Genomic DNA, 97,103 nt, shown 5'->3' with positions numbered 1-97,103 from the left:
GCCACAGCGCCCTCGGCGGGAAAGCTCCCATCACCCGAGTGTCATGAACCTGCCTGCGACCAACACCTAGTCCTGCCACCGGCTCCGGCCCACCGCAGGGTCTGGGACGGACGACGGCCGCACCCCGATGGGGTGCGGCCGTCCGATGGTCGGCAGCTGGGCTCAGGCCTCGCCGTCGCCGATCACGAAGCGCTTGACGCCCTCCCAGTTGGCGGCCTCGGTGAGGTTGCGACCGTCGACGATCACCTGCACGCCCGGGAAGTCGGAGGCCTGGAGGGCCTTGAACTCGGGGTGGTCGGCCTGCACGATCAGGGCGTCGACGTCGGTGCCCTCGGGCAGCGCCGGCAGGCGGTGGGCCTCCAGCTCCTCGGAGGAGAACATCGGGTCTACGACGTAGGCCTCGGCACCCTTGTCCTTCAGCGCGGCGACGGTCGGGTAGACGCCGGAGAAGGCGGTCTCCTTGACCTTGCCGCGGTAGGAGGCACCGAGCACCAGGACCTTCTTGCCCTGCAGGCCGCCCAGCGCACCCTCCACCAGCGTGACCGCGTGCTGCGGCATGGTCATGTTCGCCTCGCGCGCGGTGCGCACGATGGTGGCGTCGGGATCGGTGTGCAGGTACAGGCGCGGGTAGACCGGGATGCAGTGGCCGCCCACGGCGATGCCGGGCAGGTGGATGTGGCTGTACGGCTGCGAGTTGGAGGCCTTGATCACCTTGAAGACATCGATCCCGTGGCTCTCGGCGAACTTGCCGAACTGGTTGGCCAGGCCGATGTTGACGTCGCGGTAGGTGGTCTCGGCGAGCTTCGCCATCTCGGCGGCCTCGGCGGTGCCCATGTCCCAGACGCCGTTGGGGGTGTCCAGGTCGGGGCGGTCGTCGAAGTCCAGCACGGACTCGTAGAAGTCGATGGCCTTCCTGGTGCCCTCGGGGCTCAGGCCGCCCACCAGCTTGGGGTACTTGCGCAGGTCCGCGAAGACGCGGCCGGTGAGCACGCGCTCCGGGCTGAAGACCAGGTCGAAGTCCTTGCCCTCACTCAGGCCGGAGACCTGTTCGATCAGCGGCTTCCAGCGGTTGCGGGTGGTGCCGACGGGCAGGGTGGTCTCGTAGGAGACCAGGGTGCCGGGGGTGAGGTGCTCGGAGAAGGAGCGGGTGGCGTCCTCCATCCAGCCGAAGTCGGGCTCCCAGGTCTCGTCGTTGACGAAGAGCGGCACCACGATCACGATCGCGTCGATGCCGGGGATGGCGCTGGAGTAGTCGGTCGTGGCCTTCAGGTTGCCGGCCGGCACCAGCTCGTTCAGCTTCTCCTCCAGGAAGGCCTCGCCGGGGAAGGGCTCGTGACCGGAGTTGATGGTGTCGACCACCTTCTGCTGCACGTCCACGCCCACCACCTGGTGGCCCTTGGACGCGAACTGGACGGCGAGCGGGAGGCCGATCTTGCCCATCCCGATGACGGCGATCTTCATGGTGTCCTTTCTGGGGGCGCGCGAGGGCGCGCCGGGAAGTCTTCGCAAAGTCTAACGGCGTTGCCCGCCGCTGCCCGGCACGGCGCACGGGCGCGCGTCGGCTTGCTGGGCAGCAACCACGACGGGCCCTGCAGCCGGGTGGCTGCAGGGCCCGTCGGGGCAGTCGTGCCGTCAGTCGATGACGACGAACTGGTTGGTCTTGCTCGACTCGATCATCGCCTCGCAGACCTGCACCACGCGGGCGCCCTGCTCGAGGGTGACGATGTCCGCCTGCTTGCCGAGCACCGCATCGCGGAAGTTCTCGTGCTCGGTGCGCAGCGGCTCGGGCTTGGCGATCGCGAAGCGGGTGACGTCCCCTTCGCTCACGCCATGGAACTGGGCGAGCTCGCCCCAGGTGTCCACCTGCTTCCCGTTGCCGTAGAAGGTCAGGTCCGCCGTCAGGGTGTCGGCGACGAACATGCCCTTCTCACCGGTCACGATGCACAGCCGCTCCTTGGTGGGCGTCAGCCAGTTCACCAGGTGGTTGCTCATCAGGCCGCCGGAGAGCTGGCAGGTGGCCGAGACCATGTCCTCGTACTGCCGGCCCGACTTGAACATCGAGCGGGCCGCGACCAGCTCGAAGTCACGCTGGGTGACCCAGGCGGTGAGGTCGATGTCGTGGCTGCCGAGGTCCTTGATCACGCCGACGTCGGCGATCCGGTTCGGGAAGGGCCCCTGGCGGCGGGTGGCCACCTGGTAGAGGTCGCCCAGCTCGCCGGCCTCCAGGCGCTGGCGCAGGTTCTGCAGCGCGGGGTTGTAGCGCTCGATGTGGCCGACGGCGCCCACCAGGCCCTTGTCGGCGAAGAGCTTGGCCAGGCCCTTGGCGGAGCCGGTGTCCTTGGCCAGCGGCTTCTCGATCAGGGCATGCACGCCGGCCTCGGCCAGCTTGGTGCCGATCTCGTCGTGGTAGACCGTGGGGGCAGCCACGACGCAGTAGTCCAGGCCGACCTTGATCAGCGAGTCGATGTCCGGCAGGACGTCGAGGTTGCCGGCCACGCCGTGCGGGTCACCGGTGGCGTCGGCGACGCCCACCAGGTCGACGCCGTCGATGGAGCGCAGGTTGCGGGCATGGTGGCGACCCATCATGCCCAGGCCGATCAGGCCTGCACGCAGGTTCGCCATGCTCATGCACCCGCCTTCGCGAGGGCGTTGACGGCCTCGACGATGCGCTCCAGGTCACCCTGCTCCAGCGAAGGATGCACCGGCAGGGAGAGGCACTCCTGGGCCGCCTTCATGGTCTCGGGCAGGTCGGCGTCGTTGGTGGTGCCGGCGAAGGGCTTCAGCTGGTGGTTGGGCACCGGGTAGAACATGCCCGAGCCCACGTTGTACTGCTCCTTCAGCGCCTTGGCCAGGCCGTCGCGGTCCTCGGGGACGCGCACGGTGTACTGGTGGTAGACGTGCACCGCGCCCTCGGCGACCGGCGGCGGGGTGACGCCCTGCAGGTTCTCGGAGAGGAACTTGGCGTTCTCCTGGCGCTTGGCCGTCCAGGCGTCGACCTTGGTCAGCTGCACGCGGCCGATGGCGGCGTGGATGTCGGTCATGCGGTTGTTCAGGCCGACGACCTCGTTGTGGTACTGCTGCAGCATGCCCTGGTTGCGGTAGAGGCGCATGTTGCGCTCGATGGTCTCGTCCTTGACCGAGACCATGCCGCCCTCGCCGGAGGTCATGTTCTTGGTGGGGTACAGCGAGAACATGCCGAAGTCACCGAAGGCGCCCACCGGGGTGCCGTTCAGCGAGGCGCCGTGCGCCTGGGCGGCGTCCTCGAAGACCTTGAGGCCGTGCTTCTCGGCGATCTCGACGATGCGGTCCATCTTGGCCGGGTGGCCGTAGAGGTGCACCGGCATGACGCCCACGGTCTTGTCCGTGATGGCGGCCTCGAAGGCCTCCGGGGAGAGGCAGAAGTCATCGGCGTCGATGTCGGCGAAGACGGGGGTTGCGCCGGTCAGGGCCACCGAGTTGCAGGTGGCGGCAAAGGTGAAGGAGGGGACGATGACCTCGTCGCCGGCCTTCACGCCGCAGCTGAGCAGGCCGAGGTGCTGGCCCGAGGTGCCGGAGTTGACCGCGACGCAGGCGCGGCCCAGGCCGAAGTGCTCGCTGAACTCCTTCTCGAAGGCCGCGACCTCCGGGCCCTGGGCCACCATGCCGCTGCGCATGACGCGGGAGACGGCCTCGATCTCCTCCTCACCGATGATCGGCTTGGCCGGGGGGATGAACTGCTGGGTCACTTGGATTCCTCCGTGGTAGCGGTGGCGGAGCCTTCCTCCACCAGAGTCAGGGTTTCGTTGTCCTCGACGAACTTGTCGCCGGTGCGGCTGTCGATCCACCGGTTCTCGCCGTCGGCATCCAGCGGGAAGCCCGAGCGGCCCACCCACTTGATGCGACGGGCCGGGACGCCGGCCACCAGCGCGAAGTCCGGGACGTCCTTGACGACGACCGAACCGGCGGCGACGGTGGCCCAGCGGCCGATGGTGACGGGGGCGACGCAGGTGGCGCGAGCGCCCACCGAGCAGCCCTCCTTGAGGGTCACGCCCACCGGCTCCCAGTCGGAGGCGCTCTTGGCCGTGCCGTCCGGGTTCACCGCGCGCGGGAAGTGGTCATTGGTCAGCACCACCGCGGGGCCGATGAAGACCCCGTCCTCCAGGTGGGCCGGCTCGTAGACCAGCGCGTAGTTCTGGATCTTGCAGTTGTTGCCGACGTGGACGCCCTCGCCGATGTAGGCGCCGCGGCCCACGATGACGTTCTCGCCGAGCTCCGCGCCGTGGCGGACCTGGGCCAGGTGCCAGACCGACGAACCGTCGCCGATGGTGACGCCGTCGTCGAGATCGGCGGTGGGTTGGATACGTACGTTGTTCACTGGGCCTCCGCGGGGCTTGGATTTCTCCCGTCAGGCTATCGCGTCGACACTGCGCAGCACCGTGCGACTCGGCCAAAGCTCGCAGGTTGCCGCTTCCCTGATCTCACAGGGGGCGCCCAGTAGCCTGATGGGGTGGACGACACCATTGACCTCCTGGACTACCTGAAGCGCCTGGCCCGCGCCGCCCTGCCGGCGGCCGTCGTGGCCCTCCTCGCGCTCGCCGCGCTGACCTTGGCGAGCAGCCCGGCGCCCACCGAGTACCACGCCAAGGCGCACGTGCTGGTGGCTCCTTCCGCAACCAAGGATGCCGCCACCGCTGACATGCAGGCCCAGCTGCTCCCCCAGCTGATGCGCACCTATGTGGCGCTGGAGGACAGCCCGCTGATCGTCGACCAGGTGGCACGCACCGTCGGCGGGGGCGCCCGGGTCGAGGACGTGGCCGCGAGGACCGCCCTGGTCTGGGGTGGCGGCTCGATGCTGCTCGCCTGCCAGTCCACCGCGTCCAGCCAGGAGGAGGCGAACCAGCTGGCCCAGGCCACTGCCGAGGCCCTGGTGGCCAAGGGTGCCGAGCTGCTGGACCAGGATCCCGGCGACATCACCCTCAGGCTCGTCGAGGACGCCAAGCCCGACGTCGCCCTGAACACCACGCCCGAGACCACGGTGGACCGCATCAAGCAGAACCTCCCGCTGGCCCTCGGGATCGGTCTGGTGACGGCCCTGGTGATCGAGTGGCTGACCTCGCGTCGCAGTTCCCGCCGCCGCACCCCGGCGACCTCCGGCGTCACCGACTCCGGCGCCCCGCGCGACACCGGTCGGTGACGAGCCCCGTGCGGCGCACCGTACGGGCGAGCTGGCTCCTGGTCCCGTGCATCGCCATGGTGACGGCCAAGCTGCCGATGGGCTTCCTGGTGCTGCTCGCCGGACCCCTGGCGGTGCTCGCGCTGCAGGGGATCCGTCCCCACGCCCGGTGGCCGCGGGCCCTGGCCCTCACCCTGCTGTGGTCCCTGCTCGCCTCCTTCGTGGCGGTCGTGAGCTTCGCCCCACAACTGCTCGCGGGCACGAACAACACCTTCGTCGTGATGGTGGCGATCGCAGCCCTGGCCAGCTGTGTCTTCGCCTCCGGAGAGCGCCCCGACGAGGTTGCCGCCCGACTGGTGGACGGCCTGTTCGCCGGACTCCTGGTCACCTGGGCGCTGTCCATGGTCGAGGTGGCCACCGGCTTCAAGTTCATGACCGTGCTCTATCCGGGGGCCAACACCATCGCCCAGGTGGCGGGCCGCAGGCTCTTCGTCAGTGCGCTCTTCCCGAACTACAACGACTACTCGGTCGCCATGGCCATGCTGGTCGTCCTGATGGTGGCCCGCCTGCTCTTCCAGCGCCGCGGGCCCAGGACGACCCTGCTGCGATGGGTTGTCCTCATCAGCGCCACCTTCCTGGTGGCCTACATGGGATCCCGCGGTGCGCTGGCGACCCTGCTCGGTGGGATCGTCCTGGTCTGCACCCTCAACGTGCGAGCCCTGCACGGACAGGTGCTTCCGCTGCGCGCCCGGGCCGCCGCGGTACTGCTCGGTGGCGCTGCCCTGCTGGGCCTGCTGACCAGCCCCTATGTCCAGGACAACTCCACGGCCCAGCGAGGAGGGATCGCCGAGAACATCCTGACCATGCTCGGTGACCAACCGGTGCGCGCCCTGCTGGGTTACGGGGCGCTCTCGCAGTACCTGGCCGATGCCGCGGCCCGCTTCGGCGCCATCCTGATGGACCCCCACAACCTGCTGCTCGAACTGGTGATCTGGTACGGGCTCCCTGCCCTGGTGGGCTTCCTCACCTGCTGGTGGATGGTGGTCCGGAGCAGTTTCCTGGGCTCCTTCCGGCCCGGGGACTGGCGCTCCGTCGGCGCCGTCTCGGTGACCACCCTGCTGCCCCTGATCGGCATCGTCTGCTCATCGACGCTGCGCTACCACATCGTCTGGATCTGGCTGCTGGCATCTGTGGCCGCCGTCCACGCACACCGACGCGCGGCCGCTCAGGCCTCGGCGGCCCCAGAGGCCGCCATGGAGACCAGCAGGTCCATCAGCCCGGCATAGTTCTTCGCCTGGTCGAAGCCCTCCTGGACCGCCCGGTGGGCGGCCTGGCGCTCGTCGGGATCCTTGGCGCGGTCGTGCCAGCGCCACAGCGCGTCGGCGATCTCGCGCGCCTCGGGCATGGCCCCCAGCAGCTCGCCGCCGCCACCGGCGGCCGGCACCAGGTCGGAGATCCCGCCGACATCGGGGGCCAGCGTGGGCACCCCGAAGGCCATCGCCTCCATGATGGAGACCGGGACCCCCTCCGACTCCGAGCTGTTGACGAACAGGTCAACCGGCTCCTCGTCCAGGTGCTGGCGGATCCGGTCGTTGTCCACACTGCCCGCCAGCACCGCATGGAGGTTCGACAGGTCCTGGTGGGCCGCCAGGCGCTCGCGCATCTCCTCCATCAGCTCGCCGCCACCGAAATGGGTCCATCGCACCGTGAGCTCAGGATGCTCGGCGCACAGCAGCGCCAGCGCGTCGACGATGCGGTCGATGCGCTTGACCCGGGACATGAAGGCGACGCTCAGCAGGTTCAGCTCACCCTCGGGCGAGGTGCTCGAGAGGCTGTGGGGAAGCTCGACGCCCAGCGGGCTGAGCCGCACCCGTGCCGGGTCCAGCCCGTAGGTGTCCAGGCCATAGCGCTCCCCCTCGCCGGAGATCGGCAGGAAGAGGTCGAGCTGGCGTCCGAGCTGACGGTGCAGGCCGAGGTAGCCCGAGGGATGGCGGTCCTCGTAGAGGTCGTAGCGGTGGGCCCGGGTGACGACGTGACCCACCCCCTTTCCCTTGAGCAGCTGCGCCCCGAAGGTCCACACGTCCCACCAGTAGCTGTACAGGACGTCGATCGGGCCGTTCGCCTCGATCCAGGCGGCCAGGGCGTCGCGGTGCACCAGGGCTCCCGAGACCGCCCGCAGCGCCTCCTTGGCGGTGGCGCGGTTGAGCCGGCCCTGGCGGGCCAGCCAGACCAGTTCCCGCCGCAGCAGCGGGCTGCGCAGTGCGGCCAGGCGGGCGCTGCGCCGCTGGGCGCCGGTGATCCGTGCGAGGCAGTCGTCGAGGCGAACCGACTCCGGCACCGGGCGGGGCTTACCGTCCATCTTCCAGGGCATCACGACGACCTCGGCGTCGTCCCTGTCCCAGAAGGGGGCCTCCGGCTCGATGAACTGCTCACCGGGGAGCCAGGGGAAGGCTCGGGTGATGATGAGGATTCGGGTCATCCAGCAACCTCCGTGGTCTCTCGTGCGGCTCGCTCCGCCGCGCGGCGTCCCGGGTGCAGGCCCCAGGTGCAGGCGAGCACCAACCACCACCAGAAGCTGATGGCGAAGTTCTTCAACAGGTAGTGGTCGAAGGCGAAGGCGACCAGGGTGGCCACCAGTGCCAGCGGCACCACCAGCTCGGACAGAGCCGCCATGAAGTCCTGCCGGTCGGCCTTCTTCCCGAGGCCGAGCAGCCGCCGACCACCGCGGACCGCCTGCCAGACCACCGTCGCAACCACCACCAGCAGCAGCGCCAGACCCACCAGGCCCAGCTCGGCCAGGACACCCAGGTAGAGCGAGTGCGGATTGGTCAGCGAGCGCCCGAAGCCGGTCTGGATGGCGCCCCGCCAGGGGACGGGGATGGCGCCGGTCTCGAAGGGGTACCAGGGCCACATCCGCCCCGAACCCACCCCCAACCAGATGTTGTGGCCGGTGGCCGACCAGGTGCGCCAGGCGGTCTCGTAGTTCGCCATCCTGAAGGTGTCGTGCACCTGCAGCAGACGACGGGTGGCCGGCAGCGCGACCATGGCGAGCGCGGCGCAGGCCACCACTGCGGCCACCATCGCGAGCACCTGCAACCCACGGCCGCGCAGCAGCAGGAAGAGGCTCAGCAGACCACCGAAGACCAGCAGGCTGAGCAGGCCGGAGCGCGATGCGGTGAGCATGATCTCCACCAGGCACAGTGCCGCCCCGAGAGCGCTCCAGCCCCTGCGCTCACCACGCAGGGCCGAGGCGAGCAGGACGGCGCCGGCAAGCAGCAGGGCGACATGGAAGATGGCAGCCCCGCCCATGCCGGTGCCCAGGCGCACGGAGTGCGTGGACACGATGGTTCGAGCACCTGCCAGGACGCTCGAGAGCGGGATCAGCATGGCGGCCTGCCAGAGGACCAGCCGCCGTCTGGCCGGTCCGATCATGGCCGCCAGGCCCCAGGCGGCGAAGAGGGTGACGAAGGAGGTGACCACCGGTACCACCAGGTAGATGCGGGTCACCTCGGCGCGGGGCTTGAACAGTCGAGGCAGCGGCGTGTGCCAGGCCGACCACAAGGCCCAGCCGAAGAGCAGCACCGCAGCACCCAGCACGAGGTTCCCCGCCCGGGTCCGCTGCCCCCGCCGCACCAGCCAGGGCAGCGTGACCACCGACACCGCCGTGAAGCCGATCAGGAAGAGCGACCACACCGCCGGCCTGCCGTGGACACCCACGCGCAGGTTCACGAACTGCATCACGAGCAGCCCCAGAAGCAGGGCCCATCCAGCCAGACGAGCCGTCACCGGTTCCGGCGCGGGGGAGGGGAACTGCTGCACGGCTGCCACACCCACACCCTAGACGGCCGGGGCCCCACGCTCCTCGATCCACACGGCTTCCTCCCGGGCGAGGATCGTCGTGGGCTCCAGCATCCACCCCACCCGTAGGATTGCCCCATGAGCACCGCTTCGCAGAGCAGGCCCCGCATGGTCTTCCACGCCCCCTTCCCGCTCAACCGGAAGGCCACCTCGGCCAGCGGGATCCGGCCGGTGCGGATGAGGGACGCCTTCGAGGCGCTGGGCTACGAGGTCTGGGAGGTCACCGGCACGGCGCGGCAGCGGGCCGCCGCCTCCCGTCGGGTGCGCCATGCGCTCAAGGCCGGGCTGCGCTTCGACTTCTGCTATTCCGAGTCGTCCACCATGCCCACCTCGATGACCGAGGCCCACCACCTGCCCCTGCACCCCCTGCTGGACTTCCAGCTCTTCCGGGCGCTGCGGGCCCGGGGCTGCCGGGTGGGCCTGTTCTACCGCGACATCTACTGGGCCTTCGACGGTTATGGCGAGGGCCTGAACCCGGTCAAGAAGGCGGCGGCACTGGCCGCCTACCGCTACGACCTCAAGGCCTACGACCGCACCGTGGACGTGCTCTACCTGCCCTCCATGCTGATGGCGCCGCACGTGGACGTGCAGCGGGTGCGGATGGCGGCCCTGCCTCCCGGCCACGACATGCCGGAGCTGGAGCCGCAGCCGGCCGAGGGCATCCACCTGTTCTACGTCGGCGGCCTGGGCGACCACTACCGTTTCCCGGTGCTGCTGCAGGCGGTCCAGCAGGTGGCGGCCAGCGGCCGGCCGGTCAGCCTCACCCTGTGCACCCACCAGAGCCAGTGGGAGCAGAACAAGCAGGACTACCAGGCCTTCGTCGGGGGGCCGGTGCGCGTGGTGCACGCCAACGGCCCCGAGCTGGAGCCGCTGTACCGCGCCGCGAACGCCACCACGCTGTTCATCGAGCCCAATGACTACCGCGCCTTCGCCTCCCCGGTGAAGCTCTACGAGTACGTTGGCCAGGCCAAGCCGGTGCTGGCCAGCGAGGGCACGCTGAGCGGCCGGTTCGTCGACGAGAACGGCTTCGGCTGGACCGTCCCCTACACGCTGGAGGCGGTCACCGCCAAGCTCACCGAGCTGGCGGACCACCCCGAGGAGGTGCAGCGGGTGCGCGAGGTGATGGTGCAGCGCCGTGGCGAGCACTCCTGGCTGCAGCGGGCGCGCGGCGTGGCCGAGGAGCTCAGCGGCTCGGTGCCCGCCTGACCCTGCTCAGCCAGCGGGCCGCAGCCACGGCTGCAGCCGGCGGGCAGAGGCTCCCCCGTCATGCCAGGCGGCCACGAAGCCAGGCCCCTGGGCGGCCAGTTCGCGGGCCTCGTCGCGTCGCTCCAGCACATCGCGCATCACCTGCTCGAAGGTGTCCGGGTCGGCGTCCACCAAGGGCGGTCGCTGCGGCATCAGCTCCACGGTCGCCTCGCTGACGGCCGCCACGGTCACGCGTCCGGCGGCCATCGCCTCCACGGCGGTGACGCCGTAGCTGGCGGCCAGCAGCTGGTCCACGACGATGTCCACGCCGGCCAGCAGTGCGGGCACCTCGGCATGGGGCACCCGGCTCGGCGAGACGAACTCGACCAGCCCCTCCTGCTCCAGGCGCTGCAGCACCGGCTCGACGTACTGGCTGCCCTTGATGGGCGGCACCCGGCGGCTGGGCATGTGCAGCACCCGGGGCACCCGCCGACGCAACGGCTCGTCGCCCACGACCGCCGAGGCCGGGTCGATGCAGACGGGCAGCCAGGTGGCCTGCGGCAGGTCGTGCAGCAGGTCGGGGGTGGAGACGAAGCAGGGAAGGCCGGTACGCCGCACCGCCTCCTGCGCACGCCGGGCAAGCTCGGCATGGTGGGCACGGTAGGCCTCGTCGCCCTCGTTGAAGTAGGACCACCGGTTGCGTCGGATGTGCTCGGCCGGGTCTCGCAGGTCGCTGCCGTGCGCCACCAGGGCCACCTGGAAACCGTTCTCCCGCAGGAAGAGGGCGTCGGCGGCCACGTCTCGCCGGGCCGGCGTCTGGAAGAAGGTGGTGAAGCCGTCCAGGGCCACGTGGCTGTAGCGGCGCAGGAAGCCCTTCAGCCGGGCCCTGCGCAGCAGCGGGGCGAAGAAGAGCGGGGCGGGGATCTCCCGGTCGGTCTCGAAGCGGAAGTCGTGGCGCCGCAGGGGTCCACGGTTGAAGGAGTCCGCGGGCACGTCGAGGTGCCGCTCGACGGCCTTCGCCCAGGCGTGCGCCTGTCCGGCGTAGTTGGCCGGGCCGATGGCCAGGCGTGTCGGTGCGGTTGTCATCGAACCTCCTCAGCTCGCCGCCATGCTCGCACACCCTGGCCGAGGGCGTCGGGAGGCTGCGGCTGCGGGGAATACACTTCCCGGCATGGCAGAGGCTGAGACGGTTGACGGAGATCACGCCCCGCAGGCATCCCCCGGGCTGCTCGACAGGGCTCGCTCCAACGTCTTCCTGCGCCATGTGCTGACGCTGATGACCGGTACCGCCGTGGCCCAGGTGATCCCGCTGGCGGCCCGCCCCTTCCTGAGCCGGATGTACACCGATGCCGAGTTCGGCCTGTACTCGCTCTACATGTCGCTGGCGGCCGCCTTCGTCACCATTGGGGCGCTGCGCTACGACCTCGCCGTGGTGATGCCGGAGAAGGACTCCGACGGTCGCGCCCTGGTCAACCTGGCCAGCCGGATCGCGCTGGTCACGGCGCTGCTGGTCACCTTCGGCCTCACCCTGTGGGCCAAGCCGGTGGCCGGCCTGCTGGGCAACCAGGCGCTGGCGCCCTACCTGCCCGCCGTCGGCCTGCTGGTCTTCGCGATGACCCAGCTCTCCAGCCGCCAGTACTGGCTCAACCGGCGCAAGCGATACAAGGAGATGGCCCGCAACCGGATGGGACAGTCGGTCGGCACCACCGGCGTGCAGCTGGGGGTCGGGCTGACCGCGGCCCCGGGGGCCTGGGGCCTGGTGCTGGGCAGTCTGGTGGGCCAGTGGTTCAGCTGCCTCAACCTGTGGCGTCTGACCCGGCAGGAGACCAGGCCGCAGCCGGGTGACTCACCCGCCGCGATGGCGCACGAGTACCGCAAGATGCCACTGGTGAACGGCCCCAATGCCGTGGTCGACACCATTCGGCTGCAGGGCATCAACCTGATGACGGGCACCTACTTCAGCCATGCGGTGCTGGGCCAGTTCGCCCAGGCCTGGCAGCTGCTGCAGATGCCCATGGGGCTGATCAACGGCGCGCTGACCCAGGTCTTCTTCCAGAAGCTCGCCACCACCACCCGCGGCAGCATGTTCGCGGTGGTGCGCAATGCCGTGGTCCGATCCCTGCTGATCGGGGCGCTGCCCTTCGCGCTGATCTGGTGGTTGTCGCCATGGCTCTTCCCCTTCGTCCTGGGCAGCAAGGGCAACCACAACTGGACGCTGGCCGGGCAGATCGCACGGGCCCTGGTGCCCTGGCTCTACCTGAACTTCGTCACCTCGCCCATCTCGATGCTCTTCCTGACCGTGAAGCGGCAGGGCACCATGTTCGTCTTCGCGCTGTTCTACATGGCTGTTCCGCTGAGCCTGATCCACCAGTTCCACAGCTCGATCCTGCAGACCATGACCTATGTCTCGTGGTCCATGGCAGGCCTGCTGGTGGTATTCACCCTGCTGGCGCTGCTGGTCAGCTGGCAGTTCGACCACGGGATCGGCGAGAAGAGCGATGCCGGCGCGGTGGACGACGAGGAGAAGGCCGCCATCGCGGCCGAGGAGGTGCAGGACCGCACCGAGGAGCGTCCGTGAGCCAGCTCAGCTGGCCCAGGCGCCGGTGAAGTAGAGCCAGGCCCACCAGACGGCGGCCGCCAGGCTGACGACACCGAAGGCCAGCACCAGGCCGCGGGCCACCAGACTCCCCCGCCCGGGCTCCCGGCCCTGGGCTCCCGGCCAGCCGCGGCGCGCCAGCTCGGCCACCAGCAGCCACAACGGGAACCACAGCAGCACCGCGCGGTTCACGCTCATGAACCAGTAGCTGGTGGCGAAGGCGAAGACCTGCACGCCCACGTAACCGGCCTGCGCCCAGCGACGCCGGACCAGCAGCACCAGCGTCACGACGGCCCCCACCAGCATCGAGACCACCTCGGCGCGGAAGACCCAGGCCACCGACGGCCGGTCCGGCCAGCGGCTGGGAGCGCCCGCCTCCAGCGTGTGGCGCAGGCTGTCCAGCGGACTGTAGAAGCCGCGGTTCCAGCCGGCCGCCTGGGCGTCGAACCAGGCCGACCAGGAGCCGGTCAAGTGGTGCAACCAGGCGAAGTAGGCCAGCACGCCCACCACCCCCAGCGCGGCGAGGGCGGCATGGACCAACCGGCGTGACCACGGCACCCCGGAGCGGGTCAGCGCCAGCAGGCCGAGCCCACCCACCAGGAAGAGCCCGCTGATCCGGAAGCCGGAGGCGAGCGCCGCCAGCAGCGCCGCCTGTGCCCAGCGCCCCCTGGTGGCACGTTCCCAGGCCCAGAAGGCCAGCGCGCAGAAGGGCGCCTCGGTGTAGGCGACGGCGGTGAAGACCGTGGTGGGGGCGAAGAGCCACAGACCGGCCGCCACCGGGCCACCCAGGCGCAACAGGGCCAGCGCCGCCAGCAGGGAGCAGCCCAGCGCCAGCACGGCGCCGGAGAGGTACATCGGAAGCCCCATCTGGCCCGCGGCCCGCAGCAGCAGCGGCAGGGCCGGGAAGAAGGCCCGGTCGATGGTCTCGGCATAGCCGTTGCGGGCGATTGCCTCGAAGTGCGCCACGTCCCAGGCACTCAGCACCTGGCGCAGGGTGCGCCGTTGGGTGAGCATGGCCAGCACCGCCACCACCGCCAGCAGCAGCCGGCTCACCAGCCACAGCCGCACCACCAGGCGCAGCTGCTCGCGCGATCCCCCGGCGGCGAGGTCCGCCTCGGTCCGGGCACCGCCGACCCGCACGCCCACCTCAGAGCTCATCGCTGCCCACCACGTCGAGGCCCACCTCGTCGACGGCACGGGGCGCTCGCCGCTCCCGGTCCGGGGCGTGGTCCAGCACCCCGCCCACCGGGTCGTCCACCGACGGGCCGCGCACCGGGTCCAGCCAGGGACGACGCACGTCGGTGGCCACCCGCCCCACCAGCCAGAGCAGCACGGCCACCCGCAGGATGATGGCGCCCCAGTAGACGACGTCCTTGCCGCCGTCGCCGGGCTGCAGCTCGCCGCCCAGATGGCCCCAGACCGCCCACCAGTAGAGCGACTCGGCGAACGACCAGACCGCCCAGTCGCGCACCACGGGCCGGGCGAGCACCACCAGCGGTGCCAGCCACAGCACCTGCTGCGGCGCGTAGCCCTTGTTGACCAGCAGCCAGCCCGCCACCAGCAGGAAGGCCACCTGGCCCACCCGCGGACGACGCGGGGCGCGGCGCACCAGGTTGGCCACCCAGGCCAGCCAGCTGGCGAAGAGCAGCAGCACCTGCAGCCCGATGGCGGGGATGCGGACCCCCAGCTCGTCGAGCACGAACCACAGCGAGCCCAGGTCGGGGCCGCGATCCAGCCAGGCCTGGTGGAAGGCCGACCAGCCGTGCAGGTTCCAGGCCATCACCGGCAGGTTGAGCAGCAGCCAGACCAGCGTCGCGAAGCCGGCGGTGGTGGCCCAGGCCCGACCCCGGCCTGCCCGGGCGCAGAGCAGGCCGAGCGCCAGCAGCACCAGCACCGGCCAGAAGCCGGCTGCCACGGCCAGCCCCAGCAGCAGGCCGGCGGTGCGGGTGCGCCGCAGGGACCAGGCCAGCAGCCCGGCGGAGACCAGGGCCGCGGTGAACAGGTCCCAGCTCACCAGTCCGGCCGTGAAGACCGCCGGGCTCGCGGCCAGCAGCAGCGCGTCCCAGCTGCGCACCCGGCCCTGCGGGGCCGCGGCCAGCCGCCGCGCCGAACCGCGTCCGAGCAGCAGGTGACAGGCCACCAGGGCCAGGAAGCAGACGCCCAGCAGCACCGCGTTCACCGCGAAGAAGAGGTTGCCACCGTCGAGCACCTGCTGGTCCGAGGCATGGGGCACCGGGTGGGCCCCGAAGAGCCGCGAGATCGTGGTGGCCAGCAGGACGAAGGCGCCGGTCAGCGGCGGCTGCGCGAAGACCACGTCACCGTAGGGCAGGCCCCCGGTGCCGAGTGCGGAGCTCTGGTAGAGCAGTGGCACATCGGAGTAGCACAGCCGCAGGAAGGCGTCGACGGGTTCGCCCGCGACGGTCTGCTGGCACAGGCCCTGCCGGGCGGTGGTGAGCAGCCAGACCAGGGCAGCCACCCCGATCGCCCACGGCAGCGGGTCGTACCAGCGCCCGCTGCGCAGGGCATGGCGTCCGGTGGGCCCGCCGAGGCGACGGGTGGCCCACGGCGTGGTGGTGGAACCGGTCTCAGTCATGTCCTGCCCGATCATGCCAGCCGCCGTGGCCGGCCGGCTCAGCCGTTGCCGCTCGCCCCGGCCCCGGCCGGCTGGTTGCCCGCGCCCTGGTTCCCGGCGCCGTTGCCGGCACCGTTGCCCCCGCCGTTGCCGGCAGTGCCGTTGCCCTGCTGGGTGGTGCGCTGGGTGGGCTGGGTGACCGGCTGCGTGGTGCGCGGGGCGGCCTGCGTCGTGCGCGGCGCCGCGGCCTGCGTCGCGGGCTGGGTGGTGGCCGGTGCCCGCGTGGTGGCGGCCGGCTGCGTGGTGGCCGGCGCCTGGCTGGTGGCCGCCGGCTGCGAGGTGGCGGGCGCCTGCGAGGTCGCGGCCGGGGCCGAGCTGGCGGCCTCGGTGGCGCTCTGGCTGGGCTGGGACTGCTGCTGCGTGCCCCGCTCGGTGGGCTGGGCGGTGCGCGTGGCCGGCGGCACGTGGACCTGGCCCACGCGCTCCTGGCCCAGGTTCACGTTGCCGGCCTCCGGGAAGCTCTGCCAGTCGCGGCCCTCCATGGCCACGCGCATGTAGTCGCGCCACATCCGCGCCGGGTAGGTGCCGCCGAAGAAGGCGGAGTCGCCCGGGCGGCGGTAGGCGTCGAGCGAGCCGTTGCCGTCGTCGCCGGCCACGAACATCGCCGAGGTGGCGATCTGCGGGGTGAAGCCGACGAACCAGGCGGAGGTGATGACATTCTTGCCGTCACGGTCGATGCCGTTGGTGCCGGTCTTGCCGGCCACCTGGTAGTTGCGGCTGGACACCACCGAGCCGGTGCCGGACTGCACCACGGAGCGCAGGCCGGAGATCACGTCGCGGGCGACGTCCTCCTCGATGGCCTGGGTGCCCTTGGTGGGCGCGGTGTAGATGACCTTGCCCTTGGCATCCTTCACCTGGGCCACCACGTGGCGGTCCATCCGCAGGCCCGAGTTGGCGATGGTGGCGTAGCCGGCGGCATTGTCCAGCGGGCTCACCTCGGCGATGCCCAGCGCGATGCGACCGTTCAGGTCCCAGCCGGCGCCCTTGCGCACACCGGCGTCGGTGGCGGCCTTCACCACGGCGGCCGGTCCGTTCTCGAGCTTGTCGGTCATGTCGACGAAGGCGGTGTTGATGGAGTCGGCCAGCGCCTTGCGCAGCGTGACCGGGCCGTACTGCATGCTGAACTCGTTGCGGATCGGCACCGAGTCGCCGGGCGGGGTGAAGGTGTTGCCCTTGAGCTGGGTGCGCAGGCTCATGCCGCCGCGCAGGCCCGCCACCGTCGCATAGGTCTTGAAGGTGGAGGCCGCGGGACGGGCGGTGGTGGCCCAGTTGCGGGTGTTCTTGATGTAGTCGTCGCCGCCGTACATGGCCAGCACGCCGCCGGTGGCGACGTCGACGGAGGCCAGCGCCGGGTGGATCGCCTTGGCGCCACCAGGGCCGTTGCTGCCCACCTCCTCCTTGTACTTCTGGCCCACCTCGATGGCGTGGTCCTGCAGCTTCTTGTCGAAGGTGGTGGTGATGCTCAGGCCACCGCCGTCGATCTGGGCCTGGGTGAATCCCTTGGCCAGCAGCTCGTTCTGCACCGCCTTGAGCAGGTAGCCGTTGGTGCCGCCCCAGCGCTGGTTCAGCGGGATCTCGGGGAAGGCCGGCAGGGCCTTGGCCCACTGGTCGTGCTGGGCCTGGGTGATCTGGCCGGCCTCGAGCATGCCGGACAGCACGTAGCGGTAGCGCTCCAGCAGGCGCTGGCTGTTGCCCTTGGCCACCGACGGGTCGAAGGCGGAGGGGTTGTTCAGCACCGAGGCCAGCACCGCGGACTGCGGCACGGTCAGGTTCTTCGCGTCGGTGTTGAAGTAGGAGCGGCTGGCGGCCTGGATGCCGTAGGCGCCGCGTCCGAAGTAGATGGTGTTGAGGTAGCCCTCCAGGATCTGCTCCTTGGAGACCTCCTTGCCGAGCTTCACCGCCAGCGCCAGCTCACGCAGCTTGCGGGTCATGGTGCGATCGCTGGAGAGGTAGAGGATCTTGATGTACTGCTGCGTGATGGTGGAGCCGCCCTGCATCTCGCCGCCGCGGGCGATGGTCCAGGCGGAGCGCACGATGCCGGTGGGCGAGATGCCGCGGTCGGTCCAGAAGGAGCGGTTCTCGGCGGCGATCACCGCGTCCTTGATGTTCTGCGGCATCTGGGCGTACGGGATGGACTGGCGGTTCTGCACCGCGAAGCTGCCCAGCTTGGTCTTGGAGTCGTTGTAGTACAGGAAGGTGGTGTTGGTGGTGAAGTCCCGGTTGGGGTCGGGCAGCTCGGTGCGGTTGTAGAAGACCAGGCCGGCGAGCATCCCCACCAGGGCCAGCACCAGCGCACCGATGGCGAGGATGCCGGCGATCCGCGCCGCGAGGCCCTTCTTCGAGGTGGGCCTGGCGCCCTTGCCACCTGCGGGTGCCTTGCTGGCGCCCGTGGTGCTGCCGGCGGCCCTGGCCCCGGTGGCACCCTTGGCGCTGCTGGCGCCCTTGCGGGAGGGGGTCTGCTTGTCAGCCATAGATGTCCTCGACGGTCTCTTGACGGCGCGGGGGGCGGCGCTTCCTGCCGTCCCCCAGCTTGTAGGTGGTGACCAGGTGGTTCCAGAAGCAGTCCGGGCAGACCTCGACGACGCGGACGGTGAACTCGCCCACCTCGTTCTCCATCTCCTCCAGCTCCGCGGTGGACTTGATCCGCCCGCTGAACTGGCCCAGCTGGTCACCGAAGGTGTAGTTCAGGTTGGTGAGCCGGTCCCCGCCGCATACCGGGCAGTCCTGGTCGGACGGCTCCCCGTGGTGCAGGGCGGCCTTGACCAGCAGCGGGTCCGCGTCGCACGGGCCGTTCTCGCTGAGGAGTCGCTGCGGCGACTGCAGCGAGACGATGGCACGACGTCGCTGCAGCGCATGACTCATCACCTCACGCTGCGACCACATGGCCCCTAGGGTATGCCGTGCCTCTGAGAGAGCCCCAAGACGCGGGGCATAGGATCACGCCCATGCCCAACAAACAGCTGGTGGCCGTGGCCGGACGCGGAGTGCTCGGCAAGGACAAGCTGGTGGCGAGCGCCGACGACCTGGGCTTCACCCGGGGCGACGGCTGCTTCGACGCCACCCGCGTGGTCACCGGCCGTGACGGGGTCAGCACCATCGACAACCTGGATGCCCACCTGGCGCGGCTGAACCGCTCGGTGGTGGGGCTGGGCGACGAGCCCACCGACCTGGCCGTCTGGCAGGAGCTGGTGGCCGAGGCCGTCGACGCCTGGAGCCAGCCGGGCGAGGCGACCCTGAAGCTGATGTACTCGCGCGGGCCGGAGAGCAATCCGGGCCGCCCGCTGCTGGTGCTCACCATCACCGAGATGTCCGAGGCGGCCCTGGCGCAGCGCCAGGGCGTTCGGGTGGCGGGGCTGGACCTCGGCCGCGCCAGCGACGCCTTCACCGACCGGCCCTGGCTGCTGGGCGGGGTGAAGTCGCTGAGCTATGCGGTGAACATGGCCGCCAAGCGGGAGGCCGCCCGGCGCGGCGCCGACGACGTGCTCTTCCTGTCCAGCGACGGCTTCTGCCTGGAGGGTCCCACCGCCGCCCTGGTGGTGGCCTTCGGCCGGGAGCTCGTGACCACGCCCGTCGAGGGCACCGGGATCCTGGACTCCATCACCCAGAAGCAGGTCTTCGCCACGGCGGAGAAGAAGGGCTGGACGACGAGCTACCGGCTGCTGCGCCCGGCCCAGCTGGCCGACGCCGACGGGGTCTGGCTGGTGAGCTCGGTGCGCGGTGCCGCACCGGTGCTGGAACTGGACGGCGTCGCGCTGCCGCAGGACGCGAAGCTGTCCGCGAAGGTGATGACGTGGGCCGGCTTCTGAGCCGTGGCCGCTGAGGCAGGGGCTCTGCGCCGGGAATGACGAGGTCCCGGCGGCCGTGGGGCCACCGGGACCGGTGGTGGAGCGTACGGGGTTCGAACCCGTGACCTATTGCTTGCAAAGCAATCGCGCTACCAACTGCGCCAACGCCCCTCGTGCCTCCGGATGAGTCCGGTGCGATCAGCCATGCTACGCCAGCCGGGCAGGCCGCGGCAAAGCACCCCGACGCACCGACTGGACAGGCTCACGACGCTCCCCCGCGCCGACGGGGCCCGCCCGCGCGCTGCGCCGCCTAGGATCGAGGGCATGGAGACCACCACTGCCACCGTCTACTGGCGCCCCGGATGCCCCTACTGCGAGGACCTGATGGCGGGCCTCGACCCGGCCGACGAGCGCATCACCTACCGCAACATCTGGGAGGACCCCGAGGCGGCGGCCACGGTACGCGATCTGCAGGACGGCAACGAGCTGGTGCCCACCGTCACCGTCGGCGACCAGGTGCTCACCGCCCCCAGCAGCGCCGAGCTGCTGGCCGTCCTGGGCTGAAGCCCCACCGGTGGGGACGCCCGCGCACGAACGGCCCACCCCGTGCCGGGGTGGGCCGTTCGCTGTCTCCCTGGGGGTGGGAGGTTCAGGTGAAGGGCAGCGGTGCCGGCTTCGCGATCGGCTGGTCGTCGACGGTGGTCACGTCGATGCCCAGGTCCTTGGCGTAGAGGTTGCGGGTGGTGAACTCCCCCGGCCGGCCCTCGTCGAGGGTGAAGACACGGCAGCCACGCAGCTGGTGCTTGGCGGCGCCGTCCAGGCCGTAGGCGCCGTAGCCCGTTCCGGGACCGTAGCCCAGATGGACGCCGAAGTAGTTGCCCTCGTAGGTGTTGACGTGGTCGTGGCCGAAGTAGATGCCCATCACGTCGCCCCGCTCGCGCACCACGTTGTAGAGCCCGGAGTTGAACTGGCTCACGTACTCGCGCTCGTTGCGGTTCGGATCGGTGATCTGGTGCTTGGCCAGCGCCTTGCGATGGCTCTCCTCGGTCCAGTCGGTGGGCGAGCCGAACCACATGAAACGGGTCTCCCACAGCGGGATGTGCAGCCACACCAGGCCGGGGACGGGGCGGCCGGCCTGCTTCTGCAGGGCCAGGCTCTGCTCGCGGTACCAGGCCACCTGGTCGGAGTGGATGGTCTCGTAGGTGTACTCCTCCACCTTCTGCCCGTCGATGCTCTCCTGCTCGTAGCGCCCGGAGTCCAGCAGCCACATGGCGGCGGCGACCCGGCCACCGCGGGAGGCAGCCACCGGCAGCACCGCATTGGAGTGGCCACCGATGGCATCCTCGCGAGGGTTCAGGTTGTGCGGGTAGCGGCGCAGGAAGTCCATGATCCGGGTCTCGGTCATGCCGGTCTTCTTCACCGAGTCCTCGTCGTGGTTGCCGAAGGTCAGCGCCCAGGCGACACCGGCCTGCTCGACGGGGGCGATCACGTTGTTGTAGGCCTGCTTCACCTGCGTGGCAGTGGACATGTCGCCGTTGACGGTGTCGCCGTTGAAGATCACCAGGTCGGGGTCCTCCTTCGCGATGGCCCTGGTGATCAGCTCAATGGTGCGCCGGTCGGTCAGGTGGGTGTCCTGGGTGTCGTTGAACTGCAGGACGGTGAACGAGCCGTCGGGCCGGAAGCGCAGCTTCGGGTTGCGCCGCGAGGGCTTGCGTCCGGCGGGGGCGGCGAGGGCCTCGCTGCTGCCCAGCGCGGCGGCGGCGCCGACGCCGGCGCCCATGGCCAGGATGCCGCGACGAGTACTGTTCGTCATCTTCTTCTCCTTGTGGGGGTGGGATTCGCAGGCTCGACGCTAGGGGTGGCGGGGAACGCAGGGATGTCCGGCGCAGGAACTCTGGTCGAACCTGCCATGACGACGGCACGGGGCGCCCCCACGGGGGTGGGAACGCTCTTGCGGGCCCGGCAAGAGTGGAGTCATGACGAAGCGACGCATCCTCATCACCGGAGCCACCGGAAACATCGGCCAGCTGCTCAGCGAACGACTGCAGGACGACTACGAGGTGCTGATGCAGGGCCGTACGCCCCGCACCCCGCGCCAGGAGAAGGAGCTGCTCAAGGTCGACCTCAACGACTTCGAGGCGGTGCGTGGCCTGATGGACGGGGTGGACACCGTGGTCCACCTGGCCGGCGCCGCCTCCCCGGAGTCCACCTGGGAGGAGGTGCTGGAGGCCAACATCATCGGCCTGCGCAATGTCCTCGAGGCGGCCCAGCAGGGCAAGGTGCGCCGCGTGGTCTTCGCCTCCAGCAACCACGCCATGGGCGGCTACGACCGCGACGGTGAGTGGCCCGTGTACCCGCACCAGATCCCGCGCGGCGACTCGCTCTACGGCATGAGCAAGGCGATGGGTGAGACCATGTGCCGCTTCTACCACGACGAGCACGGGCTGGAGGTGATCTGCCTGCGGATCGGCTGGATGAGCGGCGACCCCATGCTGGCCGAGGCGGACATCCTGCACGCGATGTGGCTCAGCGAGGACGACTGCGAGCAGGTGGTGCGGCGCTCCATCGAGGCGGCCACCACCTGGGGGCTGTTCTATGCGATCAGCGACAACCCGAACCGACGCTGGGACCTGACGAACACGATGCTGGAGCTGGGCTACCGGCCCCAGGACACCTGGACCGACGAGGCACCGGAGCCCGAAGAGGTGGTCGAGGGCGGCGAGGCGGCGCCGACCAACTGGCCCGAGGACTCCTGAGCACGGCCTCGGCGCCGAACCCCACCGGTCGGGTTCGGCGCGCAGCGGGAGTCAGCGTGCGAGAGGGACGCAGCGTGCGACGGGAACTCAGCGTGCGACGGGGACTCAGCGCGCGTCGGGGATGCGGCTGCCGGGGCTGACCCGGGCGCCGCGCCCCACCAGCGCGGCCTCGCCGACGCGGGAGTGCATCCCCACCAGGGTGATCTCCTCGCTGACCAGCCGCTGATCGGGATCGCGGCGCGGCTCGCCGACCGTGGCCTGCTGGCCCACCTCGACGTCCACGTCCAGCACGGACCACTGCACCGTGGCGCCGGCGCGGATCCGGCACCGGCCCATCACGATGCTGTCCACCACCGTGGCACCGGCCTCCACCACCACGTCGGGGCCCAGCACGCTGCGCTCCACGCGGCCGTGCACCTCGACGCCGCCGGCCAGCATCGAGTCGTCGACCCGGCCGCTGTCGTGCACCCGCGCGGCGGGGCGCTGGCTGCTGGCAGAGCGGATCGGCCAGTCGCGGCGGTGCAGCAGGTCCACCTCCCCTTCCAGCAGGTCCTGGTGGGCACGGAAGTAGGCCGACGGGCGGCCCAGGTCGCGCCAGTAGCCCGGCAGGGCATGGGCCACCACCCGGCCACGCTCCACCAGGGCCGGCAGCAGGTGCTCGCTGAAGTCGCCCAGACCGGTGTCCCCCTCGTCGGCGGACTCCGAGAGCTCGGCGTGCAGCCGCTCCAGGGTCTCCACCAGCACGTCGGCCGAGTAGAGGAAGACCTCGCTGGCGATGGTCTCGTGGGCGGGCTCGTCGGGCTTGGCGTGCACCCCGGTGACACGGCCGTCGGTGACGTCCACCAGGGTGTGGTTGCCGGCCTCGGCCAGACCGATCGTGGTGGTGACCACGGTGCACTCGGCAGCGGCCTCGAGGTGGGTGCGCAGCACCTCGCGGTGGTCCAGCGCGTAGACGTGGTCGGCGCTCAGCACCAGCACCTGGTCCGCCCCGGAGGCGGCGACCAGTTCGCGGATCCGGAACAGGGCGTCGGCATTGCCGGTGGCCATCCCCTCCTCGGCGGACCCGATCCCCTCCTGGGGTGGCAGGACGCGCAGGCCCCCGGAGAAACGGTCCAGGTCCCAGGGGCGGCCGTGGGCCAGCACCTGGTCGAAGCTGGAGGCGTGGTACTGCACCACCACCCAGACGTCCTCGATGCCGCTGTTGACCAGGTTGGACAGGCAGATGTCCAGCAGTGAGTAGACCCCGCCGAAGGGGAGCGTCGGCTTGGCCCGCCGCTCGGTGAGGACATCCATCCGGCTTCCCTTGCCGCCGGCCAGCACGATCGCAAGCACCTTGTCAGCCACGCAGAGACCCTATGCGAACGTGACAAGCAGGGTCATCACCCCTACGGGCAGGAAGGCTGCCACCAGATCGCCAGGCGCCAGGGCCGAATCAACCCGAATTCGCCACAATTCGGCCTGCGGGACGGATCCGGACGTGCCATACGGCAGATCGTGGCGGATTGGTTGATGTCTCCGCCGCACCGTCCTCTGGGCTGTTTCCGCACCGTCACCTCGCCCCTCCAGGTACTCGAGCGAGGCGCCGCCACCGGTGGAGATGTGGCGCCGCCCACGATCACGGTGTCGGCCTTCCGCGAGTCGGGCAGCCGTCTGGCGCGCTGGGCACTGCAGGCCTTGGCGCGGGTGCACAGCCACGACGCGTCCCGCGATCGAGTGAGCGGATCACGGCGCGCAGCGCACGATCACCCCTGTTGCAACAGGGGCGATGGGCTGCCACCGGCCCGCGATGTGCACCTGACGGCCGCGATGACGCCCGACGGTCATGCATCCAGACGAGATGCCTGCCAGCCGCAACAATCTGAGAGATTTCAGGATTTTCTCATCTTGTGGTTAGGTTCGAAGGGTACGACCCACCCCACCCAGGCAGGCAGACATGACTTCTCGACGTTGGGCCGCTTCGGCCCTGGCCACCGGCGCCGTTCTCGGCCTCACCCTCAGCACCGCGCCCGCCGGCGCACAGCAGGCGGCCCCCGCGGCCCCCTCGCTCGCGACCAGCCCGATGGCTGCTCCGGCCACCGGCACCCCCACCATCGACGAGCAGTTCAGCTCCTGGCCCGCCGGCAGCAACACCAGTGCCGCGGGAACCCTGCGCATCAACGGCGACTGGACCGGCACCGGCGGCAACCAGATGCTGCGCTCCAATGTGCGCGTCGCCGACGGCGTGGCCACCATGACCAGCCGCGCGAACCAGAAGTCCGGCGCCGAGCTGCAGACCGCCCCCGACAAGCTGGTCGGCAAGGGCTACTACGAGACCAGCATGCAGATGAGCAGCACGCCCGGCATCCTGTCCGGCATGTTCTTCATGGGCAAGGACTACACCTTCCCCGAGGTGGACATGGAGATCCGCAGCCGCGACAACGGCCCGGGCAAGAGCCACTACATCTTCTACACGGTGCACTACGCCGGTGGCGGCCACCAGTACAAGCAGGTGGAGCTGCCCTTCGACCCGGCCGCCGGCCAGCACACCTACGGCTTCCTGCTGGGCACCACCAGCATCAGCTTCTACGTCGACGGCCAGCAGACCCACACCTGGCAGAACCTGCCGGCCAACCTCGGCCTGGGCAGCACCGAGCCGCAGGGCTACCTGATGACCAATTCCTGGGCCCAGGACTCCGAGTGGGTGGGCGCGCTGCCGGCGCAGGACACCGCCACCCGGATCGACTGGATCCGTCACTGGGGCGGCGCCACCTCGCCGCAGTTCACGCCCGCGGGCTGAACCATGGACCCCCTCGCCCTCGGGCGGGGACACGGGAGGACGCGCGGCGACCAATTCGGGGGATCGTCGCGCGTCTTCCCTGTCCGGGCGCGTCCGCCCGACGAAGGCGGCCGGCTCTGGAGCGTGGGCCGGCTACTCGGCGCGGACCAGTCCGGCGCGCACCACCTGGCGCAGGGTCACCCCGCTGACCAGCAGGCCGGCGTGCACCACGGCCACACCAGCCGCCAGGACGCCTGCCACCACGGCCACGGCGGTCAGGTCGATGTGACCGGCCACCCCCATCGGCAGTGTCATCACCAGGGCCGCCGCCACGGAGACCCCCACCACCAGCAGCAGCGGGCGCATCACCGCCCGGCGACGGGCACGATCGGCCAGGGCGGTGGGCATGCCGATCATGTCCAGCCCGACGAACAGGCTGCGTCGATCCAGCACGGCCGCGGTCTGGGTGACGCCCACTGAACAGGCCACGGTCACGAAGCTGAAGGCCATCGTGAGCAGCACACCGGTGCGCACGTCCTGCATGGCGATCGCCTCGGCCGGGTTGCTGGCGGCGCCGGAACTCATCGCCATGCCGATGCCCATGAAGACACCGACGAAGCTGGTCAGGGCCAGCGCCCCGACCTGGCGCCAGACCTGCTTGGGGTCCTCCAGCAGGGTGCGGGCCGCGAGCAGACTGACCGCGCTGCGCGCCCGGCGCAGCTCGGCGCGTGCCACCAGCTGCAGCAGCCAGGGGCCCACCAGGTTCATCAGCACCAGCGGTGCGGCCAGCGCCACCATCATGGTGGCGCCGATGACCACCATGCTGCTGGCGCCGTTGCCCGCCTGCGCGGCGACGAAGGCCAGGCCGAAGCCGCCCACGGCCACCAGCGCACGCCACCGGCCCATGTGTGCGGCCCGGGCGCGGGTGCGCACACCCAGCGGGGAGACCTCGACGCGGTGCAGCCCGACGGCCGAACTCACCACGGCCAGCAGCACGATGCCCAGCACTGCGCCCACCACCGGAAGCAGCCCGAGCCACAGCCCGGCTGCACCGATCGGGCCGCCCGCGAACTCCAGTCGTCCCAGCAGCGGCATCAGCACGGCATAGCCGGCCACGCCGAGCAGGGCACCACCGGCCGCCATCGCGCCGGACTCCATCAGGGTCAGCAGCCGCAGGCTGGAGCGGGTGGCACCCAGCAGCCGCAACGAGCTGAGCCGGGTGTCGCGTCGGCTGGCCGAGAGCCGGGCCGCGGCCGCCGCCAGCGTGGCCAGCGGGAGCAGGAGCAGCACCAGGGCCACCGAGGACAGGGTGCGGTAGAGGCTGGTCAGCGGGCCGTCGATCTGCCAGAACCAGTGCACGCCTCCGGCCACCGACAGACTGAGCGCGCTGACCACGGCCATCGCGGTGACCGGGAGCGCCCAGCCGGCGCGGTCGGCCAGCGTCGGGCCGGCCAGCAGGCGCACCAGGTGACGGGTGGCGTGCAGCGAGGAGGAGTGCCGGGACAGCACCGGGTCGGCGGGGGCCGGCGTCACGGGCAGCGAACTGGACGCTGCCGGGCGGGCCATGGTGCTCATGCGGCCACCGCCATCGAGTCGTGCACGACGTGCCCGTCCTGCAGCCGCACGATGCGCGAGCAGGCGGCAGCCACCTTCTCGTCATGGGTGACCATCACCAGGGTGCGGCCCCGCCCGGCGGTGGCCTGCAGCAGGGCACCGAGCACCTCGGCGGAGGTGTGCTGGTCCAGCGCCCCGGTGGGCTCGTCGGCGAAGGTGACGCGGGCACCGGTGACCTGGCTGCGGGCGATGGCGACGCGCTGGCACTGGCCACCGGACATCTCGCCCAGCCGTCGGCCCTCCAGCCCGGCCAGACCCAGGTGGGCCAACCAGCCGGCGGCCTGGCGCTCGGCCTCGCGCCGGTCCACCCCGGCCAGCATCAGCGGCAGGGCGGCATTCTCGACGGCGGTCAGCTCGGGCAGCAGCAGCCCCTGCTGGAAGACGAAGCCGAAGGACTCACGACGCAGCCGGGCCCGTTGCTCCTCGCCGAGCTGGTCGATGCGCAGCGGGCTGCCGCCGGTGCCCAGCACCACGGAGCCGGAGTCGGCGCCCAGGATGCCGGCCAGGCAGTGCAGCAGGGTGGTCTTGCCGGAGCCGGAAGGGCCCATCACGGCCACCGACTGGCCGGCCTCGATGCACAGGTCCACCCCCGACAGGGCGATCGTGGAGCCATAGGTCTTGGTGAGTCCCTCGCAGGACAGGACGGGTTCGTTGTTCATGCTCCAACGCTCCCCCGGCAGGGCCTGCCCGCGGATCGTGCGCCGGGCCCGTCGCCGTGGCGGTCTCCTGCACCCCGCGGCGCAGACCGGTGCCATCCCGTGGGTGGAGGCCCTGCCGCGCCGCGCTCCCTAGGCTGATGACATGCGGTGGAGTGATCTGCGGGCCGGCTTCCGGGCCCATCCGATGTGGGGCGATGCCATCGTCCTGCTGCTCTGCCTGCCCAACACCCTGATGGGCACCCTGAGCATGCTCGAGGTGGAGATGCCCTATGGGGCTGCTCTGGCCCTGGGGCTGCTCTTCACCCTGCCGCTGCTCTGGCGTCGCACCGCACCGGAGAAGGCCGCCGCCGTGCTGGTGCTGCCGCACCTGGTGCAGCTGGTGGTCTACGACTCGCTGATGCCAGCCAACATCACCGTACCGCTGATGCTCTACGCCGTCTCCCGCTACGGCCGCGCCTCACGCAGCCGCCACTGGTTCGTGCTCGCGCTGCTCTCCTGCGTGGCGGCCGGCTGGGACTGGGGGATGGCTCCGAGCCTGGCGCACGACGGCCTGGCCGCGAAGCTCAGCTGGGCACTGGCCTGGTTCGTGGCCTGCCTCAGCGTCAGCCTCACGGCCTGGTTCCTGGGCCAGTGGCTGCGTCAGCGCCAGGCCACCCTGGACTCCTGGCGGGAGCGCGCCGAGGCGCTGGAACGTGAGCGGGCCCAAGGGATGCGGCTGGTGGCCGAGGAGGAGCGCAACCGGATCGCGCGCGAGATGCACGACATCGTCGCCCACTCGCTGAGCGTCATCGTGGTGCAGTCCGACGGCGCCGGCTACCTGGCCGGGCACGACGAACTGGGTGACCCTGCCGCCCGCCTGGCCCAGGTGCGCCAGGCCATCGAGACCATCAATGCCACCGCCCGCGAGGCCCTGGGCGAGACCCGGCGGCTGGTGGGCGTGCTGCGCCAGGACGGCGAGGCCCCCGAGCTGGCCCCGGCCGCCACCCTGGAGCGGATCGGGGAGCTGGTGGCCCAGCTGCAACAGGCAGGCATCCCGGCGCGCTGCACCACCGTCGGCGATCCCGCCGCGCATCCGCCGCTGAGCACCGGAGCCGAGATGGCGGCCTACCGCGTGGTGCAGGAGTCGCTCACCAATGTCATGAAGCATGCCGGCCCCGGCGCCAGCGTCGACGTCTGCCTGGCCCACTCCCCCGAGGGTCTGGACGTGGCCGTTCGCGACACCGGACGCGGCGCCACCACCAGCGACGGCCAGGGCCACGGCGTGGTGGGCATGCGGGAGCGCGTCGCCGCCTGGGGTGGCACGCTGGTGGCCCGTCCCCGCGCCGGCGGCGGCTTCGAGGTACTGGCCCACATCCCATCCACAGGAGAGAACCGATGACCGAACCCATCCGCCTGCTGCTGGCCGACGACCAGGCCATGGTGCGCACCGGCTTCCGCATGGTGCTCGACGCCCAGGCCGACATGGAGGTGGCCGGCGAGGCCGGCGACGGCAGCCAGGCCGTCGCGATGGCCGCCGAGCTGGCGCCCGACGTGGTGCTGATGGACATCCGGATGCCGGTGATGGACGGGGTGGAGGCCACCCGTCGGATCCGCGAGGCTGCCGGGGACCAGCCCGGCCGTCGGGTGCTGGTGCTGACCACCTTCGACCTCGACGAGTACGTCTACGCGGCCCTGCAGGCCGGCGCGGCGGGCTTCCTGCTCAAGGACGCCGGGCCGGCCGAACTGCTGGCCGCGATCCGCTCGGTGCACTCCGGTGAGGCAGTGGTGGCGCCGTCGGCCACCCGACGGTTGCTGGAGCGCTTCCTGCCCAGCCTGCCCCAGGGCGGCCAGGGCGGTGACCAGGAGGCCCGGCAGCGGCTGGAGGTGCTCACCGAGCGGGAGCGCGAGGTGCTCACCGAGGTGGGCCTGGGGCTGACCAATGGCGAGATCGCCGGCAAGCTCTTCCTGGCCGAGGCCACCGTGAAGACCCACATCGGCCACATCCTCGCCAAGCTGGGGCTGCGCGACCGGGTACAGATGGTGGTGCTGGCCTATGACGCCGGACTGGTGAAGCCTCAACCGTAGGCTCACGTTGAGCTGCGGGATTCCTGAGCGCTCGTCCTAGATTCCTGCCATGACCATTTCGCAGTACAGCAAGAAGTTTGCCGCCATCGTTCCCGCGATCGCCCTGGGCCTCGGCCTGGCTGCCGGCCCCGCGCAGGCTGCCAGCACCGACCAGTCCTCCAAGTTGCTGACCAGCTCGTCCTTCAAGACCGTCCAGGACGGCAAGGCCCGCATCATCTGGGTCTCCTGACCCTTCCACCCCACTCGACGACGACCCCGACCGGCCCCCCTGGCCCGCCCCCGAGACCAGAGACCACCGGTTGCACAGACCACGAGGCCCGCATCCTGTACGGATGCGGGCCTCGCCGTCGTCATGGGGCCATCGGTCCCCGGCTGCACCGGCTGCGGCAGCACCGGGCCCGGGGCCCGGCTCAGCGCTGCTGCTCGGCGGCGAACTCTCGCACCGCCTGCACCGCCACGTCGGGCTGGTCGCTGAAGACGTGGTCCATGCCCGCGGCCAGGAAGGTCTTGATCTCGCCCTTCATGTCACCGTGGGCGGCCGGGTCGGCCGAGGAGTCGAAGTTGGCGGGCAGGAAGTTGTTCTCCGCGCGGAAGGTCCAGCCGGTGACGTCCAGGCCCGCGGCATGGGCGTTGTCGATGGCGTCGGTGGGGCTGCCCAGCGAGCCGTCGGCCTTCTTGGGGATCATCACGTCCTTGCACAGGCCCACCGAGTCGGCGTACTTCGCCACCGCCTTCATACCGGCCGGGGTCACCATGTCCTTGTAGGTGGTGGTGGATCCGGCCGCCTCCAGGTCCGCGGGGGCGCCGGAGCAGTCGATCAGCTGCACCAGGTCAACCTTGGTCATCTGGTTCAGCTCCTTGAGGTTGCCCACCTCGAAGGACTGGATCACCACCGGCGACTTCTTCCTGCCGTAGCCGGCCGCCTCCAGCGTGGCGACGGTGTCCTCCTCCTGGCTCAGGCCGATGGAGTCGAAGTAGGTGCCGTGCTTGATCTCGGGGATCACGCCCACCGGCTTGCCGGAGCAGGTCTTCGAGCGACGGGCCAGGTCGACGACCTCCTCGAAGGTGGGCACCTGGTAGAGGCCGTCGTAGCGGGCCGACTCCGGACGGATCTTGGGCAGGCGCTCCTTGGCACGCAGGGTGCGCAGCTCAGCGAGGGTGAAGTCCTCGGTGAACCAGCCGGTGATCTTCGAGCCGTCGATCACCTTGGTCTTCTTGCGGCCGGCGAACTCGGCGCGGGTGGCGACGTCGGTGGTGCCGGTGATGTCGTTCTCGTGGCGGTCCACCAGCACGCCGTCGGAGGTGCTGACCAGGTCGGGCTCGATGTAGTCGGCGCACTGCTGGATGGCCAGCTCGTAGGCGGCCAGGGTGTGCTCGGGGCGGTAGCCGGAGGCGCCGCGGTGGGCGAAGACGGTGTGCTCGGCCGGGTTGGCGGCCACCTTCTTGCGCTTGAGGTCCACCACGATCATCTCGGTGTTGTCCGGGACGCCGGCACGACGGGCGTCGTTGCCGGGGTAGTTGTTGTCGTCGGCGAAGAGCAGCCGGCCGTCGGCCAGCTGGACCACGGTCTCGACGCTCTGGAAGGGGAAGCTGAAGGTCTTGCCGACGCCGTAGGCCTCGCCGTCGGTCTTCGTGCCGATGCCAGCGGGGTCGTCGATCTTCAGCAGGTCGACGACCAGCTGCTTGGCCAGGAAGCCGTCGCGCTCGGTCTTGTTCAGCTTCACCTCGTAGACGCGCTTGGTGACCGACTTCGAGCCCCAGAAGTCGTCACGCTCCAGCACCAGCAGGCTGCCCTCGCGGGTCATGAAGGCATCGCCCACCAGGTTGTCGTCGGTGTCGGTCTGGTAGTTCCAGGTGCGGCCGGTGTAGCGGTTCAGGCGGGTGTCGAACTGGCTGATCACGCGGGTGCGCTTGTCGGCGCCGTCGAGGTAGCCCTCGAGGATCGGGTACAGGTAGCGGCCGTTGCGGCTGGCGGCCATCGCCTCGAAGCCCTTCGAGCTGCGCAGGTTGGGGGTCTCGCCCGCAGCCAGGGTGGGGTTGCCGGGGCTCTTCACCTGCACGCCCTTGCGGCCCGGGTAGGGCATCGGCACGGGGTCGCGCAGCAGCACGCCGTCGCGGCTGAAGTGCAGCAGGTAGGGGCCGAACTCCTCGCCGATCCAGAAGGAGCCGTCGCGGTTGACCACCAGCGACTCGACGTCGAAGTCGGCGCCGGTGAGGTTGCGGCCCCGAGTGTTCTGGTTGGTGATCTTCCAGTCGATCAGGTGGTTCGGATCGCGCAGCTGGACGAAGGACTGCACCTGCATCTGGCCGGAACCGCCCGTGGAGGTTTCCCAGTTGGGCTTGACGCGGTAGATGCGCAGCAGGAAGTCGTCGGAATTGTTCTTGGCGCCGAAGCCGTTGTCCGGCATGCCCCAGAAGGTGCCGTCGCCGATCTCCGCCATGGCAGAGAAGCCGGGGATGACCTGGCCGGGGAAGGGGCCCTTGCGACCGTTGGCCGGGCTCATCTTGGCGCCGGAGGCGGGACCCTTGGCCAGGTGGTCGGCGGAGAGCTGGGTGCGCGCCTCGAGCGTGGGCACCGTGGTGCGCACGGTGTCGGCCGGACGGTCGGCCCGATCAGCGGGAGCGGCCCCGGCTGAGACGGTGGTCAGGGGCATCATGAGCGCGGCCGAGCCGAGTGCGGCGAGGGCCAGGCGAATACGTGGGGTGGTCATGGGGTCCATCCCAGCGCCTTCAGGTCTGCTTCAGGTGGCCTTCAGGTAAGGGTTCGGTGAATCCTCGGCCCGGATCTGGCTCCAGCGAGGCATCAGGCCTGGTGCCGGGCTGTTCGGGGGTCGTCCAGCCCCGCTTCGGGCCGTTGCCCGACGCTCTGGGAACCGAGGGATCGGGATTGTTGATGGTTGGGGTTGGTCCACCAACCCCAACCATCAACGATCAGAGCCTTCAGCGCACGAAGATGGCGTCCCCCACGGGGCGCTCACCGGTGGCGTCCGAGGGGCTGGTGACCAGGCGCCCGTCCAGCGCCATCGCGGTGGAGCCGCCGCCGTCGAGGTTGATGGCCTCGCGCAGGCCCAGGTCCTTGGCCAGCTGGGCGGTCTCCGGGATGGACAGGCCCAGGTCGGTGGTCTGGCGGCCGTCGACGGTGACCAGGACGGTGCGGCCGCGGGCGTCGACGCCGGCGAAGGTGCGCGGGTTGCGCTGCAGCACCCAGCCGTAGGCGAAGGAGGGGTTGTCGGCCTGGGCCATGCCGTCGCGACGCTGGGTGATGTGGATCCGGCCGTGACGCAGCAGCTCCGGCCCGCCGTTGACCACGGTGGTGCCGCGACGGGCCAGGGAGCGCCCGTTCTCGGTGAGCTGCTGGCCCACCTCGGCCCGCTGCCCCACCCGCACGCCTTCGGCCCGACGGGCCAGGTCGCCGGTGAGCTGGATCGAGGTCTGTCCCCGGCCCAGGACGGTGCCGCGCTGCGCGTTCACCGCCACCACCCGACCGCGGAAGAGGACCACCTCGGCGCCCGGGCCCGACGGGGTGCGGGGGCCGAAGGCCGGGGTGTAGGCGACGGCCTCGGAGGAGTCCTTGCAGGTGACATCGTGCAGCGGCAGCGAGGTGGGGCTGTCGGTGGCGTCGCCGCCGCAGTTGCGGATCAGCCCGATGACCCGGTTGATGCCGTCGAGGCGCACCTGCTGCCCGGCCAGGGTGGCGGAGCCGCGCCAGGTGGGCAGGGCCACGCGGGTGCGACGGGCGTCGCGGTCGAGCACCAGGACGGGGCGGTTGCGAATCGTCTCGGAGACCAGGCGACCGTCGTAGACGGCGGCGCCGGCGGGATCACCCTCGGCGCCGGCGGTGGGGTCCATCACGAAGAAGCCGGCATTGATGATGGCCTTGGCGCGAGTGAAGGAGGACAGCTCGGTGACCTTCTCGCGTGCCTCCAGGGTGGGGCCGTAGGTGGCACCCAGGGTGCCGCGGAAGGTGCGCGGGTCGATGGTGAGCACGTGGATCCGCCACGGCCCGCGGGCGGCTGTGCCGCCGTCCCAACCGGTGTACCAGGACCGGGAAGCGAAGCCCTTGGCCTTGAGGGCCGCCACCAGGGCATCGGCCTCGGCCTTCGTGGTGGGCTGCTCGACCAGGCGCACGCGGTAACCCAGCACTGCTGCCGGGAGGTCGGCGACGCGCGGCTGGTCCACCCGCTCCACCCGGGCCGCGAAACCGTTCTGGGCCAGGCGGGCCTGCATGGCGCGGGCGGACGGCTCGTCCTGGATGGAGCGCAGCGGGGTGTCGGGATCGTGGCCGGCCTGGACGGCAGGCATGTTCACCTCGACGACCCAGCGCAGCGAGTCGTCGTCGCTGCCGCGCGCGATGAGCGTGTGGGTCACGCCGCGCTGCAGCGTGGTGGTGGTGCGGCTCTCGGTGAGACCGTCGGCGCCCAGGTGCAGCGCGTCCGGGGCAGGGCGGTCGGCGTGACGGGCCGGGTTGGTGGGCTGGGCGGTGGCGACGCTGGCCACGGGCAGGAGCATCGCGGCGGAGCACAGCGCTGCCGCGGCGAGCCGGGTGGGGGTGGGGTTCATGGGGACAGCCAAGCGCCCGACGGTGACCGCCGCAGGCGAAGCCGTGGAACCGGTGCGTGAATTCTGGGGAATTGAGAGGTGTCAGCCGGCAACTGACGCCCGGCGCCCATCAGCACATCTCACCTGGCGCGGGGCCGGGGCGCGGGGCCGGCAGGCTCGACGCCGGGCGGGAGCGGCTGGCAGCGCGGGCACCACCAGCTCAGCCGCTCCTGGGTGGGCGGTCCGTAGGTCTCGCAGGCCACCGGGGTGCCGCAGCGCGGGCAGGGGCGCCCGGCGCGGTCATAGACCCAGCGACGCGCCCCCGGCGCCGTCGATCCCGTGGTGCCTTTCCAGCGGCCCTCGAGGTTGGCCGAGAGCAGGGTGCGGGCGCGCTCCACCAGCGCGGTCAGGTCCTCCACCCGTCCCGCCGGAGTGCGCGGGTTCACCCGCTGCGCGAACAGGCTCTCGGCGCGGTAGATGGTGCCGATGCCGGCCAGGTTGCGCTGGTCCAGCAGGGCCTCGCCGATGCTGCGCTCCGGTTCGCGCAGCAGGTTGGCGACGGCCAGCTCGGCGTCCCAGTCCGGCCCCAGCAGGTCGGGCCCCAGGTGGCCCACCAGGGTGTGCTCGTCGGCGGTGCGCACCAGGTCGACCATGCCGAGCCGCAGGCCCACCGCAGTGGTCTCCTGGTTGCCCAGCAGGGCACGGATCTGGAAGGCCGGGCCGGGCAGCCGGGCACCCGCGGCGGCGAACTTCCAGACCCCGTCCATCCGCAGGTGGGTGTGCACCGTCAGGCCGTCGGAGAGCCTCGTGAGCTGGTGCTTGCCCCGCGGCACCACCTCCAGCACCTCGCGGCCCACCAGTCGGGCGGTGGCCGCCTGCGGCACCCGCAGCTCGGCGCGGGTCAGTGCTCGCCCGGCCAGAGCGCGGTGCAGCTGGGCGCAGGACCGGAAGACCGCATCTCCCTCGGGCACCTGACCTCCTGTTCGTCGCGAGGCTCCAGCCTGCCGTAGCCCCTCGCCCGGCACCACCACCCCGTGGGACGGTCGCGTGACCGCCTGCCACGCTGCCCCGCCGGTGTCCCTACCGGTGGGAACTCGCAGGACTCCTGGTGCGTGGAGACCACGCCTCGCAGCGGATGGTGCCGTGTCATCCCCGATGAGGATGCGGCTCAGCGCAGGGCTTCTCCCCCGCGACTACGGCGATAGGCGGCCGGGCTGAGCTGACGACGGCGCACCACGGCGAGCAGGCAGGCGACCGCCGCCGCGAGCCAGAGCGCCAGCAGGATCCCGATCGGGCCCACGCCGATCGTGGTGCGGGCCACGATGGCGCGCACCCCGTCGAGCGCCGGCGCCAGCGGGCTGAGGCCGTGCGCCGTGCCGAACAGGCCGGGCACTGCCGAGACCAGCCCGACGGCCGCCGTGACGGTGGCCAGCACCACCGAGATGGTGCGCCCGATGCCACCCAGCCAAGCGACCAGCGCCTGGTTGATGGCCATGAAGGCCAGCGAGGCCAGCGACAGGAAGGCGACCAGCCCGAGGCCACGTCCCCAGCCCAGGTCCATCACGTTGGCACCCAGCACACCCAGCCCGATCGCCTGGCCGACGGCGATCCCGGCGCTGGGCAGCATGGTGGCCGCGGCGAGCTGCCAGCTGGGGCGCGAGGAGGTCAGGGTGCGGGAGGCGACGGGCCGCATCAGCAGCCAGGTGGCCAGCGCACCCAGCCAGGCGCCGAGCACCAGCAGCAGGGTGGTGGTCTGCTTCAGCGGGGTGCTGACGCCGTCGGCGCCGCCGGTGACCGGGTCGGAGACCACGGTGGACAGCTTCTCGCGCTGCTCCTGGGAGTAGCTGGGCACCTTGTCCTTGCCGGCGGCCAGGCCGTCGGCGAACTTCTTGGTGCCGTCGGCGAGCTGCCCGCTGCCGGAGGCGAGCTGGGTCATGCCGCCCGAGAGCTGCTGGGCACCGGTGTTCAGCTTGCCGACGCCGGCGGTGTACTGCTGCACGCCATCCACATAGCTGCTCACGCCGCTGGTGTAGGTGCCCAGGCCGGTGGCCAGGGTGCTGGCACCGGTGGCGAGCTGGTTGCCGCCGGTCTTGAGCTGCTGCGACTGGCTGGCGAGCTGGGCGGAACCCTTGGCCAGCTCAGCGCCACCACTCTTGAGCTGCTGCGATTGGCTGGCCATTTGCTGCGCGCCCTTGGCCAGCTGGCTGCCGCCGCTGGTGAGCTTGCCGCCGTTGTCGGCGAGCTGCTGCGAGCCGTCGGCGAGCTGCGTGACGCCCGCCTTCAGCTGGTTGATGCCGTCGAGCAGGGCGGGCAGCTGCCCCATCTGGGCGACGAGGCCCTGCAGCTGCTTGTCGTCGACGGTGATGCCGTTCTTGCCGGCTTCCTGCAGGGCACCGGCCACGGAGGCGGCGGCCTGCTGGCCGGTGCTGGAGCAGGTCTGCTCCAGCGTCTTCTTCACCGCGGCGGACTGCTCGGGCGAGAGCGGGGCCCCTGCGGAGGTGGCGGCCTGTTGGTAGGCGGCGAGCTGGGCCGCGGCAGTGGTCAGGCACTGCTGGGTGACCGTCCTGCCGGCGGTGGCCGGGAGCGCAGCGAGCTGCTGCTGCACGCTGCCCAGCTGCTCGGCGTACTGCTGGATCTGCTTGGTTGCCTGCTGGGTCTGCTGGATCTGCGCCGGGGTGATGCTCGGCACCTGCTGCACCTGGTCGTTCAGCTGCTGCACGCCCTGGTTCAGCTTGGTCACGCCGGCGGTGTACTGCCCCACGCCGGCGGTGTAGTCCTGCACGCCGGAGTTGAAGCTGCCGATCCCGTCGACGAGCTTGCCGGCGCCGCTGGTGTAGGCCTGCACGCCGGTGTCGAGCTGGCCGATCCCGTCGACCACCTTGCCGGCGCCGCTGGTGTAGGCGCCGATCCCGCCGGCCAGCTGGGAGGCGCCGGAGACGAGCTGGCTGCCACCGTCGGCGAGCTTGGTGCCGCCGGCGTTGAGCTGGGCCGAGTTGGCGTCGAGCGTCGAGATGCCCTTGCCGAGCTGACCCATGCCGCTGGCAGCCTTCGTGGTGCCGTCGTCGAGCTTCTGCGCGCCGTCGGCCAGCTGGGTGGCGGCATCACTCATGGTGACCATCTGCTGGCCCATGGTGTTGAAGCCGACGTAGATGTTCTTGAGGTACTCGCCGGTCAGCATCCGGTTGGTGCTCTGGGTGGCCAGGTCGGCCACCTGGCGGGCGATCTGCGCGTCCTCGACGGCGGAGGCGGGCGAGGTGGTCACCTGGATCACGGCCTGCTCGGCCTTGTCCGCGTCGGAGACCGAGGTGGCGGCCTTCGAGAAGTTCTCCGGGATGGTCACGACGGCCGAGTAGCGGCCGCTGGCCAGGCCCTCGGCGGCGTCGGAGGGATCGCTGAGCGTCCAGTGGACATTGGGTGTCTCGTTGCTGGTGATCTCCGCGGCGAGCTGACGGCCCATCGGCACCATCTGCCCGTTCACGGTGACGGCCTTGTCCTGGTTCACGACGGCGGCCTCGATCTGGTGCAGCCGGCTGTCACGGCCCCAGGTGGTGCCCAGCAGCAGGCCTGCGACGAGCAGCGGCACCAGGACCAGGCCCAGGATGCTCCACGGTCGCAGGGCGCGGTGGCTGTTGATCCGCTCGGCGAAGAAGCCGGGACGGCGGTGCTTGGTGGCAGTCATGGTGGTCCTCACAGGCTCTCGGTGAGCTGGTGGCGGGGCATCACTCGGGTGGGTTGGTCGGTGGTCTCTTGCGGGGCGGGGGTGTCGCTCTGGCGGGGTGCCGCGCTCGACGGGTCCTCGGCAGAGTGCCGGGTGACCAGGCGGACCACGTGGTCGGGTTGCCAGCGCGCGACGGCCTGCTCGTCACTGACGCCCAGCACCAGGGCACGGTCGCGCTGGGCGCGGGCCTCCCGGACGGCCGCGTCGAGCCGGTCCAGGGCCGGTCCGGCGGCGGTGTCGGCCCCGTCCACCAGCACCACCCGCGGCGCACGACGCAGCGCCGAGGCCAGGTCTGCGGCCAGGCCGGAGGCGCTGTCGGCGTCGATGAAGGCGGTCTCGCGACGCACCTCGGTGGCGCGCTCGGGCAGCAGGTGCCCGGCGACGCGGGCCCGTCCCTCGGTGGCCAACCGGCCGGACAGGGCCAGGAGCATCGCCCGGCACGGATGGGCGTCACCCTGCACCACGGCCACCTGGCCGGGCTCCAGGTGCAGGCTGGTGGCGCCGAAGATGCCCTCGGCGGCCAGGTCCTCCACGTGCAGCGCCTCGGTGTGCTCCGGGGTGGGCCAGTCGGCCAGCTCCAGCTCGCGGTGCAGGCCCTCGCCCTCGACGTCCAGCACCGGCAGCCGCTTGTCCAGCCAGGCCGGCAGGTGCCAGGCACGGGCACCCAGCAGCTGCATCACGGCCGGCACGAGCGTCATCCGCACGATGAAGGCGTCGACGGCCACGCCCACGGCCAGGCCGAAGGCGATCTGCTTGACCGGGCCCATGCCCTCGGGGACGAAGAAGGCGAAGACGGCGAACATGATCACCGCGGCCGCCGTGACCACCTTGGCGGAGCCGTTGAAGCCGCTGCGCACCGCCTGGCGGGCCAGCTGGTCCTTGTCACCGTCGGGATCGGCGCGCAGCGCGTGCACATAGTCCTCGCGCATCCGGCTGACCAGGAAGACCTCGTAGTCCATGGCCAGGCCGAACAGGATGCCCATGATCACGATCGGCATGAAGGAGATGATCGGGTCCGCCTTCTCCAGGTTGATGACCTGGCGGCCGATGCCCTCGTTGAAGACCAGCTGGGTGGCGCCGAAGGCGGCCCCCACGCTGAGCAGGTAGCCCAGGGTGGCCTTGACAGGCACCCAGATGGAGCGGAAGACCATCATCAGCAGCACGGTGGACAGGCCCACCACGAAGATCCCGAAGGGCAGCAGCGCCTTGGCCAGCCGCTCCGAGACGTCGACCTGGATGGCGGTGGAGCCGGTGACGGCGGTCTCGACGCCGGGGGTGACACGCCAGGCGTCCTGCTGCTCGGTGATCCGCTCCACCAGGTCGGCGGTGGCGGGGTCGTCGGGCCCGGTGGTGGGCACCACCTGCACGATGCCGGTGTCGGCATTCTGGTTGGGCACCGCGGCCAACACCCGGTCGACGCCCTCGATGGCCTCGATGTCCGCGCGCAGCTTGTTCATCACGCCCATCGGATCGGTGGACTGGAGCAGATCCGCGGTGACGATCAGCGGCCCGTTGTAGCCGGGGCCGAAGTGCTCGCTGACCAGGTCGTAGGCGATCCGGTCCGGCTGGTGCGCCTCGTGCTGGCCGGAATTGGGCAGGCTCATCTGCAGGTTGCTGGCCGGGTAGCTGAGCGCTCCGAGGGCGGCGACGATCACCACGACGGTGAGCACCGGCAGCTTCGTGGCGGCGGCCACCCAGCGGTCGAAGAAGGAGCGACGCGGGGCCCGTCGGGCGGTCCGGCGGCGGGGGCGGGGGCGCATCCGCTCCCCCAGGAAGCCCATCAGCGCGGGCAGCAGGGTGAGCGCGATCACCACGGCCAGCGCGACCGCCACGGAGGCGAAGACACCCATGATGCCGAGGAAGGGGATGTTGGCCAGGGTGAGGCCCACCAGGGCGATGCACACCGTCAGGCCGGCGAAGACCACGGCCGAACCGGCGGTGGCCACGGCGCGGGCGGTGGACTCCTCGGCGTCGAGACGGTGCTCCCCCTGCTCCGCGAGCTGGTCGCGGTGACGGGAGAGGATGAACAGGGCGTAGTCGATGCCCACGGCGAGGCCCAGCATCACGGCCAGCAGCGGGGTGGTGGAGTTCACCGTCGAAAGGCGGGCGGCAATCATCAGCAGCGCCATGGACACCGCCACGCCCACGACGGCGGTGAGCAGCGGCACGCCGGCGGCCAGCGCGGAGCCCAGGGTCAGGAAGAGCACCACCAGCGCAACCAGCAGGCCGATGCCCTCGGTGGCGCTCATCTCCGGCACCTCCACCGAGTAGGCCTGGCCACCCATGCTGACCCGGCTGCCGGAGGGCAGTTCGGACTGCACCCGCTGGGCCACCTGCACCAGCCGCGCGCGGTCCTCGTCGGTCAGGTCCTCCATGCTGCGGTTCAGCTGGAGCTGGATCATCGCCGCATCCTTGCGGTCGTTGACCAGGCCGGTCGTGTACTTGTCATAGGGGCCGGTGACCGAGTCCACGGCGGGATCGGCACCGAAGTCCTTGAGTGCCTGGGTGATGTCGGCCTTCACCTCGGCATCGTCGGTGCTCATCCCCGAAGGCAGCACCACCACCGCGTCGGCGCTCAGCGCGGCCGCCTGCGGGAAGGTCAGGTTCAGCTTGTCCAGGGCCACCTGCGAGGGGGCGCCGGGGATGGAGAAGTTGTCGCTGTACGTGCCACCGGCCAGGCCGGCGACGCCCCCGAGCACCACCAGGACGGCGAGCCACAGGGCCAGGACGCGGCGATGGTGCCGGTAGCAGGACCGCCCGAGGCGGTAGAGGAAGGACGACATCTGGGGTGCCCCCGAGGATTGCGAAGGATGTTTGGATACATTTGTGTATCCGATACAGGAGTGTACTCATTCCACCGATCGGAACAAATTGGGGCTATCGTCCGAGGACGGCCCCTGCCCCACGCCCCGGAAGGACCACGGTGAGCCAGCCCACCTCCGCACGTCGAGCCGCCACCCGCGAGCGGCTGGTCCAGGCCGCCATCGGCGTGATCGCCCACAAGGGGGTGCTGGGCGCCAGCGTCGAGGAGATCTGCGAGGCCGCCGGCTTCACGCGCGGCGCCTTCTACTCCAACTTCGACTCCAAGGACGAGCTGTGCGTGGCCATCCTGGCCAGCCACGGCGAGAAGTACCTGGCCGCCGCCCGTGAGGCGATCACCGGCCTGGACCCGCTGACACCGGGCCAGGACATCACCGGGATCATCTCCCGGGCCACCGGCAAGTTCATCGCGGCCACCGGCGCCGATGCCGACACCATCCTGGTGATGAGCGAGCTGCGCCTCTACGCCGCGCGGGAACCCGCGCTGCGCAAGGCCTTCGACGAGTTCGACCAGGACGCCACCCCCATCTTCGGGGAGATGATCGAGCACGGCCTGGAGGCCAACGGCCTGCGGCTCACCATCCCGATGGACGACGCACTCAGCCTGCTGCACGCCATCTACGACCAGACCGCGCTGGACCAGCTGATCCGCGGCGAGGCACCCGACTCCCCCGAGGCGGCCGAGCGGCTCACGCTGGTGCTGCAGGCGCTGATCGTGCCCGCCTGAGCGTCGGCTCAGCCGAAGGGCGGCATGAAGCAGAAGGGATGGCCGGCCGGATCCAGCAGCACGAGCCACTGGTCGGGCTGCGGCTGCTCCTCGGGCACCCGGCCACCCAGCTCCACGGCGCGACGGGCCGCATGGTCCAGGTCGTCGGCGTAGAGGTCCAGGTGCATCTGCTGTTCGGGCCGCTCCGCGGGCCAGGCCGGCGGCCGGTAGCCGTCGACCTGCACACAGCTGAGCATGAAGCCCTCGCCGCGCAGCGCGAAGGCCGAGCCGTCCTCGGCCGCGTACTCCACCTCCAGCTCCAGCAGCTGGCGCCAGAAGTCGGCGAGCGTCGAGGCGTCCTCGCAGTCGAGGGTGATGGAGGCCAGGCGGATGGGGCTGCTCATGGCGCAACGGTAGGCCAGTGCAGGCCCGAGCATCCCGCCCCCAGCCACGGCGGCGTCCGATGTCCGGCCATTCGGACGGCCATGTCCCCGACGCCGGGCGGTGATCCGCCCCCAGCCGGCGCCAGGGATTCAACCGGGCGTCACCTCGACGCGCCCGGCCGGAAATCTGGAGCGAGTCAGCTGGTGCCATGAGCCTGCTCCATGAGCGCCTTGCGGTGCGCGGGGTCGCGTCGCCACCGACCACCGGCGAGCCGGTGCCCGCGGCGCCGAGGGCGGCCAGCGGCCTCGCACCGGCCTCCGCCTCGGACTGGATGGGCGCCCTGTCGCCCGCCCTGCGGCTGGACGAGCTCAGCCTGCCCGGCACGCACGACTCCGGCGCCACGCTGGGCGGGCGCTGGGTGGCCTGCCAGGAGCTGTCGATCAGCCGGCAGCTGGAGCTGGGCGTGCGCTACCTGGACATCAGGCTCAGCCTGCAGCGTGGCCACTTCCGGGTGCACCACAACCAGTGGTTCCAGCAGCTCACCCTCGACGAGGTGCTCCAGGCCTGCCGCGACTTCCTGGCCCTCCATCCCACCGAGTGCGTGCTGCTCTGCCTCACCCAGGAGTACCGGCGCCGCGACCTGGCCCAGCTCTCCGGCGAGTGGGCGCGGGTGCGGCACCGTTTCCGTGACCTGCTGCTGGACCGTCGCCGCGTGCCCTCGCTGGGTCGGGCCCGTGGCCGGGTTGTGGTGGTCACCCGCGACGGCGGCTTCGCCGGGCTGGAGCACGCGGACTGGAGCGTCCACGACGACTGGCACGTCGCCAGCCGAGAGCACTGGCAGCGACGCAAGTGGCCCGCGGTCACCGACCACCTGCGTCGCGCCCGCGCCGCGCGCGGCGACGGCCGGATGTGGAGCTGTCATGCCACCTCCAACGGCTGGCGGCTCCCACCGCGCGAGGCCTCGCGGCTGCTGAACCCGGCGCTGGCCACGCACTTCGCGGAGCTGGGACCGCGCCCGGCGGGGGCAACGCTGCCCGAGCGCAATGGCGTCATCCTGCTGGACTTCCCCGACGAGGACCTGCTGGCCGCGATCTGGCGACGCAACCTGCCGGGCCGCGCCCAGAGCTGATCGACCCGAGGACAGGCCCTGGCGGCTCACGCCCGGTAGCCGCCCACCACGGGCAACTTCTGCAGCACCTGCACCGCATGGCCCGAGTCCACGAACTGCTCGGTCACGTCCTGGCCCGCCTTCACGTCGTGGTGGTCCCCGCGCGCCCACTTGCGGAAGGCCCCCATGTCGTAGACCACCCCGTCCACGGCGATCCAGCAGTGGGCACCGTCCTCACAGGTGGCCTTGGAGAGCTGGACAGGGGTGATGCGGACGTCGGTGATGAGTTGCTGCTCCTGGGCGGTGAAGGTGCGCTCCAGCTTGCTGCGGTCCCCTGCATGGGAGGGGTTGAGGTAGGCCCACGCGATGGCGCCCAGCACCAGCACGACGACGGCGACGAGGATCCAGCGCTTCATGACGACTCCTTTGATACATAATGTCTCAAGACAGGATGATACATTGTGTCTCATGGCGCGCAAGACCCCCTCCCGACCCCGGCTCAGCGAGCAGGAGACCCGCACCCGGCTGCTGGACCTGGCCTCCGCCACGCTCGCCGAACAGGGCCTGACCGTGGGGCTGGACGCCATCCGGATGGAGAAGTTGATCGGCGAGGCCGGCGTCTCGCGCGCCAGCGCCTACCGCTGCTGGCCGCACCGCGAGGACTTCCTCTCCGACGCCCTGGTGGCCACGCTGCGCCAGACCACGCTGCTGCCGGAGGGTGAGTCCGAGATCGTGCGGCTGGTGCAGGTGCTGGAGCAGCACCGCTCGGGGCTCGCCTCGGAGCAGGGCCGCCGGGACCTGGTGGTGGAGGCCCTGCGGGTCTCACTGGACGCAGACCTGCGACGGCTGCTCGCCTCACCCCGCTGGCGCTTCTTCATGGCGCTCTCCGCCACCCACCAGACCCTGCCCGACGAGCAGCTGCGGGCCACGGTGGCCACCGCCCTGGCCGAGCTGGAGACCGCCTTCGAGACCCGTCGCGCCGAGGTCTACGGCGGACTGCTGGAGCTGATCGGCTACCGGCAGCGCGAGCCGTGGTCCGGCCACGAGGGCCTGCTCGCGCTGGCCCAGCAGACCGGTCTGGTGATGCGCGGCGCCATCAGCCGCGCGCTGGTCGATCCCGACTGGCTGGACCGGCGCCGTGCGCTGCGGCTCTTCGGCTCCCGACGCGAGGCCGACTGGTCCCAGCCCGAGATCGCGCTCTGCCAGGCCCTGCTCGGGCACCTGGAGCCCGACCCCGACGTGGTCTGGGACGAGGCGCAGATCGCGGCCGCCGAGCGCCGTTTCACTGAGCTCGCGCACTCCTTGGGCACCGAGGTCCAGCTCGGCTGACCCGATGCCCCTCCGTGCCGGCCCCGGAACGAGCCTCGGGCGGCCGGGCGCACTGGCTCCGGCGATTGCGTGGAAAGTTTGGGACACCTGTCGACCCCAAGTTTCCACGCAATCCGCTGCACGCCCCGCGCCTCCGGGCATGCGAGCCGGCGCGCCACCAGGACGGCTCACAGACGGGCACGACGAGGGCGCCGCACCCGGTGGGGTGCGGCGCCCTGTCCGTTCCGCGGCCCCGCCCGGTGGACGGGCCGCGCAGCTCTCACCAGCCAATCGAGGCGAGGTAGTCCCGCGACTCACGGATGCAGTCGAAGGGATCACGGCCGTAGGTCTCGTCCTGCTCGATGAAGAACCACTCCGCCCCGGCCTGCTCGGCGGCGGGCAGCAGCTCGGGCCAGTTCATGTTGCCCTGGCCCACCTCGGCGAACTGGGCGATGTTGGTGAAGGCGGCCATGAACTCCTCGCGCCGGCCCTGCTCCAGCAGGTCCATCGCCTCGGGACCCAGCGGCACCACGCGGAAGTCCTTGACGTGGATCAGCTTGCAGACGCCGGCATAGCGCTTGAGCATGTCCAGCGGGTTCATGCCGCCGCGCTGCACCCAGTGCAGGTCCACCTCGAAGGCCAGCGTGGGGGCCACCCGACGCACGATGTCGAAGATGCGCTCCCCGTCGAACTGCGCCAGGTCCACGTGGTGGTTGTGGTAGCACAGCGTGATGCCCTCGGCCTGCAGCCGCTGGGCGGCCGCCTCGCACTCGGCGGCCCACTGCTCGCAGGCCTGCTTGGAGGCCATCGCCGTGAAGGGCATCATGCCGATCCGCACATAGCAGCAGTCCAGCCGACGGCAGTCGTCGACGATCTTGTCGAAGTGCTCCTCCAGGTTGTCCCCGGTGGACACCGGACCCGGCTTGAGCGCCATGGACAGCGCCCCCACCTTGATGCCCAGGTCCACGATGCCACGCTCCAGGGCGGCCGTGTTCTCCGGGTTCATCGGGATCTGGCTCACCTCGACGGCGTCGACCTGGAGGGCGGCCAGCCGCTCCAGCACCGGGAACATCCCCTGCTGCGCCACCTGCTCGCGCAGCATCATCATCTGCACACCCAGGGTGGCCATCTCAGTTCCTCTCCTCGAAGCTGCCCTCGTCGCGGATGCGGCGGTTCAGCTCGTCCAGGTAGCGCTGCTCGTCGAAGTCGGTGAGGCTGACCTCCTCGCCGGTCCAGGCCGACAGGTGGATGCCGTTGGCCAGCCGGACGCCGTGGATGCCGTCGCCACCGGGGGCGATCAGCTCCTCGCCGTCGAGCACGGCGGCGGCGAAGTTGGCCAGCACGGTGCAGTGCTGCTCGCCCCAGACCGAGCCGTAGTCCTTGGTCTCGGTGGTGAGCACATCGGACAGGTCGAGCTGGCCCTGGAAGAGCTTGCCCACCTCCTCCATGCTCATCTGCTTGCTGAACTCCTGCTCGGGCTCGGCGAGCCGGGTGATGGTGACGGTCTTGGAATTGTCGACCACCACCTTGCCCTTGTCGCAGAGGATCTCCAGGCGGTCGGTGCCCATCATGTCGTGGGTGCAGGTGGTGAAGGTGCCGGTGGCCCCGTCGCCGAAGTCCACCATCGCGGTGACCTCGTCCTCGACGGCGATGTCGCGCCGGAAGCCGAAGGCGGCCTTGGCGAAGACGCTCTTCGGCACCCCGCAGATCCACTGCCACAGGTCGAGCTGGTGGGGTGCCTGGTTCACCAGCACGCCGCCGCCCTCGCCGCCCCAGGTGGCGCGCCAGGCGCTCTGGTCGTAGTAGCCCTGCGGTCGCCACCAGGTGGTGATGATCCAGGAGGTGTGGCGCAGGGCGCCCAGCTCACCGGAGGCCAGCAGCTGCTTGAGGTCCTTGTAGAGCGGGTTGGTGCGCTGGTTGAAGAAGACGCCGAAGACCAGCTCGGGGCGAGTGGCGGCGTAGTCGATCAGTTCGCGGGCCTGCTTGGTGTAGACGCCCACCGGCTTCTCCACCAGCGCGTGGATCCCGCGCTGCAGGGCGGCGATGCCCATCTCGGGGTGCAGGTAGTGCGGCACCGTGGTGACCACCGCGTCCACCTCGCCGGACTCGAGCATCTCGACGTAGTCGGTGTGGAAGGGGACGCCCAGCTCGTCGGCGCGCGCCTTCTTGGACTCGTCGATGTCGCAGATGGCGCCGATGGTCATGGCCGGCACCCGGCCCTCGGAGATGAACGTCGCGTACATCCCACCCTCGGCGCCCAGGCCGATGATGCCCAGGCGCAGCTGCTTGTCAGTCATGGAATCTCCTCTTGGTGGTGGTCACTGGTGGTGGCTGCCCGGGAAACTGTCGGCATAGACGGCCTTCAGCATCCGCATCGACGCCATGGCCTGCTCGGGGCCGATCCAGAAGGGTTCGGCGTCGTCGAGCCGGGCGTGGAAGTCCTCGATGAACAGCTGGTGGCTCAGGCCCCAGTAGGAACGCCCGCCGCTGGCGGCGCGACGCTCGGGCACCTCGCGGGTGCGGCCGTCGGCCAGGCGCAGGTGCAGCCCGTCGGCGATGGTGGCCACGCCCTGGGAGCCGTAGATCTCGATCTCGACATCGCGGTGCACGGCATTGGTGAGCGAGCCGACGAAGGTGGAGCTGATGCCGTCGCGGTGGGTGAACCAGGCGTTTGCACTGTCCTCCACCTCGATCACGCCGCGGTAGCGCAGGGTGGCGGCGCTGCCGGCCACCTCGGTGGGCTCACCCAGGAACCACTGCAGCAGGTCGAGGGTGTGGATGGCCTGGTTGATCAGCAGGCCACCCCCGGCCTGGTCCCAGCGGCCGCGCCAGGGCCGGGCCTGGTAGTAGTCCGGGGTGCGGGCCCAGACCACGCTGGCACAGCCGCCCAGCAGCTCGCCCAGCTCGCCGTCCTCCAGCACCTGCTTGAGCGCCTGGCTCGAGGCGTTGTAGCGGTTCTGGAAGCAGATGCCGCTGCGGGCGGACGACGATGCGGCGGCGTCCACGATGGACTGCGCCGCGGTCAGGCTGTTGGCCAGCGGCTTCTCCTGGATGACGTGCAGCCCGGCGGCCAGCAGGGCCAGCGTGGGCTCGGCGTGCTGGTGGTGCGGGGTGGTGACGTGCACCACGTCGGGCCGCTCCAGGCGCCCCTGGTCGATGGCTGCGAGCATCTCGGCGACGCTCGCGAAGCCGGGCACACCCGGCGCCACGGCGGCGGCGCGCTGCAGGCCGGCGGGCTCGGTGTCCACCACGGCGACCAGCCGGATCCCCAATGCGGTGATGGCCTCGAAGTGGACCACCGAGACGTCACCGCAGCCGACGACGGCCGCCGAGGTGGTCATCGGTACTCGATCCCCTCGGCCTGCAGCAGACCCACCAGCGCGGTGTGGGCCTTGGTCCACAGCTCGGGGCCGCTCATGGCGCCCCACTCGGTGTAGTCGCCCAGGTGGGGCTCGATGGACAGGAAGCCGTCCCAGCCGCTCTCGTGGAGCTGGTGCAGGATCTCGGGCACGTGGCCGTCGCCCTCGCCCACCGGCACCACGTCGGGGGTGTTGGCCACCGCATCCTTGAGGTGCATGTACTCCAGGTGGGGGCGGATCACGGGGTAGGCCTCGGCCAGCGGGTCGACACCGCACTGGACGTAGTTGGCGGGGTCGAGGATGGCGCGCAGGTGGGGCGAGCCGACGCCCTCCAGCACGTCGACGCAGCGACGCGGGATGTCGCCGTAGATGTCCTTCTCGTTCTCGTGCAGCAGGGTGATGCCGGCCTGCTCGGCGATCTCGGTGATGACCCTCATCCGGCGCAGCACCTCCTCGCGGTGGGAGTCGGGGTCGCTGCCCTGCGGGATGAAGAAGGAGAAGATGCGGATGTAGCGGGTGTCGAAGAAGCGGGCCACCTCGACGGCATGGCGCATCGCGTCCAGGTGCTCCTCGAAGTCGTCGTCGACGAGGATCTTGCCGATCGGTGAGCCGATCGAGCTGACCTTGATGCCGGCCTCGTCGAGCATCCGCTTGGCCTCGTCGAGCTGCTCGCGGCTCAGCAGCAGGATGTTGGTGCCCCAGGCGCTGCGGAACTCGAGGTGCGTGACCCCGAGCTGCTTGAGCAAAGACAGCTGCTCGCCGAAGTCATCGCTGATCTCGTCGGCAAATCCGGTCAGGGTCCACATCGTCGTGCTCCTCGCGTCATCGCGTTCAGTTCACCTTTGGTCAAACTTAGGGAGCCCGCCCGCTGGCGCACCCGGGTTGCCGCCTGTTGCCACGAGCGCCCGCGCAGCGCGGGGGCCATGATGGCGGCAGGGGGAATTCATGGCTTTTCCAGCTGACAAGCGGATCGCGCTGGATGCGCTGATCCGCCAGGAGGGCACGGAGCTGCGCGGCACCGCCTACCTGATGACCGGCTCGTGGCCGCTGGCCGACGAGCTGCTGCAGCACGTGCTGGCGCACCTGGTGCACACCGGCGTCGACCTCACCGACCGGCGCAGCGCCCTCACCGTCGCACGGCGTCGGCTGGTGCACCTGGCGCGCGAACCCCGGTACCGGCCGTCATCCGGCCGACCACCCGCCGCCGCCTCGCCCCAGGGCGCGCACCTGGTGGCCGCCCTGGGTACCCTCCACCTGGACCAGCGCGCGGCCCTGGTGCTGGCCTGGTTCTGCCGGTTGGACGATGCCGGGATCGGCGAGGTGCTCCACACCGACCGGATGCATGCCGCCGCTCTGCGGCTGGCGGGGGTGGACCAGCTGCGCGTCGGACTGGCCCAGCTGGGCGACCAGCTGGTGCTCGACGACCCGCAGCCCCGCACGCCGACGCCCCGGCCGGGCCCACGCGGGCCGGGTCCCGCGCTGGTCGTGGCCAGCCCCTCCTCGGCCGGCGACGGCTGGGGGACGCGGTGAGGATCCGGCTGGCCGAGGTGCTGCAGGAGGCGGCGCAGGACCAGCCCACCGCACCGCTGCCCGACGGGGAGGCGGTGCTGCGGCAGGTGGAGCACGAGCGGCGCGGCCGCCTGCCCTGGCTGGTGCTGGGCCTGCTGGCCCTGGTGCTGCTGGCCGTGCTGCTGGGCTGGCTGCGCCCCTGGGCGCACACCTCCCCCGGCCCCACACCCGGTGCGCCGGTGCAGGGCTCGGATCCTGCCTCGTCGCCACCCAGCTGAGGACCGACGCCGTTGCCCTCGACAGCCCGCCAGGCTCCGGTGGCGGGGGCCACCCGGCGCACCGACCCACCTGACGCTCTCTCGTGGAGCGTGGGATGACGCGGGCGAAGGATCCCGCAGCGCCCCGGACCTCAGGGGCGGATTGAGGTGCGCTGGGTCCGGGAGGACCCCAGCGGGTAGCCTCGCCGGGTGAACATGGAGAAGGTTGTCTTCGGTTTCTTCGTGCTGCTCGCCGCCACCATGAACTTTGGCTTCTTCATCGGTGACCTGGGCCGCCCGGAGCTGCACAACATCTACGAGCTCTACGCCGCCGTGGTGATCAACCTGATCGCCACCGTGCTGAAGTTCGGTGACCGCACCCAGATCGGCGCGATCCACCTGGCCACCTCGCTGGTGGCGGTGATCCAGCTGATGGCGGCCTCGGCCATCTACATCTGGGCCACCCAGGTGAGCCGCGAGGGCCTGACGGTGCACATGATGAGCTCGGTGGTCTCCATGTCCGGCGGCGCGCTGCTGGCCAACATCGTCTCCCTGGTGCTGCTGGTCATCGAGACCGCCTCCTACCGTCGCCGCTGAGCCGACCCCCGTGCCACCCAGCCCGGTCATCCCCCTCGTCATCCGCCCGTGGCGGGCCTCCAAGCGCCTGCGACGGGCGGTGGTCGACGTCCCCACGGACGTGCCGTCCACCGAGGCGATCTTTCTGGTGCTGCGCCGGATGCGCTTCCCGCTGATCGTGCTGATCAGCATCTTCTCGATCAGCGTGTTGGGCCTGAGCCTGATCCCGGGCGTCGACGAGAACGGCGAGCCCTGGCGGATGACCCTCTTCGACGCCTTCTACTTCGTCAGCTACACCGCCACCACCATCGGCTTCGGCGAGATCCCGCACGCCTTCACCGCGGCCCAGCGGATGTGGGTCACCGGCACCATCTACGCCTCGGTGACCGGCTGGGCCTATGTCTTCGGCTCGCTGTTCGCGCTGCTGCAGGAGCCCGCCTTCCGCAAGGCCGTCACCCTGCAGCGCTTCCGCGCCAAGGTGAAGGGCCTGCACGAGCCCTTCCTGCTGCTGGTGGGCTACGGCCAGGCCGGCCGCACCCTGGCCACCGCGCTGGACCACGAGGGCCGTCGCATCGTCGTGGTGGACGCCGACCCGGGCCGCCTCGACGTGCTGATCTCCGACCAGCTGGCCAATGACGTGCCCAACATCGAGGGCGATCCCACCAATCCCGCGCTGCTGGGCCTGGCCGGTCTGGGTCACCCGATGTGCGAGGGCGTCCTGGCCATGACGGACAAGGACGAGATGAACCTCGCCGTCGTGATAGCGGCCAACCTGCTGCGACCCGAGGTACCGGTGATCGCGCGCTGCTCCGAGCGGGCCAACGTGGAGCGGATGGAGGACTTCAGCCCCGACGCGGTGATCAACCCCTACGACCGCTACGGCTCCTACCTGGTGATGGCGCTGCAGCGCCCCGACACCTTCCAGCTGCACCAGTGGCTGCTCTCCGAGCCGGGCACCGAGCTGCCGCCGCTGCACGAGGAGCTGGCCAGTGGCCGCTGGATGGTCTCGGCCGACTCCCGCTTCGGTCACGAGGTGGCGCACGACCTGCGCCAGGCCGGCATGGAGGTGCTGGAGGTCAACCCGGAGGACGGCATGCCGGACTTCGACGCCATCTCCGGCTTCATCGCCGGCGTGGAGAGCGACACCACCAACCTGTCGATGGCCGCGCACGCCCGCCTGGTGAACCCCGACGTCTACCTGGCGGTGCGCCAGAAGTCGATCCACACCACCAGCCTGCTGCAGGCCTTCGAGCCGGACAGTGTCTTCATCGCCACCGACCTGGTGGCCTTCGAGTCGCTGGCCCGGCTCCAGGCGCCCACCTTCTGGGCCTTCATCGAGTACGTCCACGAGCTGCCCAATGACCAGGCCGTCGAGATCCGCGACCGGCTGGTGCGCCGGGTGGGCGATGTGAGCCCGATCCCGTCGGTGCTGACCATCAACCACTACGAGGCGCCCGCGGTGACGCGCTGGCTGGAGTCCGGCCACACCGCGACGCTGCGCGACCTGCTGCGCGATCCCGACGACCGGGACAACAAGATCCCCTCCTTCGTCTTCATGCTCAAGCGCGGCAAGCAGGTCACCTACGTGCCGGACCTGGAGACCACGATCAAGCCGGGCGACCAGGTGGGCCTGTTGAGCCGCAGCCGGGGCCTGCAGCAGATCAATGCGACGCTGCACCACGACGCCTCGCTGGAATACCTGTGCACCGCCGAGACCGTGCCCAGCACCTGGCTGTGGCGCAAGCTGCGGCTGCTGCGACGCGCCCTGCGGCACCGTTGAGCCGTTGAATTTTCCACGTCCTTTGCCGGGCAAACAGGCGTAGGCTGGAGCCATGTGTGAGTACTGCGGCTGCCGCGCCATCGATGTGATCGGACGATTCTCCGAGGAGCACTACACCGTCGTCGACCGGCTCGGCGATCTGGGCCGCGCCGTGGAGACCAAGGACCTGGCACAGGTTGGCCAGGCCGGGCTGGTGCTGGCCAACACGCTGTGGCCGCACACCAAGGCCGAGGAGGCCGGGCTCTTCCACGAGATGCGCAAGGACCCCGACTACACCACCACCATCGACTCGCTGTGCGACGAGCACACCAGCCTCGACGAGCAGCTGGAGCGCATCATGGACGGCGATCTGGACGAGTACCCCGCCTTCGAGGACGCGCTGCGCCGCCACATCGACCACGAGGAGAACGGCCTCTTCCCGGCCGCCGCCGTGGGCATCGACGGCCCCACCTGGGAGCGGATCAACCAGCTCACCCACGACTTCGACCATGCCAACGACATCGAGCACGAGCATGACGAGAAGGAGCGGATCAAGGAGACCACCGACGAGATGCCGGTGCGCGAGCGTCCCAGCTCGCACTCCCACCCGCACAGCCACTGAGCGTCAGTGCCGCAGCATGCCGTCACCCTCAGTGGAGGCGACTATTTCCGACTCATCGTCCGGGTAGCGGTCGACGCTTCGGGCAAGATCAGAGGACTCTTACCTCTTCGGATTGAAAACACCACAAGTGGCCCAACACAGGTTGGACCGTTGACCTCATCGAGTTCGAGACGTTCACCAGACCAGCAGCCGACCAGGCCGAGTAATCACTGTCACCCATTCCTGCAGCAGACCCCTGCGGAGATATACCTCACGTGTTCAAATTCTCTAGATCGACCGACCACGGCTATAGCAGAGCACAAACCACGGCTCGTTAACCAACTGCCTGTCCATCTCAATGGACATCGCGCATGACATCGCCTCCGAAAAGCTTCCAAACAGCCCATTGCCTTGGAGCTGCAATCCTTTCACGCCCGACAGGCTTTGCTCATCATAGAAGCACCTCCACGAATGGAAGTAATACAGACCATCCAAACCAACTGCCTCGTAGCCCAGAACTCGGTCAATATCGAATTCGGCTCCCCCCCGAGCAGGCAACTGAAAAGGCTTCCCTCCAGTTCGAATCTCCTCGCCCAGCGAGACGGCTGGCCTGGGATTTCTCAGCCCAAAGCCCACAGAGCAGCAATTCTCGTTCGTCATTGCTTTCAACAAACCGTCGTGCTTCGCCGACGTCAGTGAACCAGTCCTGCCACTCTTCAGCACCTGCGCATAGCCCTTGAACATGCTCGCTGATCGAGAGAACGCCACCCCTGGACCCAAGACCCGGACCATCAAGAGGGGTTGGAGTCAGGACGCTCCACCCCAAGAGGATCATTTCAGGACCCATGACACTGGACACCTTTCGATAGATGACGAGGCCGTCACCCGCCAGCCGGTCTTTCCGAACAAGGTCGGTACCGCAAGCGCGGCTCAGTCCTTGCGGACGCCCGGCCCCTGGCTGCGCCGGCCCAGCTTCCAGTCCAGCACCAGGGTCCCGGTGCGGCCGGTGACCTCGATCACCGAGGGCTTGCGGGCCACACTGGTCCAGTCGCTGCGCAGCCGGGCGTAGTCGGTGTCCAGCACGGTGCCGTCCACGACGAAGGCGCCGCCCCAGGTGAGCTCGTAGCGACGCTGCGGGGTGGTCCAGGCCAGGGTGTCGCGCACGTGCTCGATCCGGCAGCCCTTGAGGTAGTCGACGAAGCGGTGCAGCGAGCCGAAGTCGGAGCGGTCGGCCAGCATCACGGCCCAGCCGGTCACCAGACCGCGCTGCACCAGCTCCTCCTCGTTGGCCATCTCGATCCGGTTCAGCGCCACCGCGCCGAAGTAGGAGTCGTCGCGCCGTCCGGCCACCACGAACTCGCCCAGCTTGGTCTCGTCGAAGCGGGCCGCGGGGAAGTACAGGTGGCTCAGCTCGTGACGGCGCCCCTCCAGGTAGCCACGCCGGGCGCGCAGGTCGTGCAGCACCAGCGCGACGTTGCGCAGCTGGCCCACGTCGGGAAGCAGCCCGTTGCCCACCCAGCCCGAGGGGGTGGTGGGCCGCGAGGCACTGCCCAGCAGCGTGGAGCCGGGATGGGTGGAGAAGACGGTGATGCCGCCCGGCAGGGCCGCCTGCCAGATGCTCTCCTGGTCTCCGAAGCTGCCGGGGTGGTGGTGCTGGGCCGAGCTGAGCAGGTAGTGCGGAGTGCGGTAGGTCTGCACGTCGGCGCGCTGCAGGCAGGCGCCCTGGGTGACCGGGTTGAGCGAGCGCACCAGCCCCGCCAGCATCCGCCGGGAGCGCACCTTGCGGAAGGGGGCCAGTGGCGCCAGGTAGCGGTTCTCGCCCAGGTCCAGCCGGGTAAAGGCCTCCATGGTGGGGCCGATGCCCTCGGGCGTGACGAAGGCCTCCATCCCCCAGTAAAGGGCCAGTGCGGCATCGCGTCGCTCGTCGGGGTCAAGCCTGCGGTTGCGGGCCACCTCGGTGGGCACCTCGCGCAGGTCCAGACCCTGGGAGGTGGTGATCAGGTGGTCGGCCTGGGCATAGGCGATCTCGCGCACCACCTGGGGGATCCGGTAACGGCGCCGGGCCAGGAAGATCGAGGTGGGGCGGGTGGGCTCGAAGTCGGGGCGGCTGCGGCTGAAGGCGCTGGCCACCACCGGCTCGATCTCGCAGCGATCGGGATGCGCCTTGTGCAGGGCACCGGCCCGTCCGGCGGAGGCGACGAAGTGCCCGTCGAAGCGGTGCAGCGCCAGGTCCAGCAGGAGCAGGTCGAGCACCATGCTCGCGCGGGTCACCAGCTCCTCGTCCTCCGCGTGCTCCACCAGCAGGGTGAGGGCCGAGATGTCGATGGCGTAGTAGGTGCCGGAGAGCCATTCGCTGAAGCCGTGGCGGAAGCGGTTGGCCAGCCAGCCGGTCAGCCGCTGGCGGGCCCGTTCGGCCTTGACCTCGCCGCGACGCCCGTCGTTGCGGAAGCGGCGCTGCGGGAACAGCTTGCCGGCCAGGTACTCGCACACCGCGAAGGCCACCTGGTGGCTCTCGCTCCAGTGCACCATCGAATCGGTGCCGGGCTCGTCCATCCAGTAGCGGAAGCCCAGCACGGCCTGCTCCATGGCCTGGCGCAAGGGAGCCGGCAGGCGGTCCCCGCCGTCCAGCAGCAGGGCCAGCACCACCATCAGGCGATGGTCGGCCAGGTCCTCGCGGGAGTGGATGTGCTCCAGGTGGTCGTCCAGCCAGGCGGTGTCCACCAGCCCCTCGGCGATGCCGGCGGCCACGGCGGCATAGCCGGTGGCAGCACTGCCACCGCCCGGGCCCACCACCGGCGGCTGACTCATCACGCGCTCCTGAGGGGTCGACGAGGACTTCTCCCCCGAGCCCTTGCAGGATAACCGCAGCCCCATCCTCGACGGTGGCGTACCACCCGGTCTTCAGACAACGAACCAGCTCCCACGACATGGCCGGGGTCTCGCCATTGTTTCGCCGTGGCTTCGCTCTTCGCCATCCCGGAGGCCCCTTGCGGCCGTCGCGTGGACCACTTCTGTACCTTCGGCCAGCATCCCAACCGGTGGACAGCTGACCATCGGTCAGGGCGGATCAGGGATGCAGCGAGGCGTCCGGCTCCGTGAGCCGCCATCCCGTGAAGAGCACCTCGAGCCCGGGGCGGGTGGGGGCGCAGGTGAAGGGCCCGGCCTCCAGTTCCACCTCGGGATCCATCGGCACCACCCGCACCAGCCGGAAGTCCCCGCCGTCGACGCGGGCACGGATGGTCACCGCGTCGCCACTGCGGGAGGCGCGCACCGTCACGGTGCGACCATCCCAGTCCGGCACGGGTGCCACGGACCAGTCGGAACAGGGACTGGTGACCACGGCGCCGAGCTGCGGGGTGCCGTCGGCGAACTCGACGCCGGCCTTCACCCAGTGCTCCTGGCCGGCGCGCAGGAAGACCCCGGCCTGGTCGAACTGCTGGCTGAAGGCGGCCACGAAGTCCACCTCCACGGCCTGCTCCTGGCCCAGCGGCGCCACCAGGGCGTGCTCGTCGTCGTGGATGAAGCCGTAGGACGTGGTGCGCCAGGCATCCGAGCCCTCCCGGGCCTCGACCAGCAGGCCGTTCTCGGTGACCTCGCTGCGGACCGGTTCGGTGGTCCAGCGTCCGGCGGACCAGTCGACGGTGGGCATGGCGTCCTCCTCGTGGGTGGGTGCCCGGCCCGCTGCTGCGGCCCGGTCTGCGGCGAGACTACCCGCCGGCCGGTCGCCTGGGACAGTCCCGGGAACCGGTTCTGGCCCCGTGAGGGTTCCCGGGCACAACGCTTCAACCTCCCACCCGGGGAACGGCTCGGGCCCGAGGACGTGGTCCTCGGGCCCGTGGGCTGTGCGGTGCGGCCATCCCCCGATGTCCGTGCCGCCCGGTTCAGTTGTCCGGCCCGTCGATCCCCCGACCGTGGGCCGCGGCACTGCCGGATCCCCCGATCCGCGCGGTGCCCTGCTGTCGTCCAGCCGCTTCCCCCGAAGCCGCATGGACCGCCCGTTGGCTTCCCCCGAAGCTGTTGGGCCATCGTCGGCGAGCTCCCCCGAGCACCGCCTGCGATGCCTCCACTCTGCGCCTCGCACCGGGCTCTGGACAAGTCGGCAAAGTAGTTGAAATCAGCATCAGTTCAGCTCTCCATCAGGCGATCCGTGGCTGGTGTCATGCCTCGCGTGACACGCATCTCCCACGGCAGCCCTGTGGGTACAGCATTCCCGGATCGCTGTCCCGTGATCGCGTGACACTGGTTGTTTGTTTAACTTCTTCGTCTTAACACCCCTGCTGGTTGCTCGGGGCCCCGCGCACACCGGCAGAGAGGGCCGCTGTCCCGGGCCCGGGGTTCGACCCGCCCGGGACCTCGGTCGGATCCGGGTCCGGTCGGCTCACCCTAGGCTGTGGCCAATGGAGCGCCGCAGCATCTTCGACGAGCTCGGCCACGCCACCTGGTCGCTCGACCTGGCCGTGGCCGGGCTGTTCTTCGTGCTCACGACGGTGGCCTCTGCCGGCTACGGGGCCACCGAGGACCGGCTGGTGCGCTCGGTGGCGCTGGGGATGGTCATGGCGCTGGCACTCGTGCTGCGCCGGCGCAAGCCGCTGACCACGCTGGTGGTGGTCACGGCCTGCTGCCTGGTGCACGTGCTGGTGATCCGGGTGCCCACCCCGCAGATCGCGGCCGTGGCACTGGTGGCCTACTCGGTGGCTCGTTGGGTGCCGGGGCACCGCTCCCGCGCGGTGCTCTTCCTGGGGGCGCTGGGCGCCGTGCTCGGCCCCGCGCGCTGGCTCATGCCGGCCACCGTCTGGGAGTCCGACGGCACCCCGGTGCGGCCCCCCTTCCCGTGGCCCGATGCGGTGCTGGTGGGCATCACCATGTTCGGGCTGGTGGTCAGCGTCTACGCCATCGGGCGGCGGGTGCGCGAGTCGGCGGAGGCCGGCCGGGCCCGCACCCTGGCACAGGCCGAGCGGAGGGCCCTTGAGCTCGCGGAGCGGGAGCAGGCCACCCGGGCCGTCGAGGTCAGCGTCCGTTCCCAGATCGCCCGCGAGCTGCACGACGTGGTGGCGCACTCGCTGTCGGTGATGATCGTGCAGGCCGAGGGCGGCCGGGCCCTGGCGGCGAAGAAGCCGGAGCAGGCCGCCGAGGTGCTGGACACCATCGCCGAGACCGGTCGCGAGGCGCTCACCGAGATGCGGCGCATCGTCGGGGTGCTGCGCGCCCCCACCGAGCAGGCCGCGCTCTACAGCCCCAATCCCGGTCTGGAGGAGATCCCCGAGATGGTCTCGCGCTCCGGCGAACGGGTGCGCCTCGAGGTGAGCGGGACGCCGCCGGTGGTGCCGCACACCCTGGAGCTGACCGTCTACCGCGTGGTGCAGGAGGCGGTCACCAACTTCCTCAAGCACGCCGGGGCGCAGGCCACCTGCACCGTGCGGCTGAGCTACACCCCCGCGCTGGTGGTGGCCGAGATCAGCGACGACGGGCTGGGCCAGGCGTCGACTTCCGACGGGCGCGGCCACGGGCTGCGCGGGATGCGGGAGCGCGTCGCAGCCATGAACGGACAACTGGTGGCCCAGCCCCGCAGCGAGGGCGGCTACCTGGTGCGGGCGATCCTGCCCGTGCCCACGCGTACGACCCAGGAGATGTGATGCAACCCATCCGAGTGCTGCTCGCCGACGACCAGGCGCTGGTGCGCAGCGGCTTCCGCATGCTCATCGAGGCCGAGGACGACATGGAGGTGGTGGGCGAGGCCGCCGACGGCCAGGAGGCGCTGCGGATGCTCGCGGCCCGGGGCGCCGACGTGGTGCTGATGGACATCCGGATGCCGGTGATGGACGGCGTCGAGGCCACCCGTCGGCTGGTGGCCGAGGGGATGACCACCAAGGTGCTGGTGCTGACCACCTTCGACCTGGACGAGTACGTCTTCGCCGCCCTCAAGGCCGGCGCCTCCGGCTTCCTGCTCAAGGACGCCCGGCCGGCCGAGCTGCTCAATGCCATCCGCACGGTGGCCGCCGGCGAGGCAGTGATGGCCCCCAGCGCCACCCGTCGACTGCTGGAGCACGTGGTGCCCACCCTGCCCGACGCCCCCGGCGCCGACGACCCCCGGCTGGCGCTGCTCACCGACCGGGAGCGCGAGGTGCTGGTGGAGATCGCCAAGGGCGCCACCAATACCGAGATCGCCAGCAGCCTCTACATGGCCGAGGGGACGGTCAAGACCCACATCGGCCGGCTGCTGGCCAAGCTGCAGGCCCGCGACCGGGTGGGCCTGGTGCTCTTCGCCCACGAGGTGGGCCTCACCCGGCGCTGACGGGTCATCGCGCTATGTGGGCTTTCCGGTCCCCACATCAACCAGAAATTCGCCAGGGTTCGCGCCAGAACCGGCCATTGAGGCGCTGCGGGAGCACATCGGGGCGGATTCGGGTCGATCCGTCGACGGACCGGGACGCACGAGGGCCCGCCGGAGAAGTCCTCCGACGGGCCCGGGTGAGCCGTCCCTAGCAGGGATCGGCGTCAGTCTCAGTAGCCCAGCATCTCCTTGCGGCGGGGCAGCCAGGCCAGCGCGTCCTTGATGGCGCGGGTCTCGTCCAGCTCGGCGCTCCAGCCCAGCTCGGTGCGGGCCTTCGAGCTGGTGGTGTAGACGCCGGCCACGTCGCCGGGGCGCGGGGGGCCGTCGGTGACCTGCAGCTCGCCGCCGATCACCTCGTTGAAGGCGTCGGCCAGCTCCCGCACCGTGGTGCCGGTGCCGGTGCCGATGTTGATCACCTGGTAGTTCTCCTGCGAGGTGACCTGGTCGAACTTCTCCAGCGCGGCAACGTGCGCCTTGGCCAGGTCCCAGACGTGGATGAAGTCACGGATGCCGGAACCGTCGCGGGTGGGCCAGTCGGTGCCGGTGACGGTGAAGGGCTTGCCGGCATTCCAGGCCTCGATCAGCTTGCCCAGCACGTGGCTGGGGAATTCCAGCTGCAGACCGGTGCGCAGCTCGGGATCGGAGCCGATCGGGTTGAAGTAGCGCAGGCTGATCACGTGCAGCTCGGTGGCGGCGGCCACGTCGGAGAGCACCAGCTCGGTGACCATCTTGGTGCGGGCGTACGGGCTGCCGGCGGCCAGCGGGGACTCCTCGGTGACCTGGAAGTTCTCGTCCGGGCCGTAGATGGAGGCCGAGGAGCTGAACAGGATGCGCCGCACCTGGTTGCGCTCCATGGAGGCCAGCAGGTCCAGCGTCTTGCCCACGTTGTTCTCGTAGTAGGACCACGGCTCGGCGACGCTCTCCGGCACCACGATCCGCGCGGCGCAGTGCACCACGGCATCGATCTGGTGCTCACGGAAGACCCGGTCCAGCAGCTCGGGGTCACCCACGTCACCCTGGTAGAAGGGCCGGTCCAGGGCGAACTCGCGCCTGCCGGTGGAGAGGTTGTCCAGGACCACCACCTCGTGGCCGGCGTCCTCGCAGGCCGAGCCGATGGTGCTGCCGATGTATCCGGCGCCGCCGGTGATCAGGATCTTCACTGTTCTTCCTCCACGGGGTGTGCTGGGCCCGAAGGCTTCAGGACCAGCGTATGGGGCGTGCCTGTCAGTGCTTCACAGGCTCTCACGGTCTGCTCACAGCTTGCTCGGTAGCGCTCCAGCCAGTGCTCCGCGAAGCAGTCCGCCTGCTCGTCGCCCACCAGCGCCCAGACGCTCCCGCCGAAGCCGGCACCGAAGCTGGAGGCGGCCACCGCCCCCTGCTCCAGCGCCAGCCGGACCAGCTCGGTGGTCTGCCAGACCTGGTTGCCCAGCCCCTCGGCGGCCAGCTGCTGGGAGCGGGCCACCACCGCGCCGAAGCGGGCCAGATCGCCACTGCGCAGCGCCTCGACGGCCTGCGGCACGCACCAGGTGGACTCCACGACGAACTGTTCCAGCCGGGCCAGCAGCACCGGCTCCTGGCGCGCGCTGCCGCGCAGCAGGTCGGCGGCCTCGGGCCGGGAACGCAGCGCCTCGGCCAGGCTGGCAGCCGGCGTCGGCGCATGCCGGTTCCAGCGTTCCAGCAGCTCGGTGGTGGCCCGGGAGGCCTGGTTGTAGCGCTCCCGCGCGGCGCCGGTCTTCTCGGCGGTCACGCCGCTGACCGCCACGACGAAGGCGTGGCCGGCGGGCAGCTCGACCCGCTCCACCAGGCCTGGCGGGGAGAAGCTGAAGCGGCCCAGCAGTCCGGGGCGCGAGCAGACCATGGCGGTGTGGTCCTCCGAGCCCCCCAGGGTGCCAACGCCGCCACTGCCGGCCAGCGGGCCGAAGCTACGACCGTTCTCGATGCAGGCCAGGTAGCCCGCCAGCCGCACCTCGTCGGTGATCGCCTCGCGCCACAGCGGGTGCTCGACCAGCCCCGCCTCGTGGGCCAGGGCCAGCGCGGTGGCCACCACGACGGCCGAGGAGGAGCTCATCCCGCTGGCCAGCGGCAGGTCGGAGGTGATGTGCAGCCGGCAGGGCGGCAGCTCGCCGAAGTTGTCGCGCAGCCGGGAGACCACGGTGCGGGGATAGCGACCCCAGTGACCGGGCGGCAGGGGATCGGCGCCCAGCAGGTCCACCTCGCCGGGCAGGGCCTCGGTGACGGCGGTGATGCCTGCCTTGGCGGGCTCCACCTGCACCGTGACGCCGCGGTCCACGGCACAGACCAGCACGTCGCCGCCGGCGTAGTCGGTGTGCTTGCCCAGCACCTCGATCCGCCCGGGAGAGAAGTATCCGCTCACAGTTTGACGTCCACGTCGGCCAGCTCGGCGGCCACCCGGGCCACGTCGCCGCGGCCGGACAGGTCCAGCACGCCCTCCGCCACCGGGACGACGGTGACCGGCTCACCGGCGGCCACCAGGTGGCGCACCGCGTCGACGATCTCCAGCTCGCCGCGCGGCGAGGGCTCGATGGCCGCACAGGCGTCGAAGATGCTGGGGCCGAAGCAGAAGCAGTTCATGCTCACCAGGGCGTGCTCGCCGTGGCGGGCCAGTTCCTCGGGGCCGGGCTTCTCCGCCAGGTCCACCAGGTGACCCGCGGCGTCCACCTCGAGCAGGGCGAAGGCGGCCACCCGCTCGGCCGGGATGTTCGAGCGCTGCACCAGCGCGGCGGCGTCGAAGCCCAGGGTGGCGGTGCCCGGGGCGGCCAGCAGGGCGCGCAGCGCCGCGGCCGGGTAGTGGTTGTCGGAGTTGACCACCACGAAGCGGTCGCCGCCGGCAAAGTCCCGCGCGGCGGCCACGGCGTCGGCGGTGCCCAGCGGCTCGGCCTGCGTGGCGAGGCTGATTCGCACCCGTCGGGTGGGCAGGTTGGCATAGCGCTCGCGCACCTGCTCGTGCTCGGGACCGATCACCAGGCAGACCTCGTCGATACCGGCCTCGGCCAGCTCGTGGATCACGTGCTCGACGAAGGGGCGTCCACCACCAACCGGCATCATCGCCTTCACGCCAGTGGCCGCGACGGCCTGCTGCTCCGCGCTGAGCTCCGCGGCGGCCTGGGCCCGCAGCCGGGTGCCGAGTCCTCGCGCCATGATGACGGCCTTGTGCACTGACTGCTCGCTCATGGCATCCATCATGGCCGAGAGCCCCGGCGCAGCGGCACCGGGGCTCCCATGACGGTGGGGCCAGCGGGTCCCATCGGGCGACTACTCCTTCACCGCGCCGGCGGAGGTGTTCATGATCCGCTTCTGGAAGACGAAGAAGAGCGCCGCCACCGGCAGGGTCATGATCAGCGCCGCCCCCAGCTTCAGCGGGTACTGGTTGGCCTTGCCGCCCAGGCCTCCGGAGGCCAGCGTCCCGACGCCCTTGGTGAGGGTGGTCAGGTTCGGGTCGGAGGAGGCGATGATGAAGTGGCTGTACTCGTTCCACGAGCCCTGGAAGCTGAGGATGGTGATGGTCACCAGCGCAGGGGTGGCCATCGGCAGCACCACGGACCAGAAGGTGCGGAAGGTGCCCGCCCCGTCGATCCGGGCGGCCTCCTCCACGGCCGGCGGGATGGACTCGAAGAAGTTCTTCATGATGAAGACGCCGGCGGCATCCACCAGCAGCGGGAACATCAGCGCCGGGTAGCTGTCATAGATGCCCAGGGTCTTGATCACCAGGAACTTGGGGATCAGCAGCACCACGGCCGGCACGCTCATCACCGCGATCAGGGTGAGGAAGACCAGCTTGCGGCCGGGGAAGCGCAGCCGGGCCAGGGCGTAGCCGGCCAGCGAGTTGAAGAAGACCCGGCCCGCGGTGACCACCAGGGTGACCAGCACCGAGTTGGCGAACCAGCGCGGGAAGTCGGAGTTCTGGAAGAGCCGGTGGTAGGCGGCGGTGGTCCAGACCTGCGGCAGGCCCATCGGGTTGTTGGTGGCGTCGGCGTCGGTCTTGAAGGAGCCGAGCACCTGGACCACGAAGGGGAAGACGTAGAACAGGGCCAGGAAGACCAGCACCAGCAGGGTGATCCAGCCGGTGGCCCGAGACGGGCGTCGGCCGGCGGCAGTGGTGGTGCTCATACCGATCCCTCCTTGCGCACGGTGGCGGCAACGGCCTGGCCCAGCGCACCCTCGCGGGCCGCGGCGGCCTCACGGGCGGCGCGGTCGGCGCGCTGCTGGCGTCGGGTCATCCGGGTGTAGTCCGCATCGCCCAGCAGCAGGCGCTGCAGCAGGCCCATCACGATGACGATGGCGAACAGGACGAAGGCGATCGCCGCGCCGCGGCCCCACTCCCCGTCGTTGAAGGCCTTGGTGAAGCTCAGGTAGGCCGGCGTCATGGTGGTCTTGGCCGGGCCGCCCTGGGAGCCGATGGCGATCTGGTCGAAGACCTGCCAGGTGCCGATCAGGCCCAGTGTCAGCACCGTGTACAGGGTGGGCTTGAGCATCGGCAGCGTGATGTGGCGGAAGCGCTGCCAGGCACCGGCACCGTCCACCATGCCGGCCTCGTCGGTCTCCTCCCCAATGTTCTGCAGGGCGGCGACGAAGAGCAGCATGAAGGTGCCCGAGGTGGTGAAGACGGCCAACGCGATGAAGGCGCACATCGCCACCGAGGGACCCTGCAGCCACTGGTAGGCGCTCACGCCCAGCAGGCCGGGCTTCGCCATGGCCCCGCTCTCGTGCACCCCGAGCGGTTCCAGCAGCAGGCCCAGCACGCCGCGCGGGTCCTGGAACCAGTTGGGGCCGTGCAGGCCCAGCCAGCCGAGCGCCTTGTTGACCGCGCCGGAGGCGTTGAACAGGAAGAGCCAGAGCACGGTGATGGCCACCGAGCTGGTGACGCTGGGGAAGTAGAAGGCGGTGCGGAAGAAGCCCTTGGCCCGCAGCGTGCGCCGGGTCACCATGACGGCCAGGAAGAGCGCGACGATGGTCTGCAGCGGCACCACCAGCAGCACGTAGTAGAGGTTGTTGCGGATGGACAGGCCGAAGTCGCGCCCGGCCAGGCCCTTGCCACCCAGGATGGCCTGGTAGTTCTCGGCACCGACGAAGTTCACGCCGGGGGCGAAGGGGCTGCCGTTGCCGGACCAGTCGGAGACGCTGACCCACAGCGCCATCAGGATCGGGATGAACAGGAACAGGCCCAGGATCACCAGGACCGGCAGGACGAAGAGCCAGCCCGCGAGGGTCTGCCGGTTGGCAGACCCCCGTCGGGTCCGGCGCACGGGTGCGGACATCAGCTCGTCAGGTTCTGGGATCAGCCGGCGACGATGGCCTCGAGGTTGGACTGCGCGCCGTCCAGGATGGCCTTGGGCTCCTTGGTCTTGAGCTGGCCGAGCTGGGCGTTCATGTCCTTGATGACGTCCAGGGCGCCCACCTCGGCGGGCAGGTTCTGGGCGTAGTCGGCGCCGTTGATGAAGGGCACCATGGCGGGATTGTCCTTGGTCCACTGCTCCTTGGCGGACTTGCGCGAGGGCATCACGCCGAAGGCCTTGGCGAAGGCGAGCTGCTGCTCGGTGGTGGTCAGGTGCTCCACCAGGTCCACGGCACCGCCGATGTTGTCGCCCTTGGCGGTCACGCCCCAGCAATTGGTGTACTGCAGGGTGCCCTTGGTCTTGCCCTCGGGCAGCTCGACGACGGTGTAGTCGACGTCGGAGAAGTCACCCTCCAGCGCGCCGGTGATCCAGTTGCCCTCGATCACCATGGCCGCCTGCTGCTTGCCGAAGGCCTCGCCGCCCCAGCCGGAGCCCAGGTCGGAGGAGTAGGCGGCCCAGCCGTCGGCCATCGCCTGCTTCACCCAGGTCAGCGCCTCGACATTGGCCTCGCTGTTCGCGGTGGCCTTGCCGTCGGTCTCCAGCCCGCCGCCGTTCTGCGCCAGGAAGACGCCCACGCGCTGGATCTCGGGGCCGAAGGTCAGGCCCTTGACCTTGCCCTTGGTGAGCTTCTTGCCGACGGTGGCCAGGTCCTCCCAGGTCTTGGGGTGGTCGGCCTCGGTGAGGCCGGCCTCCTTCCACAGCTTGTCGTTGATGACCAGCTGCAGGGTGGAGAAGTCCTTGGGGGCGCAGTAGAACTTGCCCTCGCTGGTGAAGGCCTGCTTCAGGCCGTCGTAGTAGTCGTCGGCATTGCTGAGCTGGTCACCGTAGGCGTAGAGGTTGCCGGCCTTCACCCAGGAGGCGAAGACGTCGGTGGCGGTGTAGACCACGTCGGCCGGGCTGTCGGCGGCGAAGCCCTGGGCGGCCTGCTGGGGCAGGTCGGCGGCCACCTGCACCTTCGCGGGGATGCCCTTCTGCTTGCTCCAGGCGGCGACGGCCTCGGTGACGGCCTTGGTCTCGGCATCGCCGGAGGAGCCGATCAGCACCGTGACCTCCTTGGCGGTGGGGGTCTGCTTGGCCTCGGCCGAGGAGCTGGCGGAGGCGCCGGAGCCGGAGTCGAAGCCGCCCCCGCCGCAGGCGGTGAGCGCCATGGGCAGGCAGACGGCGGCCAGCAGGGCGGTGGTGCGGGTGGTCTTGGTCATGGGTCTTTCCTGTTCTGTCGCCGGTCGGGCCGGGTGGTGGGATTCTGCTGGGCGGCGGGGCGCCCGGTGGGGGTCTTCAGTCCTCGACGGGGGCGTACATCTCGGCCAGCTCGCGCACGACGAGGGTGGGCTCCAGCAGGACGTGCTCGTCCTCGACGGAGCCGGTCGCGTCCTGACTGGCGGCGATCCGGGCCACCAGCTGGCGGCAGAGCACCTCGGCGGCCTGCTCCACCGGCTGGTCCAGGCTGGACAGCCCCATCGCGCGCGCCACCGGGGTGTTGTCGAAGCCGATCACGGGCGCCTCGAGCCCTTCGAAGCCCCGGCGGCGGACCGCCTCCAGGGCACCCAGGGCCAGGGAGTCGGAGGCGCAGACGAAGGCCTCGACGCCCTCGTCGAGCAGCTTCTCGGCGGCCTCCATGCCCTGCTCGATCTGGTCCACGCGCTCGGCCTGCCAGCGGCCGGTCTCGGCGCCGTAGCCGTGCTCGGCCATCGCCCGTTCCCAGCCGGTGCGGCGGTCCACGCCGGTGTCGGAGTTGCCGGGCCAGCCGATGAAGCCGATCCGCTCGTGGCCGGCCTCCAGCAGGTGGTTGGTGGCGGCGTGGGTGCCGCGCCAGCCCTCGACGTCCACCCAGGGATGGCGCTCGTCGTGGCCCCACGGACGACCGAAGGCGGCCACCGGCACACCATTGGCCACCAGCCGGGAGGGGCGGCTGTCGCCGGCGTGGGTGTCGGTGAGCACACAACCGTCGATGGTGCCGCGCACGTGCATCTCGGTGAGCACGTCCACCTCGTCGTCGAAGCTGTCGGCAGTGGTCAGCAGCAGGCTGTAGCCCTGGGCCCGCGCCGCCACCACCAGATGGTGCAGGAAGCGGTCGCGGATGGCACCGTTGATGCCGTCCTCCAGGGTGGGGTGCATCCGCATCGCCAGGGTCATGGAACGGCGGTTGCGCAGTGCCTGGGCGGCCACGTTGGGGCGGTAGCCGGAGGCCTCGATGGCGGCCTGCACGCGTTCCCGGGTCTCGGTCTTGACCAGATGGGGTGCATTGATGACGTTCGAGACGGTCTGACGCGAGACGCCGAGCTCGCGTGCAAGACTGACCAACGTTGGCCTGGCCATCCGGATCCCTCCTTGGATCGCAGATCGTCACCGGGGCTCCGATGCCCTTTTGAACGATCAAGAATGCTGATAGCGTCGCCCCCGGACGGCAGGCACGTCAAGTGTCCCGGGGAAATTGGATGGCGATGTTGCCAACCCGTGACCGCCTGTCCCCGAGCAAGAACGGTCCCCCCATGCAACAGCCCTTCCTGAACTCCCGCTGCGCGGTCGTCGCCGCCCCTGTGCAGGCCTGGTCCGCCCCCGACGGCCAGGCGGACGGTCTGGCCGCGCTCCGCGACGTCGAGGGAGTCTTCTGCGGAGACACCCGCATCGCCTCCCAGCTGCTGCTGGGCTCCCCGAGCCATGCCCTGGAGCACATCGCCACCGACGAGCGCGGCGGCGCCCGGGTGCGCTTCCAGTACGTGCTGCGCACCCCCGAGCTGGGCGTCGACCCGGCCCTGGTGCTGGAGCGGATCCGCGAGGTCACCACCTCCGGCGTCCGCGAGCGCTACGTGCTCACCACCGCCTCGCTGCAGGACCTCGAGGTGGACCTGGAGCTGGTGCTGCGACCCGATGCCACCGGCATGCAGGCGGTCAAGGGCGGCGAGACGCCCAGCCCGCTGCCGGCCGAGCAGCTCGGTGATCCCACCGGAGGCTGGTCCTGGCGCGATGAGCGCACCAGCGCCCGGCTGCGCACCGATGCCACCGTGTCCAGCGACGACGGCGCCTGGCGGCTGCGCTGGCGACTGCGGGTACCGGCCCGCGGGGTGGCCGATGCCGGCTGGCAGCTGGAGCTGCGCGACGAGGGCCTGCCCTTCGTGGGGGCCAGCGCCGAGCCGCTGGCGCTGCCCGCCCTGACCGACGCCTCCCCGAGCCTGAGGCGTCTGGTGGAGCACTCCTTCGCCGACATCAACGGTCTGCGGCTGGCCCACCCGTCGATGCCCGAGCACACCTTCCTGGCCGCGGGCGCCCCCTGGTACTTCACCCTGTTCGGCCGCGACTCGCTGATCGCTGCGCGCAACCTGCTGGCCCATGACCTGGGCGTGGCCACCGGCACCCTCAAGGTGCTGGCCAGGCTGCAGGGGACCGTCGTCGACGTGGACCGCGCCGAACAGCCCGGCAAGATCCTGCACGAGGTGCGCCAGGAGACCCTGGAGCTGGCGCTGGGCCACCTGCCCACCGACGACTCCGACGGCTCGGCGCACATCTCGCTGCCGCCGCTCTACTACGGCACCATCGACGCCACCCCGCTGTGGATCATGCTGCTGGGCGAGGCCGAGGAGCGCGGCCTGGACGAGGCCACCGTCCGCGAGCTGCTGCCGAACCTGCGCGCCGCGCTGGGCTGGCTGGCCGACCACGGCGATGCCGACGGCGACGGTTTCCTGGAGTACCGCGACGAGTCCGGCCACGGCCTGGCCAACCAGGGCTGGAAGGACTCCGGCGACTCGGTGCGCTTCGCCGACGGCAGCCTCGCCAAGGGCTCGGTGGCGCTGGCCGAGGTGCAGGGCTATGCCCATGCCGCCGCGCTGCACGGCGCCCGGCTGCTGGCCCGCTACGAGGCAGACACCGAGGCCGCCGCCTTCTGGACCGGCTGGGCCGAGCAGCTCGCCACCCGATTCCGCGAGCACTTCTGGGCCGCCGACGAGCTGGGCCGCTACCCCGTGCTGGCCCTCGACGGGGACAAGCGTCAGGTGACCGGCGTGGCCTCCAACATGGGCCACCTGCTGGGCACCGGGATCCTCACCGACTCCGAGGCCGAGACCGTCGTGGAGCGCCTGGTGCACCCGTCGATGGCCTCCGGCTACGGCGTGCGCACCATGAGCGAGACCAATGGCGGCTACTGGCCGCTGAGCTACCACGTCGGCTCTGTGTGGACCCATGACACCGCCTTCATCATCGACGGGATGCTGCGCGAGGGCTTCGACGAGCAGGCCCGCGAGCTGGCCGCCGCCCTGCTGCGCGCCGCCGAGGGCTTCGGCTACCGGATGCCCGAGCTCTTCGGCGGGATGGCGGCCGACGCGGTCTTCCCGCCCCAGCCCTACCCGGCCTCGTGCCGGCCCCAGGCCTGGGCCGCCACCAGTGCCGTGGTGGTGGCGCGCGCCCTGGGGGCATTGCCCGGCTGAGTCCACATCCTGACGGGTTGGAAGGTTCAACCCGTCAGGGCGGAGCATGGGCACATGGCAAAGCCCACCCCCGCCGCGCCCGCGGCCACCCGCAGCCCTTTCGGCTTCTGGTCCATCGTGCTGCTGACCGTGAACGGCATCATCGGCACCGGCATCTTCCTGTCCCCCGCCGGCGTCATCAAGGTGGCCGGCACCTGGACCCCGCTGGTCTACGTGCTGGCCGGCCTGTTCGCCGGCCTGCTGGCGGTCACCTTCGCCTCCGCGGCCAAGTACGTCAGCGAGAACGGTTCCTCCTTCGCCTACGCCCGACGCGCCTTCGGCGACGACCTGGGCTTCTACGTCGGCGTCACCCGCTTCATGGCGGGCGCGATCGCCTGGGGCGTGATGGCCACCGCCGTGGTGACCACCGTGCTGGGCATCGTCGGCGGCAAGGAGGCGGTCACCACCACCAGCACCACGATCGGCTTCGTCGTGCTGATGGCCGTCCTGTTGGCCATCAACCTGGCCGGCACCGGCATCACCAAGTGGTTCAACAACATCTCCACCATCGGCAAGGTCGCCGCGCTGGTGCTGGCCATCGTCGCCGGGCTGGTGGTGCTGGCCCGCACCGGGGAGAACCACTTCGGCGAGATCTCCGGCCTGCAGGCACCCGACGGCAGCCCGCTGATCCCGGCCATGTCCACCACCGTCTTCGTGGGCGCGGTGCTGAGCGCCTTCTACGCCTACACCGGTTTCGAGTCGGTGGCCACGGCCGCCAGCGAGATGGAGCGCCCGGAGCACAACCTGCCGCGTGCCATTCCGCTGGGCGTGCTGCTGGTGATGGTGGTCTACGTGGGCGTCGTGGGGATCGCCATGATGGTCAACCCCACCGGCATCTTGAACTCCACCGAGCCGGTGATCCTGGCCAGCGCCTTCGCCAACCCGGTGGTGCGCAACCTGGTGGTGCTGGGCGCGGTGGTGAGCATGTTCGGCATCAACGTGGCCGCCTCCTTCTCCACCCCGCGCATCTTCGACGCCATGAGCCGCCAGCGGATGGTGCCGGGCTTCATCAGCCGTGAGTCGCGCCGTGGCGTTCCGGTGGCCGCCTTCCTGCTGACCGCGGGCGTGGCCATCGCCATCCCGATGGCCTTCGGCTACTCGATGCGCGGCATCATGGTGATCTCCTCGGTCTCCCGCTTCATCCAGTTCCTGGTGGTGCCGGTGGCCGTGGTGCTCTTCTTCCTGGGCCGCGCCCGCCACCAGACCCTGGCGGCGCACCGCAATGTGCTCACCGACGTGGTGGTGCCGCTGCTGGGCCTGGCCGCCTCGGTCTTCCTGATGGCGCGCTTCGACTGGAAGGGCCAGTTCAGCAATCCCGACGGATCCACCAACCAGTGGGCCGTCTGGGCCATGGTGGTGGGCTACGTGGTGCTGCCGCTGGCCCTGTACATTCCCTGGAAGCTCGGCGCCTACCGCGGCGAGCCCACCGATCCTCGCGACCCCCTGGAGGCCTGATGTCCACCCGTCCCGTGATCGGCATCATCACGAACCTGGAGCTGGACCCGCACTACCTGTTCCCGGGCTATGCGCGGGTGACGGTGAACGAGGACTACCACCGCTCGCTGCTGGCAGCCGGTGCGGTGCCGGTGCTGATCCCGCCAACGCCGGAGCTCTCGGTGCTGCCGGACCAGCTGGCCCTGCTCGACGGCCTGGTGCTGGCCGGCGGCCAGGACGTCGACCCGCTGCGCTACGGTGCCCAGCCCCGGCTGGAGTGCGGCGTGCCGAACCCGAGGCGTGACGCCTTCGAGCTGGAGGCCCTGCGGCTGGCCCGCGAGGCCGGTCTGCCCACCTTCGGCATCTGCCGCGGCCTGCAGATCGTCAACACCTTCCTGGGCGGCACCTTGCACCAGGACATCTCGCACGCCGGCAGCCCTCAGCGCCACATGATGGGCGGCAACCCGGCGCTGGGCGCGCACGCGATCAGCATCGAGCCGGACAGCTTCCTGGACGACGCCTGGGGCACCCGCAGCGCGGTGGTGAACTCCTTCCACCACCAGGCGGTGGACCGGGTGGCCGAGCAGCTGGCCGTCGTGGCCCGCGCCGCCGACGGGATCGTCGAGGCCGTGGAGTACACCGGCGAGGAGTTCGACCTGTTCGCGGTGCAGTGGCACCCGGAGATGATGAGCGGTTCCGACGCCCGCGCCAAGGCCCTGTTCACCTGGTTCGTGGACCTGGTGGCCGGCCGCTGGGAGTCCTGAGCCTCGGCACGACCGACGGCGGGCGGACCCACCAGGGTCCGCCCGCCGTCTGTCAGGTCATGCGGCGTCGCAGATCACGACGTCGCCCAGGGTGAGGCTCAGAGCACCGCGAAGAGCAGCAGCGAGCCGGCGAAGCCGAGCAGCGACTCCAGGGTCTGCTGCACCGTCCAGGTGCGCAGCGTGGTGGACACGTCCATGCCGAACAGCCGGCCCACCAGCCAGAAGCCGGAGTCGTTGACGTGGCTGGCGAAGACCGAGCCGGCCGCGGTGGCCAGCGTGATGGCCACCACCTGGCCGCTGGAGTAGCCGCCGGCGGCCACCGCCGGGGCCATCAGGCCCGCGGCCGTCACCAGCGCCACGGTGGCCGAGCCCTGCGCCACGCGCATGATGGCCGCGATCAGCCAGGCGGCCACGATCACCGGCAGGCCGATGCCCTTGAGCGAGTCGCTCAGCGCCTGGCCGATGCCGGAGGCGCGCAGCACGCCGCCGAACATGCCGCCGGCACCGGTGATCAGCACCACCGAGCAGATCGGGCCGAGCGAGGAGTCGACGATCTTCTCCAGCGCGGTGCCGTTCTCGCCGCGCGCCGAGCCCAGCAGCCACAGCGCCACCAGCACGGAGATCAGCAGCGCCACGGGCGAGGAGCCGACGGCGCGGGCCACGTTGAACCAGGTGGCGTCCTTGGACACGGCACCGGAGGCGCGCAGGAAGTCCAGACCGGTGTTCATGAAGATCAGCAGCATGGGCAGCAGCAGGACCAGCACGACGGTGGACACCTTCGGCGGGTTCTTGACCTCGCCGTCGTCCAGGGTGCCGAACAGGCCGTCGGTGTCGGTGAAGGGGAACTGGCGGGCGCAGACCTTGCCCCACAGGTAGCCGGAGACGTACCAGGTGGGGATGGCCACCAGCAGGCCCAGCGCCAGCACGAGGCCCAGGTTGGCGCCGTACAGCTCGGTGGCGGTGACCGGGCCGGGGTGCGGCGGGACGAAGACGTGCATCACGGAGAAGGCGACGGCCGCCGGGATGGCGTAGCGCAGCACCGGTCCGCCGAGACGGGCGGCGACGGCGAAGATCACCGGCAGCATGACCACCAGGCCGGCGTCGAAGAACATCGGGAAGCCCATCAGCAGCGAGGTGACGCCCAGCGCCAGGGGGGCGCGCGCCTCACCGAAGAGCTGGATCAGCTTGTCGGCCAACGCCTGCGCGCCGCCGGAGTACTCCACCAGCTTGCCGAGCATGGCCCCCAGGCCCACCAGCAGGGCCACCGATCCGAGCGTGTTGCCGAAGCTGCTGGTCAGCACCGTGACGATCTGGCCGGCCGGGATGCCGGTGGCGAAGGCGGTGAGCAGGCTGACCAGGATCAGGGTCAAGAAGGCGTGCAGCTTGAAGACGATCACCAGCAGCAGGATGAGCGCAATCGCTCCTGCCGCGATGCCGAGCAGGGGCAGCGCCCCCATCGTCTGGGTCCATCCGTCGATCACGACGACTCCTTTGTCTTGTGGGCCCGGGCCCGCCGACCATCGTTGGCCGGTGCGTCCCGAACAGGCCGGGCCATCATCGCAAAGGTAGGACCAAATTGTCGCATCGCCTCCCCCCGGGGTATGAGCTGGCCATCCGGACACAGAAACCCTGGGTGGAGGTGTGGCGAGCCGACCGGGCCCTAGATTCGCTGCTGTCGGGGAACTTCCCTCCCCATCAGCCACGTCCAGGAAGGCCCGCGCCATGTCGGCACCCGCCCAGCCCGTCCCCGGTGATCCCACCGGCCCCGTCCCCAGCCGCGCCGCTACCGAGCCGGCCACCGGCTCCTCCCCGCAGCCGGCCGGCCCGCCGCACCGCCCCGGCCGCGCCGCCACCGAGGCGCGCGAGGTGGTGGCGCGCACCGTCGACCTGGTGAAGGTCTACGGCTCCGGCAAGACCCAGGTCACTGCCCTGGACCACGTCGACGTGGCCTTCGAGCGCGGCAGCTTCACCGCCATCATGGGCCCCTCCGGTTCCGGCAAGTCCACGCTGATGCACTGCCTGGCCGGGCTCGACCGGATCACCTCCGGCCACGTCGTGCTGGCCGACCAGGAGCTCAACGCCCTGTCCGACAAGCAGCTCACCACGGTGCGCCGAGACCGGGTGGGCTTCGTCTTCCAGTCCTTCAACCTGCTGCCGACGTTGACCGCCCGGCAGAACATCCTGCTCCCCCTGGAGCTGGCCGGCCGCAAGCCGGACAACGCCTTCCTGGAGCAGCTGACCGGATCGCTCGGACTGTCCGAGCGGCTCTCGCACCGCCCCAGCGAGCTGTCCGGCGGCCAGCAGCAGCGCGTCGCCGTGGCCCGCGCCATGATCACCCGCCCCGACGTGATCTTCGCCGACGAGCCCACCGGTGCGCTGGACTCGAAGACCGGCACCGCCCTGCTGGAGTACCTGCGTCGCTGCGTCGACGAGCTGGGCCAGACCATCATCATGGTCACCCACGACGCCAAGGCCGCCGCCTGGGCCGACCGCGCCCTGATCCTGCTCGACGGCCACATCGTCGACGACCTGGACCGTCCCACCGTGGACTCGGTCAACGAGGCGCTGGGCCGGGTGGACGCCTGATGTTCGCCGACGCCTGGCGCGAGCTGCGCCACCATCCCGGACGGATCGTCGCCACCCTGGTGGCGATCGCCATCAGCGTGGGCTTCATGTCCGCGGTCAGCATCTTCGTCGACACCCAGACCTCCGCGCTGGGCAAGATGATGGCGCTGCCCTCCTCCAAGGCCGACGTGGTCGTGGACATCGCCAACCCCAAGCAGGGGGTCACCCCCGCCCAGGTGGAGCAGGCCGTGAAGAAGGCCCCCGGCCTGACCGCGGTCGAGCGCTCCGTGAACGGCTTCGCCGCCCTCAGCACCGACAAGAGCTCGGCCTATGTGAACCTCTACGGCGTGCCCGGTGAGCAGTTCCGCTGGGCCGAGCTGTCCCAGGGAACCTGGCCCACCAGGCCCACCGAGGTGGCGCTCAGCCAGCCGGTGGCCGACAAGCTCGGCATCACCGCCCCGGGCCAGCAGGTGGAGGCCGGTCCGGCCAAGCTCACCGTCACCGGCATCACCGACGACGTGCCCAGCATCTTCTTCCAGAGCGCCTATGCCGCCCCCGCGGGGATCGAGGCCATGGGCTCCTCCGGTTCGCTCGGCTTCCGGATCAAGAGCTCCGACCCGCAGGCCACCATCGACGCGCTGCGCCCGGCGCTCGTGCCGCTGGTGGAGAACCCCGACGAGCGGCCCTACCCGGGCGCGGCCCCCAACCTGATGGTGGACACCGCCGAGCATGCCCAGCGCGAGGCCACCAGCCAGATGACCGGCGACTTCGACGTGATGAAGTACCTGCTGCTGGCCTTCAGCGGCATCGCGGCCCTGGTGGGGATCATCATCATCGCCAACACCTTCACCATCCTGCTGGCCCAGCGGCGCCGCCAGATCGGCCTGCTGCGCGCCGTCGGTGCCTCCGGGGCGCAGGTGCGGCGACGCTTCCTGGCCGAGGCCGTCCTGCTGGGCGCCCTGGGCTCGGCCCTGGGCCTGCTGCTGGGCGTGCTGATCGCCACCGTCGGCTCCTGGTTCACCGATGCGCTGCACTTCGGCCTCAGCCTGCCCGTCGGCGAACTGGCGGCGGAGTTCGGCGTCGGCGTGGTGCTCACCGTGCTGGCCGCCATGCTGCCCTCGCTGCGCGCCACCCGGGTGGCGCCGCTGGAGGCGCTGCAGCCGGTGGCCACCAGCGAGCAGGCCCGACGCGGATCCATCGTGCGGGCGATCATCTGCGGCGCCATCGGCCTGCTCGGCATCTTCCTGGCCGTCACCTCGCTGAGCGCACCGGTGGGCGACGGGCAGTCGGTGGTCACCGGACCGGTGGCCCGCGCCGTGCTGGGCGCCGGCCTGATCAGCCTCGCGGTGCTCTTCGGGGCCCCGCTGTTCATCCCCACCGTGCTGCGCGCCATGGGGGCACTGTTCGGACTGGCCGGCGCAACGCCTCGGCTGGCCGCCAGCAATGCGGTGCGCAACCCGCGTCGTGCCTCGGCCACCGCCACCGCCCTGATGCTGGCCTGCGGCCTGATCGTCACCCTGCAGGTGGGCACCGCCACGGCCGAGCGCACCGTGCTGGCCGAGATCGCCGCCCGCTACCCGGTGGACCTGACGGTGAGCAGCTACGGCAAGCAGTCGACCGACGGCAGGACCACCGACTACTCGCTCGACGCCGACACCATGGCGGCACTCGACAAGCTGCCCAATGTGGCCCGGCGGGCCGTGCTGCCCGGTGGCGCGGTGACCAGCGAGCAGGGCTCGGTCTCCACGGTGCTGAAGGCGACCCCCCAGGCCCGTGAGCTGGCCGGCGTGCTGCCCGCCATCGGCGACGACCAGGTGCTGGTCAGCCGCGAGACGAAGGCCGGCACCCCGGTGGAGCTGGTGGGCAACGGCCAGACGGTCACCCTGAAGGCCGTCCCCAACAGCGCCATGGGCTACAACCAGGCGATGGTCTCCGATGCCTCCTTCGCCAAGCTGGTGGCCAGGCCCGCCCCGACGGCCTACTGGATCGACGTGGCCGACGAGGACGACCTCGGCACGATCATGACCCAGCTGGGCCGCGTGCAGATGCGTGACCAGAGCCTGTCCACCTCCGGCTCGGCGACGGAGAGCTACATGATCAAGCAGCTGCTGCGGATCCTGCTGCTGGTGACCACCGGCCTGCTCGGGGCGGCGGTGCTGATCGCCCTGATCGGTGTGAGCAACACCCTGGGCCTGAGCGTGATCGAGCGGGCCCGCGAGTCGGCCCTGCTGCGGGCGCTGGGCATGCAGAAGTCATCCTTGCGGTTGATGCTGCTGGTGGAGGCGCTGATGCTCGCCCTGGCCGGTGTGCTGGTGGGCGTGCTCGCCGGCGGCTTCTTCGGCTGGCTGGGCATGAAGGCCCTGCTGCGCCAGGCCGAGATGGACAGCCAGATCCTGTTCGGCGTGAACTGGCCGATGACCCTGGGGCTGATCGCGGTGGCCGTGCTGGCCGCTGCCCTCACCTCGGTGCTGCCGGGACGTCGCGCCGCCGGAGCCACCCCGACGGAGGCCCTCGCGGAGGAGTGACGGCCCGGCCGTGCGGACAGCGGGCGCCCCACCTCGTGGCGAGGTGGGGCGCTCGTCGTCCCGGGCGGCCGACCGAGGAAGAAATTTCACAATCCCGTCGGCTGTGGACGCCCGCGCCGAGCCCGCGTCGTACCTTGTCACACCGCATCTGGACCAGGCATGAGGACTGCAGCGCGGCACTGGCCAAGAACCGCCTGAGAAAAGTTTTGTCCGTTTGGCCAAAGTTGCGCTGACCGTGCTGCATACTTGATCCATCGCAGCTCGACGGGCCCCTTCCGGGGAGAGCCCGAGCCGGCGATCCATGAACGCCCTGGAGGTCGCTGGGGGTGACCAGCGGCCTCCAGGTGCCTCTTTCTTTTGAACGAACAAGCTCCTACCACCCGTAGTCAGAGCTGTCTGAAGGAATTGCTGCCGAACTCGTCCTGCGAGATCGCTCCCATGCCTCGGCCCCCGGCCCCCAGCCCGCTGCGGCCCAGCCTCCAGGCCTAGAGTTGGCCCATGTCACAGCGCCAGGAGGACGCCCGCCGTCGCGTCGAGCTCAACGAGCAGGCGGTCCGGGCCGAGGCGGAGCGGGCCCAGCAGATGATCGACGACTTCGTCACCGAGGCCACCCGACGCGGGATCGCCCCCGAGCCGCTGCAGGCCGCCCTGATGGGCGGCGGTCAGGCCCGAACCGACAAGCAGGGCTGGTACCTGCGTCGCAACCGCTCCATCGCCATCGGCACGGACGGCGGCTACTACGTCCTGACCGTGCCGGGCGGCAGGATGGCTCGCTTCACCGGTGTGAAGCTGCAGCCCAGCCCGCCGCCGCTGCAGGTGGGCCGCGGCGGTCGCGACGGCGAAACCGGCGACCTGCGCGAATTCCTGGACTGGCGCCTGGCCACCGGCTGACCGTCGGTCTCAGCGCCAGGCGCCGCGCCAGCGCTGCGGGCGCCAGTTCACCTCGGTGGCCGCGACGCCCAGCTCATGGGCGGCACGCAGCGCGAACATCGGGTCACGCAGGGCCGTGCGACCCATGAAGACGGCATCGGCTCGACCGTCGGCGACGATCTGCTCGGCCTGCTCGGCATCGGAGATCATGCCGACACTGGCCACCGGGATGCCGGCCTCGGCGCGCACCTGCTCCGCGAAGGGCAGCTGGTAGGCGGGCCCGACCTTGATCGAGATCGGGTTGTTGCCGCCGGTGGAGACGTCCACCAGGGCAACCCCGTGCTCGCGCAGCAGCCGGCACAGCGCCACGGAGTCCTCGGCGGACCAGCCACCCTCGGTCCAGTCCGTGGCGGAGATCCGCACCATGACCGGCAGCGAGCTGGCCTGCTTCACCGCATCCACCACCTGCAACAGCAGCCGCACCCGGTTCTCGAAGCTGCCGCCCCACTCGTCGGTGCGGGTGTTGGACAGCGGCGAGTAGAACTGGTGCAGCAGGTAGCCGTGGGCGGCGTGCACCTCCAGCACGTCGAAGCCCGCCTGCTCCGCGCGTCGGGCGGCCTGGCCGAAGGCCTCGACGACCTCACCGATCTGCTCCGGGCTCATCTCGGTGACCTCGGTGGTGTACTCCTCGGACTCCCAGCGTGCGGAGGTGGGTCCCACCGGAGTCCAGCCGCCCTCCTCGGCGGGGATGTTGCGGCCCGCGACACCGGGCCACCAGCGGTCGGTGCTCGCCTTCCGGCCGGCATGGGCCAGCTGGATGCCGATCGGCACGCCCTGGGCGTGGGAGAAGTCGGTCACCTCGCGCCAGGCCGCCACCTGCTCGTCGTTCCAGATACCGGTGTCGAAGGGGCTGATCCGTCCCTCCGGCAGCACCGCCGTGGCCTCGGTGACCACCAGGCCCCAGCCGCCCAGGGCGAAGCTGCCGTAGTGCACCTGGTGCCAGCGGGTGGGGACGCCGTCCATCTGCTCCACGGAGTACTGGCACATCGGCGAGACCCACAGCCGGTTGGGCACGGTGAGCCGGTCGAGCTGGATCGGGGAGAACAGGGTGGCATCAGGGGCAGTCATGGCTCCATTCAACCGCTCCGGACAAGTACCGGGTGAACGAGCAGCGCGTAGGCTGTGGGCCTCGTCATCGGCCACAGGCAGGAGCCCCGTGAACTTCGCGCGCCAGCTGCAGCACCTGCTGCGCCATCCGAGGTTCCGCAAGCTGTTCACCATCCGCGCGCTCACCCAGACCGCGGACGGCACCCTGCAGGTGGGGATGGCCTCCCACATCCTGTTCAACCCCGCCCAGCAGCCCGACGCGGCCTCGATCGCGGCCATGTTCGCCATCACCCTGATGCCCTTCAGCATCGTGGGTCCCTTCGTCTCCGGACTGCTGGACCGCTGGTCGCGCCGCACCGTGGCGGTGGTGGTGGACGCCACGCGCTGCCTGCTGGCGCTGGTGATCGCCGGTCTGGTGGCCGGTGCTGCCAGCGGCCCGCTGCTGTCGGGCCTGCTCTTCGGCTGCCTGATGGTGGCCCTGGCCCTGAACCGCTTCGTGCTGGCCGGGCTGGCAGCGGGGCTGCAGCACACCATCGACGACGACGAATTCCTCACCGCCTCGGCCGTGATGCCGATGATCGGCCCCCTGGGGGTGCTGCTGGGCGGCGGCCTGGCCGCCGGGATCCGGCTGGCCTCCCCGTGGAGCGCGAACCTGGCCGATGCCGTGATCTTCTGCTGCGCCGCCGCGATGTGGGCCTGCTCCTGCCTGGTGGCGACGAGGCTGGGCAGCCGCGACCTGGGCCCGCTGGTTCCCGCCCCGCGCACCCGCGCCAGCGAGACCCTGCAGGCGATCGCCGACGCCGGGCGCCACCTGGCCGGGCGTCGACCCGCCCTGCTCGGCCTGGCCACCATCACGGTGCAGCGCGTCTGCTACGGCCTCACCATGGTGACCGCGCTGCTGGTCTTTCGCCGCCACCTGCATGCCCCCGACGACGTCACCGGCGCCATGGCGGACATCGGGCTGTGGATGGGTGCCTCCGGCGTGGGTTTCGCGCTCTCGGTGCTGCTGGTCCCACCGCTGGCCCGTCGGCTGGGGATGCGCGCCACCATGGTGGCGCTGCTGCTGGCCAGCGCCGTGGTGCAGCTGGGTCCGGGCAGCGTGCTGAACCGTTGGAGCCTGGTGGTGGCCAGCTTCCTGGTGGGCTGGTTCGCCCAGTCGGTCAAGATCTGCGTCGACACCGTCGTGCAGGCCCACGTCGACGAGGACGTGAAGGGCCGCGTCTTCGTGATCTATGACGGCATCTTCAACGCGGCCATCGTGCTGGCTGCCGTGCTGGGCATGGTGCTGCTGCCCGAGGACGGCGCCTCGCACCTGGTGCTGGCCGGGATCGGCGTCAGCTATGCGCTCACTGCTGCACTGTTCTGGCTGGCCAGCCGCCCGATGGGCTCGGCCACCTTCAACCGGGGGACGGACCTGGATGCCCGCGGCGCCGCCTGAGCCAGGCACTGGCAGCTGGCGGCGGCTCGGGGCCCCTGGATGGCCGATCGCGGCTGGTCGAGCTGCATCGCCCCCGTTGCAACAGCCGTGAAGCCCACGCAACAGCCGTGAAGCCCACGCAACGGCCGTGATGCCGACCCAGCGCGGTCCAGGGCCCACCGGCGCCCGGCCAGGATCTGGCCCGTGCTGAGGTCGGGCATCCTGACCCTGCCCGGCATGGTGCGCGCGGGCCTGGAACCGCTGCGGAGCCTGCCCGTCACCGGGCCATGGCTCACCAGTACTCGCGGGTGATCCGCTCCGGCAGCTGGCCGGTCTGCTCCACGGCGCGGTTGATCACCCCGGCGATCCGGGTGGCCAGCGAGAGGTCGCACTCGGTGGGCTTGGTCTTGTCCAACCGTTCACAGACGCCGGTGCTGATGATGTAGCGATGGAAGCCGTGAGAATCGGTGCTCAGCGCCACCCATGTCTCGTAGATCGCCTGCTTGTCGTCGTGCTCGGTCAGGACCAGCTCGAAGCCACCCTTGACGCGCTCTGCCGTCTCCATGTGCCACCCCCGAATTGCTTGCCTGTCAGGCATTCCAGTCTCCTGTACCGGTCCGGGGGGCGGGCGGTCGGGGTGCTGGAAAACCAGTCAACTTGTTAACTTGCGAGCCCCAGCGGGTCAGCCGCGCGCCTCGATGGCCTGGCGGTACAGGCGTCCGGCCCGGTAGCTGGAGCGGACCATGGGCCCGGACATGACACCGGTGAAGCCGATCTCGGTGGCCTCCTCGGCCAGCTCGTCGAACTCCTGCGGGGTGACCCAGCGGTCGATCGGCAGCAGGGTGACGGCCGGGCGCAGGTACTGGGTGATGGTGAGCAGCTCGGTGCCGGCGTCGAACAGGTCCTGCATCGCCTGGCTGATCTCCTCGCGGGTCTCGCCCATGCCCAGGATCAGGTTCGACTTGGTGACCAGCCCGGCCTCGCGGGCCATGGTCAGCACCTCGAGCGAGCGCTCGTAGCGGAAGCCGGGGCGGATCCGCTTGAAGATGCGCGGCACGGTCTCCACGTTGTGGCCGAAGACCTCGGGGCGGGCGTCGAAGAGCTGCTGCAGCAGCTCGGGGCGGCCGGAGAAGTCGGGGGCCAGCATCTCGACGCCGACGCCCGGGTTCAGCTCATGGATCTTGCGGATGGTCTCGGCGTAGAGCCAGGCGCCCTCGTCCTCGAGGTCGTCGCGGCAGACGCCGGTGACGGTGGCATAGCGCAGGCCCATCTTCTGCACGCTCTCGGCCACGCGCAGCGGCTCGGCGGTGTCGTAACCCTCCGGCTTGGCGGACTCGATCTGGCAGAAGTCGCAGCGACGGGTGCACTGGTCGCCACCGATCAGGAAGGTGGCCTCGCGGTCCTCCCAGCACTCGAAGATGTTGGGGCAGCCGGCCTCCTGGCAGACGGTGTGCAGGTCCTCGCCCTTCACCAGGTTCTGCAGGTCCCGGTACTCCGGACCCATCTTGGCGGTGGTCTTGATCCAGGCCGGCTTCTTCTCGATGGGGGTCTGCGAGTTCTTGACCTCGACGCGGAGCAGCTTGCGGCCTTCAGGAGCGATCGTCACAGGCTCAGGTTACCTTCCCGGGAAAGATGGGTCGTCAGCAGTGGTTCCAGCGCCGTGGCCAGCTCGTGCAGGCTGGGCGGCGGGCCCGCCATCTCGGCGGCCATGGTGGTCACCCCGGCATCGGGGATGCCGCATGGGACGATGTTGTCGAAGCCCGCGGACTCGTTGTCCACGTTGATCGCGAAGCCGTGCATGGTGGTCCGCCTGGTCACCCGGATGCCGATGGCGCAGATCTTGCGCTCCGGGCGTCCGGTGCGCGGCGCGGCGGGGGCCGGCTGGCCCAGCACGCCGGAGAGCTGCAGCGGGGCGATCGCCTCGGCGTCGGGGACGCCGGGGGTGTAGTTGCCGGTGCGCTCGGTGGACTTCGCATGGTGGCTGGCGCCGGGCACGGCGGGGGTCACGGTGGAGGGGTCGTCGGCGGGCAGCCAGACACCGGTGCGGCCCGGCACCCGCCCGGCCTGGATGCCGTAGAGGGCGAGCACGTCGATGACGGCCTGCTCGACGCGTCGCACATGGTCCACCACGCCCACCCGGTCGGGCAGCCGCACGATCGGGTAGCCCACCAGCTGGCCGGGACCGTGCCAGGTGATCTTGCCGCCCCGGTCGACGTCCACCACGGGCGTCCCGTCGAAGGGACGCTCCTCGGCCAGGGTCTGGCGGCCGGCGGTGTAGACGGCGTCGTGCTCCACGAAGAGCACCCGGTCGGGGGCCTGCCCGGTGCTCACCAGTTCGTGCACCTCGCGCTGCCGCTGCCAGGCCCGGTGGTACTCCATCCGTCGTGGTGGGAGGTGGTCCAGGCCCAGGTATTCGAACTCGACGGTCACCCGGTGGAGCATACGCCGACGTGGAAAGCCCTTCTCCACAGCCCCGGCACGCGGTATCTTGCGGCAACCCCTGCACGGCCCCCCGGGAGCTCGAAAGGCCCTTCATGAGTGACAAGCTCTACCTGATCATCGCGATGGTCATCTACATGGCTGCGATGCTGTTCATCGGCTGGTACTCCTACCGCAAGACCCACAACCTGAACGACTACATGCTCGGTGGGCGCGAGCTCTCCCCCGCCGTGGCCGCCCTCTCGGCCGGCGCGGCGGACATGTCGGGCTGGCTGCTGATGGGCCTGCCCGGCGCCATCTACGCCAAGGGCCTGGTGGAGGCCTGGATCGCCGTGGGCCTCACTCTGGGCGCCTGGCTGAACTGGAAGTTCGTCGCCCCGCGCCTGCGCGCCTACACCCAGGTGGCCAACGACTCCATCACCGTGCCCAGCTTCCTGGAGAACCGGCTGCGCGACTCCAGCCGGGCCCTGCGGATCACCTCGGGCCTGATCATCCTGGTCTTCTTCACCTTCTACGTCTCCAGTGGCATGGTGGCCGGCGGCGTCTTCTTCGAGTCCAGCCTGGGCACCGGCTACCGCACCGGCATGCTGATCGTGGCCGGCGTGACCGTGGCCTACACCCTGTTCGGCGGCTTCCTGGCCGTGAGCTACACCGACTTCGTGCAGGGCGCCATGATGGCCGCCGCCCTGGTGGCCGTGCCGATCGTGGGCCTGCTGAACCTGGGCGGCTTCGGCAATGTCAGCCGACTGGTCAACGAGTCCGATGCCGCCGCGGGGTTGAACCGGATGGCCGTCCTGCCGCACCCGATGACCGGCCTGGCGCTGATGGGCATCATCTCCGCCGTCGCCTGGGGGCTGGGCTACTTCGGCCAGCCGCACATCATCGTCCGCTTCATGGCGCTGCGCAGCACCGCCGAGGCGCGGATGGGGCGCCGGATCGGCATCGGCTGGATGCTCTTCGCCGTCGTCGGCGCTATCTGCACCGCGCTGGTGGGCGCCGCCTGGTTCCAGAAGAACGGCCAGGTGCTCGACGACCCGGAGACCGTCTACATCAAGATGGGCCAGATCCTGTTCCACCCGCTGATCGCCGGCTTCATGCTGGCCGCCGTGCTGGCCGCCATCATGTCGACGGTCTCCAGCCAGCTGCTGGTCACCTCCTCGGCCCTGGTGGAGGACATCTACAAGGCGCTCGGTGCCGACAAGAAGGCCGACGACCACCACGTGATGATGGGCCGCATCGCCGTGCTGGTGGTCTCGCTGGTGGCCGCGGCCATGGCCTGGACCCAGAACGACACCATCCTGGCGCTGGTGGCCTTCGCCTGGGCCGGCTTCGGCGCCTCCTTCGGCCCGATCGTGCTGCTGTCGCTGTTCTGGAAGAAGTTGTCCACCTGGGGTGCCCTGGCCGGCATGATCACCGGCGCCGTGATCGTGGGCTGGTTCGGCAATGTCGACGGCGGGCCCGGTCACATCTTCGACATCTACGAGATCCTGCCCGGCTTCCTGGGCTGCCTGCTGGTGGCCTGGGCGGTCAGCTCGTTCACCTACAAGCACGACCCGCAGATCGAGGCCGAGTTCGACGAGACGGTGCACGCGGTCAGGCACGCGCACGACTGAGCACGCTGCTCCGGCTGACGACCAGGGCCGGCACCATCCCGGGGTGCCGGCCCTGTCGTGTCCGGCCGGCAGGACATTCGCCCCGCGCTCCCACTGACGGCGCCCGGACCAGCGGTCCGGCCGGATCGACCCGGTCCCGCCACGATCCACCTCCAGACGCGCCGTGTCGGCCCGCGACGCGCGAATCGTGGCGCATTCTGGTTGATGCAGCGAGGACGCCCCCGGATCTCTTCAAGGCTCCGTCACCCGCTGTCCCCGGCCCACCACCCACAGTGGGGCAGCCGTCCAAGCCTGAGATCCGCACCGTCGATCGCCGAATCGGCCGAACATCGCCTGGGTCGGGCATCGAGAGTGCAGATCCCAGGGTTCGGCGGGCGCCCACACCCCGCGGCCCCATGGGTTGATGGGCGGGAAAGCACGAATCCCCCCGACCCGGTCCCCGCCTGGCAGGCGGGAGCGGGTCGAGGGGATCGTGATCGGGCGGCCCGCAGGCGCTCGGTCAGTCCTTGTCCTTGTTCCGGATGGCATCGAAGAGCGGGGGCTCCGGCGGCAGCGGGTGCTCCGCCTCCCACTCCACGTCGCCCAGGTGCTCGACATCGTGCAGCTTGGTCTCCTCGTGGTAGACGAAGCGGTTGATGGCATAGGTCACCAGGCCCAGCACGATGCCCACCAGCAGCAGCCAGCCGGCCACCTTGTAGTCACTGGTGGCACGACCCGAGAGCGGGCTGGCCAGGAAGAAGGCGGTGATGGCGCCCAGCACGGCCATGATCGTCGGGGTGTGGAAGTGCGGCTCGTCGGCGCGATCCTTGCGCAGCACCAGCACCGCGATGTTCACCACGGTGAAGACGCACAGCAGCAGCAGTGCGGTGGTGCCGCCCAGCGCGGTCAGGTTGCTGAACCAGACCAGGCCCAGGGCCAGCAGGGTGGTGAAGACGATCGAGACGTAGGGGGTGCGGGTGCGGGCGCTGACCTTGCCCAGCGAGCGGGGCAGCACACGCTCGTGCGCCAGGCCGTAGAGCAGGCGCGAGGCCATCATCATGTTCAGCAGGGCGGTGTTGGAGACCGCGAACATGGTGATGCCGGCGAACAGCCCGGTCGGGAAGTTCGGGGCGCCCACCTGCACCACCTGCAGCAGCGGGGTGGACCCGACGCCCAGCTTGTCCGGCGACACCAGCGCCACCGAGGTGATGGCGATCAGCACGTAGACGAAGCCGGTGAGGCACAGACCCAGCAGCAGCATCTTCGGGAAGGTGCGCACCGGGTCCTTGGTCTCCTCGGCCATGTTCACCGAGTCCTCGAAGCCCACCATGGCGAAGAAGGCCAGGGCGGTGGCCGCAGTGACGGCGCTGAAGGCGGTCTTGCCCTCGGACACCTTCACCTCGGTGAGGCGGGAGAAGTCGCCGTCGCCGTGGAAGATGGCCCACAGGCCCACCACGATCACGATCAGCAGGCCGGACAGCTCGATGCAGGTCAGCACCACGTTGACCTTCACCGACTCCGAGACGCCGCGCAGCACCACGAGCATCACGATCAGCAGGAAGGCGGCGGCCAGCATCTTGAGCTCGATGCCGTGCTCGTCGAGGTGCCAGCCCATCATCGCGGCGAAGTTGCCGGCGAAGGCCTTGGAGGCGGAGGCGGAGGAGGTCAGGCCGGAGCACATCACCGTGAAGGCCACGATGAAGGTGAAGAAGTGGCTCTTGAACGCACGCTGCGTGTAGAGAGCCGCGCCGGCGGCCTGGGGGTACTTGGTCACCAGCTCCAGGTAGGAGAAGGCGGTGAGCAGGGCCACGATGAAGGCGCACAGGAAGGGCAGCCAGACGATGCCGCCGATCTGGGCCGCCACCTTGCCGGTGAGGGCGTAGACGCCGGTGCCCAGGATGTCGCCCATGATGAACAGCAGCAGCAGGCCGGGGCCGATGACGCGGTTCAGCGACGGTTCGCCGCCACGGCCCTCGTCGGCCGGGGAGTGGGTGGTTTTGGCTTCAGTCATGCGCACACTGTGACCCACGGACACCCGTGTGGGGAATGACCTTTCGGTTGTGAGACACGACCGTTGCACAGCCGTAACACTGCGTGGCGCCCTCGCGGGGCCTTGTCGCGCTCCTGGACGAGGCCCCGCGGGGGTGTGCTCAGGCCTGCCGGAAGACCTTGCGCGCAATGACCAGGCCGATGATGGAGATCACCGCGATCAGCATGTAGTACCAGCTGGGCGAGGCCAGGCCGTGGTTCTGCACCAGCCAGGTGAGGAAGATCGGGGCCAGGCCACCCATCAGCGTGACGCCGATGTTGTAGGCCAGGCTCATGCCGGTGGTGCGGATCGAGACCGGGAACATGGCACTCATCAAGGAGGGCAGGGGCGCGAAGTAGAAGGCCATCAGCAGGCCGACGCAGACCTCCACCCCGGTGAGCACCAGCAGGGTCGGGTGGGTGGTGAGCAGGTGGAACAGGGGCATCGCGACGATCCCGCCCACCACCGCGGTGGGCAGCATGACGGTGGTGGAGCCCACCCGGTCCGCCAGGTGGCCCACCATCGGGGCCACCACCAGGGTGACCACGCCCGCCACGAAGGCGCCCACGTAGCCGGAGTAGGCCGGCATCCCCAGGTTCTTCTGCGCCAGGGTGGGCATGTAGGTGATCAGGTACACGCTCATGGTGGCCACGCCCACGCAGGCGGCCGCGGTCAGCACCCGTCCGAAGTGGTGGGCGAAGGTGGTGCCCAGCGGTGACTTCACCGTCTCCGCCTCGGCGAACTCCGGGGTGTCGTCCATGTGCATCCGGATGTAGTAGCCGATCGGGCCGATCAGCATGCCGAAGATGAAGGGGATCCGGAATCCCCAGGCGTAGAGCGCCTCCTTGCTGATCAGGGTGTTCAGGGCCCAGCCGAAGGCGGCGGCCAGGAACATCGAGACACCCTGGGTGGCCACCTGCCAGGAGGCGTAGTAGGCCTTCCTGTGCTCCGCGTTCTCGGTGAGGAAGGCGGTGGCCGAGCCGAACTCGCCACCGGCCGAGAAGCCCTGGATCAACCGGGCCAGCAGGATCAGCAGCGGGGCGGCGACGCCGATCGTCGCGTAGGTGGGGGCGAAGGCCATGATGGCCACGCCCAGCGTCATCAGGCCGATGGTGAGGCTGAGGGCCGCCTTGCGACCGTGGCGGTCGCCGTAGTGGCCGATCACCATGGCACCCACCGGGCGGATCAGGTAGCTCAGCGCGAAGGTGCCGAAGGTGAGCAGCAGGCCGACGTACTCGTTGCCGTGGCCCTGGGCGCCCTCGAAGAAGTTCTTGCTGATCACCACCGCGAAGAAGGCGTAGACGATGATGTCGAACCATTCCATCGCATTGCCGAGGCTGGCGGCCACGACGGCCTTGCGGGCCCGGGCGGCCTCGGCACCGGTCAGCGGGGCGTTGTCGGGGCGGGTGGCCCCGGGGGCCAGGTCGGCGCGGCTCATCGCTGCCCCTCCTCGAGCTCGCGCACCAGCGCCTCGAACCAGGCCTCGCAGGCCTCGATCTGGCTGAGCTCGACGAACTCGTCGGCGGTGTGGGCCTGGGCGATGTCGCCGGGGCCGCAGACCACCGCGGGGATGCCACCGGCGAAGAACTGGCCCGCCTCGGTGCCATAGGTGACCTTCTCGTCGGAGGCGATGCCGCCGATCTTCTGGGCCAGCTCGACGGCGTACTCGTCGGGGCCGGTGGCCAGCGCCGGGACCATGGCGTCCACCACCAGTTCCACGTCGGCGGCCTGGTTCTCCTGCTTCATCCGGGCGCGCAGGTCGTCGCAGCAGGCCTGCAGGCCGGCCAGCACCTGCTGCGGGTCGACGGCAGCCACGGCGCGGAATTCCAGCACCACGACGGCCTTGCCGGGGACGATGTTGACCGCGGTGCCGCCGGTGAACTGGTTGACGCCGCCGGTGGAATAGGTGAGCGGGAAGCCCTCCTCGAAGGGGCCGTCGGCCTTCCAGCCGTCGGTGACGCCGCGCCAGTAGCGCACCAGCTCGGCGGCGTACTCGATGGCGTTGACGCCCTGCGCGGTGAGCGAGGAGTGGGCGTTCACGCCGGTGAAGGTGATGGTGAACAGGTTCACCGACTTGTGGGTGCGGATCACCCGCATGCTGGTGGGCTCGCCCACCAGGGCGGCGCGGGGGGCCAGGCCGAGCTCGGCGATCTTCTCGACGATGTCGTCGCCGCCCTGGCAGCCCAGCTCCTCGTCGTAGCTGAAGGCGAAGTGCACCGGCTCGCGCAGCTGCGCGCCCACCAGCTGGGGCAGGATGTGCATGGCCACGCCGATGTAGGACTTCATGTCCGAGCTGCCGCGGCCGAAGAGCCTGCCCTCGCGCACCTCGGGGGCGAAGGGATCGCTGGACCACTGCTGGCCGTCCACCGGGACCACGTCGGTGTGGCCGCTGATCACCACACCGCCGGCGGTGCTGCCGTCGGCGGCGGGCACGGTGGCCACCAGGCCCTGCTTGTCGCGGCCGTCGGGGGCGTCGAAGACGACGGGCTCGATGCCCTGGTCCCGGAAGCCCTCGGCGAGGGCGGCGATGAGCGGCTTGTTCGACGCGCGGCTGGTGCTGTCGATGCTGATCAGGCGGTTGATCCAGTCCAGGCTGGCAGGAGCGTTCATGGGGTCTGTCTACCGGAGACGGCGACGGACCGGCGGCCGCGGCACATCGTGGACCATTGCCTCAGTCGCCGCCCCACCGGTGGACAGGGGGCCTGCAGCTGGTGACGGCGGGCCGGTGGGCAGGCATGCTGGTGCCATGAGCGAACCCGTGGCGCGCCGGATCGGCGATGCGGAACGTGACCAGGCCGCCGAGCTGCTGCGCGAGCACATGGCCGCCGGACGACTGGACCATGCCGAGTTCGACGAGCGGCTCGGCCAGGCGCTGTCCGCGCGCACCCAGCCGGAGCTGGACGCCCTGTTCACCGACCTGCCCGGAGAGCGCCCCGGAACCGGCCTGGCCGTGCCCTCCGCACAGCCCGAGATCGTCCCCGAGGAGCCGCAAGGACCCGCCGAGCCACGGCCGTGGTGGACCCACTGGGGCCTGTTCGCCGCGGCCATCCTGCTCTCCGCCGTCACCCGCGGCCGGGCTGGCCCCCTGATCGGTCTTGCCGCCGTCTGGGTCTTCTGGCTCGGGCCCACCATCTGGTCGCAGCAGCAGGCGGGCCGTCGCGCCGCCGAACAGCGGCGTCGCCGCGAGCTGGGCCACTGACCGGACCCTTGACCGCCCCCGGACCCTTGACCGCCCCCGGACCCTTGACCGCCCCCCGGAGCCGGACCACGAGGCAGGCATCCGCGCCGCACCGCGGTTCATCGGCCGTTGTCGGAGAGGCAGGATAGCCTCGCTGGCATGCGGGACGTGCCGGAGCTGGTGGACCAGGTGTGCGCCAGCTTCAGCCATGTCCTGAACAACTCCTCCGAGGACCTGCTGGAGGGGCTCTACCTGCGCGGCTCGCTGTGCTGGGGCGAGTTCTTCCCGGGCTCGGACATCGACTTCACCGCGGTGCTCTCCAGACGTCCCGGCACCCACGACCTGGAGGCACTGGAGGCGGCGCACACCCAGATCTGGTTCGAGTTCCCGCAGGTGGACTTCGACGGCCACCACCTGTTGCTCGACGACCTGCGCGCCCCCGCCCAGGACTGCCCGGCCGTACCGGTGGTGCACGCCGGACGCTTCGCTCCAGCCGGTGGTCAGGACGTGAACCCGGTGAGCTGGGCGGAGCTGGCCACCCGTGGGATTCGGGTCACCGGCCGCGAGCCGGGCGTGCTGGGGATCCACCACGACGAGGATGAGCTTCGCGCCTACACCGCGCAGGACCTGGCCAGCTACTGGGCCCGCACCGCCAAGGAGCTGAAGGTGGGCTGGCTGGTGGCCGGGCGCCGTGAGGAGTCGGTGGCCTGGTGCACCCTGGGCGTGGCCCGGCTGCACCACGTGCTGCTGACCGGCGAGATGACCTCCAAGAGCGGGGCCGGGCGCTATGTGCTGGAGCAGCTCGACGAGCGTTGGCACCCGCTGGCCACCGATGCCCTGAGGATCCGGGAGCGTCCCGAGGAGAGGACCGCCTACCGCTCCGCCAGCCAGCGCGGCAAGGACCTGCGCGACTTCGTCGCCTGGTGCGTGGAGGACGGGGCGCAGCGCGGCCGCGTGATCGGCGACGAGGACTTCTGAGGAGGACACGATGTTCCCGATGGGCCCCGACGAGTTCGAGGAGCTGGTGGCCGATGCCGTCGACCAGATCCCCGAGGACCTGTTCTCCCTGGTGACCAACTGCATCCTGGTGGTGGAGGACCGCAATCCGGACCAGCCGGAGATCCTGGGACTCTACGAGGGCGTGCCGCTCACGGAGCGGGCCGGCAACCATGCCGGCTACCTGCCGGACCGGATCCTCGTCTACCGCCTGCCCACCCTGGAGATCTGCGACAGCCGCGAGGAGGTGGCCGAGGAGGTGCTCACCACGGTGGTGCACGAGATCGCGCACTTCTTCGGCATCGACGACGCCCGGCTGCACCAGCTCGGCTGGGGCTGAGCGCGCCCGGACGGCAGCCGCCACACTGGTGGCATGGACACCAAGCGCCTGGCCGAGGTCACCGGCCGCACCCTGGAGCAGTGGACCGCCGAGCTGGACGCCCTGGGCTGCCAGGAGGAGGACCACGCCACCACCGCCCGTCGCATCCCGGCGATGCTGCCCAATGGGGTGGAGAACAAGGGGTGGTGGGCGCAGAGCGTCACCGTGGAGTACGAGAAGGCGATCGGGCGCCGCGTGGTGGGCCAGACCTGCGAGGGCGACTTCCAGCTGAGCGTCTCCAGGTCCTTCCACGGCAGCCGCGACGAGGCGATCGCCGCCTGGCAGCGGGTGGTGCAGGACATGTCCGAGGTGGACGGGGTGGCGCTGGCCACCGAACCGGCCATCACCCGCACCGAGAAGTGGTGCCGCTGGCGGGTCCGGCTGGCCGACGGCAGCCGCGTGGTGGCCCAGTGCTACGACAAGCCCACCCCCGATGGCACCGCCAGGGCCGCCTTCTCGGTCACCCATGAGAAGCTCGCGGACGCCGAGGCCGTCGAGCACTGGCGGGCCGTCTGGAAGCCCTTGCTGGGCCGGATGTGAGGCGCGCCGCCCAGCGCACGACGAAGGACCGGACCCCGTGGGGTCCGGCCCTTCGTGCTGTCCACTGCCCCCCGGGTGCACCGGGCGGGGAGGATCAGAAACGGTTGTCGCCGTCCATCTTGTCCTTGACGTCGGTGGTGGCGTCGGCGATCTTGTCCTGCACGTCGCCGGCGGCGTTCTCCACCTTGGCGCCCGCGGAACGCTTGCCCTCGGTCTTGTCCAGGACGGTGGCGATGACCTCCTTGACCTTGGCCACCACCCCGCTGGCCTTGCCCTGGGTCTTCTCGTCGATCACCTTGGCGGCCTTGTCCACGGTGCTGTCGATCTTCTCGCGGTTCTTGTGGACGGCCTCGCCAGCCTTGCTGGCGGCCTGGTCAGCGGCCTCCTTGGCCTTCTGGGCGGCCTCCTTGGCCTTGTCCTGGGCCTCCTTGGCCTTGTCCTGCGCGCCGGCGGTCTGGGCCTTGATCTGCTCGGCCTTCTCCTGCGCGGTGCGCCGGGCCTGCTCGGTCTTCTCGGAGGCGGTGGCCTTGGCGGCGTCGGCCTTCTGCTGCGCGGCGGCCTTGGCGGCGTCAGCCTGCGACTTCGCCTTGGCAGCGGCGTCGGCCGCAGCCTGCTTGGCGGCCTCGGTCTTGTTGGCCTCGTCGTTGTACTGGCTCATGATCGTCTCCTGATCGTGATCGATTGGCCTTGGTGGCCCTCGACAACAACGGTACTGGCGGCCTGTGGGCCTCCACCAGAACCGGCAGCCGGATTTGCGACGCCCTGAGCGAACACCCCTGGGGAGGTGGCCGGGCGGTGCGCCGCGATGCTGAGCGCAGCAGAAGATCGTGCCGTTCGGGACCGCTCCCCCGGCGTAGTCTCACGCCCGTGAACCAGACCGCTGCGGCACCCGCCGCCACCTCGAAGCCCTCCGGCAGCATGCTCACGGTGCTGATCGCGCTGGGAGCCAACACCCTGATCGCCCTCGCCAAGACGGTGGCGGCGATCATCACCGGCTCGGCCTCCATGGTGGCCGAGGCCGCCCACTCCTGGGCCGATGCCGGCAACGAGGTCTTCCTGATGGTGGCCGAGCGCAAGTCCGGCCAGGCGCCGGACGCTTCGCACCCGATGGGCTACGGCCGCGAGGGATACATCTGGAGCATGTTCGCGGCCATCGGACTGTTCACGGCCGGCTCGGTGGTCTCGATCTACCACGGCATCACCCAGCTGGGAAACCACGAGCCCGAGTCGGACTACCGGATCGCCTACATCGTGCTGGCGATTGCCTTCGTGCTGGAGGGGATCAGCTTCCTGCAGGCGCGTCGTGAGGCCTCCGAGGGCGCCCGCAAGGCCGGCGTCGGACTGCTGCACCACATCTCGCGCACCTCGAACCCCACCCTGCGCGCCGTCTTCGCCGAGGACGCTGCGGCGCTGGTCGGGCTGCTGCTGGCCGCCGCCGGCATCCTGGCGCACCAGCTCACCGGCAAGGCCGTCTACGACGCGATCGGCTCCATCCTGGTGGGCCTGCTGCTCGGCGTGATCGCCACCTTCCTGATCGGGCGCAACCGTGACTTCCTCTCCGGCCAGGCGGTGGACCCCTCGGTGCGCGCCCGGGTGCTGCAGCGGATGCTGGACCACCCCGAGATCAGCCGGATCACCTACCTGCACCTGGAGTACGTGGGTGCGGAGAAGGTCTTCCTGGTGGCGGCGGTGGACCTGACCGGCGACGAGTCCGAGTCCCACGTGGCCGACGTGCTGCGCCGGCTGGAGGCCGAGATCGAGGACCACGACCTGGTGCAGCGGGCCATCCTGACGCTGAGCTCGGCCGACGAGGCCTCGATCCTGCCCTGAGCTCAGCGCACCTCGAAGCCGCTGAAGCCCCGTGGCCCGGCCTCCCGGGCCTCCACCCGGTCCACCTGCCCCCAGCGCGGACCCTGGCGGCACCAGGCCAGCAGCTGCTCGACGGCCTCGTCGTCGCCCTCGATCCAGGCCTCCACGCGCCCGTCGGGAAGGTTGCGCACCCAGCCGGCCGCACCCACCTCCTCGGCCCGCTGCAGGCACGACCAGCGGTAGCCGACGCCCTGCACCCTCCCGTGCACGTGACAGTGGACAGCCCTCATGGCGCCCCAGTCTGCCGTCGGGTGCCGCCGGTGGCCAGGCCCGGCTGCCACGCCCGGGCGGCAGGCCCTCCCCCACCCGACCAGGGCGGCGATGGAAGGATGGGGCCATGAACTGGGTGGAGCATTCGATGTGGTGGCAGGTCTATCCGCTGGGCTTCGTGGGTGCGGACGTGACCGGTGAGGACCGCGCCTGCCGTCGGCCGGTGAGCGCCCTCATCGGCTGGCTCGACTACGTCACCGAGCTGGGACTGTCGGGCCTGGCCCTGAACCCGCTCTTCGCCTCCAGCGGTCATGGATACGACATCACCGACCACTTCGCGCTCGACGAGCGGCTGGGCAGCGAGCAGGACCTGCGCGAGCTGGTGGACGCCTGTCACCAGCGCGGTCTGAAGGTGATGTTCGACGGCGTCTTCAACCACGTCGGGCGCAACCACCCGCTGGTGCAGCAGGCCCTGGCCGAGGGCCCCACCTCCAGCGCCAACCAGTACTTCCGGATCACCTGGCCCCAGGACTGGCAGCCCGGCCAGCCGCCCAGCTCGGTGGACTGCTTCGAGGGCCACGAGGCGCTGGTCAGCCTGGACCACTCCTCGCCGGCCGTCGCCGAGCTGGTGACCGAGGCGATGTGCCACTGGCTGGAGCTCGGGATCGACGCCTGGCGGCTGGACGCGGCCTATGCCGTGCCGCTGGACTTCTGGACCCGGGTACTGCCCCGGGTCCGTGAGCGCCACCCGGAGGTCTACGTGGTGGGTGAGGTGCTGCACGGCGACTACCCCCGCATCGTGCAGGAGTCCGGCATGGACTCGGTCACCCAGTACGAGCTGTGGAAGGCCATCTGGTCCGGGCTCAGGGACCGCAACTTCTTCGAGACCGCCTGGTCGGTGGGCCGCCACGACGACTTCCTCGACAGCTTCGTGCCGTGGACCTTCATCGGCAACCACGACGTCACCCGGCTGGCGAGCCAGGTGCCCACCCCCGAGCACCAGCCGCACGCGCTGGTGATGCTGATGACGCTCGGCGGCACCCCCGCCGTCTACTACGGCGACGAGCAGGCCTTCACCGGAGAGAAGACCCAGACCTGGCACGGCGACGACGCGATCCGCCCGGCCATGCCCGACTCGCCGCAGGAGCTGCTGCCCTACGGCTGGCCCACCTACCGGCTGCACCAGGAGCTGGTGGCGCTGCGCCGTCGGCACGCCTGGCTGCACCGCGCCCGCACCCAGCAACTGCACCTGACCAACACCCAGTACGCCTACCGCACCAGCGGCGAGGGCGGCTCGCTGGTGGTGGCGCTCAACCTCGACGCCACCCCGGCCGGGATCCCGGTGGACGGGGTGCACCAGGTGGAGGCCGGCAGCGCGGACATCCAGCAGGACGGCCACCTGGTGGTGCTGCCGCCGAACGGCTGGGCCGTGCTGGGATGAGCCGCACCCTGGAGGTGGACGGCGTCGAGGTGCTCTTCTTCGACGACGCCGCCGAGTGGTCGGCCTGGCTGGCGGCCAACCACGCCAGCCGTACCGAGCTGTGGATGGGCTTCAACAAGGTGCACGTCCGCCCGCGTGGTCTGGTCTGGGCCGATGCCGTGGTGGAGGCGCTGCGCTTCGGCTGGATCGACTCCACCGCGCGCCGGATCGACGCCGACAGCACGCGGCAGCGCTGGACCCCGCGCAAGCCGGGCAGCAACTGGTCGGCGGTGAACCTGGCCACCGTCGAGCGGCTGCGGGCCGAGGGCCGGATGGAGCCCGCGGGCCTGGCGGTCTGGCAGGCACGGCGCAGCGACCGCGAGGCGGTCTACTCCTTCGAGTCGGACCAGCCCACCTGGACCGAGGAGCAGCAGGCGGCGCTGGAGGCCGATCCGGTGGCGCTGACCTTCTGGGAGCAGGCCACCGAGGGCTATCGCAAGACCTGCCGCCACTGGGTCAACCAGGCCAGGCAGGCCACCACCCGGGAGCGCCGGCTGGCCGAGCTGGTGGACGACTGCCACCACGGCCGGCTGGTCAAGCCGCAGCGCTACGGGGACCGGCCGGCCTGGCTGGCGCGGGCCCGGGCGGCGATCGGGCTGGCCGCAGAGGGCTGAGCAGCGGCCCAGCAGGTGGCGGGTGGTCTGCTGCCGAGACGACGACGGCGCCCGTTCCCCACCGGGGACCGGGCGCCGTCGCGCTGCGGCTCAGGCCTGCTTGATGGCCGAGACCTCGAACTCGAGGGTGATCTTCTCGCTGACCAGCACGCCGCCGGTGTCCAGCGCGGCATTCCAGGTCAGGTTGAAGTCACGACGGTTCACCTCGGTGCTTCCCTCGAAGCCGATGCGGGTGTTGCCGAAGGGATCGACGGCCTCGCCGGTGAACTCGAAGGGGATGGTGACGCTCTGGGTGACGTCCTTGATGGTCAGGTCGCCGGTGATCTCCACGGTGCTGGCGTCGGTGACCGCCACGTTGGTGGAGGCGAAGGTGATCTTCGGGAACTTCTCGGTCTCGAAGAAGTCGCCGCTCTTCAGGTGGCCGTCGCGATCGGCATTGCGGGTGTCGACGGAGTTCACGTCGATGTCGACGTTCACGCGGGAGGTCTCGGGGGCGGAGCCGTGGATCTCGGCGGTGCCGGAGAAGTCGGTGAAGGAGCCGCGCACCTTGGTGATCATGGCGTGGCGCGCCACGAAGCCGAGGGTGGAGTGGGTGGGGTCGATGACGTAGGTGCCCTCGAGGGCAGTCATGTCGGTCATGGTCTCTCCTGATGTCTCTTGGGGGACTGGCCGGGTGCCCGGTCAGGCATTGGGCTCGTCGTCCAACGGTTTCGACTCTAGCGCAATGTTATTTGAAAAATCAACTACCTTGCGAAACCTTCAATCCGGGCTCAAGGATTATGACGCTTATCATGCCGTCCAGGCCGCCGCGAAGAGGGCCCCGAGCGCCCCGACACCTATGGTGGAGATGATCACTCACCCGGATCCGAGGTTTCCATGAAGAAGTTCCCCGCCGTCCTGCTGGCGCTGGCCTGCCTCGTCGGCGCCGCCCCGACGGCCGCGGCCCAGCCCCTGCCGACCGACCGCCAGCAGCCCCGGCAGCGCTTCATCGTGCGCTGGGACTCCGCCGGCGCGCAGCGCGTCCAGGCCCGCGGCATCGAGCGGCGCGGCGAGCGCGTGCGACGCCACTTCAGCCACGTCTTCAACGGTGCCGTGGTGGAGATGAGCCCGGTCCGCGCGGCAGCCCTGCGCCGCAGTCCCCACGTCCTCTCCGTGGAGCCCGACGCCCGGATCAGCGTGGCCGGGGTGCAGACCAACCCCCCGGGCAACCTGGACCGCATCGACCAGCGCACCACCAGCCCCAGCAGGAGCTACACCAGCACCTTCACCGGCAAGGGGGTCAAGGTCTACGTCGTGGACACCGGCCTCAACCTGGCCAGCCAGGACCTGGCGGGACGGATCGTCAAGGGCCCCAACTTCGTGGAGCCGGGCAAGGCCCCCGCCGACTGCCAGGGTCACGGCAGCCATGTCACCGGCATCGTGGCCGGCACCCGCTTCGGTGTGGCCAAGCAGGCCACCGTGGTGCCCGTGAAGGTGCTGGACTGCGAGGGTGGCGGCTACGTCTCCGACACCGTCGCCGCCATGGACTGGGTGGTGGCCAACCACACCGGTGGCCCGGCCGTGCTCAACCTCAGCCTCGACGGGGACCGCTCCGCCGCCATCGACGCCGCCGTGCAGCGGGCGCTGAACGACGGCGTCACCGTGGTCACCGCCTCCGGCAACATCGAGGAGGGCGAGGCGCCCGGCACCTCCCACGACGCCTGCAACTACAGCCCCTCGCGCGTGGCCGGGGCGCTGACCGTGGCCAATGCCAGCAACAGCCGTCGCCCCTACTGGACCTACACGGGACGCTGCGTCGACATCTTCGCCCCGGGCGTCTCGGTGCTCTCGGTCGGCATCGGTTCGGCCACCGCCACCGCCACGATGAGCGGCAGCTCGATGGCGGCGCCCCATGTGAGCGGCGCCGCCGCCCTGGTGCTGCAGGCGCGCCCCACCTGGACCCCGGCCCAGGTGGGCACCCAGATCCTCAACCAGTCCACCCGCAATGTCATGACCGGGCTGCCCACCGGCACCCCCAACCGCCTGCTCTACACGCTCGGCGGCATCACACCCGGCGCGCTGGAACGGATCGGACGCCCGACGATCAGCGGCACGCCGCGCGTGGGTCAGGTGCTCACCGCCAACCCCGGTGTCTGGGGCTCGGGCACGGTGGCACTGGGCTACCAGTGGTACCGCATCTCCAGCACCGGGCGCTCCACCGCGATCCCCGGCGCCAGGGCTCGCACCTACCGGCTGACCACCGCGGACCGGGGCTCGAAGGTCATGCTGCGGGTGACCGGGCACAAGCTCGGCTACGCCGCCAGGACCAATCCCACGGCCCCCACCAGCACCGTGCGATAGCCCCGTGGATGACCGATTTCCCGTTTCGCGGGGAGGCGGTATCGTGTGCCCCATCCGCCGGCAGTGGTGCCGGCGTCCGCACCAAACCAGTCTTGACCACATGGTCGGAGTCCGACGGGTCTCCGGTTCGAGGAGGAACTGTTCATGACCGAAAACGCAACGTTCACCATCGGAGACAAGAGCGTCGAGCTTCCCTACGTGGAGGCCACGCAGGGCAACAACGGCCACGACATCGTCAAGCTGCTGGCGCAGACCGGTGACACCACCTACGACCAGGGCTTCTCGTCCACCGCCTCCTGCAAGTCGGCCATCACCTACATCAACGGTGACGAGGGCGTGCTGCAGTACCGCGGCTACCCGATCGAGCAGCTGGCGGAGAAGTCCACCTTCCTGGAGACCGCCTACCTGGTCATCTACGGCGAGCTCCCGACGGCCGACCAGCTGGCCACCTTCGAGGACCGCATCACCAAGAGCATGATCATCGACGAGCGCATGCGTGACTTCTTCCGCTGCTTCCCGCGTCGTTCCCACCCGATGCCCGTGCTGGCCGCCGGCATCATGGGCCTGAGCACCTTCAACTCCGAGACCACCGGCCTGGACGAGGACTCCGTCGAGGAGGCCACCATCCGCCTGCTGGCCAAGGTGCCCACGCTGGCCGCCTACGGCTACAAGAACTCCATCGGCAAGCCGACCCTGTACCCGGAGCACTCGCTGAGCTACATCGAGAACTTCGAGCGGATGAGCTTCGGCACCCCCGCCGAGCCGTACCAGATCGACGACGCCATCACCCGCGCCCTCGAGGTGCTGCTGATCCTGCACGTCGACCACGAGCAGAACTGCTCCACCTCCACCGTGCGCCTGGTCGGCTCCTCGCAGGCCAACATCTACGCCTCAGTGGCCTCCGGCGTGAACG

Annotated in this window: 85 protein-coding genes and 1 tRNA gene (1 of these 86 running past the window's edge); 38 read left to right on the top strand and 48 right to left on the bottom strand. The window is 70.5% G+C overall.

All coding sequences use genetic code 11. The features are described from left to right. Nucleotides 1-162: 162 nt before the first annotated feature. The 4 genes from ABD073_RS14065 to ABD073_RS14050 all read right to left on the bottom strand — a co-directional run bounded on the left by ABD073_RS14065 (nt 163) and on the right by ABD073_RS14050 (nt 4,354). A complete protein-coding gene (locus ABD073_RS14065) occupies nt 163-1,461 on the bottom strand; it encodes a nucleotide sugar dehydrogenase (RefSeq protein ID WP_343875631.1) in 1,299 nt (432 codons plus the stop codon). 171 nt (nt 1,462-1,632) lie between these two features. Further along, entirely contained in the window at nt 1,633-2,622 is a 990-nt protein-coding gene (locus ABD073_RS14060) for a Gfo/Idh/MocA family protein (protein ID WP_343875638.1), read from the bottom strand. A gap of 2 nt (nt 2,623-2,624) precedes the next feature. Then, complete coding sequence (locus ABD073_RS14055; protein WP_343875629.1) at nt 2,625-3,725, bottom strand: DegT/DnrJ/EryC1/StrS family aminotransferase; 1,101 nt, start codon at nt 3,723-3,725, stop codon at nt 2,625-2,627. Then, nucleotides 3,722-4,354 (bottom strand): acyltransferase, encoded by a 633-nt coding sequence (locus tag ABD073_RS14050; protein ID WP_343875627.1) that lies wholly within the window; start codon nt 4,352-4,354, stop codon nt 3,722-3,724. Before ABD073_RS14050 ends, ABD073_RS14055 begins: the two co-directional genes overlap by 4 nt. A 132-nt stretch (nt 4,355-4,486) precedes the next feature. On the opposite strand from ABD073_RS14050, the gene ABD073_RS14045 reads away from it, so the two are divergent. Then, on the top strand, nt 4,487-5,173 hold the full coding sequence (locus ABD073_RS14045) for a Wzz/FepE/Etk N-terminal domain-containing protein (RefSeq protein ID WP_343875625.1): 687 nt from the start codon (nt 4,487-4,489) through the stop codon (nt 5,171-5,173). Nucleotides 5,174-5,181: 8 nt separating this feature from the next. Further along, the gene (locus tag ABD073_RS14040; protein ID WP_343875623.1) at nt 5,182-6,438 is read left to right on the top strand and encodes an O-antigen ligase family protein; all 1,257 of its coding nucleotides are present in this window, start codon (nt 5,182-5,184) and stop codon (nt 6,436-6,438) included. Here ABD073_RS14040 and ABD073_RS14035 read toward each other — a convergent pair. After that, nucleotides 6,378-7,631 (bottom strand): glycosyltransferase, encoded by a 1,254-nt coding sequence (locus ABD073_RS14035; protein WP_343875622.1) that lies wholly within the window; start codon nt 7,629-7,631, stop codon nt 6,378-6,380. The two genes, ABD073_RS14040 and ABD073_RS14035, sit on opposite strands and share 61 nt — an antisense overlap. Further along, nucleotides 7,628-8,980, bottom strand: a complete 1,353-nt coding sequence (locus tag ABD073_RS14030) for an O-antigen ligase family protein (RefSeq protein WP_343875620.1) — start codon at nt 8,978-8,980, stop codon at nt 7,628-7,630. The genes ABD073_RS14035 and ABD073_RS14030 overlap by 4 nt, the downstream gene beginning before the upstream one ends. A gap of 108 nt (nt 8,981-9,088) precedes the next feature. Between ABD073_RS14030 and ABD073_RS14025 the strand changes: the two genes are divergently transcribed. Next, nucleotides 9,089-10,216 (top strand): glycosyltransferase family protein, encoded by a 1,128-nt coding sequence (locus tag ABD073_RS14025; RefSeq protein ID WP_343875617.1) that lies wholly within the window; start codon nt 9,089-9,091, stop codon nt 10,214-10,216. A 6-nt stretch (nt 10,217-10,222) separates the two neighbouring features. On the opposite strand, the gene ABD073_RS14020 is transcribed toward ABD073_RS14025, so the two are convergent. Further along, the gene (locus ABD073_RS14020) at nt 10,223-11,281 is read right to left on the bottom strand and encodes a glycosyltransferase (protein WP_343875614.1); all 1,059 of its coding nucleotides are present in this window, start codon (nt 11,279-11,281) and stop codon (nt 10,223-10,225) included. Nucleotides 11,282-11,366: 85 nt separating this feature from the next. Between ABD073_RS14020 and ABD073_RS14015 the strand changes: the two genes are divergently transcribed. Then, entirely contained in the window at nt 11,367-12,773 is a 1,407-nt protein-coding gene (locus ABD073_RS14015) for a lipopolysaccharide biosynthesis protein (RefSeq protein WP_343875611.1), read from the top strand. Between the two features lie 6 nt (nt 12,774-12,779). On the opposite strand, the gene ABD073_RS14010 is transcribed toward ABD073_RS14015, so the two are convergent. The 4 genes from ABD073_RS14010 to ABD073_RS13995 are packed head-to-tail and all read right to left on the bottom strand — an operon-like array spanning nt 12,780 to nt 18,306. After that, nucleotides 12,780-13,949, bottom strand: coding sequence for a hypothetical protein (locus ABD073_RS14010; RefSeq protein WP_343875609.1), 1,170 nt, complete (start codon nt 13,947-13,949; stop codon nt 12,780-12,782). Beyond that, a complete protein-coding gene (locus ABD073_RS14005; RefSeq protein ID WP_343875607.1) occupies nt 13,939-15,384 on the bottom strand; it encodes a glycosyltransferase family 87 protein in 1,446 nt (481 codons plus the stop codon). The genes ABD073_RS14010 and ABD073_RS14005 overlap by 11 nt, the downstream gene beginning before the upstream one ends. A gap of 38 nt (nt 15,385-15,422) precedes the next feature. Beyond that, on the bottom strand, nt 15,423-17,894 hold the full coding sequence (locus ABD073_RS14000; protein WP_343875604.1) for a transglycosylase domain-containing protein: 2,472 nt from the start codon (nt 17,892-17,894) through the stop codon (nt 15,423-15,425). Continuing rightward, a complete protein-coding gene (locus ABD073_RS13995; RefSeq protein WP_343875603.1) occupies nt 17,887-18,306 on the bottom strand; it encodes a DUF5318 family protein in 420 nt (139 codons plus the stop codon). Before ABD073_RS13995 ends, ABD073_RS14000 begins: the two co-directional genes overlap by 8 nt. Nucleotides 18,307-18,425: 119 nt before the next feature. Between ABD073_RS13995 and ABD073_RS13990 the strand changes: the two genes are divergently transcribed. Continuing rightward, nucleotides 18,426-19,229, top strand: coding sequence for an aminodeoxychorismate lyase (locus tag ABD073_RS13990; RefSeq protein ID WP_343875636.1), 804 nt, complete (start codon nt 18,426-18,428; stop codon nt 19,227-19,229). A gap of 74 nt (nt 19,230-19,303) precedes the next feature. Here ABD073_RS13990 and ABD073_RS13985 read toward each other — a convergent pair. Further along, nucleotides 19,304-19,379 (bottom strand) — tRNA-Ala (locus ABD073_RS13985). A 153-nt stretch (nt 19,380-19,532) separates the two neighbouring features. Between ABD073_RS13985 and ABD073_RS13980 the strand changes: the two genes are divergently transcribed. Then, nucleotides 19,533-19,772, top strand: coding sequence for a glutaredoxin family protein (locus ABD073_RS13980; protein WP_343875601.1), 240 nt, complete (start codon nt 19,533-19,535; stop codon nt 19,770-19,772). 85 nt (nt 19,773-19,857) lie between these two features. Here the strand turns inward: ABD073_RS13980 and ABD073_RS13975 are convergent, their stop codons facing one another. Beyond that, nucleotides 19,858-21,021: a metallophosphoesterase family protein gene (locus tag ABD073_RS13975; protein ID WP_343875599.1), complete on the bottom strand. Its 1,164-nt coding sequence runs from the start codon at nt 21,019-21,021 to the stop codon at nt 19,858-19,860. A 163-nt stretch (nt 21,022-21,184) separates the two neighbouring features. Between ABD073_RS13975 and ABD073_RS13970 the strand changes: the two genes are divergently transcribed. Continuing rightward, entirely contained in the window at nt 21,185-21,964 is a 780-nt protein-coding gene (locus ABD073_RS13970; protein ID WP_343875597.1) for an NAD-dependent epimerase/dehydratase family protein, read from the top strand. A gap of 105 nt (nt 21,965-22,069) precedes the next feature. On the opposite strand, the gene ABD073_RS13965 is transcribed toward ABD073_RS13970, so the two are convergent. Next, on the bottom strand, nt 22,070-23,308 hold the full coding sequence (locus ABD073_RS13965) for a glucose-1-phosphate adenylyltransferase family protein (protein WP_343875594.1): 1,239 nt from the start codon (nt 23,306-23,308) through the stop codon (nt 22,070-22,072). A gap of 589 nt (nt 23,309-23,897) precedes the next feature. On the opposite strand from ABD073_RS13965, the gene ABD073_RS13960 reads away from it, so the two are divergent. Continuing rightward, nucleotides 23,898-24,740, top strand: coding sequence for a glycoside hydrolase family 16 protein (locus ABD073_RS13960; RefSeq protein WP_343875591.1), 843 nt, complete (start codon nt 23,898-23,900; stop codon nt 24,738-24,740). A gap of 132 nt (nt 24,741-24,872) precedes the next feature. On the opposite strand, the gene ABD073_RS13955 is transcribed toward ABD073_RS13960, so the two are convergent. Together ABD073_RS13955 and ABD073_RS13950 are read right to left on the bottom strand one after the other, a co-directional pair. After that, nucleotides 24,873-26,294 carry an ABC transporter permease gene (locus ABD073_RS13955; RefSeq protein ID WP_343875588.1) on the bottom strand — a complete coding sequence of 474 codons (1,422 nt, stop codon included), beginning with the start codon at nt 26,292-26,294 and terminating at the stop codon, nt 24,873-24,875. Then, on the bottom strand, nt 26,291-26,992 hold the full coding sequence (locus ABD073_RS13950) for an ABC transporter ATP-binding protein (RefSeq protein WP_343875585.1): 702 nt from the start codon (nt 26,990-26,992) through the stop codon (nt 26,291-26,293). Before ABD073_RS13950 ends, ABD073_RS13955 begins: the two co-directional genes overlap by 4 nt. Nucleotides 26,993-27,134: 142 nt before the next feature. On the opposite strand from ABD073_RS13950, the gene ABD073_RS13945 reads away from it, so the two are divergent. From ABD073_RS13945 to ABD073_RS13935, 3 genes are read left to right on the top strand one after another with little or no spacing between them, the layout of a single operon-like run. Continuing rightward, nucleotides 27,135-28,370: a sensor histidine kinase gene (locus ABD073_RS13945; protein WP_343875584.1), complete on the top strand. Its 1,236-nt coding sequence runs from the start codon at nt 27,135-27,137 to the stop codon at nt 28,368-28,370. Beyond that, the gene (locus tag ABD073_RS13940) at nt 28,367-29,056 is read left to right on the top strand and encodes a response regulator (RefSeq protein WP_343875583.1); all 690 of its coding nucleotides are present in this window, start codon (nt 28,367-28,369) and stop codon (nt 29,054-29,056) included. The genes ABD073_RS13945 and ABD073_RS13940 overlap by 4 nt, the downstream gene beginning before the upstream one ends. A 49-nt stretch (nt 29,057-29,105) precedes the next feature. Beyond that, nucleotides 29,106-29,285, top strand: coding sequence for a hypothetical protein (locus ABD073_RS13935; protein WP_343875581.1), 180 nt, complete (start codon nt 29,106-29,108; stop codon nt 29,283-29,285). A gap of 181 nt (nt 29,286-29,466) precedes the next feature. On the opposite strand, the gene ABD073_RS13930 is transcribed toward ABD073_RS13935, so the two are convergent. The 5 genes from ABD073_RS13930 to ABD073_RS13910 form a co-directional block, all read right to left on the bottom strand. Then, a complete protein-coding gene (locus ABD073_RS13930) occupies nt 29,467-31,767 on the bottom strand; it encodes an esterase-like activity of phytase family protein (protein ID WP_343875579.1) in 2,301 nt (766 codons plus the stop codon). A 229-nt stretch (nt 31,768-31,996) separates the two neighbouring features. After that, nucleotides 31,997-33,616: a phosphodiester glycosidase family protein gene (locus ABD073_RS13925; protein ID WP_343875577.1), complete on the bottom strand. Its 1,620-nt coding sequence runs from the start codon at nt 33,614-33,616 to the stop codon at nt 31,997-31,999. 119 nt (nt 33,617-33,735) lie between these two features. Next, nucleotides 33,736-34,566 carry an Fpg/Nei family DNA glycosylase gene (locus ABD073_RS13920; protein WP_343875576.1) on the bottom strand — a complete coding sequence of 277 codons (831 nt, stop codon included), beginning with the start codon at nt 34,564-34,566 and terminating at the stop codon, nt 33,736-33,738. Between the two features lie 197 nt (nt 34,567-34,763). Then, nucleotides 34,764-37,274 carry a YhgE/Pip family protein gene (locus tag ABD073_RS13915; protein WP_343875574.1) on the bottom strand — a complete coding sequence of 837 codons (2,511 nt, stop codon included), beginning with the start codon at nt 37,272-37,274 and terminating at the stop codon, nt 34,764-34,766. A gap of 8 nt (nt 37,275-37,282) precedes the next feature. Further along, a complete protein-coding gene (locus tag ABD073_RS13910) occupies nt 37,283-40,096 on the bottom strand; it encodes an MMPL family transporter (RefSeq protein WP_343875572.1) in 2,814 nt (937 codons plus the stop codon). 140 nt (nt 40,097-40,236) lie between these two features. Between ABD073_RS13910 and ABD073_RS13905 the strand changes: the two genes are divergently transcribed. Further along, nucleotides 40,237-40,860, top strand: coding sequence for a TetR/AcrR family transcriptional regulator (locus tag ABD073_RS13905; protein WP_343875571.1), 624 nt, complete (start codon nt 40,237-40,239; stop codon nt 40,858-40,860). An 8-nt stretch (nt 40,861-40,868) separates the two neighbouring features. Here ABD073_RS13905 and ABD073_RS13900 read toward each other — a convergent pair whose 3' ends face one another. Beyond that, nucleotides 40,869-41,243, bottom strand: coding sequence for a VOC family protein (locus ABD073_RS13900; protein WP_343875570.1), 375 nt, complete (start codon nt 41,241-41,243; stop codon nt 40,869-40,871). 188 nt (nt 41,244-41,431) lie between these two features. Here ABD073_RS13900 and ABD073_RS13895 point away from each other — a divergent pair, with 188 nt between their 5' ends. Beyond that, entirely contained in the window at nt 41,432-42,352 is a 921-nt protein-coding gene (locus tag ABD073_RS13895) for a phosphatidylinositol-specific phospholipase C domain-containing protein (protein ID WP_343875569.1), read from the top strand. Between the two features lie 26 nt (nt 42,353-42,378). On the opposite strand, the gene ABD073_RS13890 is transcribed toward ABD073_RS13895, so the two are convergent. Beyond that, complete coding sequence (locus ABD073_RS13890; protein WP_343875568.1) at nt 42,379-42,747, bottom strand: cytochrome b5 domain-containing protein; 369 nt, start codon at nt 42,745-42,747, stop codon at nt 42,379-42,381. Nucleotides 42,748-42,799: 52 nt separating this feature from the next. Between ABD073_RS13890 and ABD073_RS13885 the strand changes: the two genes are divergently transcribed. Beyond that, entirely contained in the window at nt 42,800-43,660 is an 861-nt protein-coding gene (locus ABD073_RS13885) for a TetR/AcrR family transcriptional regulator (RefSeq protein ID WP_343875567.1), read from the top strand. A gap of 259 nt (nt 43,661-43,919) precedes the next feature. Here the strand turns inward: ABD073_RS13885 and ABD073_RS13880 are convergent, their stop codons facing one another. From ABD073_RS13880 to ABD073_RS13865, 4 genes are read right to left on the bottom strand one after another with little or no spacing between them, the layout of a single operon-like run. Then, complete coding sequence (locus ABD073_RS13880; RefSeq protein WP_343875565.1) at nt 43,920-44,768, bottom strand: sugar phosphate isomerase/epimerase family protein; 849 nt, start codon at nt 44,766-44,768, stop codon at nt 43,920-43,922. Between the two features lies 1 nt (nt 44,769). After that, nucleotides 44,770-45,936, bottom strand: a complete 1,167-nt coding sequence (locus tag ABD073_RS13875; RefSeq protein ID WP_343875564.1) for a Gfo/Idh/MocA family protein — start codon at nt 45,934-45,936, stop codon at nt 44,770-44,772. 21 nt (nt 45,937-45,957) lie between these two features. Then, complete coding sequence (locus tag ABD073_RS13870; RefSeq protein WP_343875561.1) at nt 45,958-46,980, bottom strand: Gfo/Idh/MocA family protein; 1,023 nt, start codon at nt 46,978-46,980, stop codon at nt 45,958-45,960. Beyond that, a complete protein-coding gene (locus ABD073_RS13865) occupies nt 46,977-47,804 on the bottom strand; it encodes a sugar phosphate isomerase/epimerase family protein (RefSeq protein WP_343875558.1) in 828 nt (275 codons plus the stop codon). The genes ABD073_RS13870 and ABD073_RS13865 overlap by 4 nt, the downstream gene beginning before the upstream one ends. Nucleotides 47,805-47,943: 139 nt before the next feature. Here ABD073_RS13865 and ABD073_RS13860 point away from each other — a divergent pair, with 139 nt between their 5' ends. From ABD073_RS13860 to ABD073_RS13840, 5 genes are all read left to right on the top strand, one after another. Then, a complete protein-coding gene (locus ABD073_RS13860) occupies nt 47,944-48,528 on the top strand; it encodes an RNA polymerase sigma factor (protein WP_343875556.1) in 585 nt (194 codons plus the stop codon). Further along, nucleotides 48,525-48,785, top strand: coding sequence for a hypothetical protein (locus tag ABD073_RS13855; protein WP_343875554.1), 261 nt, complete (start codon nt 48,525-48,527; stop codon nt 48,783-48,785). The genes ABD073_RS13860 and ABD073_RS13855 overlap by 4 nt, the downstream gene beginning before the upstream one ends. A 195-nt stretch (nt 48,786-48,980) precedes the next feature. Then, on the top strand, nt 48,981-49,361 hold the full coding sequence (locus tag ABD073_RS13850) for a DUF6394 family protein (protein WP_343875635.1): 381 nt from the start codon (nt 48,981-48,983) through the stop codon (nt 49,359-49,361). A gap of 10 nt (nt 49,362-49,371) precedes the next feature. After that, nucleotides 49,372-51,120, top strand: coding sequence for a potassium channel family protein (locus tag ABD073_RS13845; RefSeq protein WP_343875548.1), 1,749 nt, complete (start codon nt 49,372-49,374; stop codon nt 51,118-51,120). Between the two features lie 52 nt (nt 51,121-51,172). Further along, nucleotides 51,173-51,721, top strand: a complete 549-nt coding sequence (locus ABD073_RS13840; RefSeq protein WP_343875545.1) for a hemerythrin domain-containing protein — start codon at nt 51,173-51,175, stop codon at nt 51,719-51,721. A gap of 267 nt (nt 51,722-51,988) precedes the next feature. Here ABD073_RS13840 and ABD073_RS13835 read toward each other — a convergent pair whose 3' ends face one another. From ABD073_RS13835 to ABD073_RS13825, 3 genes are all read right to left on the bottom strand, one after another. Further along, nucleotides 51,989-52,444: a hypothetical protein gene (locus ABD073_RS13835; protein ID WP_343875543.1), complete on the bottom strand. Its 456-nt coding sequence runs from the start codon at nt 52,442-52,444 to the stop codon at nt 51,989-51,991. 186 nt (nt 52,445-52,630) lie between these two features. Further along, a complete protein-coding gene (locus tag ABD073_RS13830) occupies nt 52,631-54,508 on the bottom strand; it encodes a hypothetical protein (RefSeq protein WP_343875540.1) in 1,878 nt (625 codons plus the stop codon). A gap of 259 nt (nt 54,509-54,767) precedes the next feature. Then, on the bottom strand, nt 54,768-55,349 hold the full coding sequence (locus ABD073_RS13825; RefSeq protein ID WP_343875538.1) for a DUF1349 domain-containing protein: 582 nt from the start codon (nt 55,347-55,349) through the stop codon (nt 54,768-54,770). 748 nt (nt 55,350-56,097) lie between these two features. Here ABD073_RS13825 and ABD073_RS13820 point away from each other — a divergent pair. Together ABD073_RS13820 and ABD073_RS13815 are read left to right on the top strand one after the other, a co-directional pair. After that, nucleotides 56,098-57,333 carry a sensor histidine kinase gene (locus ABD073_RS13820; protein WP_343875535.1) on the top strand — a complete coding sequence of 412 codons (1,236 nt, stop codon included), beginning with the start codon at nt 56,098-56,100 and terminating at the stop codon, nt 57,331-57,333. Further along, entirely contained in the window at nt 57,330-57,992 is a 663-nt protein-coding gene (locus ABD073_RS13815; protein ID WP_343875533.1) for a response regulator, read from the top strand. The genes ABD073_RS13820 and ABD073_RS13815 overlap by 4 nt, the downstream gene beginning before the upstream one ends. 209 nt (nt 57,993-58,201) lie before the next feature. Here ABD073_RS13815 and galE read toward each other — a convergent pair whose 3' ends face one another. The 7 genes from galE to ABD073_RS13780 form a co-directional block, all read right to left on the bottom strand. Further along, nucleotides 58,202-59,191 carry a UDP-glucose 4-epimerase GalE gene (gene galE / locus ABD073_RS13810; RefSeq protein ID WP_343875532.1) on the bottom strand — a complete coding sequence of 330 codons (990 nt, stop codon included), beginning with the start codon at nt 59,189-59,191 and terminating at the stop codon, nt 58,202-58,204. Then, nucleotides 59,188-60,405 (bottom strand): galactokinase family protein, encoded by a 1,218-nt coding sequence (locus tag ABD073_RS13805; RefSeq protein ID WP_343875530.1) that lies wholly within the window; start codon nt 60,403-60,405, stop codon nt 59,188-59,190. The genes galE and ABD073_RS13805 overlap by 4 nt, the downstream gene beginning before the upstream one ends. After that, nucleotides 60,402-61,232: a nucleotidyltransferase family protein gene (locus tag ABD073_RS13800; RefSeq protein WP_343875634.1), complete on the bottom strand. Its 831-nt coding sequence runs from the start codon at nt 61,230-61,232 to the stop codon at nt 60,402-60,404. Before ABD073_RS13800 ends, ABD073_RS13805 begins: the two co-directional genes overlap by 4 nt. A 72-nt stretch (nt 61,233-61,304) precedes the next feature. Then, entirely contained in the window at nt 61,305-62,159 is an 855-nt protein-coding gene (locus tag ABD073_RS13795; protein WP_343875527.1) for a carbohydrate ABC transporter permease, read from the bottom strand. Further along, complete coding sequence (locus ABD073_RS13790) at nt 62,156-63,307, bottom strand: carbohydrate ABC transporter permease (protein ID WP_343875524.1); 1,152 nt, start codon at nt 63,305-63,307, stop codon at nt 62,156-62,158. Before ABD073_RS13790 ends, ABD073_RS13795 begins: the two co-directional genes overlap by 4 nt. A gap of 20 nt (nt 63,308-63,327) precedes the next feature. Further along, a complete protein-coding gene (locus tag ABD073_RS13785) occupies nt 63,328-64,584 on the bottom strand; it encodes a sugar ABC transporter substrate-binding protein (protein ID WP_343875521.1) in 1,257 nt (418 codons plus the stop codon). 76 nt (nt 64,585-64,660) lie between these two features. Beyond that, nucleotides 64,661-65,701 carry a LacI family DNA-binding transcriptional regulator gene (locus ABD073_RS13780; RefSeq protein WP_343875518.1) on the bottom strand — a complete coding sequence of 347 codons (1,041 nt, stop codon included), beginning with the start codon at nt 65,699-65,701 and terminating at the stop codon, nt 64,661-64,663. Between the two features lie 173 nt (nt 65,702-65,874). On the opposite strand from ABD073_RS13780, the gene ABD073_RS13775 reads away from it, so the two are divergent. The 3 genes from ABD073_RS13775 to ABD073_RS13765 are packed head-to-tail and all read left to right on the top strand — an operon-like array spanning nt 65,875 to nt 70,040. Further along, a complete protein-coding gene (locus ABD073_RS13775) occupies nt 65,875-67,803 on the top strand; it encodes an MGH1-like glycoside hydrolase domain-containing protein (RefSeq protein ID WP_343875516.1) in 1,929 nt (642 codons plus the stop codon). A gap of 54 nt (nt 67,804-67,857) precedes the next feature. After that, complete coding sequence (locus ABD073_RS13770) at nt 67,858-69,297, top strand: APC family permease (protein WP_343875514.1); 1,440 nt, start codon at nt 67,858-67,860, stop codon at nt 69,295-69,297. Next, nucleotides 69,297-70,040 carry a gamma-glutamyl-gamma-aminobutyrate hydrolase family protein gene (locus ABD073_RS13765; protein WP_343875511.1) on the top strand — a complete coding sequence of 248 codons (744 nt, stop codon included), beginning with the start codon at nt 69,297-69,299 and terminating at the stop codon, nt 70,038-70,040. Before ABD073_RS13770 ends, ABD073_RS13765 begins: the two co-directional genes overlap by 1 nt. 98 nt (nt 70,041-70,138) lie before the next feature. Here ABD073_RS13765 and ABD073_RS13760 read toward each other — a convergent pair whose 3' ends face one another. Beyond that, entirely contained in the window at nt 70,139-71,521 is a 1,383-nt protein-coding gene (locus tag ABD073_RS13760) for a GntP family permease (protein WP_343875510.1), read from the bottom strand. A 241-nt stretch (nt 71,522-71,762) separates the two neighbouring features. On the opposite strand from ABD073_RS13760, the gene ABD073_RS13755 reads away from it, so the two are divergent. The 3 genes from ABD073_RS13755 (at nt 71,763) to ABD073_RS13745 (ending at nt 76,021) form a co-directional block, all read left to right on the top strand. Next, nucleotides 71,763-72,626, top strand: coding sequence for an ABC transporter ATP-binding protein (locus ABD073_RS13755; RefSeq protein ID WP_343875508.1), 864 nt, complete (start codon nt 71,763-71,765; stop codon nt 72,624-72,626). Continuing rightward, nucleotides 72,626-75,130, top strand: coding sequence for an ABC transporter permease (locus ABD073_RS13750; RefSeq protein ID WP_343875505.1), 2,505 nt, complete (start codon nt 72,626-72,628; stop codon nt 75,128-75,130). The genes ABD073_RS13755 and ABD073_RS13750 overlap by 1 nt, the downstream gene beginning before the upstream one ends. Nucleotides 75,131-75,628: 498 nt before the next feature. Further along, on the top strand, nt 75,629-76,021 hold the full coding sequence (locus tag ABD073_RS13745; protein ID WP_343875503.1) for a hypothetical protein: 393 nt from the start codon (nt 75,629-75,631) through the stop codon (nt 76,019-76,021). Nucleotides 76,022-76,030: 9 nt separating this feature from the next. Here the strand turns inward: ABD073_RS13745 and ABD073_RS13740 are convergent, their stop codons facing one another. Beyond that, nucleotides 76,031-77,128, bottom strand: coding sequence for an NADH:flavin oxidoreductase/NADH oxidase (locus tag ABD073_RS13740; RefSeq protein WP_343875502.1), 1,098 nt, complete (start codon nt 77,126-77,128; stop codon nt 76,031-76,033). Between the two features lie 88 nt (nt 77,129-77,216). Here ABD073_RS13740 and ABD073_RS13735 point away from each other — a divergent pair, with 88 nt between their 5' ends. Then, complete coding sequence (locus tag ABD073_RS13735) at nt 77,217-78,545, top strand: MFS transporter (RefSeq protein ID WP_343875500.1); 1,329 nt, start codon at nt 77,217-77,219, stop codon at nt 78,543-78,545. Nucleotides 78,546-78,816: 271 nt separating this feature from the next. On the opposite strand, the gene ABD073_RS13730 is transcribed toward ABD073_RS13735, so the two are convergent. From ABD073_RS13730 to lipB, 3 genes are all read right to left on the bottom strand, one after another. Continuing rightward, nucleotides 78,817-79,089 (bottom strand): hypothetical protein, encoded by a 273-nt coding sequence (locus tag ABD073_RS13730; protein WP_343875498.1) that lies wholly within the window; start codon nt 79,087-79,089, stop codon nt 78,817-78,819. Nucleotides 79,090-79,206: 117 nt separating this feature from the next. Beyond that, nucleotides 79,207-80,130, bottom strand: a complete 924-nt coding sequence (gene lipA / locus ABD073_RS13725; protein WP_343875496.1) for a lipoyl synthase — start codon at nt 80,128-80,130, stop codon at nt 79,207-79,209. After that, nucleotides 80,127-80,966, bottom strand: coding sequence for a lipoyl(octanoyl) transferase LipB (gene lipB / locus ABD073_RS13720; protein WP_386751598.1), 840 nt, complete (start codon nt 80,964-80,966; stop codon nt 80,127-80,129). Before lipB ends, lipA begins: the two co-directional genes overlap by 4 nt. A 92-nt stretch (nt 80,967-81,058) precedes the next feature. Here lipB and putP point away from each other — a divergent pair, with 92 nt between their 5' ends. After that, nucleotides 81,059-82,576, top strand: a complete 1,518-nt coding sequence (gene putP, locus ABD073_RS13715) for a sodium/proline symporter PutP (protein WP_343875492.1) — start codon at nt 81,059-81,061, stop codon at nt 82,574-82,576. Nucleotides 82,577-83,075: 499 nt separating this feature from the next. Here putP and ABD073_RS13710 read toward each other — a convergent pair whose 3' ends face one another. From ABD073_RS13710 to argE, 3 genes are all read right to left on the bottom strand, one after another. Next, the gene (locus tag ABD073_RS13710; RefSeq protein WP_343875489.1) at nt 83,076-84,566 is read right to left on the bottom strand and encodes an APC family permease; all 1,491 of its coding nucleotides are present in this window, start codon (nt 84,564-84,566) and stop codon (nt 83,076-83,078) included. Nucleotides 84,567-84,705: 139 nt separating this feature from the next. After that, complete coding sequence (locus tag ABD073_RS13705; protein ID WP_343875487.1) at nt 84,706-86,022, bottom strand: MFS transporter; 1,317 nt, start codon at nt 86,020-86,022, stop codon at nt 84,706-84,708. Next, complete coding sequence (argE, locus tag ABD073_RS13700; protein WP_343875485.1) at nt 86,019-87,194, bottom strand: acetylornithine deacetylase; 1,176 nt, start codon at nt 87,192-87,194, stop codon at nt 86,019-86,021. The genes ABD073_RS13705 and argE overlap by 4 nt, the downstream gene beginning before the upstream one ends. Before the next feature lie 136 nt (nt 87,195-87,330). On the opposite strand from argE, the gene ABD073_RS13695 reads away from it, so the two are divergent. The 4 genes from ABD073_RS13695 (at nt 87,331) to ABD073_RS13680 (ending at nt 89,677) form a co-directional block, all read left to right on the top strand. Next, nucleotides 87,331-87,783, top strand: a complete 453-nt coding sequence (locus tag ABD073_RS13695) for a DUF1707 SHOCT-like domain-containing protein (protein ID WP_343875483.1) — start codon at nt 87,331-87,333, stop codon at nt 87,781-87,783. 138 nt (nt 87,784-87,921) lie between these two features. Continuing rightward, entirely contained in the window at nt 87,922-88,740 is an 819-nt protein-coding gene (locus tag ABD073_RS13690; RefSeq protein WP_343875481.1) for an aminoglycoside adenylyltransferase domain-containing protein, read from the top strand. 10 nt (nt 88,741-88,750) lie between these two features. Beyond that, on the top strand, nt 88,751-89,098 hold the full coding sequence (locus ABD073_RS13685; RefSeq protein ID WP_343875479.1) for a metallopeptidase family protein: 348 nt from the start codon (nt 88,751-88,753) through the stop codon (nt 89,096-89,098). 33 nt (nt 89,099-89,131) lie between these two features. Then, complete coding sequence (locus ABD073_RS13680; protein WP_343875478.1) at nt 89,132-89,677, top strand: hypothetical protein; 546 nt, start codon at nt 89,132-89,134, stop codon at nt 89,675-89,677. 94 nt (nt 89,678-89,771) lie between these two features. Here the strand turns inward: ABD073_RS13680 and ABD073_RS13675 are convergent, their stop codons facing one another. After that, the gene (locus ABD073_RS13675; protein WP_343875477.1) at nt 89,772-90,335 is read right to left on the bottom strand and encodes an Rv0909 family putative TA system antitoxin; all 564 of its coding nucleotides are present in this window, start codon (nt 90,333-90,335) and stop codon (nt 89,772-89,774) included. 209 nt (nt 90,336-90,544) lie between these two features. On the opposite strand from ABD073_RS13675, the gene ABD073_RS13670 reads away from it, so the two are divergent. Beyond that, nucleotides 90,545-91,507, top strand: a complete 963-nt coding sequence (locus tag ABD073_RS13670; RefSeq protein ID WP_343875475.1) for a cation diffusion facilitator family transporter — start codon at nt 90,545-90,547, stop codon at nt 91,505-91,507. Nucleotides 91,508-91,509: 2 nt separating this feature from the next. On the opposite strand, the gene ABD073_RS13665 is transcribed toward ABD073_RS13670, so the two are convergent. Further along, a complete protein-coding gene (locus ABD073_RS13665; RefSeq protein WP_343875474.1) occupies nt 91,510-91,776 on the bottom strand; it encodes an acylphosphatase in 267 nt (88 codons plus the stop codon). Between the two features lie 107 nt (nt 91,777-91,883). On the opposite strand from ABD073_RS13665, the gene ABD073_RS13660 reads away from it, so the two are divergent. Both ABD073_RS13660 and ABD073_RS13655 read left to right on the top strand, forming a co-directional pair. Continuing rightward, on the top strand, nt 91,884-93,197 hold the full coding sequence (locus ABD073_RS13660) for an alpha-amylase family glycosyl hydrolase (protein WP_343875473.1): 1,314 nt from the start codon (nt 91,884-91,886) through the stop codon (nt 93,195-93,197). Further along, nucleotides 93,194-93,850 (top strand): YdeI/OmpD-associated family protein, encoded by a 657-nt coding sequence (locus ABD073_RS13655; RefSeq protein ID WP_343875471.1) that lies wholly within the window; start codon nt 93,194-93,196, stop codon nt 93,848-93,850. Before ABD073_RS13660 ends, ABD073_RS13655 begins: the two co-directional genes overlap by 4 nt. Nucleotides 93,851-93,940: 90 nt before the next feature. Here ABD073_RS13655 and ABD073_RS13650 read toward each other — a convergent pair whose 3' ends face one another. Beyond that, nucleotides 93,941-94,489, bottom strand: coding sequence for a YceI family protein (locus ABD073_RS13650; RefSeq protein ID WP_343875470.1), 549 nt, complete (start codon nt 94,487-94,489; stop codon nt 93,941-93,943). 237 nt (nt 94,490-94,726) lie between these two features. On the opposite strand from ABD073_RS13650, the gene ABD073_RS13645 reads away from it, so the two are divergent. Further along, nucleotides 94,727-96,190, top strand: a complete 1,464-nt coding sequence (locus ABD073_RS13645; protein ID WP_343875469.1) for a S8 family serine peptidase — start codon at nt 94,727-94,729, stop codon at nt 96,188-96,190. A gap of 144 nt (nt 96,191-96,334) precedes the next feature. Continuing rightward, nucleotides 96,335-97,103, top strand: the 5' portion of a protein-coding gene (locus tag ABD073_RS13640) for a citrate synthase (protein WP_343875468.1). 515 nt of this gene lie beyond the right edge of the window; 769 of the gene's 1,284 nt are visible here — the first part of the coding sequence; it begins with the start codon at nt 96,335-96,337; its stop codon lies off the right edge, out of view.

Origin of the sequence: Luteococcus peritonei (assembly GCF_039526385.1) — a bacterium.
Lineage (GTDB): Bacteria > Actinomycetota > Actinomycetes > Propionibacteriales > Propionibacteriaceae > Luteococcus > Luteococcus peritonei.
This window is presented reverse-complemented; position numbering and strand designations above follow the sequence as displayed.

Coding starts and splice junctions, on each gene's coding strand:
- ABD073_RS13830 (WP_343875540.1), bottom strand. CDS start 54,508: ATGAGTCAGCCGCCGGTGGTGGGCCCGGGCGGTGGCAGTGCTGCCACC.
- ABD073_RS14025 (WP_343875617.1), top strand. CDS start 9,089: ATGAGCACCGCTTCGCAGAGCAGGCCCCGCATGGTCTTCCACGCCCCC.
- ABD073_RS13680 (WP_343875478.1), top strand. CDS start 89,132: ATGGACACCAAGCGCCTGGCCGAGGTCACCGGCCGCACCCTGGAGCAG.
- ABD073_RS13910 (WP_343875572.1), bottom strand. CDS start 40,096: ATGTCGTCCTTCCTCTACCGCCTCGGGCGGTCCTGCTACCGGCACCAT.
- ABD073_RS13665 (WP_343875474.1), bottom strand. CDS start 91,776: ATGAGGGCTGTCCACTGTCACGTGCACGGGAGGGTGCAGGGCGTCGGC.
- ABD073_RS13650 (WP_343875470.1), bottom strand. CDS start 94,489: ATGACCGACATGACTGCCCTCGAGGGCACCTACGTCATCGACCCCACC.
- ABD073_RS13970 (WP_343875597.1), top strand. CDS start 21,185: ATGACGAAGCGACGCATCCTCATCACCGGAGCCACCGGAAACATCGGC.
- ABD073_RS13655 (WP_343875471.1), top strand. CDS start 93,194: ATGAGCCGCACCCTGGAGGTGGACGGCGTCGAGGTGCTCTTCTTCGAC.
- ABD073_RS13875 (WP_343875564.1), bottom strand. CDS start 45,936: ATGACTGACAAGCAGCTGCGCCTGGGCATCATCGGCCTGGGCGCCGAG.
- ABD073_RS13710 (WP_343875489.1), bottom strand. CDS start 84,566: ATGACTGAAGCCAAAACCACCCACTCCCCGGCCGACGAGGGCCGTGGC.
- ABD073_RS13955 (WP_343875588.1), bottom strand. CDS start 26,294: ATGAGCACCATGGCCCGCCCGGCAGCGTCCAGTTCGCTGCCCGTGACG.
- ABD073_RS13695 (WP_343875483.1), top strand. CDS start 87,331: ATGAGCGAACCCGTGGCGCGCCGGATCGGCGATGCGGAACGTGACCAG.
- ABD073_RS13755 (WP_343875508.1), top strand. CDS start 71,763: ATGTCGGCACCCGCCCAGCCCGTCCCCGGTGATCCCACCGGCCCCGTC.
- ABD073_RS13745 (WP_343875503.1), top strand. CDS start 75,629: ATGTCACAGCGCCAGGAGGACGCCCGCCGTCGCGTCGAGCTCAACGAG.
- ABD073_RS13980 (WP_343875601.1), top strand. CDS start 19,533: ATGGAGACCACCACTGCCACCGTCTACTGGCGCCCCGGATGCCCCTAC.
- ABD073_RS13685 (WP_343875479.1), top strand. CDS start 88,751: ATGTTCCCGATGGGCCCCGACGAGTTCGAGGAGCTGGTGGCCGATGCC.
- ABD073_RS13800 (WP_343875634.1), bottom strand. CDS start 61,232: ATGGATGCCATGAGCGAGCAGTCAGTGCACAAGGCCGTCATCATGGCG.
- ABD073_RS13840 (WP_343875545.1), top strand. CDS start 51,173: ATGTGTGAGTACTGCGGCTGCCGCGCCATCGATGTGATCGGACGATTC.
- ABD073_RS13945 (WP_343875584.1), top strand. CDS start 27,135: ATGCGGTGGAGTGATCTGCGGGCCGGCTTCCGGGCCCATCCGATGTGG.
- ABD073_RS13995 (WP_343875603.1), bottom strand. CDS start 18,306: ATGTGGTCGCAGCGTGAGGTGATGAGTCATGCGCTGCAGCGACGTCGT.
- ABD073_RS13915 (WP_343875574.1), bottom strand. CDS start 37,274: ATGACTGCCACCAAGCACCGCCGTCCCGGCTTCTTCGCCGAGCGGATC.
- ABD073_RS13860 (WP_343875556.1), top strand. CDS start 47,944: ATGGCTTTTCCAGCTGACAAGCGGATCGCGCTGGATGCGCTGATCCGC.
- ABD073_RS13660 (WP_343875473.1), top strand. CDS start 91,884: ATGAACTGGGTGGAGCATTCGATGTGGTGGCAGGTCTATCCGCTGGGC.
- ABD073_RS14020 (WP_343875614.1), bottom strand. CDS start 11,281: ATGACAACCGCACCGACACGCCTGGCCATCGGCCCGGCCAACTACGCC.
- ABD073_RS13935 (WP_343875581.1), top strand. CDS start 29,106: ATGACCATTTCGCAGTACAGCAAGAAGTTTGCCGCCATCGTTCCCGCG.
- ABD073_RS13835 (WP_343875543.1), bottom strand. CDS start 52,444: ATGTTCAAGGGCTATGCGCAGGTGCTGAAGAGTGGCAGGACTGGTTCA.
- ABD073_RS14005 (WP_343875607.1), bottom strand. CDS start 15,384: ATGACTGAGACCGGTTCCACCACCACGCCGTGGGCCACCCGTCGCCTC.
- ABD073_RS13950 (WP_343875585.1), bottom strand. CDS start 26,992: ATGAACAACGAACCCGTCCTGTCCTGCGAGGGACTCACCAAGACCTAT.
- ABD073_RS13730 (WP_343875498.1), bottom strand. CDS start 79,089: ATGGAGACGGCAGAGCGCGTCAAGGGTGGCTTCGAGCTGGTCCTGACC.
- ABD073_RS13880 (WP_343875565.1), bottom strand. CDS start 44,768: ATGGCCACCCTGGGTGTGCAGATGATGATGCTGCGCGAGCAGGTGGCG.
- ABD073_RS13850 (WP_343875635.1), top strand. CDS start 48,981: ATGGAGAAGGTTGTCTTCGGTTTCTTCGTGCTGCTCGCCGCCACCATG.
- ABD073_RS13645 (WP_343875469.1), top strand. CDS start 94,727: ATGAAGAAGTTCCCCGCCGTCCTGCTGGCGCTGGCCTGCCTCGTCGGC.
- ABD073_RS14010 (WP_343875609.1), bottom strand. CDS start 13,949: ATGAGCTCTGAGGTGGGCGTGCGGGTCGGCGGTGCCCGGACCGAGGCG.
- ABD073_RS14065 (WP_343875631.1), bottom strand. CDS start 1,461: ATGAAGATCGCCGTCATCGGGATGGGCAAGATCGGCCTCCCGCTCGCC.
- lipB (WP_386751598.1), bottom strand. CDS start 80,966: ATGCTCCACCGGGTGACCGTCGAGTTCGAATACCTGGGCCTGGACCAC.
- ABD073_RS13870 (WP_343875561.1), bottom strand. CDS start 46,980: ATGACCACCTCGGCGGCCGTCGTCGGCTGCGGTGACGTCTCGGTGGTC.
- ABD073_RS13895 (WP_343875569.1), top strand. CDS start 41,432: ATGAGCCTGCTCCATGAGCGCCTTGCGGTGCGCGGGGTCGCGTCGCCA.
- ABD073_RS13975 (WP_343875599.1), bottom strand. CDS start 21,021: ATGACGAACAGTACTCGTCGCGGCATCCTGGCCATGGGCGCCGGCGTC.
- ABD073_RS13690 (WP_343875481.1), top strand. CDS start 87,922: ATGCGGGACGTGCCGGAGCTGGTGGACCAGGTGTGCGCCAGCTTCAGC.
- ABD073_RS13705 (WP_343875487.1), bottom strand. CDS start 86,022: ATGAGCCGCGCCGACCTGGCCCCCGGGGCCACCCGCCCCGACAACGCC.
- ABD073_RS13825 (WP_343875538.1), bottom strand. CDS start 55,349: ATGCCCACCGTCGACTGGTCCGCCGGACGCTGGACCACCGAACCGGTC.
- ABD073_RS13930 (WP_343875579.1), bottom strand. CDS start 31,767: ATGACCACCCCACGTATTCGCCTGGCCCTCGCCGCACTCGGCTCGGCC.
- ABD073_RS14015 (WP_343875611.1), top strand. CDS start 11,367: ATGGCAGAGGCTGAGACGGTTGACGGAGATCACGCCCCGCAGGCATCC.
- ABD073_RS13820 (WP_343875535.1), top strand. CDS start 56,098: ATGGAGCGCCGCAGCATCTTCGACGAGCTCGGCCACGCCACCTGGTCG.
- ABD073_RS13740 (WP_343875502.1), bottom strand. CDS start 77,128: ATGACTGCCCCTGATGCCACCCTGTTCTCCCCGATCCAGCTCGACCGG.
- ABD073_RS13775 (WP_343875516.1), top strand. CDS start 65,875: ATGCAACAGCCCTTCCTGAACTCCCGCTGCGCGGTCGTCGCCGCCCCT.
- ABD073_RS13960 (WP_343875591.1), top strand. CDS start 23,898: ATGACTTCTCGACGTTGGGCCGCTTCGGCCCTGGCCACCGGCGCCGTT.
- ABD073_RS13795 (WP_343875527.1), bottom strand. CDS start 62,159: ATGAGCACCACCACTGCCGCCGGCCGACGCCCGTCTCGGGCCACCGGC.
- ABD073_RS13750 (WP_343875505.1), top strand. CDS start 72,626: ATGTTCGCCGACGCCTGGCGCGAGCTGCGCCACCATCCCGGACGGATC.
- ABD073_RS13865 (WP_343875558.1), bottom strand. CDS start 47,804: ATGTGGACCCTGACCGGATTTGCCGACGAGATCAGCGATGACTTCGGC.
- ABD073_RS13925 (WP_343875577.1), bottom strand. CDS start 33,616: ATGAACCCCACCCCCACCCGGCTCGCCGCGGCAGCGCTGTGCTCCGCC.
- ABD073_RS13785 (WP_343875521.1), bottom strand. CDS start 64,584: ATGACCAAGACCACCCGCACCACCGCCCTGCTGGCCGCCGTCTGCCTG.
- ABD073_RS13900 (WP_343875570.1), bottom strand. CDS start 41,243: ATGAGCAGCCCCATCCGCCTGGCCTCCATCACCCTCGACTGCGAGGAC.
- ABD073_RS14060 (WP_343875638.1), bottom strand. CDS start 2,622: ATGGCGAACCTGCGTGCAGGCCTGATCGGCCTGGGCATGATGGGTCGC.
- ABD073_RS13770 (WP_343875514.1), top strand. CDS start 67,858: ATGGCAAAGCCCACCCCCGCCGCGCCCGCGGCCACCCGCAGCCCTTTC.
- ABD073_RS13780 (WP_343875518.1), bottom strand. CDS start 65,701: ATGGCCAGGCCAACGTTGGTCAGTCTTGCACGCGAGCTCGGCGTCTCG.
- ABD073_RS14035 (WP_343875622.1), bottom strand. CDS start 7,631: ATGACCCGAATCCTCATCATCACCCGAGCCTTCCCCTGGCTCCCCGGT.
- ABD073_RS14000 (WP_343875604.1), bottom strand. CDS start 17,894: ATGGCTGACAAGCAGACCCCCTCCCGCAAGGGCGCCAGCAGCGCCAAG.
- putP (WP_343875492.1), top strand. CDS start 81,059: ATGAGTGACAAGCTCTACCTGATCATCGCGATGGTCATCTACATGGCT.
- ABD073_RS13885 (WP_343875567.1), top strand. CDS start 42,800: ATGGCGCGCAAGACCCCCTCCCGACCCCGGCTCAGCGAGCAGGAGACC.
- ABD073_RS13675 (WP_343875477.1), bottom strand. CDS start 90,335: ATGAGCCAGTACAACGACGAGGCCAACAAGACCGAGGCCGCCAAGCAG.
- ABD073_RS13890 (WP_343875568.1), bottom strand. CDS start 42,747: ATGAAGCGCTGGATCCTCGTCGCCGTCGTCGTGCTGGTGCTGGGCGCC.
- ABD073_RS13790 (WP_343875524.1), bottom strand. CDS start 63,307: ATGTCCGCACCCGTGCGCCGGACCCGACGGGGGTCTGCCAACCGGCAG.
- ABD073_RS13940 (WP_343875583.1), top strand. CDS start 28,367: ATGACCGAACCCATCCGCCTGCTGCTGGCCGACGACCAGGCCATGGTG.
- argE (WP_343875485.1), bottom strand. CDS start 87,194: ATGAACGCTCCTGCCAGCCTGGACTGGATCAACCGCCTGATCAGCATC.
- ABD073_RS13765 (WP_343875511.1), top strand. CDS start 69,297: ATGTCCACCCGTCCCGTGATCGGCATCATCACGAACCTGGAGCTGGAC.